Source organism: Micromonospora sp. NPDC003816, assembly GCF_042874705.1.
Classification (GTDB): Bacteria; Actinomycetota; Actinomycetes; order Mycobacteriales; family Micromonosporaceae; genus Micromonospora.
On sequence record NZ_JBIANP010000002.1, the window covers coordinates 627,325 to 742,667 of the forward strand.

101 protein-coding genes, 1 tRNA gene and 3 pseudogenes (2 of these 105 only partly in view) are annotated in these 115,343 nt (G+C 72.0%); 39 read left to right on the top strand and 66 right to left on the bottom strand.

Translation table 11 applies throughout. The features are described 5' to 3' along the window. Positions 1-1,307, bottom strand: the 5' portion of a protein-coding gene (locus ACFYTT_RS08690; RefSeq protein WP_131052554.1) for an MFS transporter. 34 nt of this gene lie to the left of the window's left edge; the window shows 1,307 of its 1,341 coding nt (coding positions 1-1,307); it begins with the start codon at positions 1,305-1,307; the stop codon falls past the left edge of the window. Further along, the gene (gene pdxH / locus ACFYTT_RS08695; protein ID WP_387258658.1) at positions 1,304-1,930 is read right to left on the bottom strand and encodes a pyridoxamine 5'-phosphate oxidase; all 627 of its coding nucleotides are present in this window, start codon (positions 1,928-1,930) and stop codon (positions 1,304-1,306) included. The genes ACFYTT_RS08690 and pdxH overlap by 4 nt, the downstream gene beginning before the upstream one ends. A 278-nt stretch (positions 1,931-2,208) precedes the next feature. Between pdxH and ACFYTT_RS08700 the strand changes: the two genes are divergently transcribed. From ACFYTT_RS08700 to sepH, 3 genes are all read left to right on the top strand, one after another. Continuing rightward, on the top strand, positions 2,209-3,315 hold the full coding sequence (locus tag ACFYTT_RS08700; RefSeq protein WP_131052555.1) for a citrate synthase 2: 1,107 nt from the start codon (positions 2,209-2,211) through the stop codon (positions 3,313-3,315). Positions 3,316-3,693: 378 nt separating this feature from the next. Further along, on the top strand, positions 3,694-4,821 hold the full coding sequence (gene serC, locus ACFYTT_RS08705) for a phosphoserine transaminase (RefSeq protein ID WP_176092413.1): 1,128 nt from the start codon (positions 3,694-3,696) through the stop codon (positions 4,819-4,821). A gap of 260 nt (positions 4,822-5,081) precedes the next feature. Continuing rightward, the gene (gene sepH, locus ACFYTT_RS08710; RefSeq protein WP_131052557.1) at positions 5,082-6,161 is read left to right on the top strand and encodes a septation protein SepH; all 1,080 of its coding nucleotides are present in this window, start codon (positions 5,082-5,084) and stop codon (positions 6,159-6,161) included. Positions 6,162-6,338: 177 nt separating this feature from the next. Here sepH and ACFYTT_RS08715 read toward each other — a convergent pair whose 3' ends face one another. From ACFYTT_RS08715 to ACFYTT_RS08730, 4 genes are all read right to left on the bottom strand, one after another. Beyond that, positions 6,339-6,848, bottom strand: coding sequence for a hypothetical protein (locus ACFYTT_RS08715; protein ID WP_176092411.1), 510 nt, complete (start codon positions 6,846-6,848; stop codon positions 6,339-6,341). A 93-nt stretch (positions 6,849-6,941) separates the two neighbouring features. Beyond that, entirely contained in the window at positions 6,942-8,219 is a 1,278-nt protein-coding gene (locus tag ACFYTT_RS08720; protein WP_387258260.1) for an MFS transporter, read from the bottom strand. 76 nt (positions 8,220-8,295) lie between these two features. Next, the gene (locus ACFYTT_RS08725) at positions 8,296-8,745 is read right to left on the bottom strand and encodes a MarR family winged helix-turn-helix transcriptional regulator (RefSeq protein WP_131052561.1); all 450 of its coding nucleotides are present in this window, start codon (positions 8,743-8,745) and stop codon (positions 8,296-8,298) included. 130 nt (positions 8,746-8,875) lie between these two features. Further along, positions 8,876-10,351, bottom strand: a complete 1,476-nt coding sequence (locus ACFYTT_RS08730) for an NCS2 family permease (RefSeq protein WP_176092410.1) — start codon at positions 10,349-10,351, stop codon at positions 8,876-8,878. 86 nt (positions 10,352-10,437) lie between these two features. Here ACFYTT_RS08730 and ACFYTT_RS08735 point away from each other — a divergent pair, with 86 nt between their 5' ends. Next, positions 10,438-10,680 (top strand): DUF2530 domain-containing protein, encoded by a 243-nt coding sequence (locus tag ACFYTT_RS08735; protein ID WP_176092409.1) that lies wholly within the window; start codon positions 10,438-10,440, stop codon positions 10,678-10,680. A gap of 43 nt (positions 10,681-10,723) precedes the next feature. Here the strand turns inward: ACFYTT_RS08735 and ACFYTT_RS08740 are convergent, their stop codons facing one another. Then, positions 10,724-11,560 (bottom strand): DUF3027 domain-containing protein, encoded by an 837-nt coding sequence (locus tag ACFYTT_RS08740; RefSeq protein WP_176092408.1) that lies wholly within the window; start codon positions 11,558-11,560, stop codon positions 10,724-10,726. Between the two features lie 87 nt (positions 11,561-11,647). Between ACFYTT_RS08740 and ACFYTT_RS08745 the strand changes: the two genes are divergently transcribed. Continuing rightward, positions 11,648-13,321, top strand: coding sequence for an MFS transporter (locus ACFYTT_RS08745; protein WP_387258263.1), 1,674 nt, complete (start codon positions 11,648-11,650; stop codon positions 13,319-13,321). After that, positions 13,318-13,968: a futalosine hydrolase gene (locus tag ACFYTT_RS08750; RefSeq protein ID WP_176092406.1), complete on the top strand. Its 651-nt coding sequence runs from the start codon at positions 13,318-13,320 to the stop codon at positions 13,966-13,968. The genes ACFYTT_RS08745 and ACFYTT_RS08750 overlap by 4 nt, the downstream gene beginning before the upstream one ends. A gap of 73 nt (positions 13,969-14,041) precedes the next feature. On the opposite strand, the gene ACFYTT_RS08755 is transcribed toward ACFYTT_RS08750, so the two are convergent. Beyond that, positions 14,042-14,983 carry a GNAT family N-acetyltransferase gene (locus ACFYTT_RS08755; protein WP_387258265.1) on the bottom strand — a complete coding sequence of 314 codons (942 nt, stop codon included), beginning with the start codon at positions 14,981-14,983 and terminating at the stop codon, positions 14,042-14,044. A gap of 702 nt (positions 14,984-15,685) precedes the next feature. Here ACFYTT_RS08755 and ACFYTT_RS08760 point away from each other — a divergent pair. Next, positions 15,686-16,534: a 1,4-dihydroxy-6-naphthoate synthase gene (locus ACFYTT_RS08760; protein WP_387258267.1), complete on the top strand. Its 849-nt coding sequence runs from the start codon at positions 15,686-15,688 to the stop codon at positions 16,532-16,534. On the opposite strand, the gene ACFYTT_RS08765 is transcribed toward ACFYTT_RS08760, so the two are convergent. Together ACFYTT_RS08765 and ACFYTT_RS08770 are read right to left on the bottom strand one after the other, a co-directional pair. Then, positions 16,495-16,881, bottom strand: coding sequence for a cold-shock protein (locus ACFYTT_RS08765; protein ID WP_131052567.1), 387 nt, complete (start codon positions 16,879-16,881; stop codon positions 16,495-16,497). The two genes, ACFYTT_RS08760 and ACFYTT_RS08765, sit on opposite strands and share 40 nt — an antisense overlap. A 28-nt stretch (positions 16,882-16,909) precedes the next feature. Then, entirely contained in the window at positions 16,910-17,533 is a 624-nt protein-coding gene (locus tag ACFYTT_RS08770; protein ID WP_387258269.1) for an HAD family hydrolase, read from the bottom strand. A gap of 83 nt (positions 17,534-17,616) precedes the next feature. Here ACFYTT_RS08770 and ACFYTT_RS08775 point away from each other — a divergent pair, with 83 nt between their 5' ends. Then, positions 17,617-20,088: a helicase-associated domain-containing protein gene (locus ACFYTT_RS08775; RefSeq protein ID WP_387258271.1), complete on the top strand. Its 2,472-nt coding sequence runs from the start codon at positions 17,617-17,619 to the stop codon at positions 20,086-20,088. Between the two features lie 34 nt (positions 20,089-20,122). Here the strand turns inward: ACFYTT_RS08775 and ACFYTT_RS08780 are convergent, their stop codons facing one another. Next, complete coding sequence (locus tag ACFYTT_RS08780) at positions 20,123-20,362, bottom strand: hypothetical protein (protein ID WP_131054486.1); 240 nt, start codon at positions 20,360-20,362, stop codon at positions 20,123-20,125. A gap of 447 nt (positions 20,363-20,809) precedes the next feature. On the opposite strand from ACFYTT_RS08780, the gene ACFYTT_RS08785 reads away from it, so the two are divergent. Next, positions 20,810-22,489 (top strand): DNA repair helicase XPB, encoded by a 1,680-nt coding sequence (locus ACFYTT_RS08785; RefSeq protein ID WP_357211395.1) that lies wholly within the window; start codon positions 20,810-20,812, stop codon positions 22,487-22,489. 73 nt (positions 22,490-22,562) lie between these two features. On the opposite strand, the gene ACFYTT_RS08790 is transcribed toward ACFYTT_RS08785, so the two are convergent. The 3 genes from ACFYTT_RS08790 to ACFYTT_RS08800 all read right to left on the bottom strand — a co-directional run bounded on the left by ACFYTT_RS08790 (position 22,563) and on the right by ACFYTT_RS08800 (position 24,040). Further along, positions 22,563-22,907, bottom strand: coding sequence for a type II toxin-antitoxin system HicB family antitoxin (locus tag ACFYTT_RS08790; RefSeq protein ID WP_176092402.1), 345 nt, complete (start codon positions 22,905-22,907; stop codon positions 22,563-22,565). Then, positions 22,907-23,122, bottom strand: a complete 216-nt coding sequence (locus tag ACFYTT_RS08795; protein ID WP_387258274.1) for a toxin HicA — start codon at positions 23,120-23,122, stop codon at positions 22,907-22,909. The genes ACFYTT_RS08790 and ACFYTT_RS08795 overlap by 1 nt, the downstream gene beginning before the upstream one ends. Before the next feature lie 177 nt (positions 23,123-23,299). Continuing rightward, positions 23,300-24,040, bottom strand: coding sequence for a TIGR03089 family protein (locus ACFYTT_RS08800; protein WP_387258275.1), 741 nt, complete (start codon positions 24,038-24,040; stop codon positions 23,300-23,302). 61 nt (positions 24,041-24,101) lie between these two features. On the opposite strand from ACFYTT_RS08800, the gene ACFYTT_RS08805 reads away from it, so the two are divergent. Both ACFYTT_RS08805 and ACFYTT_RS08810 read left to right on the top strand, forming a co-directional pair. Beyond that, positions 24,102-25,022: an aminoglycoside phosphotransferase family protein gene (locus ACFYTT_RS08805; protein WP_387258277.1), complete on the top strand. Its 921-nt coding sequence runs from the start codon at positions 24,102-24,104 to the stop codon at positions 25,020-25,022. Positions 25,023-25,118: 96 nt separating this feature from the next. Continuing rightward, complete coding sequence (locus ACFYTT_RS08810) at positions 25,119-26,114, top strand: hypothetical protein (RefSeq protein WP_176092399.1); 996 nt, start codon at positions 25,119-25,121, stop codon at positions 26,112-26,114. Positions 26,115-26,197: 83 nt separating this feature from the next. Here the strand turns inward: ACFYTT_RS08810 and ligD (ACFYTT_RS08815) are convergent, their stop codons facing one another. Both ligD (ACFYTT_RS08815) and ligD (ACFYTT_RS08820) read right to left on the bottom strand, forming a co-directional pair. Continuing rightward, entirely contained in the window at positions 26,198-27,112 is a 915-nt protein-coding gene (ligD, locus tag ACFYTT_RS08815; RefSeq protein WP_387258279.1) for a non-homologous end-joining DNA ligase, read from the bottom strand. Further along, a complete protein-coding gene (ligD, locus tag ACFYTT_RS08820) occupies positions 27,102-28,043 on the bottom strand; it encodes a non-homologous end-joining DNA ligase (protein ID WP_387258281.1) in 942 nt (313 codons plus the stop codon). Before ligD (ACFYTT_RS08820) ends, ligD (ACFYTT_RS08815) begins: the two co-directional genes overlap by 11 nt. A gap of 87 nt (positions 28,044-28,130) precedes the next feature. Between ligD (ACFYTT_RS08820) and ACFYTT_RS08825 the strand changes: the two genes are divergently transcribed. The 6 genes from ACFYTT_RS08825 (at position 28,131) to ACFYTT_RS08850 (ending at position 33,551) form a co-directional block, all read left to right on the top strand. Beyond that, entirely contained in the window at positions 28,131-29,183 is a 1,053-nt protein-coding gene (locus ACFYTT_RS08825; RefSeq protein WP_387258284.1) for a Ku protein, read from the top strand. Between the two features lie 193 nt (positions 29,184-29,376). Beyond that, complete coding sequence (locus ACFYTT_RS08830; protein ID WP_387258286.1) at positions 29,377-30,024, top strand: FKBP-type peptidyl-prolyl cis-trans isomerase; 648 nt, start codon at positions 29,377-29,379, stop codon at positions 30,022-30,024. A 48-nt stretch (positions 30,025-30,072) separates the two neighbouring features. Beyond that, positions 30,073-30,891: a hypothetical protein gene (locus ACFYTT_RS08835; RefSeq protein WP_387258660.1), complete on the top strand. Its 819-nt coding sequence runs from the start codon at positions 30,073-30,075 to the stop codon at positions 30,889-30,891. A gap of 135 nt (positions 30,892-31,026) precedes the next feature. Further along, positions 31,027-31,680: an HAD family hydrolase gene (locus ACFYTT_RS08840; RefSeq protein WP_387258288.1), complete on the top strand. Its 654-nt coding sequence runs from the start codon at positions 31,027-31,029 to the stop codon at positions 31,678-31,680. Between the two features lie 127 nt (positions 31,681-31,807). Further along, positions 31,808-32,818, top strand: a complete 1,011-nt coding sequence (locus ACFYTT_RS08845; RefSeq protein ID WP_176092393.1) for an NADPH:quinone reductase — start codon at positions 31,808-31,810, stop codon at positions 32,816-32,818. 241 nt (positions 32,819-33,059) lie between these two features. Next, a complete protein-coding gene (locus ACFYTT_RS08850) occupies positions 33,060-33,551 on the top strand; it encodes an NUDIX domain-containing protein (RefSeq protein ID WP_131056843.1) in 492 nt (163 codons plus the stop codon). An 86-nt stretch (positions 33,552-33,637) separates the two neighbouring features. Here the strand turns inward: ACFYTT_RS08850 and ACFYTT_RS08855 are convergent, their stop codons facing one another. Both ACFYTT_RS08855 and ACFYTT_RS08860 read right to left on the bottom strand, forming a co-directional pair. Then, positions 33,638-35,314 carry an MDR family MFS transporter gene (locus ACFYTT_RS08855; RefSeq protein ID WP_387258290.1) on the bottom strand — a complete coding sequence of 559 codons (1,677 nt, stop codon included), beginning with the start codon at positions 35,312-35,314 and terminating at the stop codon, positions 33,638-33,640. Between the two features lie 114 nt (positions 35,315-35,428). Further along, positions 35,429-35,977, bottom strand: a complete 549-nt coding sequence (locus ACFYTT_RS08860) for a type 1 glutamine amidotransferase domain-containing protein (protein WP_131057131.1) — start codon at positions 35,975-35,977, stop codon at positions 35,429-35,431. Positions 35,978-36,114: 137 nt separating this feature from the next. Between ACFYTT_RS08860 and rfaE2 the strand changes: the two are divergent. Both rfaE2 and ACFYTT_RS08870 read left to right on the top strand, forming a co-directional pair. Beyond that, positions 36,115-37,860: pseudogene (rfaE2, locus tag ACFYTT_RS08865) on the top strand (D-glycero-beta-D-manno-heptose 1-phosphate adenylyltransferase); the annotation flags it as partial. 314 nt (positions 37,861-38,174) lie between these two features. Then, the gene (locus ACFYTT_RS08870) at positions 38,175-39,041 is read left to right on the top strand and encodes a glycosyltransferase family 2 protein (RefSeq protein ID WP_387258292.1); all 867 of its coding nucleotides are present in this window, start codon (positions 38,175-38,177) and stop codon (positions 39,039-39,041) included. Positions 39,042-39,099: 58 nt separating this feature from the next. Here ACFYTT_RS08870 and ACFYTT_RS08875 read toward each other — a convergent pair whose 3' ends face one another. From ACFYTT_RS08875 to ACFYTT_RS08885, 3 genes are read right to left on the bottom strand one after another with little or no spacing between them, the layout of a single operon-like run. Beyond that, positions 39,100-40,206, bottom strand: coding sequence for a glycosyltransferase family 9 protein (locus ACFYTT_RS08875; RefSeq protein ID WP_131054199.1), 1,107 nt, complete (start codon positions 40,204-40,206; stop codon positions 39,100-39,102). 9 nt (positions 40,207-40,215) lie between these two features. Beyond that, entirely contained in the window at positions 40,216-40,734 is a 519-nt protein-coding gene (locus ACFYTT_RS08880) for an Hsp20/alpha crystallin family protein (RefSeq protein ID WP_357211376.1), read from the bottom strand. After that, positions 40,731-41,237 (bottom strand): DUF2231 domain-containing protein, encoded by a 507-nt coding sequence (locus tag ACFYTT_RS08885; RefSeq protein ID WP_131054201.1) that lies wholly within the window; start codon positions 41,235-41,237, stop codon positions 40,731-40,733. The genes ACFYTT_RS08880 and ACFYTT_RS08885 overlap by 4 nt, the downstream gene beginning before the upstream one ends. A gap of 168 nt (positions 41,238-41,405) precedes the next feature. Here ACFYTT_RS08885 and ACFYTT_RS08890 point away from each other — a divergent pair, with 168 nt between their 5' ends. Then, positions 41,406-42,026 (top strand): pyridoxamine 5'-phosphate oxidase family protein, encoded by a 621-nt coding sequence (locus tag ACFYTT_RS08890; protein WP_387258295.1) that lies wholly within the window; start codon positions 41,406-41,408, stop codon positions 42,024-42,026. On the opposite strand, the gene ACFYTT_RS08895 is transcribed toward ACFYTT_RS08890, so the two are convergent. The 3 genes from ACFYTT_RS08895 to ACFYTT_RS08905 all read right to left on the bottom strand — a co-directional run bounded on the left by ACFYTT_RS08895 (position 42,014) and on the right by ACFYTT_RS08905 (position 43,992). Beyond that, entirely contained in the window at positions 42,014-42,433 is a 420-nt protein-coding gene (locus ACFYTT_RS08895; protein WP_176092388.1) for a VOC family protein, read from the bottom strand. The genes ACFYTT_RS08890 and ACFYTT_RS08895 overlap by 13 nt on opposite strands. Positions 42,434-42,517: 84 nt before the next feature. Beyond that, entirely contained in the window at positions 42,518-43,744 is a 1,227-nt protein-coding gene (locus ACFYTT_RS08900) for a type II toxin-antitoxin system HipA family toxin (RefSeq protein WP_387258297.1), read from the bottom strand. Beyond that, complete coding sequence (locus ACFYTT_RS08905; RefSeq protein WP_387258299.1) at positions 43,741-43,992, bottom strand: helix-turn-helix transcriptional regulator; 252 nt, start codon at positions 43,990-43,992, stop codon at positions 43,741-43,743. The genes ACFYTT_RS08900 and ACFYTT_RS08905 overlap by 4 nt, the downstream gene beginning before the upstream one ends. Positions 43,993-44,232: 240 nt before the next feature. On the opposite strand from ACFYTT_RS08905, the gene ACFYTT_RS08910 reads away from it, so the two are divergent. Continuing rightward, on the top strand, positions 44,233-44,487 hold the full coding sequence (locus ACFYTT_RS08910) for a hypothetical protein (RefSeq protein ID WP_176092385.1): 255 nt from the start codon (positions 44,233-44,235) through the stop codon (positions 44,485-44,487). A gap of 173 nt (positions 44,488-44,660) precedes the next feature. Here ACFYTT_RS08910 and ACFYTT_RS08915 read toward each other — a convergent pair. After that, positions 44,661-44,734 (bottom strand) — tRNA-Thr (locus tag ACFYTT_RS08915). A gap of 125 nt (positions 44,735-44,859) precedes the next feature. Between ACFYTT_RS08915 and ACFYTT_RS08920 the strand changes: the two genes are divergently transcribed. Then, on the top strand, positions 44,860-46,698 hold the full coding sequence (locus tag ACFYTT_RS08920) for a metallophosphoesterase (RefSeq protein WP_176092381.1): 1,839 nt from the start codon (positions 44,860-44,862) through the stop codon (positions 46,696-46,698). Positions 46,699-46,779: 81 nt separating this feature from the next. Here ACFYTT_RS08920 and ACFYTT_RS08925 read toward each other — a convergent pair whose 3' ends face one another. The 6 genes and pseudogenes from ACFYTT_RS08925 to tmk form a co-directional block, all read right to left on the bottom strand. Further along, positions 46,780-47,646 carry a regulatory iron-sulfur-containing complex subunit RicT gene (locus ACFYTT_RS08925; RefSeq protein WP_176092380.1) on the bottom strand — a complete coding sequence of 289 codons (867 nt, stop codon included), beginning with the start codon at positions 47,644-47,646 and terminating at the stop codon, positions 46,780-46,782. Positions 47,647-47,969: 323 nt separating this feature from the next. Further along, entirely contained in the window at positions 47,970-48,665 is a 696-nt protein-coding gene (locus ACFYTT_RS08930; protein ID WP_387258301.1) for a hypothetical protein, read from the bottom strand. After that, positions 48,665-48,970 (bottom strand): type VII secretion target, encoded by a 306-nt coding sequence (locus ACFYTT_RS08935; RefSeq protein ID WP_176092378.1) that lies wholly within the window; start codon positions 48,968-48,970, stop codon positions 48,665-48,667. The genes ACFYTT_RS08930 and ACFYTT_RS08935 overlap by 1 nt, the downstream gene beginning before the upstream one ends. Position 48,971: 1 nt before the next feature. After that, positions 48,972-49,301 carry a YbaB/EbfC family nucleoid-associated protein gene (locus tag ACFYTT_RS08940; protein ID WP_131057902.1) on the bottom strand — a complete coding sequence of 110 codons (330 nt, stop codon included), beginning with the start codon at positions 49,299-49,301 and terminating at the stop codon, positions 48,972-48,974. A gap of 159 nt (positions 49,302-49,460) precedes the next feature. Then, a pseudogene (locus tag ACFYTT_RS08945) lies at positions 49,461-50,651 on the bottom strand (DNA polymerase III subunit delta'); the annotation flags it as partial. 68 nt (positions 50,652-50,719) lie between these two features. Continuing rightward, positions 50,720-53,041 carry a dTMP kinase gene (tmk, locus tag ACFYTT_RS08950; RefSeq protein WP_387258304.1) on the bottom strand — a complete coding sequence of 774 codons (2,322 nt, stop codon included), beginning with the start codon at positions 53,039-53,041 and terminating at the stop codon, positions 50,720-50,722. 147 nt (positions 53,042-53,188) lie between these two features. Between tmk and ACFYTT_RS08955 the strand changes: the two genes are divergently transcribed. Next, a complete protein-coding gene (locus ACFYTT_RS08955) occupies positions 53,189-54,397 on the top strand; it encodes an amino acid deaminase/aldolase (protein WP_176092376.1) in 1,209 nt (402 codons plus the stop codon). Between the two features lie 121 nt (positions 54,398-54,518). Here ACFYTT_RS08955 and ACFYTT_RS08960 read toward each other — a convergent pair whose 3' ends face one another. Continuing rightward, positions 54,519-55,166, bottom strand: a complete 648-nt coding sequence (locus tag ACFYTT_RS08960; protein WP_176095627.1) for a TetR family transcriptional regulator — start codon at positions 55,164-55,166, stop codon at positions 54,519-54,521. 223 nt (positions 55,167-55,389) lie between these two features. On the opposite strand from ACFYTT_RS08960, the gene ACFYTT_RS08965 reads away from it, so the two are divergent. Beyond that, on the top strand, positions 55,390-56,724 hold the full coding sequence (locus ACFYTT_RS08965) for a D-arabinono-1,4-lactone oxidase (protein WP_387258306.1): 1,335 nt from the start codon (positions 55,390-55,392) through the stop codon (positions 56,722-56,724). A 112-nt stretch (positions 56,725-56,836) separates the two neighbouring features. Here the strand turns inward: ACFYTT_RS08965 and topA are convergent, their stop codons facing one another. From topA to ACFYTT_RS08995, 6 genes are all read right to left on the bottom strand, one after another. Continuing rightward, positions 56,837-59,689 carry a type I DNA topoisomerase gene (gene topA, locus ACFYTT_RS08970; protein WP_387258662.1) on the bottom strand — a complete coding sequence of 951 codons (2,853 nt, stop codon included), beginning with the start codon at positions 59,687-59,689 and terminating at the stop codon, positions 56,837-56,839. 302 nt (positions 59,690-59,991) lie between these two features. Beyond that, positions 59,992-60,705, bottom strand: coding sequence for a hypothetical protein (locus ACFYTT_RS08975; RefSeq protein ID WP_387258308.1), 714 nt, complete (start codon positions 60,703-60,705; stop codon positions 59,992-59,994). Then, positions 60,696-61,238: a hypothetical protein gene (locus ACFYTT_RS08980; RefSeq protein WP_131054043.1), complete on the bottom strand. Its 543-nt coding sequence runs from the start codon at positions 61,236-61,238 to the stop codon at positions 60,696-60,698. The genes ACFYTT_RS08975 and ACFYTT_RS08980 overlap by 10 nt, the downstream gene beginning before the upstream one ends. 115 nt (positions 61,239-61,353) lie before the next feature. Next, positions 61,354-63,852 carry a sodium-translocating pyrophosphatase gene (locus ACFYTT_RS08985; protein WP_387258310.1) on the bottom strand — a complete coding sequence of 833 codons (2,499 nt, stop codon included), beginning with the start codon at positions 63,850-63,852 and terminating at the stop codon, positions 61,354-61,356. 266 nt (positions 63,853-64,118) lie between these two features. Then, positions 64,119-64,556 (bottom strand): ATP-binding protein, encoded by a 438-nt coding sequence (locus tag ACFYTT_RS08990; protein ID WP_131054045.1) that lies wholly within the window; start codon positions 64,554-64,556, stop codon positions 64,119-64,121. Further along, on the bottom strand, positions 64,553-64,894 hold the full coding sequence (locus ACFYTT_RS08995) for an STAS domain-containing protein (RefSeq protein ID WP_131054046.1): 342 nt from the start codon (positions 64,892-64,894) through the stop codon (positions 64,553-64,555). Before ACFYTT_RS08995 ends, ACFYTT_RS08990 begins: the two co-directional genes overlap by 4 nt. 129 nt (positions 64,895-65,023) lie before the next feature. Between ACFYTT_RS08995 and ACFYTT_RS09000 the strand changes: the two genes are divergently transcribed. The 3 genes from ACFYTT_RS09000 to ACFYTT_RS09010 all read left to right on the top strand — a co-directional run bounded on the left by ACFYTT_RS09000 (position 65,024) and on the right by ACFYTT_RS09010 (position 68,543). Further along, the gene (locus tag ACFYTT_RS09000; protein WP_387258313.1) at positions 65,024-67,579 is read left to right on the top strand and encodes a DEAD/DEAH box helicase; all 2,556 of its coding nucleotides are present in this window, start codon (positions 65,024-65,026) and stop codon (positions 67,577-67,579) included. 107 nt (positions 67,580-67,686) lie between these two features. Continuing rightward, positions 67,687-67,893, top strand: coding sequence for a hypothetical protein (locus ACFYTT_RS09005; RefSeq protein ID WP_131057191.1), 207 nt, complete (start codon positions 67,687-67,689; stop codon positions 67,891-67,893). 71 nt (positions 67,894-67,964) lie between these two features. Next, positions 67,965-68,543: a hypothetical protein gene (locus tag ACFYTT_RS09010; RefSeq protein ID WP_131057193.1), complete on the top strand. Its 579-nt coding sequence runs from the start codon at positions 67,965-67,967 to the stop codon at positions 68,541-68,543. A 302-nt stretch (positions 68,544-68,845) separates the two neighbouring features. Here ACFYTT_RS09010 and ACFYTT_RS09015 read toward each other — a convergent pair whose 3' ends face one another. The 7 genes and pseudogenes from ACFYTT_RS09015 to ssd all read right to left on the bottom strand — a co-directional run bounded on the left by ACFYTT_RS09015 (position 68,846) and on the right by ssd (position 74,224). Next, positions 68,846-69,256, bottom strand: a complete 411-nt coding sequence (locus ACFYTT_RS09015) for an Rv3654c family TadE-like protein (protein ID WP_387258315.1) — start codon at positions 69,254-69,256, stop codon at positions 68,846-68,848. Then, complete coding sequence (locus ACFYTT_RS09020; protein WP_176095624.1) at positions 69,253-69,570, bottom strand: TadE family type IV pilus minor pilin; 318 nt, start codon at positions 69,568-69,570, stop codon at positions 69,253-69,255. Before ACFYTT_RS09020 ends, ACFYTT_RS09015 begins: the two co-directional genes overlap by 4 nt. A 47-nt stretch (positions 69,571-69,617) precedes the next feature. Then, a complete protein-coding gene (locus tag ACFYTT_RS09025) occupies positions 69,618-69,746 on the bottom strand; it encodes a DUF4244 domain-containing protein (protein ID WP_155217386.1) in 129 nt (42 codons plus the stop codon). Between the two features lie 62 nt (positions 69,747-69,808). Next, positions 69,809-70,441, bottom strand: coding sequence for a type II secretion system F family protein (locus tag ACFYTT_RS09030; RefSeq protein ID WP_387258664.1), 633 nt, complete (start codon positions 70,439-70,441; stop codon positions 69,809-69,811). 332 nt (positions 70,442-70,773) lie between these two features. After that, a pseudogene (locus ACFYTT_RS09035) lies at positions 70,774-71,451 on the bottom strand (hypothetical protein); the annotation flags it as partial. A gap of 524 nt (positions 71,452-71,975) precedes the next feature. Continuing rightward, positions 71,976-73,175 carry a TadA family conjugal transfer-associated ATPase gene (locus ACFYTT_RS09040; RefSeq protein ID WP_387258317.1) on the bottom strand — a complete coding sequence of 400 codons (1,200 nt, stop codon included), beginning with the start codon at positions 73,173-73,175 and terminating at the stop codon, positions 71,976-71,978. Then, positions 73,172-74,224, bottom strand: a complete 1,053-nt coding sequence (gene ssd, locus ACFYTT_RS09045; protein ID WP_201272422.1) for a septum site-determining protein Ssd — start codon at positions 74,222-74,224, stop codon at positions 73,172-73,174. Before ssd ends, ACFYTT_RS09040 begins: the two co-directional genes overlap by 4 nt. 308 nt (positions 74,225-74,532) lie before the next feature. Here ssd and ACFYTT_RS09050 point away from each other — a divergent pair, with 308 nt between their 5' ends. Further along, on the top strand, positions 74,533-75,447 hold the full coding sequence (locus ACFYTT_RS09050; protein WP_176092369.1) for a hypothetical protein: 915 nt from the start codon (positions 74,533-74,535) through the stop codon (positions 75,445-75,447). A 533-nt stretch (positions 75,448-75,980) separates the two neighbouring features. Beyond that, a complete protein-coding gene (locus ACFYTT_RS09055) occupies positions 75,981-76,784 on the top strand; it encodes an HAD family phosphatase (protein ID WP_176092357.1) in 804 nt (267 codons plus the stop codon). A gap of 19 nt (positions 76,785-76,803) precedes the next feature. Here ACFYTT_RS09055 and ACFYTT_RS09060 read toward each other — a convergent pair whose 3' ends face one another. Beyond that, positions 76,804-77,550, bottom strand: coding sequence for an oxidoreductase (locus ACFYTT_RS09060; RefSeq protein ID WP_176092356.1), 747 nt, complete (start codon positions 77,548-77,550; stop codon positions 76,804-76,806). A gap of 267 nt (positions 77,551-77,817) precedes the next feature. On the opposite strand from ACFYTT_RS09060, the gene acs reads away from it, so the two are divergent. The 3 genes from acs (at position 77,818) to ACFYTT_RS09075 (ending at position 83,553) form a co-directional block, all read left to right on the top strand. Continuing rightward, the gene (acs, locus tag ACFYTT_RS09065) at positions 77,818-79,812 is read left to right on the top strand and encodes an acetate--CoA ligase (protein WP_176092355.1); all 1,995 of its coding nucleotides are present in this window, start codon (positions 77,818-77,820) and stop codon (positions 79,810-79,812) included. 284 nt (positions 79,813-80,096) lie between these two features. Next, on the top strand, positions 80,097-82,499 hold the full coding sequence (locus ACFYTT_RS09070) for an immune inhibitor A domain-containing protein (RefSeq protein ID WP_131053506.1): 2,403 nt from the start codon (positions 80,097-80,099) through the stop codon (positions 82,497-82,499). A 121-nt stretch (positions 82,500-82,620) separates the two neighbouring features. Further along, positions 82,621-83,553 carry an alpha/beta fold hydrolase gene (locus ACFYTT_RS09075; protein ID WP_176092354.1) on the top strand — a complete coding sequence of 311 codons (933 nt, stop codon included), beginning with the start codon at positions 82,621-82,623 and terminating at the stop codon, positions 83,551-83,553. Between the two features lie 7 nt (positions 83,554-83,560). On the opposite strand, the gene ACFYTT_RS09080 is transcribed toward ACFYTT_RS09075, so the two are convergent. Continuing rightward, entirely contained in the window at positions 83,561-83,926 is a 366-nt protein-coding gene (locus ACFYTT_RS09080; protein WP_176092353.1) for a hypothetical protein, read from the bottom strand. Next, complete coding sequence (locus ACFYTT_RS09085) at positions 83,923-87,306, bottom strand: SseB family protein (protein ID WP_387258320.1); 3,384 nt, start codon at positions 87,304-87,306, stop codon at positions 83,923-83,925. The genes ACFYTT_RS09080 and ACFYTT_RS09085 overlap by 4 nt, the downstream gene beginning before the upstream one ends. A gap of 151 nt (positions 87,307-87,457) precedes the next feature. Between ACFYTT_RS09085 and mycP the strand changes: the two genes are divergently transcribed. Then, complete coding sequence (gene mycP / locus ACFYTT_RS09090; RefSeq protein ID WP_387258321.1) at positions 87,458-88,693, top strand: type VII secretion-associated serine protease mycosin; 1,236 nt, start codon at positions 87,458-87,460, stop codon at positions 88,691-88,693. Between the two features lie 75 nt (positions 88,694-88,768). Here mycP and ACFYTT_RS09095 read toward each other — a convergent pair whose 3' ends face one another. Together ACFYTT_RS09095 and ACFYTT_RS09100 are read right to left on the bottom strand one after the other, a co-directional pair. Further along, positions 88,769-89,062 carry a WXG100 family type VII secretion target gene (locus tag ACFYTT_RS09095; RefSeq protein WP_131053499.1) on the bottom strand — a complete coding sequence of 98 codons (294 nt, stop codon included), beginning with the start codon at positions 89,060-89,062 and terminating at the stop codon, positions 88,769-88,771. A 68-nt stretch (positions 89,063-89,130) separates the two neighbouring features. Further along, complete coding sequence (locus ACFYTT_RS09100; RefSeq protein ID WP_255446614.1) at positions 89,131-89,454, bottom strand: WXG100 family type VII secretion target; 324 nt, start codon at positions 89,452-89,454, stop codon at positions 89,131-89,133. 194 nt (positions 89,455-89,648) lie between these two features. Between ACFYTT_RS09100 and ACFYTT_RS09105 the strand changes: the two genes are divergently transcribed. From ACFYTT_RS09105 to rarD, 4 genes are all read left to right on the top strand, one after another. Next, positions 89,649-91,523 carry a type VII secretion protein EccE gene (locus ACFYTT_RS09105; RefSeq protein ID WP_387258324.1) on the top strand — a complete coding sequence of 625 codons (1,875 nt, stop codon included), beginning with the start codon at positions 89,649-89,651 and terminating at the stop codon, positions 91,521-91,523. Between the two features lie 45 nt (positions 91,524-91,568). Continuing rightward, positions 91,569-91,955 carry a phage holin family protein gene (locus ACFYTT_RS09110; protein ID WP_131056987.1) on the top strand — a complete coding sequence of 129 codons (387 nt, stop codon included), beginning with the start codon at positions 91,569-91,571 and terminating at the stop codon, positions 91,953-91,955. A 140-nt stretch (positions 91,956-92,095) separates the two neighbouring features. Further along, positions 92,096-92,593, top strand: a complete 498-nt coding sequence (locus ACFYTT_RS09115) for a GNAT family N-acetyltransferase (RefSeq protein WP_176092350.1) — start codon at positions 92,096-92,098, stop codon at positions 92,591-92,593. Further along, a complete protein-coding gene (gene rarD, locus ACFYTT_RS09120; protein WP_131056991.1) occupies positions 92,590-93,525 on the top strand; it encodes an EamA family transporter RarD in 936 nt (311 codons plus the stop codon). Before ACFYTT_RS09115 ends, rarD begins: the two co-directional genes overlap by 4 nt. An 18-nt stretch (positions 93,526-93,543) precedes the next feature. Here the strand turns inward: rarD and ACFYTT_RS09125 are convergent, their stop codons facing one another. Both ACFYTT_RS09125 and ACFYTT_RS09130 read right to left on the bottom strand, forming a co-directional pair. Further along, a complete protein-coding gene (locus ACFYTT_RS09125; protein WP_131056992.1) occupies positions 93,544-94,239 on the bottom strand; it encodes an anti-sigma factor in 696 nt (231 codons plus the stop codon). Continuing rightward, positions 94,236-94,730: a sigma-70 family RNA polymerase sigma factor gene (locus ACFYTT_RS09130; RefSeq protein ID WP_233527450.1), complete on the bottom strand. Its 495-nt coding sequence runs from the start codon at positions 94,728-94,730 to the stop codon at positions 94,236-94,238. Before ACFYTT_RS09130 ends, ACFYTT_RS09125 begins: the two co-directional genes overlap by 4 nt. A gap of 242 nt (positions 94,731-94,972) precedes the next feature. On the opposite strand from ACFYTT_RS09130, the gene ACFYTT_RS09135 reads away from it, so the two are divergent. Further along, entirely contained in the window at positions 94,973-97,096 is a 2,124-nt protein-coding gene (locus ACFYTT_RS09135) for a PhoX family phosphatase (RefSeq protein ID WP_176092349.1), read from the top strand. A 124-nt stretch (positions 97,097-97,220) separates the two neighbouring features. On the opposite strand, the gene ACFYTT_RS09140 is transcribed toward ACFYTT_RS09135, so the two are convergent. Continuing rightward, positions 97,221-98,003: an IclR family transcriptional regulator gene (locus ACFYTT_RS09140; protein WP_131056756.1), complete on the bottom strand. Its 783-nt coding sequence runs from the start codon at positions 98,001-98,003 to the stop codon at positions 97,221-97,223. A gap of 154 nt (positions 98,004-98,157) precedes the next feature. Here ACFYTT_RS09140 and ACFYTT_RS09145 point away from each other — a divergent pair, with 154 nt between their 5' ends. Then, positions 98,158-99,342: an MFS transporter gene (locus ACFYTT_RS09145; RefSeq protein WP_387258326.1), complete on the top strand. Its 1,185-nt coding sequence runs from the start codon at positions 98,158-98,160 to the stop codon at positions 99,340-99,342. Positions 99,343-99,395: 53 nt separating this feature from the next. Here the strand turns inward: ACFYTT_RS09145 and ACFYTT_RS09150 are convergent, their stop codons facing one another. From ACFYTT_RS09150 to ACFYTT_RS09210, 13 genes are all read right to left on the bottom strand, one after another. Further along, a complete protein-coding gene (locus ACFYTT_RS09150; protein ID WP_387258667.1) occupies positions 99,396-100,463 on the bottom strand; it encodes a polyprenyl synthetase family protein in 1,068 nt (355 codons plus the stop codon). A 106-nt stretch (positions 100,464-100,569) separates the two neighbouring features. After that, entirely contained in the window at positions 100,570-102,120 is a 1,551-nt protein-coding gene (gene nuoN, locus ACFYTT_RS09155) for an NADH-quinone oxidoreductase subunit NuoN (protein WP_131054359.1), read from the bottom strand. Between the two features lie 52 nt (positions 102,121-102,172). After that, complete coding sequence (locus ACFYTT_RS09160; RefSeq protein WP_387258328.1) at positions 102,173-103,705, bottom strand: NADH-quinone oxidoreductase subunit M; 1,533 nt, start codon at positions 103,703-103,705, stop codon at positions 102,173-102,175. Between the two features lie 79 nt (positions 103,706-103,784). After that, positions 103,785-105,743 (bottom strand): NADH-quinone oxidoreductase subunit L, encoded by a 1,959-nt coding sequence (gene nuoL / locus ACFYTT_RS09165; RefSeq protein WP_387258330.1) that lies wholly within the window; start codon positions 105,741-105,743, stop codon positions 103,785-103,787. Between the two features lie 12 nt (positions 105,744-105,755). After that, positions 105,756-106,073 (bottom strand): NADH-quinone oxidoreductase subunit NuoK, encoded by a 318-nt coding sequence (gene nuoK, locus ACFYTT_RS09170; RefSeq protein WP_013731028.1) that lies wholly within the window; start codon positions 106,071-106,073, stop codon positions 105,756-105,758. Further along, complete coding sequence (locus ACFYTT_RS09175; RefSeq protein ID WP_131054362.1) at positions 106,070-106,837, bottom strand: NADH-quinone oxidoreductase subunit J; 768 nt, start codon at positions 106,835-106,837, stop codon at positions 106,070-106,072. The genes nuoK and ACFYTT_RS09175 overlap by 4 nt, the downstream gene beginning before the upstream one ends. Then, the gene (nuoI, locus tag ACFYTT_RS09180; RefSeq protein WP_131054363.1) at positions 106,834-107,475 is read right to left on the bottom strand and encodes an NADH-quinone oxidoreductase subunit NuoI; all 642 of its coding nucleotides are present in this window, start codon (positions 107,473-107,475) and stop codon (positions 106,834-106,836) included. Before nuoI ends, ACFYTT_RS09175 begins: the two co-directional genes overlap by 4 nt. Position 107,476: 1 nt before the next feature. Then, positions 107,477-108,829, bottom strand: a complete 1,353-nt coding sequence (nuoH, locus tag ACFYTT_RS09185; protein WP_176092345.1) for an NADH-quinone oxidoreductase subunit NuoH — start codon at positions 108,827-108,829, stop codon at positions 107,477-107,479. A gap of 61 nt (positions 108,830-108,890) precedes the next feature. After that, positions 108,891-111,386, bottom strand: coding sequence for an NADH-quinone oxidoreductase subunit G (locus tag ACFYTT_RS09190; protein ID WP_387258332.1), 2,496 nt, complete (start codon positions 111,384-111,386; stop codon positions 108,891-108,893). Next, positions 111,386-112,702: an NADH-quinone oxidoreductase subunit NuoF gene (nuoF, locus tag ACFYTT_RS09195; protein ID WP_176092343.1), complete on the bottom strand. Its 1,317-nt coding sequence runs from the start codon at positions 112,700-112,702 to the stop codon at positions 111,386-111,388. The genes ACFYTT_RS09190 and nuoF overlap by 1 nt, the downstream gene beginning before the upstream one ends. After that, positions 112,699-113,745, bottom strand: coding sequence for an NADH-quinone oxidoreductase subunit NuoE (gene nuoE, locus ACFYTT_RS09200; protein WP_387258334.1), 1,047 nt, complete (start codon positions 113,743-113,745; stop codon positions 112,699-112,701). The genes nuoF and nuoE overlap by 4 nt, the downstream gene beginning before the upstream one ends. Before the next feature lie 52 nt (positions 113,746-113,797). Next, a complete protein-coding gene (locus tag ACFYTT_RS09205; RefSeq protein ID WP_131054079.1) occupies positions 113,798-115,123 on the bottom strand; it encodes an NADH-quinone oxidoreductase subunit D in 1,326 nt (441 codons plus the stop codon). A gap of 55 nt (positions 115,124-115,178) precedes the next feature. After that, a protein-coding gene (locus tag ACFYTT_RS09210; protein ID WP_176092342.1) for an NADH-quinone oxidoreductase subunit C crosses the window boundary here: on the bottom strand, positions 115,179-115,343 show its 3' end. Its footprint extends 567 nt past the window's final position; 165 of the gene's 732 nt are visible here — the last part of the coding sequence; its start codon lies beyond the right edge, outside the window — the gene reads right to left on this strand; the stop codon is at positions 115,179-115,181.

Here is a 115,343-nt window from a genome sequence, read left to right on the forward strand (position 1 = left end):
GGGTGGTCCTCGGAAGCGCCCTCGGCGGTCGCCGTCACCGGCGGCCGGTACCGCCGCAACGCCGGGAACGCCACCGCGAGAACGACCGCCAGCCCCGCCGCCACGAGACCGCCGCCGACCCACGCGACGCCGCTGCCGAAGCCGGTCGCCATGGCACCCGCCCGCAGGTCGCCCAGGCGCGGCCCACCCGCCACCACCACGGTGTTGACGCCCTGGAGCCGGCCGCGCATCCGGTCCGGCGCATAGATCAGCAGGATGGACTGCCGTACCACCGAGCTGATCAGGTCGGCCGCCCCGGCCAGCACCAGCAGGACGATGACCAGCCAGAGCTGCCGGGCCAACCCGGCCAGCGCGACCGCCAGGCCCCAGCCCACCACGGCGAGCACCAGCACCAGCCCCTGGCGGCGTACCCGGCCGATCCAGCCGGAGACGAGCCCGGCGAGCAGCGAGCCGATCGCGATCGAGCTGTAGAGCCAGCCCACCGCCGCACCCCCGCCGAACCGCTCGGTGGCGACCTCGGGGAAGAGCGCCCGGGGGAAGGCGAACACCATCGCGATCAGGTCGATGGCGAAGGAGAGCAGCAGCACCGGGCTGGCGGCCAGATACCGGAACCCGTCGACGACACTGCGCAGCCCGGCCTGCCGGGGCGTACCGTCCGGGTCCGGCTCGGGCGGCATCGCGGGCAGCCGCAGGGCCGCCCAGACCAGGGCGACGAGCAACACCGCGTCCACCGCGTACGCGATCGGCAGCGCCACGTCGAGGTGCCAGGTGGCCAGGATCAGGCCGGCGGCCAACGGCCCGAGGACCGAGGTGGCCATCGCGGTGGTGAAGTTCAGCGTGGTCGCGGCGGGCACCAGCTCGGCCGGGACCAGCCGGGCCACCAGCGCGCTGCGGGCCGGCCCGCTGATCGCGTACGCGACCGAGCTGAGCGCCACCAGCCCGAGCAGCAGCAGCGGGCTGCCCACCCCCAGCAGCGCCTGCGCCAGCAGTCCCGCCACCGCGACCCAGAGCAGCACCGAGCCGGCGGTCAACACCAGTCGACGGTCGATGGCGTCGGCCACCGCCCCGCCCCAGAGCCCGAACACCAGCAGCGGCACGAAGGCGGCGATACCCAGTAGCCCGACCCAGAGCGAGTCCTGGGTGAGGGCGTACATCTCCACCGGTACGGCGACCGCGGTGAACTGGAAGCCGAACATGGCGATGCCGTTGCCGAGCCAGAGCCGCCGGTACGCGGTCACCCGCAGCGGACGCAGGTCGATGGCCCAGCGCCGCCGTTCGCGGGGCCGGTCTGTCTCGGTCGAGGTCACGGGGCCAGCCGCTCCACGACCCAGTCGTCGGCGTCGCGGCGGAACCGCAGCCGGTCGTGCAGCCGACTGGCCCGGCCCTGCCAGAACTCCACCGAATCGGGCCGGACCCGCAGCCCGCCCCAGTGCGGCGGGGCGGGGATCGGGTCCACGTCGGCGAACCGCTCCGCCACCGCCCGGTACGCCTCGTCCAGCGCCGCCCGGTCCGGCAGGACCGACGACTGCGCACTGGCCCAGGCACCCAGTCGGGAGCCACGCGGCCGGCTGGCGAAGTACGCCTCGGTCTCCGCCCGGTCGATCCGTTCCACCCGGCCGGCGACGATCACCTGCCGCTGCATCGGGAACCACGGGAAGACCAGGCTGGCGTACGGGTTGACGGCCGCCTCGACACCCTTGCGTGAGCGGTGGTTGGTAAAGAAGACGAAGCCCGCCGGGTCGTAGCCCTTGAGCAGCACAGTCCGCGCGCTCGGCCGCCCCTGCGCGTCGGCGGTGCCGACCACCATGGCGTTGGGCTCGGGCAGCCCGGCGGCGACCGCGTCGGCGAACCACCTGTCGAACTGCGTGTGCCACTGCGCCGCCAGGTCGGCCTCGACCAGGCCGGTGTCCGCGGCGTACTCGTGACGCATCCCCGCGGGTGGCGGTGTGTCGCCCGTCACGTTTCCTCCCTCTGGATCAGGCTGCCCGCCCCCGCGACCAGCCCGTCGGGGCCAGTCTTACCGAGAGCCCCACGGCACCTGCCGTCGGGGATGTCGTCAGCAGCACATCCGAGACGGGTCGCATACCCGATCACCAGCAGGCAAGATGTCACGAACACACATCCGGAGAGGGTCGCCTGAGGCGCTCACCCGGCCGGGGCCGGGGCACCGAGCCGGGCGGGCGCACCGACACACACCAGGAGAAGTGAATGGCCGACTTCAAACCCGGACTCGAGGGCGTCGTAGCGTTCGAGACCAAGATCGCCGAACCGGACCGCGAGGGTGGCGCGCTGCGCTACCGCGGGGTCGACATCGAGGATCTGATCGGCCAGGTCTCCTTCGGCAACGTCTGGGCGCTGCTGGTCGACGGCCGGTTCGGCCCCGGCCTGCCGCCGGCCGAGCCGTTCCCGGTGCCGGTGCACTCCGGCGACATCCGGGTCGACGTGCAGTCCGCGGTGGCGATGCTCGCACCGTACTGGGGCCTGGACCAGATGCTGGACATCTCCGACGAGCAGGCCCGGGAGGACCTCGCCCGGGTGTCGGTGACCGCGCTCTCCTTCGTCGCCCAGTCCGCCCGTGGCCTCGGGCTGCCGGCGGTGCCGCAGAAGGAGATCGACAAGGCGGAGACGATCGTCGAGCGCTTCATGAAGCGGTGGCGCGGCGAGCCCGACCCCCGGCACGTCAAGGCCGTCGACGCGTACTTCATCTCGGCCGCCGAGCACGGCCTGAACGCCTCCACCTTCACCGCCCGGATCGTCGCCTCCACCGGCGCGGACGCCGCCGCCTGCATCTCCTCGGGCATCGGTGCGCTCTCCGGCCCGCTGCACGGCGGCGCACCGTCCCGGGTGCTCAGCATGCTGGAGGCGGTCGAGCGCAGCGGCGACGCGGAGAGCTACGTCAAGGGTGTGCTCGACCGGGGCGAGCGGCTGATGGGCTTCGGCCACCGCGTCTACCGGGCCGAGGACCCGCGTGCCCGGGTGCTGCGTCGCACCGCCAAGGAGTTGGGCGCGCCGCGCTTCGAGGTCGCCGAGGCGCTGGAGCGGGCCGCGCTGGCCGAGTTGCAGGCCCGCCGCCCGGACCGGGTGCTCGCCACCAACGTCGAGTTCTGGTCCGCCGTGGTGCTCGACTTCGCCGAGGTGCCCGCGCACATGTTCACCTCGATGTTCACCTGCGCCCGGATGGGCGGGTGGAGCGCGCACATCCTGGAGCAGAAGCGGCTCCAGCGACTGGTCCGCCCCTCCGCCCGGTACGTGGGCCACGGCCCGCGCAAGCCGAACGAGGTCGAGGGCTGGGACGCCGTCCCCCACGACGTCTGAGGTCTAGGCACCGCCCGACGTCTGCGGTGTAAGGAAGGGACCCTTTCTACCGTCTCCGGTAGTACAGGGGTCCCTTCCTAACATCCAGGCCCGGCACCCGGCACGGACGCGCGGCGCTGGACGACGGCACGGCGCGGAGGGCGGGTACGCGCCGGTGGCGGGTGGTGGTGTGGGCGACGCCACGGCCTGTGGCGGACGCCTCACGGTTGGGGTTGGGACCAGCACCCGGCGGGGCGTCGACGGGTGCAAGGATGAATTCCGGCAGCGCCGCCCGATGGGCTGGACCCCGGCTTCGACCGTGCACCCGCACGCGCCCGCCGCCGGTCAGCCCCACCTGCTCACCCGGGCACCGACCCATGCGGAAGGATCTTTACGACCGTGGCTGACGCACCGACCATCCGGATTCCCGACGAGATCAAGCCCGCCGACGGCCGGTTCGGCTGCGGGCCGTCCAAGGTCCGTCCGGCGGCGGTCTCCGCGCTCGCCGAGGTGGCCACCAGCTACCTGGGCACCTCGCACCGGCAGAAGACCGTCCGCGACCAGGTGTCCCGACTGCGCTCCGGCATCGCCGAGTTCTTCTCGCTGCCCGAGGGGTACGAGGTGGTGATCGGCAACGGCGGCACCACCGCGTTCTGGGAGGTCGCCACGTTCGGCCTGGTCCGTGACCGGGCCCAGTTCGCCAGCTTCGGCGAGTTCGGCGCCAAGTTCGCCAAGTCCGTCAAGGACGCGCCGTTCCTGGGCGAGCCGACGATCCGCAAGTCGGACGCGGGCAGCGCGCCGACCCTGACCGCCGAGGCCGGCGTGGACGTCTACGCCACCCCGCACAACGAGACCTCGACCGGCGTGGCGGTGCCGATCAGCCGCGTGGCCGGCGCCGACCCGGGCTCGCTGCTGCTGGTCGACGCCACCTCCGGTGCCGGTGGCCTGGAGGTCAACGTCGGCGAGACCGACGTCTACTACTTCGCCCCGCAGAAGTGCTTCGGCTCCGACGGCGGGCTCTGGCTGGCCCTGATGTCGCCGGCCGCGTTGGAGCGGGCCGCCGAGATCAAGGCCTCCGGCCGGTACATCCCGGCCTTCCTCGACCTGGTCACCGCGATCGACAACTCGCGGCTGGAGCAGACCTACAACACCCCGGCGCTGGCCACCATCTTCCTCGCCGCCGAGCAGACCGACTGGATGAACTCCCAGGGCGGGCTGGCCTGGGCGGCCAAGCGGACGGCCGAGAGCGCCGCGACCGTGTACGGCTGGGCCGAGCGCTCGACCGTCGCCACCCCGTTCGTCACCGATCCGGCGCTGCGCTCCAACGTGGTCGCCACCATCGACTTCGCCGACGGGGTGGACGCCACCGCGATCGCCAAGGCACTGCGCGCCAACGGCATCGTGGACACCGAGCCGTACCGGAAGCTCGGCCGTAACCAGCTCCGGGTGGCGCTCTTCCCGGCCGTCGAGCCGGCCGACGTGGAGGCGCTGACCGCCTCGATCGACTACGTGGTCGAGCGACTCTGAGTGAACTCGCGGTGACCCTGCGGGCCCGGCCGACCCACTGTGGTCGCCGGGCCCGCGCCGTACGCCGACCATCGCCACTGTCGTACTCGTAACACTGACCCGCCGCACAGCGCTCAGCAGCGGGGAATTAGGCTGCTCAGCTCGACTTGCCCGGGCGTGGCGTCTCCCACCAGGCTGCGGATGGGCGTACCGTGGAGCGCAACGCCCCGGGTGGCCGGCTCGTGGCGTAACGGCCAGCGAGGCGGGACGGAGGCAACGCGATGCGCCCAGTACGCTTCGTCGCCCTCTCCGAGGACGGCCAGGCCCTGGTGCTCGCCGACGAGGTCGGGCGACTGCTCGCCCTCCCCATCGACGAGCGTATCGCCGGGGCGATGCACGCCGAGCCGGGTGCGCCCACGCTCGCGGTGGCACCGTCCACCGCAGACCCGGTGCCGTCGCTGTCCCCTCGGGACATTCAGGCCCGGATCCGCTCCGGCGAGTCCGCCGAGGACGTCGCCCGGATCGCCGGAGTACCGGTCGACCGGGTGCTCCGCTACGCCGGGCCGGTGCTCCAGGAGCGGGCGATGCTCGCCCAGCACGCCCGTCGTACCCGACTCAAGGGCGCCGAGAAGCCCACGCCCCTCGCCGAGGTGGTCAACGGCCGGCTCGCCCAGCACGGGATCGACACCGAGAAGATCTCCTGGGACGCGTGGCGCCGCGACGACGGCACCTGGCGGATCGTCGCCACCTGGCCGTCCGGTAAGGCCACCGCCCAGGCGGTCTGGGATCTGGACAAGACCCGGCAGTCGGTGGCCCCGCACGACGACATGGCGCAGTATCTCTGCGCCGAGCGTCCCGCGCCGCTCCTCGGCCAGGAGCCGGCACCGGAGCGTGGCGGGCACGCGCTGCCCGGCCCGTCGCGCGGTGAGCCGAGCCGGGGTGGGCACGGGCTGCCCTCGCCGGCCGACCCGAGTCGCTCCGGTCGGGACCCGATCCGGGCCGGCCGCGACGCGCTGCTCGCCTCTCTCGACCGTCCGCTCGGCTCCACCTCGGGCCGTGGTCTCGAGCCCCGCTCGCCCGCCGCGCTCGCCGGTGGCCAGGACACGCCGCGCCGGGCCGTCGGTGGCGGCGCAGCCGCGCTGCTCGGCGGTGGTCAGGGTTCCGCCTTCGACGACGACGCCGACGCGCCCAAGGAGGTCCCGGCCGTGCCGTCGCTGGCCGTGCTGCGACCGCGCCGTACGGGTGCCCCGGCCGCCTCGACCAACGAGTCGACCGAGGCCGGCGCCAAGCCGCGTAAGCGGCTGCCGAGCTGGGACGACGTCCTCTTCGGCAGCGGTCCTGCGGCCCGCGAGTCCTCCTGACCGGGCACCGGCCACGCGCCGGTGCCCGCCGAGGGCGCTGAGCTAGCAGTCGGACGTTGGTCCCGGCGTCAGCGGCGGCACCGCGCCGGAGCCGGGCCACCCGGTCGGTCAGGTGCGCGACCGCCTCGGTCGGCGGATGGATCGCGGTGAAGAGTCGCACCGGGTGAAGGGTCGCAGCTACCGGTGCCGTTCGCGCTGTCCGGGGCGGGTCGCCGGCAGTCGCAGCCCGGCGGCGTCCAGCTCGCTCTCCACCCGGACCCGTTCGATCTGCCGGTCGACGCCGGTCAACTCGGCCAGGTGCTCGGTGACGCCGAGTGCCCGGCAGGCCAGCCGGAGGCGGTCGTCGTACGCGTCGAGCACGCTGCTGTGCCACACCACGGCCGCCCCGGCACCGCCGACCCGTTCCCGCCGCAGGCACCGCAGGTCGGCCGCGATCTGCTCCAGCGGACGCCGGTCGTGCCGGTCCAGGGCGTCGAGGTCGGCCCGTACGGCGTTCCCGTCGGCCGCCAGCGACCGGCGCAACGCGACGATCAGCCGCTGTTCCCGACGCCGTACGCGCCACTGCGAACACCCGTAGGTGGCCCGGCCGATCATGTCGTCGGCACCGACCACCAGCACGATCAGCACTGGCAGGAGGACAACGCCGGTCAGCGACAGGGCGAGCAGCAGCGAGCGCAGGACCTCCACGGAAAGAAGCTATGCCGATGCGGAGCGTGATGTAACCGATTTTCCGGTATCCGCGCCGGGCACCCCACCACGCGGGCACCCGGCACCGTGGGCTCAGACCTGGGTGACGTAGAAGCGCGGCATCGGCAGGATCCGGAACCGCAGCCGGGCGCCGTCGTGGCGAAGCTGCCAGGCCAGCGCGATCAGGGCGGCGGCCAGGGAGATCAACCCACCGGCCCAGATGCTGACCCCGGCTCCGAAGGTCTCCGCGACCCAGCCGATCAGTGGCGCGCCGACCGGGTTGGTGCCCAGGAACACCAGCACCCACAGAGCCATCACCCGGCCCCGGAAGGCCGCGTCGGTGCCGAGCTGGACCCGCTGGTTGGCCGCCTGGGCGAAGAAGACCATGAAGAAGCCGGTCGGCACCAGCAACACCACGACCATCCAGTACGTGGGCGCGAGGCCGACGAGCGTCCCGAACACGGCACAGGCGACGGCGGCACCCAGCACCAGCCACACCGAGGGACGGCTGCGCCGCCCGGTGCCGGCCAGCGCACCCACCAGCGCGCCCACCGCGAGCGTGGTGCTGAACAGGCCGAACGAGGCCGCCCCGGTCTCGAACACGGTCTTGGCCAGTGCCGCGAGGGTGAGCTGGAAGTTGAACAGTGCCATACCGATCACGGACATCACGGCCATCGGCAGCACCAGGTCGGGGCGTCGGCTGACGTACCGCAACCCGTCCAGGACGGTCGCCGAGGCCCGCTCGTCGCGCGGCGGCAGCGGCTCCCGGTGCAGCTCGGCGGTACGCATCTGGATCACCGTGATGAGCGGGCCGATCGAGCTGAGCGCGGTGAACAGGAAGACCGGTCCGACGCCGAAGAGGGCGATGGCGACACCGGCGACGGCGGGACCGACGATCCGGGCCGAGTTGAACACGGCCGCGTTGAGCGAGAGCGCGTTCGGCAGCAGCGGAGTGCCGACCAGCTCGGAGACGAACGCCTGGCGAACCGGGGTCTCCACCGCGTTGGCCACGCCCAGCAGGGCGGCGAAGACGAAGACGTGCCAGAGCTGGACCAGACCGGTGAGCACCAGCAGCGCCATCGCCAACGACAACACCGTCCAGAAGGCGTTGGCGACGAAGAGGAGCATCCGCTTGTCGTACCGGTCGGCCAACCGCCCGGAGATCAGCGTGAGCAGGAGCACCGGGGTGAACTGAAGGGCGACGACCACGCCGAGCGCGGTGGCCGAATCGCCGGACAGCTCAAGAACCAGCCAGTCCTGAGCGATGAACATCATCCAGACACCGATCAGTTTGACCAGTTGCCCGGAGGCGAAGAGCCGGTAGTTGCGGACTTGTAGGGACTGGAACATCGTGCTGAGCCTCGCCTGCACTCTTGGTGCGCCTCCTCGCGTCGTACACGTCATCAACGACGGACGTCACGGCACGGCGCACACCCGGTGTGCGGTGTCAGGCTCGGGAGACTCGCTGCAGAATCTCCGCTGCGTGGTGCAGCGTCTCCCGGTCGGCATCGCTCAGCTCGGCCAGCCGGTGGGCCAGCCATTCGTCCCGTACCCGCTCGAACTGGTCGAGCACGGCCCGGCCCCCCTCGGTCGCCGCGAGGATGACCTGCCGGCCGTCGGTCGGGTGGGGCGTGCGCTGCACGAGGCCGCGCTCCTCCAGCTTCGCGACGATCTTGGTCATCGTCGGTGGCTGCACCCGTTCGACGTCGGCGAGCTCCCGCGGCGTGAGCGCGCCCGCCAGCTTGAGGCTGGTGAGCGCGGACAACTGGGTGACCGTCAGGTCACCGACCGGCCGGGCCTGGCGGACCCGCCGGTTGAGCCGGGTGATCGCATCTCGCAGCTGATGGGCCAGCTGCGCCGGTGGCATGCTCTGAGCCGTCACCGTCCGCTCCGTCACGTTAGTTAGCCTAGCTAATGAGACCCGAAGTCGGCAGCGAATATGACCACGCTCACCCGGGTGATCATCGATCCCGGGCCGGGCTGCGCCCGCGTTGTGCGCGGTACGCACGCCCGACCCGGGGCCGGCGTCAGAACAGCGACTCGATCGGGCCGCGCAGGAAGTACACCACGAACAGCACCGCCACCCCGTACAGCAGGGGGTGGATCTCCCGGGCCCTGCCCTTGGCCAGCTTCATCACCACGTACGCGATGAGCCCGGCACCGATGCCGTTGGAGATGGAGTACGTGAACGGCATCAGCACGATGGTGAGGAACGCCGGAATGGCGATCTCGTGGTCTGACCAGTCGATGGTGCGTACCGCGGTCATCATCAGGAAGCCGACCACCACCAGCGCGACCGACGCCGCCTCGAACGGCACCACCACGACCAGCGGCGCGAGGAACATCGCCAGCAGGAACAACACGCCCGTCACCAGGTTGGCCACGCCGGTCCGGGCGCCCTCCGCGACACCGGCGGCACTCTCGACGAACGACGTGTTGCTGGAGACGCTGGCCGCACCACCGCTCGCCGCGGCGATCGAGTCGACCAGCAGGATCTCCTTGGTCCGGGGTGGGGTGCCCTGGTCGTCGAGCATGCCGCCCTCCTGACCGACGGCCACCATCGTGCCCATCGTGTCGAAGAAGTCGGTGATCAACAGCGTGAAGATGAACATCAGCACGACCAGCCAACCGGCTCGCTCCCACGACCCGAGCACGTTGAACTTGCCGAGCAGCGACAGGTCCGGCACGTCGAACGGGTTGCTGGGCAGCGTCGGGACGTTCAGCGACCACCCCTTCGGGTTCGGTACGCCGTTGACCATCGACGGGCCGATGTTGCCGAGCGCCTCGACCACCATCGCCAGCAGCGTCGAGGCGAAGATGCCGATCAGGATGGCCCCGCGTACCCGGCGCACCACCAGCACCAGGGTCAGCAGCAGACCCACCACGAACACCAGCATCGGCCAGCTCACCAGCTTGCCGCCGATGCCCAGCCCCACCGGGACGGTGGTGTTCGCCTCGTCGGGGAGTCGCCGGACGAAACCGGAGTCGACCAGCCCGATGATGGTCAGGAACAGTCCGATGCCGACGCCGATCGCCGTCTTCATCTGGGTCGGCACCGCGCGGAACACCGCGGTACGCAACCCGGTCAGCACCAGCACCGCGATGATCACACCCTCGATCACCACCAGACCCATCGCGTCGGCCCAGGTCATCTCCGGAGCGATCTCGTACGCCACCAGCGCGTTGACCCCGAGACCGGCGGCCACCGCCAGCGGGAAGCGGCCGACCACCCCCATCAGGATGGTCAACAGACCCGCGAGCAGGGCGGTGGCCGCCGCGATCGCCGGGATCGGCAGCGTGTTGCCGTCGCCGTCGGCGGCACTGCCGAGGATGAGCGGGTTGAGCACCACGATGTACGCCATCGTGAAGAAGGTCGCCAGGCCACCGCGCACCTCACGGCTCATCGTCGAGCCGCGGGCCGAGATCTCGAAGTACCGATCGAAGCCGTTGCGGGGACGGCCGGGATCGAGTGGGGTGCCCTCGTCGGGCGGCGCTACTGCCATCAGGAACCTCACAGCAGATCATCGGGTTGTCGCGCGCATCGTTGCAGAACCCGAGGCGGTGGAAAAGCGTCACGTACCCTGGCCGGGTGCCGAAGCAGCAGCCCCGCCCCGAGCCGCTCGACCCGCCGATGGTGCCGTTCGTGCTGGCCGGGATCGTGGCCTGGGCGGTCGCCGGCCTGGTGCTGCTGCTGTTCCGGGACCGGCTGATCGACAGCGGTCACGAGAACTGGCTCTGGATCTGCCTGGCCGGTTTTCTGTGGGGCTTCCCCGGTCTCGCGGTGATGATGCGCCACGACGCCCACCGACGGCGACGACGCGCCGCCGGCTGAGCGAACCGCCCGGGCGTCGCCGGGGCGGTCCGCCTCCTGCCGATCAGGAGTGGCCGTACGGCTCCGCCGGCTCGCCGGACTCCACGGACCCGGGCGCACGGCTGACCGTCATCGGCTCCATCGCGCTGTCGTCGTACACCGTGGGCATCTCGTCCACCGGCGTCTCGGCGTCGACCAGGGTCTCCGAGTGGGCACCACATCCGTGGTCGGCGCTGACCACCCGGCCGTCGTCCGGGGCGTAGAAGTTGCCGCACACGCCGAAGCAGAGCCGCAGGTTGCCGGCGAGCGGCAGATAGAAGCCGCAGGTGCCGCACCGGGCGGCGGCGGGCGCGGCGGTCGAGATGGGCGCCGTCGGACCGTGGTCGCCGTCGTACCAGCGCTGTGCCGCCTCGGCCCGACCCTCCCTCGACAACACCCGGGGCCGACCGAGCCCCAGCTCCCACGAGGTCTCCTCGACCGCCGAGTCGTCCGAGAGCAGGTAACCGGGCTGGAGCCGCTCGTCGTCCGGCGGCGTCGGCAGCAGGTCACCGGGGCCCAGGTCACCCGGCTTGAGCCGCTCCTGCCAGGGCAGCCAGCCGGGCGCGAGCAGCGCGTCCGGTCCGGGCAGCAGCACCGTCTCGCAGATCGTCACGGTCCGGCTGCGCGGCACCCGGGTGACGGTGACCGCCCACCGCCAACCGCGATATCCGGCCTGACGGCACTCGAAGTAGTGGGTGACGAGTCGGTCACCCTCGGCCACAGCTTGCAGGTGGTCGCCGACATCGTCGGGATCCACCTCGGTGATGCCGGCGCGGGCCACCTCGACGGCGGCGGCGCAGACCTGGTCGAGACGAGCGGCGCGGGCGGAGGCGGGCCTGGTCACCCAACCATTGTCACCCATGCGCGGCTCCGACTGTGAGGCACTCCCCAGAGGTGTTCTCCGGCGGTGACGCGCCAAGTGTCGGCCGGATGGTTCAGGATGGGTGCCATGCCGCTGTCCTCCCGCTCCGAGAGGTCCCTCCTCGGGCGGACCGTCGGCACCGGAATCCGGGCCGTCCGGCTGCTGCTGCGCGGCTCGGTGAGCAGCGGACGCTGGGTGACGCGCAGTGCCGCCCGGGCCCGGACCCGGGGTGCCGGCGGCGAGACCGGCATGGTCCGCATGTTCGACCTGCACGCCGTCTCCTGTGCCGGGGACACGCTGATCGCCATCGGCCTGGCCGGGACGATCTTCTTCAACGTGCCGCTCGGCGAGGCGCGCAGCAAGGTCGCGCTCTATCTGCTGGTGACCATGGTGCCGTTCGCCATGCTCGCCCCGGTGGTCGGCCCGCTGCTCGACCACTTCCGGCACGGTCGGCGGTACGCGTTGGCCACGACCATGCTGGGTCGGGCCTTCCTGGCCTGGTTGATCTCCGACTACATCCACGGTTTCGGGCTCTACCCGGCGGCGTTCGGCGTACTCGCGCTCTCCCGGGCGTACGGCGTGGCCAGATCCGCCGCCGTGCCCAGACTCCTGCCCGAAGGGCTCGGGCTCTCCCAGGTCGGCGCCCGTGCCAGCGTCTACGGCACGGTGGCCGGTGCCCTGGTCGCCCCGATCGGACTGGCCGCGTTCTGGTTCGGGCCGCAGTGGCCGCTCCGGGTCGCCTCGGTGATCTTCCTGGTCGGCATGGTGGTGGCGCTCCGGCTGCCGCCGAAGGCCGACTCCGAGCCACCGGAACGGGTTCCCCGCCCGCTGCGCGCGCTGCTGCGCCGTACCGGTGACCGACCACTCGGCCGGGGTCGACCCGCCGGGCGGCTGGTGATCTCCAACCTCGTCGGCGCGGCCACGTTACGCGCGATCTACGGCTTCCTGCTGCTCTTCCTCGCCTTCAGCATCAAGGCGGGCGACCTGACCACCGTGGTGTTCGGGCGTGACCTGGGTGACGAGGGAGCACTCGGCGTGGTCGGCGGCGCCCTTGCCGTCGGCACCTTCCTGGCCACCGCCATCGGCACCCGACTGCGCATCCACCGGCCGGCCGCACTCCAGTCCAGCGGCATGATCATCGTGGCCGGGGTGGGCATACTCGCCGTCCTGAACTTCTCCCTGCCGATGGTCGCCCTGCTCTGCGTGGTCGCGGCCATGATGAGCGGCATCGCCAAGCTGGCTGTGGACGCCTCGATCCAGGAACGCATCCCGGAACGGCTGCGGGCGAGTTCCTTCGCGCACTCCGAGACGGCCCTGATGCTCGCCTTCGTCGCCGGTGGCGGGCTGGGACTCGTACCCTTCGAGGGCCGGATCGGCATCGCGGTCGCCGCCGGTGTCGGCACGCTCGCCGCCATGCGCGGCATGGTGATGGCCCGCCGGCTGCGGACCGAACGGCTGCGCGGCCGGCCGCTGACCGACGACGAGCTGGCCAGCGAGGAACGGGCCGCCGACGAAGAGGCCGCCACGGAGCAGGCCGCCCGGGACAAGAAGGCAGCCGAGCAGGCCGAAGCCGCCGAGCAGGCGAAGGCCACCGAGGCCGCCGCCGCGCCCACCTCACCCGCGCCCTACCAGGGGGGTACGACCGACGAGCGCGACCTGGCACCGCCCGGCTTCCACATCTACCGTCCGTCGTCGGCGGTCACCGGCTCCGGCGGCAGCGACGACGAGACCCGACGCAGCTCGCCGGGGCCGATCCCGTGACCGGCCTGCTCGTGGTCACCGCCGTCCCCGCCGAGGCGGAGGCGATCCAGGCCGGTCTCGCCGACCCCACCGTGGCGGTGGTGCCGGTGGGCGTGGGCCCGGCCGTCGCCGGAGCCGCGACCGCACGTCTCCTCGCCCTCGCCGAGGGCGCCGGTCGGCCGTACCGAGGGGTGATCAGCGCGGGCGTGGCCGGCGGTTTCCCGGGCCGAGTGCCGGTCGGCGGCACCGTGCTCGGCACCCGGGCCGTCGCCGCCGACCTGGGCGCCGAGTCACCCGACGGCTTCATCCCCCTCGACGACCTCGGCATGCCGGCGGAACTACTCGGTGGTGGCACCTCCGTCGCCGTCGACCCTGCCCTGCTGGCCGGCCTGCGCGACGCGCTACCGGACGCCACCGTCGGGCCGGTACTGACCGTCAGCACCGTCACCGGCACCGCCGCCAGCACCGAGGCGTTGAGCCGGCGTCACCCGGACGCCGTGGCCGAGGCCATGGAGGGGTACGGCGTGGCCGTCGCCGCCACCCACGCCGGCGTACCCTTCGCGGAGCTGCGCACCGTCTCCAACCCGATCGGCCCCCGTGACCGCGGTGCCTGGCGGATGCGCGAGGCGCTCGTCGCCCTCACCGCCGCCGCCACCGCCCTGCGCTAGCCACCCCGCCGCACGCCAACCTCGCCGTTCCGCCGTTCCCGCCGTTCTCGCCGTTCTCGCGCTGATGCGGCCGTCATCGGTGTTCGAGGCGGAGCGCCATGGGCCTGCTCCCCTCGATCCGGAAGCCGCAGGCCATCAGGAACTGCACGCCAGCCGACTCGGCGATGGCGCACACCGCGCGCGGGCCCACCAGACGCGTCTCCTCGACGAGCCGGCCCACCAGACGCCGTCCGATGCCCAGCCGCTGCAACTGGGGAGCAACCAGCACACCGTCCAGCACCACCTCACGCCGGTCGCCCAGGTCCACGCCGTACCGCAGGTCGAGGCTGCGCTCATGCGCGCGCAACTCGCCGACCAGATCACCGTCCGGCAACTCGGCGACCAGGCGCCAGCACGTCTCCGGCACGCCGTCGGTGACGCGGCGGACCCGCACCCCGGCGAACGACCGTTCACGCAGCCGCCGCTCGTCCCGGTACCGCCGGTTCAGGTCGAAGGTCACCTCGGGTACCCGTAACGGCCACCGCTCGGGCGGCAACGTGTACCAGTCCGCCCACCAGGCCCCCGGCCAGTCCCTGAGCGTGCGGACCCGGCGAGCGTCGAGATGAGCCGGATAGCGACGCCCCGCCGCGTCCCGCCAGCCGTCGTCCGAAGCCACCTCGCCCGCCCCCGCAGCAAGGGCGTCCCCCGCAGTAAGGGCACCGCCCGCGACGAGGCCCACCGTGCCACCCGCCGCACGGACGAGCCGCTGCACGGTCCGGAAGCGCGGGTCAGCACCCCGCCCCGACTCGATCCGCGCCACCGTCGACTGCGGCACCCCGGACAGCGCAGCCAGTTCCCGCTGACTCAGGTCGGCCCGTCGCCGCAACGCCCGCAGCATCGCCCCCACATCCGTCAGCCGCTCGCCAGAACTGCCGGCTCGGGTCCGTCCGACCCGATCCACCGCACCGTCACCGCCCGCCACTCCGCCACCGCCGGCCACGCCCTCACCGCCGGCCACTCCGCCATCGCCGGCCATGCCCTCACCACTACCGTCCCCCACCATCGCTGTCCCCCGTGCCGTCGTTGGCCCATGCCGTCGCTGAACGCATGCCGTCGCTGAACCGCACCATCGATGCTGACCGAACCGGGCGGCCCGCTCAACCCGCCCGGCGAACCTGTGGACAACGCCTGTGGATAACTCTGTGAGTAGGCTCTTGCGCCTGCTGGTGGCCCGTGCAATGACTCCGGCGGGTCGCGCCTCCTGTACTCCCCTCGGCCGCCTTTCGAGCTGAACCGTTGGTGCTATCGCCTCCGTGGCTGCCGAACAGGTGCACTTTGTGGCGAGGTCCGTTGGGGCGAGGTCCGATCCGTCGCTGCAGTCAGCTCGAAAGGGGCCGCAGTGGATAAGGCGTCAGCGTCGGGGAAGCCCGGCGACTACGTCGCCAGGCGCGTTGTCCCTGGTGTTCGCTGGGGTGAATACCTGCCCGCGCCGGAGCACCAGGGCCCGCGCCCGAACGCCGCGGTCCGCGCCGGAATCAGCCAGGTCCGCGCCGGAGCCGCTGGGGTCTGTGCCGGGTACCGGCGGCCCAGCGTGAGATCGAACGGTGGAACGGCGGCGAGAGCCGTGGGGTGGTCCGGGTGGTGAGGACGGTCAGTGGGCGTGGTGGCGGGTGTGGGCTGGCCGACGGTCGGCGTACCGGCGGGTGGCGGGCGGTGGGGGCGGGGTTACGGTGGAGTCGTGGCGCTCTCGCTGGCGATCTCGCCCTGCCCCAACGACACGTTCGTCTTCCATGCGCTGGTGCACGGTCAGGTGCCCGGTGCCCCGCCGGTCGAGGTGACGTACGCCGACGTCGACGTCACCAACACGGCCGCCGAGCGCGGCGCGTTCGACCTGGTGAAGGTGAGTTACGCCGCCTTGCCCTGGCTGCTGGCGGACTACCACCTGCTGCCCTGCGGGGGTGCGCTGGGGCGCGGCTGCGGGCCGCTGGTGCTCACCCGGGCCGACCAGGACGGTGGGCCGGACCGGACCGACCTGAGTGACGCGACGGTGGCGGTGCCGGGCGACCGGACCACCGCGTACCTGCTGTTCCGGCTCTGGGCCGCCGGCCGGACGCCGCGCCGCATCGAGGTGGTGCCGTTCCACGAGATCATGCCCGGCGTGGCCGCCGGACGTTACGACGCCGGGCTGGTGATCCACGAGGCGCGGTTCACCTACCCCCGCCACGGGCTGACCGCCCTGGTCGACCTCGGCGAGTGGTGGGAGACCGACACCGGGCTGCCGATCCCGCTCGGTGCCATCCTGGCGCGGCGCGGCGCGGTCGACCCGGAGCAGGCCGCCGGATGGATCCGGGACTCCGTCGCGCGGGCCTGGGCCGACCCGGCGGCCAGTCGGGCGTACGTCGTGGCGCACGCGCAGGAGATGGAGCCCGACGTGGTGGACCGGCACATCGGCCTCTACGTCAACGAGTTCACCGCCGACCTGGGGGACGCGGGGTTCGCTGCCGTGGAGGCGCTGCTCGGCCGGGCCGCCGACGCCGGGCTCGTGCCTCAGACCTCCAGCTCGCGGGCGACCGCGTGGACCAACTGAGCGACCTTCTGGGCGGTCTTGCGATCCGGGAAGCGGCCCCGGCGCAGGTCCGGCTGCACCTTCGCCTCCAGCACCTTGATCATGTCTTCGACCAGACCGTGCAGCTCCTCGGCGGGTCGGCGCCGCAACTCCGCCACGGAGGGCGGGGCGTCGAGCAGCTTCACTCCCATCGCCTGCGCGCCGCGTCGGCTGTCCACCACGCTGAAGTCGACCCGCTGGCCGCCCTTGAGGTCGGTGACACCCGCCGGTAGCGCGCCCTTCGGCAGGAACACGTCGCCACCCTCGTCACTGGTGACGAACCCGTATCCCTTGGCCGCGTCGTACCACTTCACTCGACCCGTAGGCACCTGAGAACCCCTGCTTCGCTTGAACCGTCTACTGCCTCAAGGCTAGCCGGATCATGTCGTCGAGCGCCGCCGGGAATCCGGTGAGATCCGCCAGCACGGCCGCCGCCCCGGCGGCCCTCAGCTCGTCGACCGAACAGGGGCCCGTCGCCACCGCGATCCCCGGCACCTCGGCCGCCTGCGCCGCCACCATGTCCGCCACGTGATCGCCGACGTAGTGGGTCGCACCGTGCTCCCGCAACGCCGTCGCCTTCCTCTCGGCGAAGAGGTCGCCGGCCACCTCGTCGACCGTCAGACCCAGGTGTTCCAGGTGCAGCCGGGCCAGCCGGCCCAGCTTCGAGGTGACCACCAGCACCCGGCCGCCCCGCTGCCGAACCGCGTCGAGGGCGGCCACGGCGCCGGGCAGTGGCACGGTCGGGGTGATCGCGTACGCGGGGTAGAGCTCGCGGAAGGCGTGCACCGCCTCGTCGACCCGCTCCGGCGGGAACCAGTGGGCGATCTCGGTCCGCAGCGGCGGGCCCAGCCGCGACACGGCGACCTCGGCGTCGACGGGTACGCCGGTCCGCTCGGTCAACGCGCGGTAGGTGGCGGCGATGCCGGGGCGCGAGTCGACCAGGGTCATGTCGAGGTCGAAACCGACCGTCAGTTGGCGCATGCTGCGAAGCTACCCGGCCAGCCAGACCAGCCGGGACGTCCGATGGGCGCGAGCGGCCCCGGCCGGGCTAGCGTGGAACGACGATGAGCACCTCACTCGCCGACCACCTGCGGGCGCTGCCCGACGAGTCGCTCGCCGCGCTGCTCCAGGCGCGGCCCGACCTCGTCGTGCCGGTGCCCGCCGACGTCGCCGCCCTCGCCATCCGGGCCCAGTCCCGGGTCTCGGTGTCGCGCGCGCTGGACGCGCTGGACCAGTTCACCCTGCTGATCATGGATGCCGCCCGGTTGACCCGTGACCCGGTCGACGGCACCACCTCGGTCGACGGGGTCCTCACGATGGCCACCACCGGCCCGCACCCGCCCGCACCGGCCGCCGTCCGTGCCGCCGTCGACCGGTTGCGTACCCTCTTCCTGCTGTACGGCCCCGACCACGAGCTGCGCCTGGTCGGTGGCGTCGACGAGATCTCCCCGTACCCGGCGGGACTCGGCCGGCCCGCCACCGAGCTGGACCCGCGCACGGCCACACTCTGCGCGGACCCGGCGAAGCTGCGCCGCACGCTGCTCGCCGCACCGCCGTCCGCGCGGGCGATCCTGGACCGGCTGGCGGCCGGGCCGCCGGTCGGCAGCGTGCCGGTCGGCGCGCTGCGGGCCCCAGCGGTCGGCACCGACGACGACCTGCCGCCGGACGACACCAACGGCGGGGCGGCGACCGGTTCGCCGGTCCGCTGGCTGGTCGACCACCGGCTGTTGGTGCGGGTCGCCGGTGGCAAGGGCGGCACCGCCGGCATGGTGGAACTGCCCCGGGAGGTCGGGCTGCTGCTGCGCCGCGACACCGGGCCGCTCGGTCCACTGCGCACCAGCCCTCCGGCGGTCGCCAGCACCCCACGCGAGCCGAAGGCCGCCGACTCCGCCGGGGCCGGGCAGACCATGGAGGTGGTACGCCACACCGAGGCGCTGCTGGAACAGTTGGCCGCCGAACCCGCGCCGGTGCTGCGCTCGGGCGGCCTGGGCGTGCGCGACCTGCGCCGGTTGGCGCGTACCGCGGGCCTGGACGAGCCGACGGCGGCGCTGCTGCTGGAGGTGGCGTACGCGGCCGGGCTGACCGGTGAGGTGGAGCTGCCCGGCGCAGCCGGCCGGTACGGGGCCGACCAGCAGGTGATGCCCACGGCCGGATACGAGATGTGGCGGGCCGGTTCGCTGGCCCAGCGCTGGGAGCAGGTGGCCCGCGCCTGGCTGACCATGACCCGGCAGGTCGGGCTCGTCGGGCAGCGAGACGACCGGGACCGCCCGATCACGGTGCTCTCCGCCGAGGCGGAACGCGCCGGGGCGCCCGCCGCCCGCCGGGCCGTCCTCGGCGTACTCGCCGACCTGGAACCGGGCAGCGCGCCCACCGCCGACGAGGTGTTGACGCTGCTCGACTGGCGCGCACCGCGTCGCAGCCGGGGGCGTGAGGCGGCGCACCGGGAGGTGCTGACCGAGGCGGCCTCGCTGGGCGTGACGGGGCTGGGGGCGCTCACCTCGTACGGGCGGCTGCTGCTGGCCGAGGCGACCGCGAGCGAGGATCGCGACGCGGACGACCCGCTCGGGCTCCGGGCCGACGCCGACGAGGGTACGGGCACCGCCGTGCGGGCACTGGACGCGCTGCTGCCCGCCCCGGTGGACCACTTCCTGGTGCAGGCCGACCTGACGGTGGTGGTGCCGGGCCCGCCCGAGCCGGCGCTCGCCGCCGAACTGGAGGTGGTCGCCGAGCCGGAGTCCGCCGGTGGGGCGAGCGTGCACCGGATCACCACCGCCAGCGTCCGTCGGGCACTCGACGCCGGCTACTCCGCCGACGACCTGCACGACCTGTTCCGGCGCCGGTCCCGCACCCCGGTGCCGCAGGGCCTGACGTACCTGGTCGACGACGTGGCCCGCAAACACGGCGGGCTGCGGGTCGGTTCCGCCGGGGCGTACCTGCGCAGCGACGACGAGGCGCTGCTCGCCGAGGTGCTGGCGGACCGCCGGGTGGAGGCGCTGGCGCTGCGTCGACTCGCGCCCACCGTGCTGGTGACCCCCTACCAGGCCGGGCGGATGCTGGCCGTCCTGCGGGAGGCGGGGTTCGCCCCGGTGGCCGAGGACGCCACCGGCTCGGCGGTGCTCTCCCGGCCGAAGGCCCGGCGGGCACCCGCCCGGGTCTCGGTCGCCACCCGCGCCCTCGACCCGTTGGCCACCCCGCGTCTGCCCCTGCCGCGCCTGCTCGGTGTGGTGGAGCAGATCCGCCGGGGTGACGCGGCGGCACGGGCGGCACGGCGGGCACCGGCGGCGGTACGCGGCGGTACGCCGGACGGCCCCACCCCGGCGACCGGCCACAGCGAGGCCCTGGCCGTGCTGCAACAGGCGGTACGCGACAAGGCGCTGGTCTGGGTGGGCTACGTCGACGCGCACGGGGCGACGGCGTCCCGACTGGTCCGACCCGTCTCGCTGGGTGCCGGCTACCTGCGCGCCGAGGACGAGCGCACCGAGATGCTGCACACGTTCGCGCTGCACCGGATCACCGCCGCCGTGCTGGAGAGGTGACCCGGCACGGCCTCGGTGCTCGGGCGGTGACCGGTCAGCGCAGGCTGCGCCGGACCGATCCGACGATCGCCACGACCAGCAGCAACGCGAATCCGGTGCCGAGCGCCTCGCCGACCGAGTCCACGAAGCCCTGCTGGAGGACGAGCCAGCCGAACAGGAACCAGCCGAACAGCGCCACCCCGAGGACCGAGTACGCGATCACCGTGGCGGTGGAGACGGGTTCTGCGGACTGCGCCTGCTCGCGGTCGAGGATCATTTCCTGGTCAACGGTCATGCGCCCTCCCCCGTACGGTCCGGCTCTGCCGTCCAGGGTGACACCCCGGAGCGCAACCGACCAGCACCATCACGTGACGATCCGGCGGGTTCATACCCCGGAGCAGGCGACGAGGAAACGGTGGACGGGGTCGCCGGTGCGGCTCGGACACGCGCTCGCCCCCGCTGGCCGTCCGCGACGACGGGACCCGGCCCCCGCTAGCTGGCCCCACTCGTCGCGGCGCGGACGCGCGCCGACGCCGACCGGCGTGACGGTCGACGTGGGCCAGTGGCGGCCCTCGACAACTCGTCTCCCCAGTGCAAGACGCACCGAGGTACCCGCCGGGTTGCAGCTCGTCGACGGTTTTCTTGTCACCCGGCCGCACGTGCAACACTGGATGGTCGCCCGTCCGCAGGTCAGCCACCTGCCGGAGCGGGCCGATCAGCCGTACCGAGGAGGGGGTTCCGCGTGAGCGGTGGACCACTGATCGTGCAGTCCGACAAGACACTGCTGCTGGAGATCGACCACCCCGACGCCCAGTCCTGCCGAATGGCCATCGCGCCGTTCGCGGAGCTGGAGCGCTCCCCCGAGCACGTGCACACCTACCGGCTGACCCCGCTCGGGCTCTGGAACGCCCGCGCCGCCGGCCACGACGCCGAGGGCGTGGTGGACGCCCTGATCACGTACTCCCGCTACCCGGTGCCGCACGCCCTGCTGGTGGACGTGGCCGAGACCATGGACCGGTACGGCCGGCTCCAGCTCGCCAACGACCCGGGACACGGCCTCGTCCTGCGCGCCCTCGACCGGATGGTGCTGGTCGAGGTGGCCAAGAGCAAGAAGCTCGCCGGAATGCTCGGTAACAAGATCGACGACGACACCATCGCGGTGCACCCGTCCGAGCGCGGCCGGCTCAAGCAGGCCCTGCTCAAGCTCGGCTGGCCGGCGGAGGACCTCGCCGGGTACGTCGACGGCGAGGCCCACCCGATCGAGCTGGCCCAGGGCGGCGAGGACGGCGGTAGGCCGTGGACGCTGCGGTCGTACCAGCGGGAGGCCGTCGAGGCGTTCTGGGCGGGCGGCTCGGGCGTGGTGGTGCTGCCCTGCGGTGCCGGCAAGACGCTGGTCGGCGCGGCGGCGATGGCCGAGGCGAAGGCGACCACGCTGATCCTGGTCACCAACACCGTCGCCGGTCGGCAGTGGAAGCGGGAGCTGATCGCCCGCACCTCGTTGACCGAGGAGGAGATCGGCGAGTACTCCGGCGAGCGCAAGGAGATCCGGCCGGTCACCATCGCCACGTACCAGGTGCTCACCTCGCGGCGCGGCGGCGCCTTCACCCACCTGGACCTGTTCGGCGCCCGCGACTGGGGTCTGGTCGTCTACGACGAGGTGCACCTGCTGCCCGCGCCGATCTTCCGGTTCACCGCCGACCTCCAGGCCCGCCGCCGCCTCGGGCTGACCGCCACCCTGGTCCGCGAGGACGGCCGGGAGGGTGACGTGTTCAGCCTGATCGGCCCGAAGCGGTACGACGCGCCGTGGAAGGACATCGAGTCCCAGGGCTGGATCGCCCCGGCGCACTGCACCGAGGTCAGGGTCACCCTGACCGACGCCGAGCGGATGTCGTACGCGACGGCCGAGGCCGAGGAGCGCTACCGGATGGCGGCCACCGCCCGCACCAAGCTGCCGGTGGTACGCGCCCTGGTCGAGCGGCACCCGGAGGAGCAGACGCTGGTGATCGGCGCGTACATCGACCAGTTGCACCAGCTCGGCGAATACCTGGACGCCCCGATCGTGCAGGGCTCGACCACCAACAAGGAACGCGAGCGGCTGTTCGACGCGTTCCGCTCCGGCGAGATCCGCACGCTGGTGATCTCCAAGGTCGGCAACTTCTCGATCGACCTGCCCGAGGCGGCGGTGGCGATCCAGGTCTCCGGCACCTTCGGCTCGCGTCAGGAGGAGGCGCAACGGTTGGGCCGGGTGCTGCGCCCGAAGGCCGACGGTCGGCAGGCGCACTTCTACACCGTCGTGTCCCGGGACACCATCGACACCGAGTACGCCGCCCACCGGCAGCGCTTCCTCGCCGAGCAGGGGTACGCGTACACCATCGTCGACGCCGACGACGTCCTCGGCCCACCCCTACCAACCGTCGACTGAGGTGCAAGGAAGGGCCCCCTACTACCGTCTCCGGTATAGCAGGGGTCCCTTCCTAACATCTCGGCGGCGACTGTCAGGCGGCTCTGAGTCTCCGAAGGATGTACTGATTGAGGCTCAGGCCGTCCTCGGCGGCCTGGATGGCGAGTTCGCGGTGCAGGCTCTCTCCGACCCGGAGGTTGAACTTGCCCGAGTAGCTGCGCTCCGCGAACGGCTGGGGCACCTCTTCGCCCTGCTCCTCCATGTCCGTGATCACGTCGAGCAGCAGGTTCTGCAGCCCCTGTAGCGCCTCGATCTGCGAGGACGCCAGCCAGGAGAGGGACGGGAACTCGGCACAGGTGGCAACGAACTCGTCGTCCTGGGCCGACCAGGTGACGCGGTAGGTGTAGTGAGAGACCTCAGGACGGGGATCACTCGTCATCACATGGCCTCCTTCTTGTCGATCGCCTTGAGCACCTGCCGCACCTGGTAAGCCTTGGCCTTGCCCTTGTCGTTCTGGATGTTGACGCGCGGGTCGCCGGCCCACGGCATCTTGAACACCGCGTGGGAAGTCCCGGCCTGCCGTGGTTTCCCGAAGTAGTGCTCGCACACGCCGTAGAGATCGTTGTAGGCGATGTTCTGCGGGTTCTTCCGCATCGCTTCAACGATCTTCGTTATCGACGGCACCCCAGAATAGTACCACCCACGGTACTAGAGAAAGTTAGCGCTGCAGCAGGTCCGGACGATGCCCGCTTGTCCGGATGTAAGGAGGGGACCCCTGTACTACCGGAGACGATAGGAGGGGTCCCTTCCTAACATCTCGGCGGCGACTGTTCACAGGACACGGGTGATCTGCTCGGCAGCGACGACCGCGTCCCTGTGCTCCGGGTCGAGGTTGGTGCAGAGCACCACGGAGGCACCGGCGGAGAGCGGCGCGAGCAGCCACTTCAACGGTTGGTCGTGCTCGGTGACGTCGACCAGCAGTCGGTCACCGACCCGCAGGTCGAGCTGCTCGGCGACCACCTTCGCGACCGAGCCCCACTCGGCGTAGCTGGTGCCGTCCGGGCTGGCCGCGTCCCCGGCGTGCAGCACGGGACGGTCGGTCGGGGCCGCACCGTGCCGCAGCACCTCCACGGACCAGTCGAGCCATCCGGCGGGCACCTCGGCCAGCGGCTCCGGCCCGGTGCCGACGAGGTAGCGGTGCAGCCCCTCCGGCACGTCCTCCAGCCAGTCGTCGAGGCGTTCCGGGGTGACCAGCACGCCGTCGTACGGCCGGTCGCCGCCGGGCTCCAGCACCGGCAACCCGGCGGTGGCCCACGGCCGGAACGACACCGTCATCCCCACCGACCAGGCCCCGAGCAACACCGCAGCGGTACGCCAGTGCGGCGGCAGCAGCACCGCCACCCGACTGCCCGGCCTCAGCCCGCACCCGTCCCGCAGCAGGCCGGCGACGCGCGCCGACCACTCGCCCAACTCTGCGGCGGTCAGGTCCTGGCGGGCACCCGTCCGGTGGTCGAGGCAGGTGATCAACGGCCGGTCCCGCGCGGCGAGGCCGGTGACGGAACGTACGGGCAAAGCAGTTTCCATCCGTCGATAATCCCTTGCCGACGCAGGGTGACGGAATGAGGATCGCGGGATGCCTTCGACCGCTCCCGACGGCCGTGCCGGAATCGACGCCGGACTGGTCCGACGCCTGATCGCCACGCAGTTCCCGCACTGGGCCGACCTACCGGTGACGCCGGTGGAACGCGACGGCCACGACAACCGGACATACCGGCTGGGCGAGACGATGACCGTACGGCTGCCGACTGCGGCCGGGTACGTCCCGGCGGTGGCGAAGGAGAACGAGTGGCTACCCCGGCTCGCGCCGGAGTTGCCGGTCGCCGTACCGCCGGTCCTGGGTGTCGGGGTCCCCGGCGAGGGGTACCCCTTCCCCTGGTCGGTGCGGGGCTGGCTGCCGGGCGAGACGGCGGACCTGGCCCGCGTCGACGACCCGGTGCGGCTCGCCGTCGCGGTGGGCGAGTTCGTGCTGGCCCTACAGTCCTGCGACGCGACCGGCGGCCCGGCTGCCGGGGAACACAGCTTCTTCCGGGGTGCCTCGCCGGGGCACTACGACGAGGAGACCCGGCATCTGCTGAGCCTCCTGGCCGGACAGGTCGACGTGGCGCGGGCCGCTGCGGTGTGGGAGGCCGCCCTGGCTGCCGAGTGGCGGGGCAGTCCGGTGTGGTTCCACGGGGACATCGCGGTGGGCAACCTGCTGGTGCTGGACGGGAAGCTGGCTGCGGTGATCGACTTCGGCACGTCCGGTGTCGGTGACCCGGCCTGCGACCTGGTGATCGCCTGGACGTTGTTCTCCGGCAGCAGCCGGCACGCCTTCCGGGAGACGGTCGGGCAGGACGAGGGCACCTGGGCACGGGCGCGGGGCTGGGCGTTGTGGAAGGCGATGCTGCTGTTGGCGCAGCATCTCGACTCCGATCCTGCCCTGACCGCTGACGACCACCGCGTGATCACCGAGGTCCTCGACGACCACGACCGCCTCTCGGTCGGCGGCTGCTAGTCCTCGCTCGGGGCGAAGACTCGACCAACGGCACTGGCGGCGTTCCCCACGTAGCCGCGACAGTAGAGGCCATGACGCCACACGGGAGGCGCGGACATGAGCGACACCACGTGGGAACCGATGTGGCGACGACTCGTTCCGGTGACAGCGCTCCTGCTGCTCGCCCCCTGGGTGGCCGAATGCTCCTGGGGTGGCTTCGCCGGCAGCGACATGCTGATGGTCGTGGTCGTTCTCGCCCCCATGTACGGCGGGGCGGCGATCCTGATTCGTGAAGCGGCCCGGCGTACGGGCGGGGGCTGGCCCATGATCGTCCTGCTGGCGGCGGGGTTCGGGGTGGTGCAGGCGGGACTGGTCGATCAGTCTCTGTTCAACCCCGGCTTCTTGGCGGACACCGAGTTCGCCGACATCAGCGCGGCGGACAACACCCGCATTCCGGTGCTGGGCGTGAGCGCGCAGGAGGCGATCAGCTTCCTTGGCAACCATGTGGCGCTGACCATCTGCGCCCCGATCGCCCTCGTCGAGTCGTACCTCTCTCCGGCCCGCCGCCTGCGCCCATGGCTGCGAGCGCCCGGACTGATCGCGGTGACGCTTCTCTATCTGCTGGGCAGCCTGCTCATCTTCGTCGACGACAGCGGACGCAAGGGGTTCCTGGCCAGCCCGGGGCAGCTCATCGGGGCGGCGGTCCTGGTTCTCTGCCTGGTCGTGGTGGCGGCCCTGCCCCGGTGGCGGCGCCGACCGGCCCCGAGAACGGCCAGCACGCCTCGCCCGATCCTTGCCGGGCTACTGGTCCTCGTCGTCTACCTGGGATCGAGTGTGCTCTCCGGCTGGATTCGTGTCGCGGTATCGGTCGTTGCCGCCGCTGCACTGGTGGCGGTTCTCGTCCGCTGGTCCGAGCGCCACGGATGGGGGCAGAGCCACGTGCTGGCCTGCGCATCAGGGCCGCTCGTGGGAGCGGCTGTCCTGGCGTACCTGGTGCCTCCGTACTCGCCGGCGTCGCCCGCCCAGGCACTGGCCAGCGACGTGCTCGTCAGCCTCATCGTGGTCGTCCTGCTCACCGGGGCGTCCGCGCGGCTACGCCGGCACGGCGAGTGAGCGCCGGCACGGGCGTGCGTCGACGCCCTGCGGTATAGCAGGGGTCCCCTGCTATACCGCAGGCGTTAATAAGGTGCCCTTCCTTACGCCGAAGGCAGCGCGCGGCCGGGTGTGAGCAACGGCGCAAGGAGGTCGCCGTACTCCTCGACCCGCTCCAGCACCTCCGAGGCCGTGTACGGCTTCGTCGACGGTCGCCTGCCCGCCGCGCCCGCCTCCACCTCGTCCCAGGTCAACGGCGTCGACACCGCCGGCACCGGCTGTGCCCGCAGCGAGTACGGGGCCACCGTCGTCTTCGCCGCGCTGTTCTGACTCCAGTCGATGAACACCTTGCCGGGCCGGAGGTTCCTCGCCATCTTCGACACGATCAGCTTCGGGTGCTCGCGTTCCAACTCCTGGGCGATCCGTCGGGCGTACCCGGACACGTCGTCGGCGGACTGGGTGCCGGCGATCGGGCAGCAGAGCTGCATGCCCTTCTTGCCGGAGGTCTTCGGATAGCAGTCCACCCCGTCAGCGGCCAGCCGTTCGCGCAGCAGCAGCGCCACCCGGCAGCACTGCCGCAGGGTGGCCGGTGGCCCGGGGTCCAGGTCGACCACCATCAGGTCCGGATGCTCGCCGACCTTCCACTGCGGGGTGTGCAGTTCCAGGGCGGCGAGGTTGGCCAGCCAGACCAGGGTGGGCAGGTCGTCGGCGACCACGTAGTCGATGGTCTCCCGGCCCTTCGTCGAGCCAGGCACGGGCAACGTCTCGACGTGCACCCAGGAGGGCGTGGCGGCGGGGGCGTTCTTCTCGAAGAAGGAGTTGCCCTCCACCCCGTTCGGGTAGCGGATCCGGGTCAGCGCGCGGTCGTGCAGGTGCGGCAGCAGCACCGGCGCGATCCGGGTGTAGTAGTCGATCACCTCGCCCTTGGTGAAGCCGGCCTTCGGGTAGAGGACCTTGTCCAGGTTCGACAGCTCCAGGGTGCGTCCGGCGACGTCGACCCGGAGCCGCTCACTCGGCATCCGCCACCTCCTCGGCCGCCTTGTCCGGCCGCAGCCGCAGGACCCGGGGGAACCGCAGTCGCCCGTCCGGCGTGCGCTGGCCGTACTTGACCTCCACCACCACCTGGGGGGTTACCCAGATCGCGCCCCGCGCATCCTCCCGGGGCACGTCGCCGCCGAACGGGGAGGTGGTGGTGCGCAGCGGCTCCAACTCCCGCAACAGTTCGCGTTCCAGGGCCGCCCCGATCCCACCGCCGACCCGCCCCCGATAGATCAGCTGCCCACCGGCCCCGGGCACCCCGACCAGCAGGCCGCCGATCCGGCGGGCACCGGGTCGCCAGCCGCCGATCACGAAGTCGCCGGTCACCTCCAGCTTGACCTTCACCCAGTCCGGCGACCGCACGCCGGGCCGGTAGGTGGAGTCCGCCCGCTTGGCCATCACCCCTTCCAGGCCGTGCTCACCGGCGGCGTCGTAGGTGGCCGGGCCGTCCGGGAAAACGGGTGGGACCGTCCACCGCGCCGCGCCCAGTCCGAGTTCGTCGAGGGCTTCCCGACGCCGGGCGTACGGCCAGCCGGTGAGGTCCGTGCCACGCAGCCGCAGCAGGTCGAAGATCATGTACGTGACCGGGGCACTCGCCGAAAGCCGGGCCGCCTTGGCCGGATCCCGTACGTGCATCCGCTCGGCCAGGGCGGTGAACGACGGTCGACCGGCCCGGTCGAAGAGGACCACCTCACCGTCGAGCAGTGCGTCGTCGACCTGTTCGCCGAGCGGGATCAGCTCCGGGTAGGCGGTGGTGATCTCCACCCCGGAGCGGGCGTACAGGCGCTGCCGTCCGGCGGCGATGTCGGCCAGTGCGCGTACGCCGTCCCACTTGAACTCGTACGCCCACCCGGCGCCGGCAGGCAGTTGCCCGGTCACCGCGAGCATCGGCCTCAGTGGCGCGCCGGGCACGAAACCGACTGTAGTAGCAGGCCGAACACGTCGCGCCCGGTTCCGTCTGATGCGAGCATGGTCGATATCGGGGAAGGAAGGTGCAGGATGCGGGCCATCTGGAAAGGGGCCGTGTCGTTCGGCCTTGTCTCGATCGCGGTGAAGCTGTACTCCGCGACCGAGGAGAAGGACATCCGGTTCCACCAGGTGCACCGGTCCGACGGCGGGCGGATCCGCTACAAGCGCACCTGTCAGGTCTGCGGCGAGGAGGTCACCTACGACGACATCGCCAAGGGGTACGACATCGGCGGTGGGGAGATGGTGATCCTCACCGACGAGGACTTCGCCGAACTGCCGTTGAGCACCTCCCACGCGATCGACGTGCTGGAGTTCGTCCCGGCCGAACAGGTCGACCCGATCCTCTACAACAAGGCGTACTTCCTGGAGCCGGAGGGCACGGCGACCAAGCCGTACCTCCTGTTGCGGGACGCCCTGACCGACTCCGAGCGGGTGGCGATCGTCAAGGTGGCGCTGCGCCAGCGGGAGCAGTTGGCCACCCTGCGGGTACGCGAGGGCGTGCTGCTGCTGAACACCATGCTCTGGCCTGACGAGATCCGTAAGCCGGCTTTCGGCTTCCTCGACGAGGATCTCAAGGTCCGGCCGCCGGAGCTGGCGATGGCCACCTCGCTCGTCGACTCGATGGCCGGTGACTTCCACCCGGACGAGTTCACCGACGACTACCGGGCGGCCCTCCAGGAGGTCATCGACGCGAAGGTGGAGGGCCGTGAGGTCGTACAGCCGGAGGAGGTCGAGGAGGCACCGCCCGCCGCCGTCGACCTGATGGCGGCGCTGAAGGCCTCGGTGGAGCGGGCCCGCGCGGCCCGAGGCGAGGGCGGCGGCGCCTCCGGCGGTGGCGCCGGAGAGCCCACCCCGATCACCTCCGCCCGCTCGGCGCAGAAGAAGACCGCCGAGAAGAAGGCGCCGGCCAAGAAGACCGCCGAGAAGAAGGCCACCGGTACGAAGGCCGGCGACACTGCGGCCGGCGGCACGAAGAAGGCCCCGGCGAAAAAGGCCGAGCCGGCCAAGAAGACCGCGGAGAAGAAGGCGACCAAGGCCGCGAAGGCTCCGGCGAAGAAGACGACTCCCCGCAAGTCGGCCTGACCGGCGATTTCCTCGAACCGGTCGAGGCGATCTTCTCGTACCGGTCGCAGCCGTGGCTCGATGTCCCAGTTGTCGCACAATTCCCACGGGTCACGATCGATGGTCGGAACTGCGTCAGCCACCAGGTACCGTGTGTCGGCGACGGCGTCTGTAGCCGGACGCACCCACACCTCTCAGCAGGGGAGTCGAGGACGTGAGCGAGCAGGAGACCAAGGCGCGACGGCGACTGGCCGAACAGTTGGCGGCCCAGAAGGCGGCCGAGGCCAAGCGGCGGCGGCAGGCCTGGGCCGGCGGGTTCGCCGGAATCGCCGTGGTCGCGGTGCTGATCACCGTCTTCGTGATCGTCGGCCAGCGCGGCGGCGACGACGCTCCCGACCAGGTCGCCAGTGCGCCGTCGGCGCCGGCGGAGGCGACGACCGAGCCGGGCGCACCGGGGGCCCCACCCGCCCCGCAGCTGCCCGAGGGCGCGGACCCGGCGCTCGGCACCAAGCCGACCGTGGCCGCAGGCCAGGGTGAACTGACCAAGCTCACCGTGACCCCGCTGATCGAGGGCACCGGGCCGGCCGTCACCGCCGGGCAGTCGATCACCACGAACTACGTGGGCGTGCTATTCGCCAACGGCGAGCAGTTCGACTCCTCCTGGGAGCGGGGCCAGCCGGCCACCTTCCCGATCGGGGTCGGACAGGTCATCGAGGGCTGGGACAAGGGCCTGGTCGGCGTGAAGGTCGGCAGCCGGGTGCAGCTCGACATCCCGGCCGAGCAGGCGTACGGCAACGACGGCGCGGGTGGGCGGCCAGCCGGCCCGCTGCGCTTCGTGGTGGACGTCCTCGCCGCCCAGTAGGAGATGACGGTGTCGACGGCGGACGAGCCCGGGCGGACGGCCCGGTTGATGTGGACGCACTACGAGCCGGTACACGCCGTCACCTACTTCCACCCGCGCGCCCGCGCCGCCTACGAGGCGGTCGGGCTGCGCGGGTACTGGCGGGGGTACTTCGCCGGTCGGGCCGCCCCGCTCGGGCCCACCGGTCCCGCCCCGGTGGTCGCGGCCTTCTTCACCTTCGCCCCGCACATGGTGGCGCGTGCCCTGCCCGCCGTCTGGCAGTTGGCCGGGCCCGAGGAGGCACTGCGCTCCCGCCTGACCGGGGCGGTGCAGGCCCTCGCCGAACTGGTCTACGAGCTGCCCGAGCAGCACCTGGCCGAGGCCGCCGAGTTGTTGTCCGCCGCCGCCGACGAGGCGGGGACCGCCGGTCGGGTGCTCGGCTCGGCCAACGCCGCGCTGCCGCGCGGTGAGTACCCGCTGGCCCGGCTCTGGCAGGCCGCCACCACCCTGCGCGAGCATCGCGGTGACGGGCATGTGGCGGCCCTCGTCGCCGCCGACCTCGATCCGGTGGAGGCGCTGGCCTGGCGGGTCGCGGTCGACATGCCGCCCGCCAACCTGCTCGGCCGGGGCTGGTCGGAGCAGGAGTGGGCGCAGGCGCGGAAGCGGCTGGCCGACCGGGGTTGGCTGACGTCCGACGGCAAGCCCACCGACCGTGGTCGCGCCGGTTTCCGGGCCGTCGAGGAGGCCACCGACCACGCTGCCGCCCGCCCCTGGCAGGCGCTGGGCCCGACGCTCACGGAACGACTGCGCGAACTGCTCGACCCGATCGCCGTGGCCGCCCACCGGGTCATCCCGCCGGACAGCCCGATCGGCCTGCCCGCCCGGTAGGCGGCAGCGCACCGCCCGGCCTGCGCCGCCGGGTGCGTCGCGGCTCGGATGTTAGGAGGGGTCCCTTGCTATACACGAGGCGTTAGCAGGGGGCCCTTCCTTTCATGCATCCCCGTGTGCGGCAGGATGGTTCGTGTGGTGGATGCGGTGGTCTTCGACCTGGACGGCGTGATCGTGGACTCCGAGCCGGTCTGGGAGGAGGTCCGCCGCGCGTACGTGGCGACGCAGGGCGGGACCTGGCAGCCGGACACCCAACGTCGGCTGATGGGGATGAGCACCGGCGAGTGGGCCGAGTACCTCAGCGGTGAACTGGGCGTACGGCGCACCGCCGCGCAGGTCGCCACCGAGGTGGTCGAGGAGATGAGCCGGCGGTACGCCGAACGCGTACCGCTGATCGACGGGGCGGACGACGTGGTGCGCCGGGTGGCCGCGCGATGGCCGCTGGGGCTGGCGAGTTCGTCGCCGACCCGGCTGATCGCGGCGGCGCTGACCGCCACCGGCCTGACCGACGAGTTCGGCAGCACGTTGTCTACCGAGGAGACGGCCCGCGGTAAACCGGCGCCGGACGTGTACCTCACTGTGGCGGAACGCCTCGGTGTGGATCCGAGCCGGTGCGTCGCGGTGGAGGACTCCTCCAACGGCATCCGGTCGGCCGCCACCGCCGGGATGATCGTGGTGGCGGTGCCGCACGGGTCGTACCCGCTGGATCCGGACGCGCAGCGGATGGCGGCGGCGGTGCTCGACTCCGTCGGCGAGCTGACCCCGGAGTTCGTCGACCGGCTCGGCTGAACCGGCACCGACCGCTCTCCGGCCTACGCGAAGGTCGTGCTCGGAAGGGCTGCTTGACCTCCGTCGGCATGGGTGCCGCCGGGTCGGGTAACGCCAACGGCGCCCACGCCGAGTCGAGGAGGGCGCGATGAGGACGGTCGTGTACGAGCGCACCGGCGACCCGACGGTGCTCCAGGTGGTGGATCGGCCGGTGCCGGAACCCGGGCGGGGCGAGGTGCTGGTCCGGATCGCCTGCGCCGGGGTGAACCCGACCGACTGGAAGGCCCGCCGCCAGGGCCCGTTGCCGGCGGGCTGGCAGACGCCCGGGCAGGACGGCGCCGGGGTGGTCGAGGCGGTCGGCGAGGGCGTCGACCGGGAGCTGGTGGGCGAGCGGGTGTGGGTCTGGGAGGCCGCCTGGCAGCGGCCCTGGGGCACCGCCGCCGAGTACACGGTGGTGCCGGTGCGGCAGGCGGTACGGATCGGCGACGCCTCGTTCGAGCTGGGTGCCTGCCTGGGTATCCCGTTCCTGACCGCGCACCGCTGCCTGACCTCCGGCGAGTACCTGCCGGACAGCCTGGGTCCGGGCGCGTTGAGCGATCACACGGTGCTGGTGCAGGGCGGGGCGGGTGCGGTCGGCAACGCGGCGATCCAACTCGCTTCCTGGGCCGACGCCTGCGTGATCGCCACGGTCAGCAGCGCGGAGAAGGCCCAGCTCGCCGCAGCGGCCGGAGCCTCGGTAGTGATCAACTATCGGGAGCAGGACGTGGTGGAGGAGGTCCGCAAGGTCGCGCCCGACGGGGTCCACGGCATCGTCGAGGTGGCCCCGGCCCGCAACGCCGCCACCGACGTACGTCTGCTGCGGCCCGGCGGGGTGGTCTGTGTGTACGCGGACGACGGTGGTGGCGAGGTGACCCTGCCGATCGGGCCGCTGCTGGTGCCGAACGCCCGGTGGCAGTTCGTGCTGGTCTACACCGTGCCGAAGGCGGCGAAGGCGCAGGCGGTGGTGGACGTGGCGGCGGCTGCCGCCCAGGGCGGGATCCGGGTGGGCGAGGAGGCCGGCCTGCCGCTGCATCGTTTTCCGCTGTCGGCGACCGCCGACGCGCATCGCGCCGTGGAGGACTCGGTCGTCGGGAAGGTCCTGGTCGACACCAGCGAATAGCGCCTGAGCTGGGATTATTTCCCCATCACGGGGACAGACGCGAACAAGTTTCGCAATACTGACTGTGCGGGTCGCCCCGCAAAGGAACGGGTGGCCCCGGCGCGGTGCGAACGCCGGGGCCACCCACCGGGAGTGAGGTCTTCGAGAGCCGCCCACTCCTCACGGCGATGATGCGCCCGGAAACGTTACGGCGTGGCCAGTTCCGACACATCCATCGCGAGAACCCCCGTACTTTGTCCGGGTGAGCATCTCCTGGGCTGATTCGTACGTCGGGCAGCTACGCGCCCTGGCCGGTGACCGGACACTGATGTTCGTCGGCGCGCGGGCCGTGGTCCGCGACAGCGACGCACGGATCCTGCTGATCCGCCGCTCCGACAACGGCCAGTGGGCGATGCCCGCCGGCGCGATGGAGCTGGGCGAGTCGATCGCCGACTGCGCCGTGCGGGAGGTACGCGAGGAGACCGGACTGCGGGCGCTTCGGGTCAGCGCGTTCGCCCTCTACACCGGACCCGACCGCACCAACACCAACATGTACGGCCACACGTACCAGATCTTCACCACCGCGTTCCGGGTCGAGGAGTGGGACGGGCGGCTGGCCCGGGTCACCGAGGAGACCACCGACGCCGCCTTCTTCCACCGCGAGGCGCTGCCGCAGCCGCTCTCCGCGAGCGTCCTGGAGACCCTCGCCGACCTGGACGTCTTCGAGCAGACCAACCGCCTGATCCTCAAGTGACCGGCCGGGAGACCCCTCATCGTGGCGGTGTGGCTGTTCGACACGCCGACGCACGAACAGCCACGCCGCCACGATCCTGATACACGTCAGAGCATCGTCTGGGACTTCGCCTCCATCTCGGCGGCGGCCTCCGGCTTCGAGGAGCGGTCCAGCGGCTTGCCGCCGGGGGCCGGGCCCTCGCCGCCGAGACCGTCGGTGCCGCCGGTGGCCCCCTCCGGGCCGGCGCCGCGCAGCCGCTCGTTCGGCAGGGCGAGGGTGAGCAGCACCGCCACGATCGCGATCAGCCCGGTGGTCAGGAAGACCAGGTGCAGAGACTCGACGAACGCCACCTGGACCGCCGCGCGGACCGGGGCGGGCAGGGCCAGGATCGTCGCCGGGTCGTCCACCGACACTCCCGCACCACCGGTCGGACCCACTGCCGCCCGCTGCTCCGGGGAGAGTCGGGCGACCGCCGCGGGCAGCCGGTCGGACATCTCGGCGGCCAGCCGGGCGGAGAGGACCGCGCCGAGGATGGCCACCCCGAAGGAGCCGCCGAGCGACCGGAAGAACGTCGCCGACGAGGTGCCGGCACCCAGGTCCCGCAGTGAGACGGAGTTCTGCACGGCGAGGACCAGCGACTGCATGCAGAGTCCCAGCCCCACGCCGATCACCGTCATGAACCCGAACGCCACCCACAGCGAGGTGTCCACCTGCAACCGGGTGAACAGCAGCATGCCGACCAGCAGCACCACCGAGCCGCTCACCGGAAACCACTTGTACCGGCCGATCCGGCTCATGGCCCGGCCGGTCAGCACCGAGGTGACGATGATGCCGGCCATCATCGGCAGCATCAGCAGACCGCTGCGGGTCGGTGAGGCGCCCTTGACGATCTGAAGGTAGAGCGGGATGAAGATGATCGACCCGAACATCACCAGACCGAGCACGAACCCGGCGCCGTTGGCCAGGGCGAAGGTGGCGCTGCGGAACAGTCGCAGCGGCAGGATCGGCTCGGCCACCCGGCGTTCCTGGAGCACGAAGGCGACGGCCAGCACCGCACCGGCGACGAAGAGGCCGATGATCGCCGCCGAGCCCCACGGGTAGGTGTTGCCGCCCCAGCTCAGCGCCAACAGCAGGCTGCTCACCCCGGCGACCAGCAGCAGAGCGCCCAGCCAGTCGATCGAGTGCTTGCGGCGGGTGAAGGGCACCAGCCGGATCACCCGCGAGCAGACCACGATGGCGAGGATCGCCAGCGGCACGTTCAGATAGAAGATCCAGCGCCAGTTGGTCTCCGCGAAGTACCCGCCGACCAGCGGCCCGGCCACCGATGCGATCCCGAACACCGCACCGAAGACGCCCTGGTAGCGGCCACGGTCCCGAGGCGAGACCACGTCCGAGATGATGGTGAAGGCGAGCGTGATCAGGCCGCCCGCACCGAGACCCTGCACACCCCGGGTGACGATCAGTTGGGTCATGTCCTGGGAGAGCCCGGCCAGCAACGAGCCGAGCAGGAACGTCCCGATCGAGAACAGGAACACCGGACGGCGTCCGTACAGGTCCGCCATCTTGCCGTACAGCGGGGTCGAGGCCGTGGAGGCGAGCAGGTACGCGGTCACCACCCAGGAGTAGTGACTGATCCCGCCCAGCTCGCCGACGATGGTGGGCAGGGCGGTCCCGACGATGGTCTGGTCGAGGGCGGCCAGCAGCATGCCGGTCATCAGGCCGAACATCAGCAGCCGGAGCTGCCCCTTGCTCAGCACCGGCTCCGGATGGTTCTCCGTGGTCATTGCGCCCGTTTTCCCGTACCACCGGAAACATGCCCGGGACGGACGAAGCCGGTCCGTCCGGAGCCCTGGCGGGCGTGTCGGCCGGACCGGCCACGGGTGGTGCCGGTGGTCGGGTCAGTGCCGGCCCTCGGCGAACTCCTCGACGATCGTGGCGCAGAAGGCCGGCAGATCGTCCGGGTTGCGGCTGCTGACCAGGCCGTTGTCGGTCACCACCTGCTCGTCCACCCAGGTCGCGCCGGCATTGGTCAGGTCGGTACGCAGACTCGGCCAGCTCGTCAGCCTCCGGCCCCGCACCACGTCCGCCTCGACCAGGGTCCACGGGCCGTGGCAGATCACGCCGACCGGCTTACCGGCGTCGAAGAACGACCGCACGAAGGCCACCGCCGCCGGGTCGGCCCGCAGGAAGTCCGGGTTGGCCACCCCACCGGGCAGCACCAACGCGTCGTACCGGTCGGGGTCCGCCTCGGAGACACTGACGTCGACGTCGTACGTCTGGGACGGGTCCAGGTGGTCGAAGGCACGGATCTGGCCCGGCTTGATCGACACCAGCTCGGCGGTGGCACCGGCCTGCTCGACCGCCTCGCGCGGCTGGACGTACTCGACCTCCTCCACACCGTCGGTGGCCAGGAAGGCGACTCGCTTGCCCTGCAACGTGGCTGCCATGCTGCATCTCCTCTCCATGGGTCAGTGGGAAACCTGCCCGGCCCCGAACGCCCGAAACGCCCCGAGGTGCGTGACCCAGCCCGCACCGGCCGCCGGTCGGACAGGTTTGACCCGGAGCGGCAAGGGGATCCGCCGGCATGGCACGAGCAGCAGCGGAACCGCTCCGGCTCGCCGACGTCGTGCAGAGCTGGCTCGGGCGCCCGGTCCTGGTGATCGGCGACGCCATGCTCGACGAATGGCGGTTCGCCGACTCCGACCGGCTGTGTCGGGAAGCCCCGGCCCCGGTCCTCACCCTGCGGCGACGCATCTCGGCGGCGGGCGGCGCGGCCAACACCGCGGTCAACGTCGCCGCCCTGGGCGGCCGGTCGGTGCTGGTGGCACCGGTCGGCGCCGACGTCGCCGGCGACGAGCTGCACGACTGTCTGGACCGGGCGGGCGTCTGGGACCGGACCGTCAACCAGCCCGGCCGCCCCACCCCGGTCAAGCGGCGGATGCTGGCCGGCGACCAGATCCTGCTCCGCGAGGACTCCGGCGACCCGGACGACCCACTCACCGACGTGGGCGTGGACTGCCTGCTCACCGCCCTCGACTGCGCGACCGAGGAGCTGCGGGCCGCCGCCGGGGGCGCGGCTCCCACGCTGGTGATCTGCGACTACGGCCTGGGTGCCCTACCTGCGCCGGTACGCGCCTGGCTGGTCGCCCATCGCAGCCGGTACGCCACCGTCGCGCTGGACGCGCACGACCTCGCCGACTGGCGTGGCCTCGCCCCGACCGTGGTGACGCCGAGCTTCGCCGAGGCGAGCCGGCTGCTCGCCCGTGCCGGTACCGCCGGGCTGGCCGCCGCCGACACCCCGACCGACCTGCACCTGGAACACCCCGAGATGCACCCGGGCGACGGACCCTCGGAGCTGACCGTGGGCACCGCCCCGGGCGGGTTGCGGCGCACCGACGGACCGACCGGTGAGCCCACCCCGGGCGAGAGCCGGGTCGCGATGACCCGCGACGGGCTCAGCGTGACCGGCACCGGGGTGACCGTGAACGCCGACGCCGGAGCCGGCGTCGACCGGGCCGTCCTGGCCCGGTCCCGGCTGGCGGAGTTGCGCGCACACACCGGCGCCGACGTGGTCGCGGTGACCCTGGACACCGACGGTGCGGTGGTGGGCGGTGCCGAGGGAGAGCCCGCCCGCAGCCACAGCACACCCGTACCGGCCAGCCACGCGGTCGGTGCCGGTGACGCGTACCTGGCGACCATGACGCTCGCACTCGCCGCCGGCGCGCCGCTGCCGACCGCCGCGCAGCTCGCCCAACTCGCCGCGACCAGCACCGTCGCCGGCACCGGCACCTGCGTGTGCCGCCGCGACGACCTGCTGGCCGCGCTCGGCCACCCGACGCCGGGCGACTCGGCGCTGGTCGGTGCCGAGGGACTGACCGGGATCATCGCGGAGCATCGGCGGAACGGGCGCTCGATCGTGTTCACCAACGGTTGCTTCGACGTGCTGCACCGGGGCCACGTGCGGTACCTGGAGCAGGCGCGCGCCCTCGGCGACCTGCTGGTGGTGGCCGTCAACTCGGACGACAGCGTCCGCCGGCTCAAGGGCGCCGACCGGCCGGTCAACCCGGTGGAGGACCGCACCACCCTGCTCGCCGCGCTCTCCTGTGTCGACCACGTGGTCGTCTTCGAGGAGGACTCACCGGCCGGTCTGATCGAGGCCATCCGCCCGGACGTCTACGTCAAGGGCGGCGACTACCCGCCCGACCTGGTACCCGAGGCACCGCTGGTGCAGCGACTGGGCGGGCAGGTCCGCACACTCGGATACGTGCCGGACCGCTCCACCTCGGCGATCATCGAGCGGATCCGGGCCCACGGCCAGGGCACCGCAGTCGACACGGCCGGCTCGGTCGACACGGCCGGCTCGGTCGACACCGCCGGCTCGGTCGACACCGCCGGCTCGGTCGACACCGCCGGCTCGGTCGACACCGCCGGCTCGGTCGACACGGCCGTTTCGGTCGACGCGGGTCAGGCGGGCGACTCGGTCGACTCGGTCGATGCGGGCCGGGCGGTCGGCTCGGGCCAGGCGGTCGACGTGGGTCAGGCGGTCGGCTCGGGTCAGGCGGTCGGCTCGGGTCAGGCGGTCGAGGTGGGCCAGCCGGTCACCGCGCCCGGGGTGGGTGTCCCGCCGACCACCGGCAAGGCGCCGTGAACCGACCGCTCGACACCGGCGACCACGCGGCCTTCCGCGCCGACCGGCTGCTCGACGTCCTGGTCCCGACCCGGGACCGGCCCGCCGAACTCGCCGTCACCCTCTCCGGGCTCGCCGCCCAGGAGGGGGTGCCGGGGTTCGGGGTGGTGGTCAGCGACCAGTCCGACGGCGACCCCGGGTACGCCCACCCGGCCGCGGCCACCATGGTCCGTGCCCTGCGGTATCGCGGACATCCGGTGCTGCTGACCCGTCGGCTGCCCCGACGCGGGCTGGCCGAACACCGGGCCGCCCTGCTCGCCGCGTCCACCGCCCGGTACGTGCTCTTCCTCGACGACGACGTCTGGCTGGAACCCGGCACACTGGCCCGGCTGGTCACCGCGATCGAGGAGTTGGGCTGCGGTTTCGTCGGCAACGCGGTGCACGGACTGTCATACCTGGACGACGTACGCCCGCAGACGCACCGGCACTACCGGGAGTGGACCGGCCGACCGGTGCCCGAACACGTCCGCCCGGGCACTCCCGAGTGGGACCGGGCGCAGATCCACTCGGCGGCGAACCTGCTGCACGTCACCGAGGCGCTGGAGTTGCCGCCGGGGAGCTGGCGGGCGTACCAGGTCTCCTGGATCGGCGGCTGTGTCCTGTACGACCGCGCCAAGCTGGTCGAGTGCGGCGGTTTCGAGTTCTGGCGGCGGGTGCACGAGCGCCATCAGGGCGAGGACGTCGCCGCCCAGATCACCGTGATGGCGCGGCACGGCGGCGCCGGTGTCCTGCCCAGCGGGGCCTACCACCTGGAGTCACCGACCACCGTCACCGAACGCGACGTCGAGGCGTGGGAAGTGGTCCTCGCCGACCCCCGGATGTAAGGAGGGGACCCTTCCTATACACCAGGCGTTAGTAGGGGTCCCCTCCTTACATTCGTCTCTAGCGGAACAACAGCTCGCGGGCGGCTTCCAGCACCTCGACGACCGGTACGTCCGTGACGAAGGAGTCCCGGTGCGGGCAGTCGCCGTCGCCGGGGCGGTGCGGATAGATCCCGGGCGTGCAGTCCACCCCGCAGACCGGGCAGTGCACCGTCCACGAGGTGATCGGTCGGTGCCGTCCGCGCAGTCCGGTGGCGGTGGTGATCAGGTTGCCGACCCAGAAGACGCCGACCGTGGGCGTGCCGACCGCACCGGCGAGATGCAGTGGGCCGGTGTCGTTGGAGATCACCAACTCGCAGTCGGCGTAGCAGCCGGCGAGCCCGCCCAGGCTGAGCGTGCCCACCTGGGGCCGGACCGGCACCCCGGCCGCCGCCACCACCTGGTCCACCACCTCCTGCTCGGCCGGGGTACCGGTGACCAGCACCTCGTACCCGTCGGCGTGCAGCATCCGGGCCACCCGGGCGAACCGGTCGGTGGGCCAGCGACGCCGGGTGTCGGTGGCACCCGGATGCAGTGCCACCCGGGGGCGAGCTGGCTCGCCGAGCACCCTGCGGGCCTCGGCCCGGTCCGCCTCGGTCACCGCCAACGTCGGGGTGATCGTGGTCGCCGAGGCACCCACCAGCGCCACCGCTTCCAGGTAGCGGATCACCTCCGGCTGGTAGTAGACGTACCGCAGCCACCGGTCCAGCGGTGGGGCGTCCTCGGCGCGCAGTCCGGCGGTGACCCGGGCACCGAGCGCGGCGACCAGCGGATTCGAGTTCGCCCCGCCGCCGTGTAGTTGCAGCGCCAGGTCGAAGTGCTGTTCGCGGGCGGCGGCCAGGAATTCGACCATGCTCGCCTCGGGTTCGCCGGAGCCCGCCGCCCGGATGCCCGGGGCCGGCGGCACCACCTCCACCCGGTCGACCGGACCCGGCCGGTCGGTCCAGAGCTCCGCGTGCCACGGCGCGCCGAGCAGCACGATCTCCGCCCCCGGGTACGCGGTCCGCAACGCGTCCAGCGCGGGCAGCACGAAGATGAAGTCACCGAGTGCGTTGGCCCGCAGTACGGCGATCCGGGCCACGTCGGGCACCAGCCCGGTGGCCGGGGCGAGCAGGTCCGGAGCGGCCACGGCAGGGGATTACCGCTCGTACTCGCCGGGGGCGACGTCCGGCTGGTGGAGTTCCCGGTCCGCCGCCGGGTCGGCACCACGGGGCGTACCCGCAGCGGTCGGGTACGGCCCGGTGCGGCCGACCGTGATGGTGCGGGGCGCGGGCCGGGTGGCCCGGGGCAGCCGTACCCGCAGCAGGCCGTGGTCCATCACCGCGTCGATGCCCTCCGGGTCGACCCGCGACGGCAGCGGTATGCGGTACTCGAAGCCGCGCGTCTCGAAACCTCCGGGAATGCCGTGATCGGCGTTGACCTCGGCCTCCGTCCGAGCCCGTACGCACAGTTCGCGGTCGTCCAACTCGACCGCCACCTCTTCGGGCGCGACTCCGGGCAGCCTGACCACCACCTCCCAGCCGTCGGGGATCTCGCCCAACTCGACCTCGGGCGGCCCGGGACGGCCACCGAGCAGCCGACTCAGCTCGGCACGTAGCGACTGCAACTCGCCCATCGGGTCCCAACCCTGCTGACCGCCGCGCCAGTTCCGGGTCATCGCACGCCTCCCGTCGGCTGTCCGGCCGACGCCGGCCGCAGCGAACTCGGCGCGTCGAGGTGGGCGTCCCTGTCGACCCCGACGCCGAGCCGGTCGACGAGTTCCCCGCCCAGCCAGGCGCTGACGCCGAGGATGCCCAGCGCCACCACCTCGATGGCGATCAGCGCGCCACCGGCGGCCCGGGACTCGGCGTTGAGGCGTACCACCCAGACGGCGGCGAAGAGCAGGATCACCGCGAGGTTGGCCACGGCGTGGGTGATGCCCACCCGCTTCGCGCGGGTTCCGGCGGGGATGGCCAGCAGGTCGAAGGCCCCGGCGACCGCGGCCAGCAGGCCGCCGACCAACCCGACGGTGAGATTCCAGTACGCCACCTCGCCGAGGAACCGTGGCCCGCCGAGCGTGTCGATCAGGTCGAACAGCACGGTGGTGACCAGCAGGGCCACCGGGAACATGACCAGCATCGGATGCACCGGATGACCCAGTACCTTGAGTCGGCTCTCCATGCTCCGGGCCTCCACTGCTCGGGTCGTTTCGCCGTCGACGGCTCGTGCTGCGGTCACACCCTCCCCCATCAGGGGAGACAGCTCATCACAGTAGGCGCGCCTACACTGGCCGTGGCGGTTTCCCGCCTGGATGCCGCCACCGGGTTCAACTTCACGGGGAGGCACACAGTGACGGCAGAGATCACTTCGGTGGTGGAGTTACGCGAGTTGCTCGGCACCCCGACACCCCGCGCCGCCGAGAAGGAACGCACCACGCTGCACGAGCGCGACCGGCAGTGGCTGGCCGCGTCGCCGTTCTGTCTGGTGGCCACGGCCGGGGCGGACGGCGCCTGCGACGTCTCGCCCAAGGGTGATCCGGCCGGCTTCACCCTCGTGCTGGACGACCGGACCATCGCCATCCCGGAGCGCCCCGGCAACAAGCGCGCCGACGGCTACCGCAACATCCTGGAGAACCCGCACGTCGGGCTGATCTTCCTGATCCCGGGGCGTGGCGACACGCTGCGGATCAACGGGCGGGCCCGGCTGCTGCGCGACGCGCCCTGGTTCGACCAGATGGTGGTCAAGGGCCACCGCCCGGTGCTCGCCGTGGTGGTGGAGATCGAGCAGATCTTCTTCCACTGCGCGAAGGCGTTCCTCCGCTCCGCGCTGTGGAAGCCGGAGAGCTGGCCGGCGGACCCCCTGCCCAGCACCGCCCGCCTGATCAAGGAGGTGCAGAACCCGGTGGAGACCCTGGCCGACCTGGAGCGCCACTACGGACCGGAGTACGCCCGCAGGCTCTACTCCTCCTGACCGGCCGCACCGGCGGCGGTGACCATCCACAGGTGGCCGTCCGGGTCCGCGAACGTGCCCGCGTATCCCCAGGGCTGCGGCCCCGCCTCGGTGACCACCTCCGCACCGGCGTCACGCGCACGGGAGACCAGGCTGCCGACCTCGGCCGGGCCGTCCACGGTCAACCCGAGTACGCACTCGCTGTGCCGGCGGTCGGCCACCTCCCGGCCGCCGAGCACCCAGCCGAAGCCACCGGTCGGCACCAGCATCAGGCGCAACCCGGCGTTGACCTCGAACTGCAACGGCTCGGGCAGGCCGTCCCCGGCCGGCTCACCGATCGTGGCCAGACCGAGAACGGCCCGGTAGAAGTCGTGCGAGACCTGCCGGTCGGCGATCGGCAGGCTGACGACGACTGGTGTGTACGGCACGGCGGGACCTCCGGCTGGCATCGCGATCGTGGTGTCGCCGTCGAGTATGGGCGCCACCTGTGACACGGGGTGGGAGCCGGCGGCTCAGTTCAGGGCAAGTTGGCCGCGCCGAAATCTGATCACGCGTCCGAGCTTGGTGAGTCTGCCCTCGTCGAACGGCAGAGAGAGCAGTTCATCCAGCCAGGCGTCGGCCCGTTCGGTGATGCCGGTCAGGACCCGCCGAACCGCACGTTCCGGCACGCCAAGTGTCTTTCCCAGGCCGACGAAGTCGGCAGCCCTGAAGTCGCCCCCGCTGCGGCCTCCGATCGACAGAGCCATGGTCTTGTCGCCGTAGAGGTATGAGCTTGGCAGGTCGTAGGCGGGAGAGATCCGCCACTCACCGTCGGGGCCCTGAAGCACGGAGAAGTTCTTTGCATGTGCGTCGCCGTTGCCGGTGAGGTAGGCGAAGGCCAACTGTCGAATCAGATCCTGACCGGCGACGGCACGGGCATCGCAGAGATCGGCCAGGCCCGCGAAAGTGCGGTCGGCACCGACTCGATACTTGTCGGCAGGCGGGCGGTCCAACACTTGACAGCCGTCTTCGACAGCCAGCGACAGCGGCAGGCCGTCCACAGTGACGCGATCGAAGCGGGCGACCAGCAAACCCGGTATCCCCCGAGCGTCGAAGACCAGTCGACTAGACGGCACCTTCAGACCTGACCTGCGTGCAGCGTCGAGAAAGAACTTCTCGTTCTCCACAAGATGTGGATATTCAGCGGGGTTCAGCTTGAGGATGTGACGTTCGCCGGCACGGGCGACCGGCAGGCTGATCATCGCGGCACTCGTCTTGTCCTGGACGCCGGGAAGGGCCTCTCGCTGCGCACGAATGCCCAGTTCGATCAGCAAGTCGGCGAAGCTCATGGAGGAGACCTCGTCGATCACCACCCGCGGCGGCACCATCGCCGGCCGCGTACCTGCCGGCACGATCTGCACGTCGCCCACCGCGTCGGACCCGACCGCGAGCAAGAGGGACAACTCGTCGTCGGCCGACGTCTTCACCGCGCGGCGAAGGGCACCGAGTCGACGCCCCTCTGGCAGCAATCCAGTGAAGTAGGCGGGAAGTGCGCCCCCGGCACGGACGAGCGGCTCAGTCGTCACCGGCATGGTGGTGGCGACGGGCGCCCCTCCGGCTTCGATCCACGCATCCAGGTAACGGAATTCAATGCCGTCCTGGGTACGGGCAAGCGTGCCCGCATGCCGGCCCGCCTTGAATACGTCCGCCTCGTCGACCGAGCGGAGCCCTTCGAGGGCATCCTCCGACGGTGCGCTCATCGGGGGATTCCTTCACTGAGCGTGACGGCGGGCCCGCCACCGCGACGAAGCTCCAGGTGGAGCCCCAGCGCCGACAGCACGGCTATGACCTTGTCCAACTGGACGGAGGGCTTTCCTCGCTCCAGCGCATACACGAAGCGCTCCGACACTCCGGCAAGGTCGGCTAGTTCGCCCTGCCCCAGACCGAGCTGCCGCCGGCGTTTTCTCACCGCACCGGCGAAAGCGGCGCCAGGATCGAGTTCGAGCATGATGCAGGCCCCCATCCTCGCCGCACGAACGTGCGGTTCTGCGCAAGATTAGCGCGACGAGAGCCCACAGGTCCACCAAAGCAGCGCGACCGTGCGGTTTTGGGCCCCGCCAACCTTCCACCGCCACCCTCAGTGCCGCATCCCGCACGCTCGTGCGGGTTCTTGACTCCCCTCTTCGGTGGTCCGGGATATACCGATCGGGTGGTACCGCGCGAGTCCGTGCGTGGTGACGATGGCCGGATGCATCCACACGACCCGTACCAGCAGCAGCCGTACTATCCCCCGCACCAGTACCCGCCTCAGCCGCCGCCGGGGATGTACGCCCAGCAGCCGCCGAACAAAGCCGGGCTGGGTGGGTGGGCGATCGTCCTGTGGATCGCGGTGCCGGCGCTTCTGATCGCGCTGTGCTGTGCGGGGTGCCTGCTGACCGGGTCCTTCTCGGCGTTCATGGAGGGTTTCAACGAGGGCTTCAACGAGGGCGTGTCGAATTCGTAGTGCGTGGTGACGTCGCTTCGGGTGCGGACAGGCCGGAGCGTCACTTCCGGCCTGCACGCTCGGGGTGACGACGATGGGGCACTACACCTCGACCTACACTGTTGATCGTGAAGGCATAGAAACGGCCTCTGGCTAACGGGATTACTCCCGAGGCCAGAGGCCCTTCCCCACCGAGCCGCCTGACGGAATCGAACCGTCGACCTACGCATTACGAGTGCGTCGCTCTAGCCGACTGAGCTAAGGCGGCAACGATCGCCAAGTGTACGGCACGCACCACGCCGGGGCGGAGCGGGATTCCCCGGACTCGACGGACCGGACATCGGGCGCGTTCGGGCTCGGCACGGCACACCGCGCGGCACTACGCTCCGGCGGGTGACCGACGACCACATCCCCCGCGACGAACCGTTCGACCCTCCGCCCGGTGACGGTACGCGTCCCGAGGCCGACAGCCACCACGCGCCCGAGCCGGTGACGGCCGGCGGCCGGGCGGCGCCACTCGGGACGTACGCCGAGGAGGCTTCCGGAGGGCGGGCGGCGCGACGGCCGCGCAGCACCGATCCGCTGGAGCTGGGCTTCACGCCGCGCAAGCCGGTGCCGTGGCTCGCACCGTTCCTGCTGATCAGCACCGGTCTGCGGACCTTGTTGGCGATGCTGTTCGGGGCGTACCTGGACAAGCGCGAACTCCAGAAGGCGCTGGATGCGGAGGTCGCCCGTCAGGTCGGGCCGGACGGCGGGCTCTGGCTCGACTACGTGGCCGACCTGGGCGACGGCTTCAACGCCACGTACTCGGTGGCGTACCTGCTCGCGCAGCGCGAGCTGGAGGTGGACGGGCACCGGCTGCCCCGGGCGCAGACCCTGGTGATGGGCGGCGACCAGGTCTACCCGTCGGCGGCGTACGAGGCGTACGAGGACCGGTGCAAGGGGCCGTACCAGGCGGCGCTGCCGACCACGCCGCCGGAGCAGCCGACGATCTTCGCGGTGCCGGGCAACCACGACTGGTACGACGGGCTGACCGCGTTCCTGCGGTTGTTCGTCCGGACCCGGGACCGTCACTTCGGCGGCTGGCGGACCGGCCAGTCCCGCTCGTACTTCGCCGCCGAACTGCCCGCCGACTGGTGGCTGCTCGGGCTCGACGACCAGTCCGGCTCGTACGTCGACGACCCGCAGCTCACCTACTTCGACGCGGTGGCGGAGAAACTGGGCCCGCAGAGCAGGGTGATCCTGGCGGTGCCGGCTCCGGCCTGGGTGAAGGCCGTCGACCAGCCCACCGCGTACGACTCGATCGACTATTTCATCCGGACCATCGTCGCGCCCACCGGCGCCCAGGTACGCCTGTTGATCTCCGGCGACCTGCACCACTACGCCCGCTACACCGGGCCGGACGGCCGGCAACTGGTCACCTCGGGCAGCGGCGGGGCGTACCTCTACCCGACGCACAAGCTGCCCGAGCAGATCGAGGTGCCGCCCCGGGACACCCTGGCCCGCCGCTCCAGCCCCTCTCGCGCGTACGAGTTGGCCGCCCGCTACCCCGACGCGGCCCGCTCCCGCCGGTACGGCTGGGGGATCTTCGGCCGGTTGCCGCTGCGCAATCCCGGCTTCTCGACGCTGCTGGGCATCCTGCACACCCTGCTGATGCTCTCCATGGCCGGCGTGACCGACTTCCGTGCGGAAGCCTCGGAGCAGCGACTGTTCAGCGTGCCGTTGGTGATGATGGTGCTGGTGACCGTGCTCGCGGCGGCCCTGTTCGCGAAGCCGCCCAGTTCCAGCGGCAAACGGCACGTCCGGCACTGGCTGCTGGGTGTCGGGCACGGGCTGGCCCACGTCGGGTTGGCCGCCGCCGGCACCTGGGCGTGGGTGTCGTTGCCGTTCCACGACTGGCCGTGGCCGCTGCCCGCAGTGGCCGCCGCCACGGTCTATCTGCCGGTGATCGGCCTGGTGGCCAGCCAACTGGTGGCCGCGTACCTGCTGGTGGCGAGCGCCTTCGGGGTGAACGTCAACGAACTCTTCGCCGGTCAGGGCATCGAGGACGCCAAGGGCTTCGTGCGGATGCGCATCGACCCGGACGGCACGCTCACCCTCTATCCGATCGCGGTCGACCGGGTGGGCCGCCGGTGGCGCGTCAACCCCGACGAATCGCCCGAGGCATCCTGGCTCGCCCCGGGCCGCCCGCTGCGTCCCCGGCTGGCCGAACCTCCCGTCGTCCTGCGCTGACCGGCCCCACGCAGCTCGGTGAACCGCACACCCGTCGCCGCAGGACAACCAGCGGGGCACGGCGAGCAGCGTCCCGAACGGTCAGCGCCGGGGCGTCACGCCCTCCGGGCCGGACTGGTCACGGCTGTCGTACGCCTGGCGTGAGCCGCACACGTCGGCGCGGGAGCAGAGGGAGCGCGAGCCGTCGGTGTCGAGGCGCACGGTGACGGCGTCGCGCGGAACGCTGTGGCCGACCACCCGGCCCTCCCCCTTCGGGGTGGAGACGCGACTACCGACCTCCGGCGCCGACTCCTGGAAGCGTTGATAGAGCGGGTGCTCGTACTTGAGGCAGCACATCAGCCGGCCGCAGGCACCGGAGATGCGCAGCGGGTTGAGGGGCAGGTCCTGGTCCTTGGCCATTCGGATGGTGACCGGCTCGAAGTCGTTCAGGAAGGTGGCGCAGCAGAGGTCACGCCCGCAGGAGCCGATACCGCCCTGCACCCGGGCCGAGTCGCGGGCCGACAGCTGGCGCAACTCCACCCGGCAGTGCAGGGTCGCCCCGAGATCGCGGACCAGGGAGCGGAAGTCCACCCGGTGCGGTGCGGTGAAATAGACGGTGCTGCGCTCGCCGCCGCCGTCGGCGCTGCCGAGCACGTGGTCGATCGCCACCACCTTCATCGGCAGGCCGTGCTCGCGGATCAGCCGCTTCGCCGCGACCTTCGCCTCCGCCTTGCGGCGCCGCAGCGTCTCGTCCCGGCGCAGATCCTCCTCCTGCGCCAGCCCGGCCAGCCGGGGGAAGCCCTCGGTGTCGTCGCTGACCCACTGCGCGGCCCAGACGCACTCCGCCACCTCGGGCCCGTCGTCGGTGGGCACCAGCACCTTGTCGCCGACCTGCGGTCGGAAGTCACCAGGGTCGAGGTAGTAGAGACGCCCGTACCGCTGGAAGCTGACCGCGCAGAGCATGCCCATGCTCCTCACCCTACGACGCGCCGCCGGATTTCCGTCGGGCCGGCGTGACGGGTGACCGCACCGCGTAATCATCCATGACTGTCGACTCGACCGATCCCGTGTCACCGACCGGTACGACGATGGCGACCGGACGGCTGAATACTCCGTCACGGACGGGACAAACGGGGCTCGACAGCGTTGAGTGTGGGACAGACCTGCGGGGGGTGCAGGAAAGTCACGGCGCCGCCGCGTGGGCCCGATCGGGTTCCCGTGTGCGGCGCCGTGCTGCGTGCCAGCGCGCCCCGCTCACCGGCCGAGCCCGGCCGGGACGTCCGGCCGTGCTGCTACCAGCCGACGCGGGTGGTCGTCCCGCCCGGGGCGGCGCCGGGGCGGAACCGGGTCGACGTCGTCCGCAACGGGGACTCGGCCAGGCTCGGCGCCCACTGCCGCAGGAGCGTCTCCGCCCCGTCGTACGCGACGCAGAGCACGGCCAGCACCCGGGCCGCGATCTCGGCGGCGGCAGCAGTGCCCGGCGACGAGGGCCCGGAGTGCGGCGGCTCGCGGGTGATGGAGGTGGCCGCCACCACCGAGACCGCCTCGGCCGAACCGATCACCTCGGCCAGGGTGCGGGCGACGGTGAGCCGGCTGCCCTCCACCCAGTCGGCGAGGGCGTCGGCGTAGCCGGCGGTGGCCTCCAGACGCCCGACCAGACTCTCCGGGCCGTCGTCGAGGTGGCGCAGCAGCATCGTGCGGGACTGCCCGTACGCGGCGGCGGCCGGCCCGGACCAGAGCAGCGGATCGGTCAGCGTGGCGCAGGCGTGGTCGTACCCGTGCACGTGCCGGCGCACCGTGTGCCCGGCACCGGCCAACGGTGCCGCCCGCAGGTCGAGGAAGCTGCGCAGTGCGTCGCCGGGCAGCACCTGCATCCGACGCAGCAACGGCCAGACCCGGTGGCCCTCCGGAGCCCCGGCGGCGAGCAGGGTGTCGACCCGGCGCAGCAGGTCGATCCCGGGCTCGGCGAGCCGGTCCAGGGCGTCCATCACCTCTCCCCGGCCAGCCGGCGGGAGGCGGCGGAGTCGGTGTCGGAATAGCGGTCGGCGGCCTGGCGCAGCGCGGCCGCCGTGGCGGTCAACTGCGCGGCGGCGGCGTGTGCCTCACGGGCCCGGTCACCGGTGGCGGTGATCCACTGCCGGTGCAGCGCCCGCCCGATCTCGCCGGGTCTCCCCGGCGCGTCCGCGCCGAACGAGACCTGCGCGGGGTCGGCGGCGGTGACCGAGCGGGACAGCGCGGTCAACGTGGCGCTCGCCTCGTCGATCCGTGCGGCCAGGGCACGAAGGGTGTCCATGTCACGCCCCCGTCAGTGGCCGGTAGGCGGTGAACGTCTCGTTGTGCAGCTTCTCCCGGGCCCACTGGGCGGCGTCCGCCGCGGCGACCACCGCGGCCCGCACCGAACCCGCGACGTCACGCGGCTGGCGGGCGTGCAGCGGGCCGAGGAAACGCACGTCGGTGATCCGGCCACCGGCGGTCACCACCACCTCGACGAGGCCGTCCGGCGACCGGACGGTGACCTCGACCGTCGCCACGGCCTGGTCGAACTCGGCCTGGAGGGACTCGATCCGACGGTAGCGTCGGACCGCCTCCTCGATCCACGCCTCGTCGATCTCGCCCCGAGGCATCAGCGGACTCCTCCCCAGTCGCCCTCACTGTGCGTACCGCCGCCGTCACCACGGCACACCGGACCGTACCGCACCAGAATCGGGCGTGTCGATGCCTGCGCGGATCCCGGAGCCGACCGCTCCGTCAGGACGCGGCATCCGGTGGGACGCGGGCCGGGGTCAGCCCTTCCAGAGGGCGAGCATCATCGACTCGACCGCGATCCGGGGCTTGACGTTGGCCTCGATCGCGGACCGGCAGGTGAGCACCGCCTCCAGCCGCCGCAACGCCCCCTCCGCCTGCCACTTGCGGGCACCGGCGTCGGCCAGGTCGACGGTGTCGGTGTGCACCGGCGCCACCGGCGCCGACCATGCCACGGCGAGTGCGTCCCGATAGAAGGCGGCCAGGTCGACCAGGGCCCGGTCCAGCGCGTCCCGCTGAGCCCGGGTCGCCCGGGACTTCTGGCGGCGCTCCAGCTCCTTCAGTTGGCCGGCGGAGCCCCGGGCGGCCCCCGCCGCGCCCCGGCCGGTGCCGCCCGCCCCGAGCGCGGTCTCCAGCGCGGCACGCTCCGCCGCGTCCAGCTCGGCCACGGACGCCTCGGCCTCCGCCTCGGCCGCCTCGATCAGCGCGGACGCCGCGTCGAACGCGGCACCCACCCCGGTCAGCCGACGCGGCACCGCGAGCACCGCGTCCCGCCGCGACCGGGCCTGCGGATCGCCGGCCAGCCGCCGGGCCCGCCCCACGTGTCCCTGGGTGGCCGCCGCCGCCCACCGGGCCACGTCGGGCGCGATGCCGTCGCGACGGACCAGCACCTCGGCGACCGCCTCGGCCGAGGGCTGCCGCAGTGGTACGACCCGGCAGCGCGACCGGATGGTCACCGAGATGTCGTCCGGGTGGGTGGACGGCGCGCAGAGCAGGAAGACGGTCCTCGGCGGCGGTTCCTCCACGGCCTTGAGCAGCGCGTTACCGGCCGCCTCGGTCAACCGGTCGGCGTCCTCGATGATCACCACCTGCCAGCGCCCGCCGGACGGGGTGCTGGCCGCGCGGAGCACCAGCGCCCGCATGTCGTTGACCCCGATGGAGAGTCCCTCGGGCACCACCAGCCGCACGTCGGCGTGGGTGCCGGCGAGCGTGGTGTGGCATCCCGGGCAGGTGCCGCAGCCGGTGCCGTGGACGCACTGCAACGCGGCGGCGAAGGCACGTGCCGCCACCGACCGTCCCGAGCCCGGCGGCCCGGTGAAGATCCAGGCATGGGTCATCCCCGCGCCCGGGTCGCCCCCCGGGGACGTACCGTCGCCCTCGTCCGGACCGTCCGGGGACGCCGTCGGCCCGGTGTCCGGGCCGTCGACGGCGCGCAGCACCGCGGCGGCGGCCGACGCCGCACGGCGCAGCGTCTCCACCGCGTCGTCCTGCCCGACCAGGTCGGCGAAGGCGTCCGGCATCAACTTCGCTCCGTCGTCACCAGCTCCGATGGGGATAACTCGGGCTGGACCGAGGTGTCCGGGCCGTTCGCCGGGTCCGGGTGCGAGATGCCGCCGGGGGCACCGAGCAGTTCCTCCACCCGGCGGGCCACCTGCTCGGCGATCTCCTCCGCCGGGCGGGAGCCGTCGAGGACGAGGTACCGCTTGGGGTCGGCGGCGGCCAGGTCGAGGAAGGCGTACCGGACCCGCTCGTGGAAGCCCACCGACTCGGCCTCCAGCCGGTCGGCGGCCTGGCTCCGTGCGGCCACCCGGGACAGCCCGGTCCGGGGGTCGACGTCGAGCAGCACCACCAGGTCGGGCTTGAGCCCACCGGTGGCCCAGGAGGAGAGCCAGGAGACCTCGTCGACCGGCAGCGTACGACCGGCACCCTGGTACGCCAGGGAGGAGTCGACGTACCGGTCACTGATCACCACCGCGCCCCGGACCAGGGCGGGACGGACCACGGTGGCCACGTGGTGAGCCCGGTCGGCGGCGTAGAGCAGGGCCTCGGCGCGCGGCGAGGGCGCCTCGTCCCCGGTGGTGTCCAGCACCATCGACCGGATCCGGGTGCCGACGGCGGTCGCACCCGGTTCCCGGGTCACCACCACGTCCCGCCCGTCGCCGCGCAACCGCTCGGCGAGCTGGGCGAGCTGGGTCGACTTGCCCGCGCCCTCGCCACCCTCGAAGACCACGAAGAGCCCGGCCGAGACGAACGGCTCGGCCGGCATCAGCGGGCGACCCCGGATCGACCCCCACAGGTCGGCCAGGACCGGTACGCCCTTCTTGTCGTCCATCTGCCCGAACGCGCTGATCCCGGCGAAGATCCCGGCGGCACCGGCGACGAGCAGCAGCAGCCGCGTCGAGGAGACCGAGATGCCCAGGTCGGCGATCTCGAACGTCCGGGAGCCGCCGACGCCGGCGAGCAGGCTGCCCAGCGCGATGGCCAGGATCAGCACCAGCCGGGTACCGATCTGCACCACGGCGAAGACCCGACCGCGTACCTCGTCGGCGACCTCGCCGCCGAGCAGCGTGGTGCCGGAGAGGAAGGCCATCCCGGCCCCGGCGCCGACCAGGATCGCGCCGAGCAGGGCCATGGACAGGTGGAAGGCGAAGGCCAGCGTCATCACCGAGGCGCTGGCCAGCACGATGCTCATGCCGAACCAGCGGCGCCGGGACATGTCCCGGACGATCATCGGGCCGAGCCCGATGCCGATCCCCAGGCCCAGGAAGATCGCGCCGAAGAGCAGATAGAACGCGGCGTCACCGGCGCCGAGCGAGGCGGCGAAGAAGCGGGCGGTGCCGATCACGATGCCGCCGCCGGCAAAGGCACCCAGGATGCCCAGGACCAGGCCGCGGACCAGCGGGGTCTGGGCGATGAACCGCCATCCCTCGGCGAACTGGCGCAGCATGCTCTGCTCGGTGCGCTCCCCCTCGGCGGTCTGCGCCTGGCTGATCTCCTTGATGCCGAACGCCACCACCAGGGCGGTGGCGAGGCGGGAGAACGCGTTGAACCAGAGCGCGAGCTGGGCCGGCTCGGCCCAGGCGGGCATCTCGCCGCCGGTCACACCCCGGACGATGCCGTCGCCCGAGGCGAGCAGGATCGCGGCGGCGATCGGGGTCAGGCCGTACGTGGTGATGAGCGTGAGCTGGTTGGCGGTCTCCAGCCGGGCACGCGGGATGAGGTTGGGGACCGCGGCCTCCTTGGCCGGGATCCAGAGCAGGGTGACCGTCTCGATCAGGAACGTGGCGATCGCCGCCCAGCTCACCACCCGGGCGCCGCTGGCGCCGGTGAGCGCGTACAGCGGGATGGAGGCGAACAGCAGGAATCGCAGCACGTCGCAGATGACCATGGTCCAGCGGCGGTCGAACCGGTCGGCGAGCACCCCGGCGAAAGGGCCGAGGACCAGTGCGGGCAGCAGCCGGATGGCGATCACGCCACCGAACGCAGCGCCCTTGGCGGTGTTCCCCTCCACCTGAGCGGCGGCGAAGACACTGGTGGCGAGCAGGCCGAGCCAGTCACCGAAGGAGGCGGCGCCGAGCACGATCCAGAGCCGGCGGAACGGGCGGATACGCAGCACCGAGCGGATCGCGCCGTAGCCGGACAGGTCGGCCTGGGCGGCGGGCCCGCTCGGTGGGCTCTTGGGATCGGCGGGCTGGCCGGCGGCACCGCCGCCGGGTAAGCCGGTCGTGTCCCGGCCGGATGTCCCGGCGGGCTGGTCCGCGGACGGCGACACGCCGGACGACTCGCCGTTGAACTGGCTTTCGATGGCCGTACCTCCACGTGCCGGCCCATCGCTGGGCACCCCCGGTGGAACACTCTAGTCCCGACGAGGACCTCCCCCCGTCGCGCATCACCTGCTCGCCGAGCCTAGGACGCGGTTGCCAACCCGACCCCGGCCGCCAGATGCGAGGGTATTTCGCATTCACCGTTTCACAGTTAGCGTGCACACGTGGCCACCGACAGCGATAACCTGCGCCACCGGCTGGACCGGGCGACCGCGCACCTCGACCCTCCGTACGCGGTGGTCGACCTCACGGCCTTCGACGACAATGCCGCCGCGTTGACCTCGCGGGCCATCGGCAAGCCGCTGCGGATCGCCAGCAAGTCGCTGCGCTGCCGGGACCTGATCGCCCGCGCGCTGGCCCGCCCGGGCTGGCGGTCGGTGATGGCGTTCACGCTGCCCGAGGCGATCTGGCTGGTCCGGACCGGGGTCACCGCCGACGTGCTGGTGGCGTACCCCACCGCCGACCGTGGGGCGCTGACCGAGCTGGCCGCCGATCCGGCGCTGGCGGCGGCGATCACGCTGATGGTCGACGACCCCGGTCAGCTCGACTTCTACGACACGGTGACCGCCCCGGGCCACCGCCCGGAGCTGCGTGTCTGCCTCGACCTGGACGCCTCGTGGCGACTGCTGGGCGGCCGGGTGCACGTCGGGGTCCGCCGCTCACCGGTGCACACCGCCCGGGCTGCCGGTCGACTCGCCGCCACCGTCGCCCGGCGGGCGGGCTACCGGCTGGTCGGCCTGATGTCGTACGAGGCGCAGATCGCCGGCCTGGGCGACGCCCCGCCGGGGCAGGCGGTGCTCGGCGCCGCGATCCGGGTGGCCCAGCGCGGGTCGTATCGCGAGTTGCTGGCCCGCCGAGGTGCGGCGGTGGCTGCGGTACGCGAACACGCCGACCTGGAGTTCGTCAACGGCGGCGGGACCGGCAGCGTGGCCGCCACCAGCGCCGATCCCGCGGTCACCGAGGTCACCGCGGGATCGGGGCTGTACGGACCGACGCTCTTCGACGCGTACCGCACCTGGCGGCCCACCCCGGCGGCGTTCTTCGCCTGCGCGGTGGTCCGCCGGCCGGCACCCGACCTGGCCACCGTGCTCGGCGGCGGCTGGATCGCCTCCGGTTCCGCCGCCGACAGCCGGCTGCCCCGCCCGTGGCTGCCGACCGGCCTGAAGCTGCTCGGCGCCGAGGGTGCCGGCGAGGTGCAGACCCCGCTGACCGGCGCACCGGCCGCCACCCTGCGTGTCGGAGACCGGGTCTGGTTCCGCCACGCCAAGTCCGGCGAGCTGTGCGAACGGGTGAACGAGCTGCACCTGGTCGACGGCGACCACGTGGTGGGCACCGTACCGACCTATCGGGGCGAGGGACACGCCTTCCTCTGAGCACTCCGCACCGACACCACGGCGTGGTTCTCCGCCGTGGTCGTGGCGTGGTGCACTCGGTGCTACCGGTCCGGCGGGCCGGGCGGGTTCCCCGCGGGCTGCGTCGCCGGGTCGGGTGAGGTCAGGCGCGCTGCGTGGCCGGCGGCTCGGCGGCCTCGGCGATCTGGTCGTCGCCCGGCTTCGCGGGCTGCCCGACCGGCCGGCGGCCGGTGTCGCCCCGCGCCTCCATCTGGCGGTGCAGGTACTCCCGGATCAGCGCCTTCGCCTCGGCCAGCACCCGGTCGTCGCCGTCCGACGTGCGCCGGAACGCGAGCTTGATCAGGGAGTCCGCCGCCTCTACTGCGATCTCCAGGTGGAAACGCAGGTCGGGAACGTCGGCGAGCCCGAACCGTTCGGTGAGCACCCGGGCCAACTGGTCGGCGATCACCCCGTTGTTGTCGCGCTGCTCATCGAGCAGATGCAGGTCGACCACGTCGCCGAAGTGCAGGGTACGGAAGCCGGGAACGGTGCGGTGCATCGTGATGTACTCGTCGATGCCCGCGTCGACCCCGTCCCACCAGTGAGTCAGGTCGTCCGAGGCGAAGCGTTCGTCGAGCCGCTGGAGGTAGGACTCCATCGTGCGCAGCGTGAGCGCCTGCACGATCGCCCGCTTGTCCGGAAAGAACTGGTAGACCGATCCGATCGCCACCTCGGCCCGCTCGGCGAGCAGGGTGGTGGTCAGTCCTTCGTACCCCACCTCGTCGACGAGTTCAGCGCAGGCGTCCAGCATCCGCTGGACGCGCGCGACACTACGACCCTGCACTGGTACGCGACGCAGTGGGCCGGTCGTGGCGGCTGAAGTTGACACTCGCCACCCCCCTTCGACGGATGAACATATCTGCACGTCACGAGTTCGTGACTACCGGTACAACGAGCGGACCTCGATTGCGGTATTTACCAGGAAGAACGTTCCTGATATGAACTCGGTTCATATTCATCTTGAGGAGCGCGCCATGACCGGCACCGGACGCACCCCCACCGCCTGGTCCAACTGGGGCGGCAACCAGCACAGCGTGGCGACCGGCGTCCTGCGCCCGACGTCCGTCGGAGAGGTCGCCGAGCACGTACGCTCCGCCACCGCCGCCGGTGAACGGATCCGGCCGGTCGGCAGTGGACACTCCTTCACCGCCGTCGCGGTCGCCCACGACCGGCGGATGGACCTGAGCCGACTCGCCGTCGACGTACGCGTGGACACCGATCGACGTCTCGTCACCGTACCGGCCGGGATGACGCTGCGGGAACTGAACTCGCTCCTCGCCACGCACCGCCTGGCGCTGCCGAACCTCGGCGACGTCGACGCGCAGACCGTGGCCGGCGCGATCTCCACCGGCACCCATGGCACCGGCGCCGGACACGGCGGACTGGCCACCTTCGTCGAGGCGCTGACCCTGGTCACCGGAACCGGCGAGGTCCTGCACTGCTCCGCCGACCAGCACCCCGACGTGTTCGACGCGGCCCGGATCTCGCTCGGCGCCCTCGGCGTCCTGGTCGAGGTCACCCTGCGCTGCGTGGACGCCTTCGTGCTGCGGGCCCACGAACGCCCCGCCCACCTCGACGCCGTACTCGCCGGACTGCCCGACCTGATCGACCGGCACGACCACGTCGAGTTCTTCTGGTTCCCGTACACCACCAGGGTGCAGCTCAAGACCAACGACCGGACGGCCGCCGACGACCGACCGCTACCCGGCTGGCGCCGGTGGCTGGACGACGACTTCATGGCCAACAACGTCTTCGCCGCCGCCTGCCGGCTCGGTCGCGCCGCACCGGCCCTGGCCCCACCGATCAGCGCTGTCAGCGCGCGGGTGCTCAGCGAACGCGCCTACACCGGACGCTCCGACACGGTCTTCTGCACCCCGCGCCGGGTCCGCTTCACCGAGATGGAGTACGCACTGCCGCGCGACGCCGTCGGCGAGGCGCTCGACGCGCTGCGCCGGATCATCGACGGGATGCCGTTCAAGGTGCTGTTCCCGGTCGAGGTCCGCTTCACCGCCGCCGACGACATCTGGCTGTCGCACTCGTACGGTCGCGAGTCGGCGTACATCGCGGTGCACCAGTACGTCGGGATGCCGTACGAGCCGTACTTCCGGGCCTTCGAACAGGTGGCGACCGGCCTGACCGGACGCCCGCACTGGGGCAAACTGCACTGGCGCGACGCCGCGACGCTGGCCGACGCCTACCCGCGCTGGCAGGAGTTCCAGCAGATGCGCGCCCGTTTGGACCCGCACCGCACCTTCACCACCCCCTACCTCGACACCCTCCTGGGCCCCCACCCCACCCCCACCCCCTGACCCCCGTGTCGATCAAGGAGTTTGGTCACGCAGGGGGCAGGTCCGAGGGTGCAAACCCCTTGGTCAACTCCGGTGGGGCCCGGCGGTGGGACGAGTCCGTCGGCGGACGAGGTCAGTCGGCGGCAGGGGCCTTCTTGGCGGCGGTGGCCTTCTTCGGCGCCGCCTTCCTCGGTGCGGCCTTCGAGGCTGCCGCCTTCGACGCCGTCTTCGAGGCGGTGGCCTTGGTGGCGGACTTCGAGGCGGCGGTCTTGGCGGCACCGGCCTTGGCGGGGGCCTTCTTGGCAGGTGCCTTCTTGGCAGCGGCCTTCTTCTTCGGCGCCGGACCCTTCGCCCGCTTCTCGGCGAGCATCTCGGAGGCTTCCTCCAGGGTCAGCGCCTCCGGGGTCTGGCCACGCCGCAGTGACGCGTTCGTCTCCCCGTCGGTGACGTACGGGCCGAACCGACCGTCCTTGATGACCAGTGGCTTCTCGGTCAACGGGTCGGCACCCATCTCCCGCAGCGGCGGCGCGGCGGCCCGTCGTTGCCGGTTCTTCGGTGCGGCCAGCAGGGCCAGCGCCTCGTCCAGCGTGACGGTGAACATCTTGTCTTCGGAGTCCAGCGAACGGAACTCGTCGCCCTGCTTGACGTACGGGCCGTAGCGGCCGTTGTTGGCCACCACCTCCGCGCCGTCCGGGGCCACCCCGATCACCCGGGGCAGGCTGAGCAGCTTGAGCGCCTCGTCGAAGGTGAGCGAGTCCGGGGACTGCGAGCGCAGCAGCGAGGACTTGCGTTCGCCACTGGCCACGTACGGGCCGAACCGGCCGGACTTGAGCACGATCGGCTCGCCGGTCGCCGGGTCGTCGCCGAGCTTGCGCTCGCCCCCGCCGCCGAGGAACAGCTCGTGGACCTTCTCCGGGGTCAGTTCGTCCGGCGCGAGGCCCTCGGGGATCGGCGCCCGGTCGCCCGGGGCCGCGCCCTCCTCGCCCTCGGCGGCCGGTGCCTGCTCCTCGCCGGGCACCCGACGCTGGAGGTACGGCCCGTACCGGCCGACCCGCACCACGACCTCGCGTCCCTCGTCGTCGCTGAAGAGCGGGATCGAGTTGACGCTGCGCGCGTCGATGTCGCTGAGGTTCTCGGTGACCAGCTTCTTGAGCCCACCGGAACGGGCGATGTCCTGGTCACCGGCACCGTTGGTGGTGCCGAAGTAGAACGCGGTGAGGAAGTCGACGGCCGCGTGGTCACCACCGGCGATCTCGTCCAGCTCGTTCTCCATGCTGGCCGTGAAGTCGTAGTCGATCAGGCGCGGGTAGTGCCGCTCCATCAGCCCGATCACGGCGAACGCGAGGAACGAGGGGATCATCGCCTGGCCGCGCTTGACCACGTACCCACGGTCCTGGATGGTCTGCATGATCGACGCGTACGTGGAGGGGCGACCGATGCCCAGCTCCTCCAGCGCCTTGACCAGCGACGCCTCGGTGTAGCGGGCGGGCGGCTGGGTGTGGTGGCCCTGCGCCGCCAACTGGTCGGCGGTCAGCGGCTGGTCCTTGACCAGGTTGGGCAGCCGGCGCTCGGCGTCCTCGGCCTCGGCGTTCTCGTCGTCGCTGGACTCGACGTACGCGCGCAGGAAGCCCGGGTCGGTGATGGTCTTGCCGGTGGCGCCGAAGTCGGCCTCCTCGCCGCCGACGGTGGTGGCCCGGATCCGGACCGAGACGCTGGAGCCGACCGCGTCGGTCATCTGCGAGGCGATGGTGCGCCGCCAGATCAGCTCGTAGAGCTTGAACTCCTCGGCCGACAACTCCTTGGCCACCTCGCCCGGGGTGCGGAAGTTGTCCCCGGCCGGGCGGATCGCCTCGTGCGCCTCCTGCGCGTTCTTCACCTTGCCGGTGTAACGGCGCGGCTCCGGCGGCACGCTGCGCTCGCCGTACAGCTCGACGATCTGCCGGCGGGCCGCCGCGATGGCGGTCTCCGACAGGCTCACCGAGTCGGTACGCATGTAGGTGATGTAGCCGTTCTCGTAGAGCCGCTGCGCGGTACGCATCGTCTGCTGCGACGAGAACCGCAGCTTGCGGGCCGCCTCCTGCTGGAGCGTGGAGGTGATGAAGGGCGCGTACGGGCGACGGCGGTACGGCTTCTCCTCGACGCGGGTGACGGTGAACGGCCGCCCGTCGAGGCGGGCGGCGAGCCCCCGCGCTCCGCTCTCGTCGAGGTGCACCACGCCGGCGCCGGGCTTGACCCGGCCGGTGGTGGGCTCGAAGTCCTTGCCGGTGGCGATCCGGTCGCCGTTCAGCGCGACCAGGGTGGCGTTGAAGGTGCGCGGGCCCTCACCGGCGTTCGTCACGGCGAGCGTGGCCAGGATGTCCCAGTACTCGGCGGTGCGGAAGGCCATCCGCTGCCGCTCCCGCTCGACCACGATCCGGGTCGCCACGGACTGCACCCGGCCCGCCGAGAGCCTCGGCATGACCTTCTTCCACAGCACCGGGGAGACCTCGTAGCCGTAGAGGCGGTCGAGGATGCGCCGGGCCTCCTGGGCGTCGACCAGGTCGCGGTCGATCTCCCGGGGGTTGGCCACCGCCGCCTGGATCGCCGGCTTGGTGATCTCGTGGAAGACCATCCGCCGGACCGGCACCTTCGGCTTGAGCGTCTCGACCAGGTGCCAGGCGATCGCCTCGCCCTCGCGGTCCTCATCCGTCGCCAGGAAGATCTCGTCGACCTCCTTGGCGAGCTTGGTCAGCTTGCTGATCTGCTGCTTGCGGTCGGCGGAGACGACGTAGAGGGCGTGGAAGCCGTTGTCGACGTCGACGCCGAGCCGGGCCCAGGACTCGCCCTTGTACCGGGCGGGCACGTCGGCAGCGTTACGCGGCAGGTCGCGGACATGCCCGAAGCTGGCCTCCACGACGTACCCCGGGCCGAGGTAGCCCGAGATCGTCTTGGCCTTCGCCGGAGACTCGACGATGACCAGACGGGTGGTTCCAGCGTTGCTCGGCACGTCTGCTTCGACCTCTTTCCTGCTCATGGCCGCGCCATCGCCCGGTTCCGGGCGCACTCGCCCCACCGATACCCAGCGGTCCGGATGTCCAACGTAACGCGCCGTCCGTGTTTCGGGTTTCGCGGGCGGCAATTCGCCCGGGACGATCTGTGGTCGCGCCGGACGGCGTCACCGTACACCCTGAGTAGGGCATGGAACGGGTCACTGTGATCAGGGCGGCCCCTCGGTGGAGGTGCGACCCGGCCGATTCTCCCTGTGTTTCCCGACGCCCGGCTGTCTTCGATCGGACAGCCGGCGGCGGATCAGTCGCGGGTCGGCCAGGTGCCGGGCGGAGCCGCGTCCGGACGCTCACCCACCAGCTCCGCGAGGCGTGACGACCGGCGTCGACCGGCGATCCGGTACGCCGGCCCGCCCGCATCCGGCGCGAGCAGGTCGCCGGTGAGCCCGGCCGCGTGCAGCGCCGCGCCGACCACCGCCCACCGGCGGGGATCGGTGCCGCCGAGACGAAGGACGAAGTCTGGCGTTTCGGCCACTCCGGCGGCGGCCAGCCAGAGCCGCAGCCGACGGCCGTCGAGCTGGAAACCCGAGGGCGGCGACTGGGTCGGGCCGCGCAGCCAGGCCGCCGCCAGCGGCACGATCGTCCGGGTGTACGCCGTCCGTACCGCGTACCGCCGGTCCCCGGTCGGTTCCCAGGTCGCCCGTACGCCCCGACGACCCAACTCGGTGACGAGCACGTGCACCCGCCAGGCGGCGTCCACCTCCACCGTCAGGCGGGCGGTCCCGCCCATCCGGTGCACCTCGCCCGGCCCGGCGAGCAGCCCGGCCAGGTCGGCCACGGAGGGTTCCCCGGTCTCCGCGCCGAAGAAGACCAGTTGCCGTTCGCCGGTGGCACCCCGCTCGGGCACTGTGGGGCGTTCGGCCGGCTCGCCGCGTCGGCGTGTCGCCGGGTCGGGCACCGGGAAGGTCACCGGCAGCGGGAGTGCCGCCGGTGTCTCTCCGGAACCGCTCAACGGCATTCAGGTACCTCGTCGAAGGCGCGCTTCAACTCCTCCGAGTTGAGCCGGCTGGTGTCCAGCGCACTGGCGTCGTACTCCTGCTGAAGGGTCTCCACCGTCGACCGGACGCCGTCGTAGAAGGTGCCGGCCTCGCCGATGCCGAGCCCGTCGATGGTGGTGCGGGCCCGGCCGTAGGCGTCCCGCATCGAGGCGAGCGCGGCCCGGAAGCCGGCGGAGACCTCCTCGCCCTGCTCCACCTTGGGTACGCCGGCCTGCTCCACCTTGAGCCGCGCGGTCTCGCTGGCCTCCTCGGCACCGGCGAAGAGGCGGACCAGGTTCTCCTTGGCCTGCGCGGGGGTGGTCTGTGCGGTCATCTGCTCGTTGGTGCTGCTGGTCAACTTGCTGATCTCGGCGCGCCACGGGCTCAGCGCGGTGCACACCGACGCCGCCCACGCCCGAGGGCTCGGACCGCTGGAGCCGCAGGCGGCCAGCAGAACCAGCGTAGCCAGGACCACCGTGAGCTTTCCGGCGGTCGCCGCCCGGCAGGTACGCATGCGTTGCAGGGTACGGCTTCTCCTCGCCGTCGGCACCGGTCAGGTGTACGGGCCGTACAGGCGAGCGGTCCCCGGTCGGCGACGAACCGACCGGGGACCGTGGTGCCGACGGGCGTCAGGCCTTGATCGCCTCCGGACGCGGGTCAGCGGTGCCGGTGCCACCGCTGTCGTTGCCCTCGTCCATCGCCACGCTCTTGCGCTTGCTGAACACCACCGCCGCGACGATGATCAGGGTCGCCACCAGCGCGACACCGACCCGCAGGCCGACGTTACGGTCCTCGCCGATGCTCCAGGCCACCACGGCCGGCGCGATCAGCAGCGAGACCAGGTTCATCACCTTGAGCAGCGGGTTGATGGCCGGGCCGGCGGTGTCCTTGAACGGGTCACCGACGGTGTCGCCGATGACGGTCGCCGCGTGCGCGTCGGAGCCCTTGCCGCCGTACGCGCCGTCCTCGACCATCTTCTTGCTGTTGTCCCAGGCACCGCCGGAGTTGGCCAGGAAGACCGCCATCAGCGTGCCCGCCCCGATCGCACCGGCCAGGTACGACGCCAGCGCGCCGGGCCCGAGGCCGAAACCGACCGCGATCGGTGCCAGGATCGCCAGCAGACCCGGCGTCAGCAGCTCACGCTGCGCGTCCCGGGTGCAGATGTCGACCACCTTGCCGTACTCCGGGCGCTGGGTGCCGTCCATGATCCCGGGCAGCTCGCGGAACTGTCGGCGGACCTCCATCACCACGGCGCCGGCCGAGCGGGAGACCGCGTTGATGGCCAGGCCGGAGAAGAGGAACACCACGGCCGCACCGATGATCAGACCGACCAGGTTCTGCGGGTTGGCCACGTTCAGCGCGTTGAGGATCTCGGCACCGACGTCGGTCACCCCGGCGTCGGCGTACGCGATGCGCAGCGTGTCGGTGTAGGAGCCGAACAGCGCGGTGGCGGCCAGCACGGCGGTGGCGATCGCGATGCCCTTGGTGATCGCCTTGGTGGTGTTGCCGACCGCGTCCAGCTCGGTGAGCGTCCGGGCGCCGTGCTCGTCGATGTCACCGGACATCTCGGCCACGCCCTGGGCGTTGTCGGAGATCGGGCCGAAGGTGTCCATCGCGACGATCACGCCGACGGTGGTCAGCAGACCGGTGCCGGCCAGCGCCACGGCGAACAGCGACAGGGTGATCGAGCCGCCGCCCAGCAGGAACGCGCCGAAGACACCGCCCGCGATGAGCAGCGCCGAGTAGACCGCCGACTCCAGGCCGACGCTGATGCCGGCGAGGATGACGGTGGCCGCACCGGTCTGCGAACTCTTGCCGATGTCCTGCACCGGACGCCGGTCGGTCTCGGTGAAGTAGCCGGTCAGCGCCTGGATCGCGGCGGCGAGCACGATGCCGATGACGACCGCGCCGATCACCACGCCGCGCGGGCCGAACGGCGGGTCGCCGCCGTCCACCCCGAGGCTCTCCCGCCAGTTGTCGCCGAGCTGCGCGGCCCAGGTGGGCTGGAGGTAGAAGACCGTGGCGATCGCGACCAGCACCGCCGAGATCACCGCGGAGAGGTAGAAGGCCCGGTTGATCGCGGTCAGACCGTTGCGGTCCGAGGCGCGCAGCCGGGTGATGAAGACACCGATGATGGCGACGAGCACGCCGATCGTGGAGATGATCAGCGGGAGCACCAGGCCGTCGCTGCCGAACGCGGCGCGGCCCAGGATCAGCGCGGCGACCAGGGTGACCGCGTACGACTCGAACAGGTCGGCGGCCATGCCGGCGCAGTCACCGACGTTGTCGCCCACGTTGTCGGCGATGGTGGCGGCGTTGCGCGGGTCGTCCTCGGGGATGCCCTGCTCGACCTTGCCGACCAGGTCGGCGCCGACGTCGGCCGCCTTGGTGAAGATGCCGCCGCCGACCCGCATGAACATGGCCAGCAGGGCGGCACCGAAGCCGAAGCCCTCCAGCACGGTCGGCGCGTCACCCCGGAAGACCAGCACGACCAGCGCGGCACCGAAGAGGCCGAGGCCGACGGTGAGGAAGCCGACCACGCCACCGGTCCGGAAGGCGATCTTCATGGCCGCTTCCCGGCCGCCTTCGCGTTCCCGGGCGGCGGCGGCCACGCGCAGGTTGGCCCGGGTGGCCAGCCACATGCCGGCGCCACCGATGAAGGCGCTGAACAGCGCGCCGACCACGAAGAAGAGCGAGCGCCCGATCTTCACCGCGGTCTCGCTGCCCTCGGTGTTGTGCACCGGCAGCAGGAACAGCAGGACCACGGCGATCACCACGAAGATCGCCAGAGTCCGGAACTGCCGGATCAGGTAGGCCGAGGCGCCCTCCTGCACGGCCCCCGAGATCTCCTGCATGTTGGTGGTGCCCTTGCCGGCGGCCAACACGGTCTTCGTCAGCGCGGCGGCGAAGGCGAGCGCGACCAACGCGATCACCGCGGCGATGACGACGTACGTGACATTGGCTCCGGTTAGGGAGATCCCGCCGCCCTCGGCGGCCAAGGTGTCGGACATCTGTGTCCTCCTGTGCCGAACAACGCACCGGCCGATGGAGACGCACCGGCCGGTGCCTGTATGCGAATTCGCAAGTGCGCGCCACCCACCCGGCGAGAACCGGCGACGGACGCCCATCTGCGCTGGCTGCCCGGTGGATCACTTGCTGACAACCCGGGTACTGTAGCCCTCCGCAGTGTTCGAGGTCACACCGAGGTGGCACCATCGGCCGATGATCTTCGTCGCTGTGTTATGAAAAGAAATCTGATATAGGAACGGGTCCATGCCAACGGGGCCGCATTCCCAGCACAGGGAATACGGCCCCGATGAATCGAGACTCGGCGCCACGAATGCCGCATGACGCGGCGCTGACGTGATGCGCGGACACCGGCGGCGCCGACGGGTCAGCGACCGACCGGCCAGACCATCCGCACCTCGGTCCCGACACCGTCGTCGACCGGCCGCACCTGAAGATCCTCGACGAAGCCCGCGAGCAGGGCGAACCCGACACCGGTGGTGAGGTCGTCCTCGTCGAGGGACTCGTTGGCCAACTGGTCGGCGTCGAGCGCGGCGAGACCGATGCTCGCCTCGATCGGCGCGCGGTCCACCACCCGCACCGCGTACGACCCGGAGTCGGACATCTCGACCAGCACCGGATCGGGCACGCCGTACTGGCGGTGCAGGGCGACCGCACGGGTGCACGCCTCACCGATGGCCAGGCGCACCTCGTCGAGCAGGTCCTCGCGGACTCCGGCCCGCCGGGCCACCGCCACGCCGACCAGGCGGGCGGTGCGCACGTGCACCGGCGCCGGAGAGAAGGAGAGCCGGACCGTCGCCATCACGCGCCGGTGCCGGTCGCCGCTTCGACCGTGGGATGCAGCGGGAATACCTGGTCCAGCGCGGTGATCCGGAAGATCTTGAGCAGCGGCTCCTTGTCGCAGACCAGCGAGAAGGTCCCGTCGGCGGTCCGCAGACGCTTGAGCGCGCCGACCAGCACACCCAGGCCGGTGGAGTCGAGGAAGTCCACCCGGCCGAGGTCGACCACCACGTGCCGGGCCCCGGAGTCGATCAACTCCAGAAGCCGCTCACGCAGCCGGGGGGCGGTGTAGACATCCACCTCACCGCCGACCTCGAGCACCGTGTGCTCCCCCACGGTGCGGGTCGCCAGCGACAGCTCCATCGGTCCTCCCTCGCACAGCCGTAAGCTCTCTGGCATCTAACCATTACCCCCGAAGGCGCCTGACGACTCACGGGGCCGGTCCCGACCTGCAGACGCGACGATTTCCCATTTCCGAACACCAGTGCGAGAGTGCAGAACGTGACCCCGGCAGTTCCCGTGTCCGCCGGCGGCGGCCCGGAACGACCGCCGCCGGGCGAGCTGCTGCGCCGGCTGCGCCAGCGACACACCACCGACCCGATCACCCACATCGAGCGGGTGCCACCCCGCGCCGGGATCGCGGTGCCGTGGCCGCACTGGGCACCGGAGGAGCTGCGAGCCGCGTACGCCCGGCGGGGGGTGACGACGCCCTGGCGACACCAGGTCGAGGCGGCCGAGATCGCGTACGACCGGCGGCACGTCGTGGTGGCCACCGGCACCGCGTCCGGCAAGTCGTTGGCGTACCAACTGCCCGCGCTGGCCACCCTGCTCGCCGACCCGCGCGCCACGGTGCTCTACCTGGCCCCCACCAAGGCGCTCGCCGCCGACCAGTTACGCGCCGTCGCCACGCTGGAGATCGAGGGCGTACGCCCGTCCTGCTACGACGGTGACACCCCGCGCGCCGAACGGGAGTGGATCCGCCGGCACTCCCGGTTCGTGCTGACCAACCCGGACATGCTGCACCACGGCATCCTGCCCGGCCACGCCCAGTGGTCGGGTTTCCTGCGCCGACTGGCGTACGTGGTGGTCGACGAGTGCCACGTCTACCGGGGCGTGTTCGGCTCGCACGTGGCCCACGTACTGCGGCGGCTGCGGCGGCAGTGCGCCCGCTACCGCCCCGCCACGGGTGACCCCGGCCCGACGTTCGTGCTCGCCTCGGCCACCTCCGGTGACCCCGCCGCCGCAGCCGGGCGACTGACCGGCCTGCCGGTGACGGCGGTCACCGAGGACACCTCGCCGAGAGCCGGGGTCACCTTCGCGCTCTGGGAGCCGCCCCTGCTCCCGCCCGACCCGGCCGCGATCCCCGCCCCCCGCCCGGCACCCGCCTCACGTGCGGCACCCGCCGACTCCGCTGCCGGCGGCCCGCCTCCCGCCGGTCGGTCCCTCGCGGGCCGGTCCCTCGCCGGCTCTGGCGCGCACGGTTCGACGCCTGCCCGGTCCGCCTCGGGCGACCCGACGCCCGCCGGGTCGCCCTCCGGCGGGCCGGTCCACGAGGCGGCCGATCTGACCCAGGTCCGGCGGTCGGCGCTACGGGAGACCGCCGACCTGCTCGCCGACACCGTCGCCTCCGGCGTACGCACCCTGGCCTTCGTCCGGTCCCGCCGAGGGGCCGAGGTGGTCGCCACCAGCACCCGGCGCAGCCTCGACGAGGCGGTCCCCGGGCTGGGCGACCGGGTCGCCGCGTACCGGGGCGGCTACCTGCGCGAGGAACGCCGGGAACTGGAACGCGCGCTGCTGCACGGCGACCTGCTCGGGCTCGCCTCGACCAACGCCCTGGAGCTGGGCGTCGACCTGATCGGCCTGGACGCGGTGCTGATCTGCGGATATCCCGGCACCCGGGCGTCGCTGTGGCAGCAGGCCGGACGGGCCGGGCGATCCGGCCAGGAGGCGCTCGCCGTGCTGATCGCCCGGGACGACCCGCTCGACACCTACCTGGTGCACCATCCGGAAGCGGTGTTCGGGGCACCGGTGGAGGCCACCGTGCTCGACCCGGCGAACACGTACGTGCTCGGGCCGCAGTTGGCCTGCGCCGCGGCCGAGGCCCCGCTGACCGACGCCGACCTGGCACTCTTCGGTGACGGCGCGAAGGAGACGGTCGCGGCGCTGGTCGAGGCGGGCGCGCTGCGGCAGCGGCCGACCGGCTGGTACTGGCGGCACCGCGAGCGCCCCCAGGTGGACCTGCGCGGCGACGGCGGCGCACCGGTCTGCGTGGTGGAGGCGGCGACCGGCCGGCTGCTCGGCACCGTCGACGGCGGCTCGGCGCACTTCCTGCTGCACTCCGGGGCGGTCTACCTGCACCAGGGCGTGTCGTACGTGGTCGACTCGCTCGATCTGGACGACGGGTGCGCGCTGGTGCACCCCGAGGAGCCGGACTGGTCCACCCACGCGCGGGACGTCACCTCACTGTCGGTGGTGTCGGTGCGTTCGTACGTCGACGCCGGACCGGTCGGGCTGTTCCTCGGCGAGGTGGACGTCACCAGCCAGGTGGTGTCGTACCAGCGGCGGCGGATCGCCACCGGCGAGGTCATCGACACCCGTCCGCTGGACCTGCCTGCGCGGGAACTGCGTACCGTCGCGGTCTGGTTCACCCTCTCCCCCGAGTCGCTGGCGGCAGCCGGGGTGGACCCGGCCGACGTGCCGGGCGGGCTGCACGCCGCCGAACACGCCGCGATCGGGCTGCTGCCGCTGGTGGCCACCTGCGACCGGTGGGACATCGGCGGGTTGTCCACGGCGGTGCACCCGGACACCGAGGCCCCGACGGTCTTCGTCTACGACGGCCACCCCGGCGGCGCGGGCTTCGCCGAGCGGGCGTACGGCATGGCGTCGTCCTGGCTGCGCGCCACCCGGGACGCGATCGCCGAATGTGGCTGCGAACACGGCTGCCCCTCCTGCGTGCAGTCGCCGAAATGCGGCAACGGCAACAACCCGCTCTCCAAGCCGGACGCGGTCACGGTGCTGAACGTGGTGCTGGCGAACCTGCCGGAATGACCGGGCAGGCATGAGATCCGGCCGCTTCGGGCATTGATGGCTGGGAGCGCTTCCATCGAGCGCCGTGATCATCGTCCGTCGTCGCCGCCGCACATGGAGGAGGAGCCGTGGCCGACACCATCGCCGAGACCGTCGAGCTGCTCTACACCATCGACCAGGAGCAACTCGACATCGACCAGCAGATCGCCCTCGGTACGGCGCTCGCCACCCTGGCCCAGGCCGAACGGCTGGACCAGATCAACGAGCGACTGCGTACCATCCACCAGCTCCTCACCACCTGGACCCACCGGTCGGCTGTCGACGGCGTCCGCTGACCTGGCACTCAGCGCCGGGCCGCTTGCCGAGCTGTGCGACACTCCGGCGCACCACGAACGAGGAGATTCTGATGCAGCTCGACAGCCTGCAGGCGCAGCACCAGTTCCACATCCGCCAGCGGTTGCGTTTCATGGTCAACCAGTACGAGGTGCACAGCGTCGCGCCGGACGGCTCCGAGGGCGGTCTGCTGGCCTTCGCGCAGCAGAAGCGGCTCGCCTTCAAGGAACAGGTGACCATCTACACCGACGACTCCAAGCAGCAGCCGCTGCTCGGGTTCAAGGCCCGTCAGCGTCTCGACCTCGGTGCCACGTACGACGTCACCGACCACGCCGGCACCCCGATCGGGCTGTTCCGCAAGGATTTCGCGCAGTCCCTGCTCCGCTCGACGTGGCACGTCGAGCAGGCCGGCCTGCCGAACATCGTCGGCCAGGAGCGCAGCATGCCGGTGGCGGTGCTGCGCAGGTTCGCCGAGTCGCTGTCCTGGCTGCCCTACCACTTCGACTTCGTCGCCGGCGGCCAGCCGGTCTTCTCGGTGGTGAAGAAGTGGGGCCTGCGTGACCGCTACGTCGTCGAGATCCACCACCCGCAGATCGACCGCCGTCTGGTGATCGCCATGGCCGTCGCACTCGACGCGCTCCAGGGCCGCTGACCTCGACGTAGTGGCCCTACGGCGGCACGGGCGCTCGCGCCACGGGCCTCGGCGGCACGGGTCCGCGCGTCCCTGACCTCGTCGTCGTGCGGAGCCTCGTCGTCGGAGCCTCGTCGTCGTGGCCTCGTCGTCGTGCGGGCCTCGTCGTCGTGCGGGCCTAGCTGGCACGTGGAGCCTCGGCGTCGGCGCGGCCTCGTCGTCATCGCGCTCGGCGTCGGGGAGCCGGCTCGCCGTCCGCCGGTGGCCGAGCCGGCTCCCCGGCCGACGTGCTCCCGACGTGTTCCCGCGCCGGTGGTAACCGCTCACCCCCGCATCGGGCCGGCCCGGGAGGTGGCCGTGGCGATCCCGGAGATCCCGGGCAGCGGCCGCACCGCCACCTCGGCGGTGACCAGCACGTCGATCCCGTCGACCCGGCACCGGACCAGCCTGGCACCGTTGGCGACGACGAGGTCGGCAGCTCGGGCACACGCCTGCGACTCGTCGTGCAGCGCCCGGCCCGCTCCGGCGAGCGCACCGAAGTCGGCCGCGACCCGTGCCTGGTGACGCGCCACCCGCGCAGCGCCGATACCCGCGCCGAAAATCCCACTGAACACGAAGATCAGCCCGACCGCGAGCAGGTAGACGGTCGCCCCGCCTCGGTCCCGCCCGCCGACGCGCCGCCCACACCGAGACGATGCCCCGGCGAAAGGGTTCGGGCGCCGGGCGACCGTCACGGCCTCGGCTCCGGGATTCCGGGCTCGACGGCCGCCACCGCCGTGGCCACGACGACGATCGCGGGCAGGTCGGTGCCGAGGGCACGCACCGGGGCGCGCACGGTCACCCGGACCACCTCGTCGTCCACGACGACGGCCACCTCCGCGCCGGGAGGCGCGTACCGGTGAGCGGCGCTCTCGCCCGGTTCGCCCCGGGAGGCGGCGAGTGCCGCCTCCCGGGCCGCGTCCAGGCAGGCCGCCCTGGTGCTGACCGCGTTGACCGCGGTCAGCCCGACCAGCAGGAGTAGCACCAGCGCCGGCAGACCGGCCGCCATCTCGGCGGTGAAGGACCCCCGGTCACGACCGGCCGGCCGGCGCCCGGTCACTTCAGGGCCCGGTCGATGACGGCGGTCAACGCGGACTGCACGCTGTCGGAGGTCAGCACCTTCAGCAGGACACCTCCGAAGGCCACTGCGGCGAGCGTGCCGACGGCGTACTCGGCGGTGTTCATCCCGGCGTCCCCGCGAAGGCGGGCGAGGATTCTGCGCACGTGTTCGTCCCTTCTCGATGTGTTCACAGCACGTCGCCGAGCACGGCGACGATCACCGGCACCAGACCGGCGAGAATGAAGGCGGGCAGGAAGCAGAGGCCGAGGGGCAGCACGATCAGGACGCCCGCGCGGCGAGCCGCCGACTCGATCGCGATGGCCCGGTCGGCGCGCAGGTCGTCGGCGAGCCGGGTGAGGGCACCGGCCAGCGCGGCCCCGCTGCTGGCCGAGCGGATCGCGGCGGCACCGACCCGCTCGGCACCCGGCACCGTCGCCAGGTGTGCCCAGGCTTCCTGCGGCCCACCGCCGAGTTGCAGCGTGCGGCCGACCCGGCCGAGCCGGTCCGCGAGCGGACCACCCAGCGCGTCCGCCACCGCGAGCACCGAGCGTTCCACCGGTGCGCCCGCCCGGAGCGCGGCGGCGAGCAGGTCGGCGGCGAGCGGAAGATCGGCGACGGCCCGCAGTCGCCGGTTCCGGTCCGCCAGCGGCTCGATCCGCCGGAGCAAGCGATCCAGCAGGAGCGCGGTGGGTAGCGCCGCCACCAGGCCCGGCCATCCCCCGACCACGACGGCCACGGCCACACCCGCCAGTCCGGCCATGAGTCGCACCCGGTCCACCCGACGGCCGGATGCGGCACCGGCGGCTGCTGGCCCCGTCATCACCTGCACATCGGACCTCGACGAGCCCACAGCGCCCACAGGTCCGCCCGAAAGGTCGGCGCCACGACGACGGTGGACGGCAGTGGACGGGCTCGCGCCGGCCAACCGGCGCAACCGCCGCCGAGGTCGATGCCGGCCGACCAGGACCACGGCGACCAGGACGACACCGACCAGCACCGCCGCCACCAGCGTGCTGTCGGCAAGGTCCAACGCGCTACCGGTCAGGGCGACCGTGCCGGCATCGCGGTCGTGCGTGCGGTGGGCCGTGTCGAGCGTGCTGTGGGCGAGGTCCAACGTCCTGCCGGTCAGGGCGGCAGCGATCGGGCGGGGCATCAGCCTGCTCCGGCCGGCGTGGCGCCGAGACGGTCCGCCCAGAGCAGTCCGACCGCCTGGAGCACGACGGCCGCAACCGCACAGGCACCACCTATCGGGGTGTGCAGCAGCACCTGGAGCGGGTCGACCCCGATGCCGTAGCCGAGAGCGATGCCACCGACCGGCAGGGCGGCAAGCAGCCAGGCGGTGGCGCGGGCCCCGGCTGCCTGGGCCGCCGCCGCAGCCAGTCCCCGGTTCGTCGACCGGGCGTCGGCCTCGATCCGCTCGACCAGCTCGGCCAGCGGCGCGCCGGTCCGGTCGGCCAACCGCACCGCTGCCTGGGCCAGCCGTCCCGGTCGATCGTCGAGGAGCTCCACTCCCCCGGTGGCCCGGCCCCCGGCGCCGCTCGTGCCGTCGCTTGTCGCCCGTCCTGTGGTGATGCCGACCCGAACCGGGCCGGTGGGGCGCAGCGCCGCCACGGCCACCGGGACCGGCAGCCCGGCCCGAAGGTCGGCGGCAAGGGCGCAGAGCTGGTCCAACCGCTCCCGCTGCGCCTGTGCCTGCTGGGCCGTGGCGCGGTGCCGCAGCAGGGCCCGTACGCCCACGGCGCCGTAACCGGCCACCGCGACCGCCGCCACGGGACCGCCGAGCAGACCACCCACCGTCGCGCCGAGCAGCACGGTCAGTAGGAGGACCCGTGGGTACGACATCCCGGCCAGGCGAGCGCGCGGCGTGTGCCGCCTGCGGCCCTGCTGCCCCTCGCCGGTCGGGCCCATCCGGTGCGTGGCGGGTGTCGCCTCCGCCGCCGGTGCGGATCCGTCGTCCCGGTCCGCCGTCGCGTCGACCGGCCACCGGGTCACTCCGGCCCCGATCAGGAGCGATGCATCGCCCGGTCGCGTTGCCGGTGGTGGTGACGGCGTGCTGTCGGGGCGGATCGGTCGGCGCCCGTCACTGCGGCCAGGCGGGCGGGACGCCACGACCGAGTTCGGTGGGTTGGGACGCGTCGTCGCAGGTCGCAGGGAAGCCGGCGGCGGGACCACACAGGACGTGTCGCTCAGCGGGGCCGGCTCGCCCACCGACCGTAGTGTGGCCACCCAGTCGATCAGCGGGTCGTCGGCCCACCTGTCGCGCGATCGGCCAGGGAACATCCGGGTGCGCACCGGCCGGATCGCGACCACGCCGAGCCCGAGCAGTATCCCGGCCACCCACAGGTATCCGCCGCTCATGCCGGACCCGCAGACCCGGGCCATGGCTCGGACAGGATCGGCGGCACCGCGACGTCCCGATTCTTGATCATGGTGCCGAGCGCCCGCCCCGCGAACCCGAGCCCGCGACCCCGGATCCAGGCGGGCACCGCAGTCACCAGCCGATCCGGCCCTTCCGGCAGAAGCAGGCAGACCGACTCCAACAGCCGCCCCTGCGGCGTACGGCGAATCTGGAACACCACCTGGAGGGCCGCCGCCACCTGGGCGTGCAACGCCGGACGGGGCAGTCCGCCGAGCAGCCCCAACGCCTCCAACCGGGCGGGTACGTCCGACGGGGCGTTGGCGTGCAGTGTTCCCGCGCCACCGTCGTGACCCGTGTTGAGTGCGGCGAGCAGGTCCACCACCTCGCCGCCCCGGCACTCGCCGACGACCAGCCGATCGGGCCGCATCCGCAGTGCCTGCCGGACCAGCTCACTCAGACCGACCGCGCCGGAGCCCTCCACGTTGGCCGTACGGGCCTGCAACCCCACCACGTGCGGGTGCACCGGCCGAAGCTCGGCGGCGTCCTCGACCAGCACGATCCGCTCGGTGCCCGGCACCAGCGAGAGCAGCGTGTTCAACAGGGTCGTCTTGCCGGAGCCGGTGCCGCCGATCACCAGGTACGCGAGGCGGGCCGCCACCACGGCGGCGAGTATCGGCGCGACCGGCCGGGCCACCGCACCCTGCTCGACCAGCTCGTCCAGGGTGAACGGCCGCTGCCGGAAGGTCCGCAACGACAGGTAGGGCCCGTCGGTCGCCACCGGTGGCAGCACGGCGTGCATCCGGGTGCCGTCGGACAGCCGGGCGTCGACGCACGGCGCACCGTCGTCGAGCCGGCGTCCGGCTCCGGCGGCGAGCCGCTGCGCCAGCCGGCGTACGTCGTCCACGGTGCCCACCGGCACCGGGACCTGGTGCAGCCCCTGACCTCGGTCGACCCACACGCGTACGCCGTTCACCAGCACGTCTGTCACCTCCGGGTCGGCGAGCAGCGGGGCGAGTGGCCCGGCGCCCACCAGGTCGTCGCGTACTCGGTCGGCCATCCGCAGCAGGGCGGTGTCCCCGAGCACGGCGGCGTCGGGTTCGGCGCGTACCGCGGAGACGATCGCGGCCGGCGTGACCGGCGTGGTGGCGGCGGCGATCCGTTGGCGTACCCGGGCGGCGAGGCTCTCCCCGCTCACGCCGCACCCGCCGGGGCGCTCCGGCCGGTCAAGTCGGTGACGATCCGCTGGCAGAGGTCGGCCAGCGGGCCGCGCCCGGTGGCCGCCGGCGCCTCGCCCCGCTCCAGGCCACGGCACAGGCCCGGCTCCGGCCGCAGGCTGCCGGCGAGCGGCAGCCCGAGTGCCTTGGCCAGCTCCGCCGCCCGCAACCGGCCGGGGGCCGGACCGCGCACGACGACTGACAGGTCGTGGCAGTGCGGACCCGCCATCGCCACCACCCGCGCCGCCGCAGCGGTCGCCCGCAGCTCCGCAGGCACGACCACGAAGACCCGGTCGGCGGCCTGGAGCGCGGTGACCGCCGCGTCGTCGAGATACCGGGGCAGGTCGACCACGACGAAGTCCCGGCCGCGTCGGGCCGCGTCCAGCGTGGCCGCCATCGCCTCGGCCGGCACCGCGACCAGGTCACCGCGATCCCAGGAGAGGACCACCAGATCGCCCCGGCTGGGCAGCGCCCGCACCAGAGCGGGGGCGTCCACCCGGCCGTCCGCCCCGGTCAGCGCCGGCCACCGGAGGCCCTCCAACTGCTCCCAGCCCAGCACCAGGTCGAGGCCGCCACCGAGCGGATCGGCGTCGAGCAGCAGGGTTCGCAGCCGGGTACGGGCGGCGGTGACCGCGAGCCCACCGGCCAGGATGCTGGCCCCGGCCCCACCCCGGCCGCCCAGGACGGCGACCACCCGGCCGCCCGGCACATCCCCGACACCACTCTCGGCGAAGCGGTCGACCAGCCACGGCTCGGCGGCCGGCAACACCGCGACGTGCTCCACGCCGAGCAGGTCCGCGACCTGCCAGCTCGACTCGACGTCACCGTCGCGGCCCACCAGGACCAACCGTGCACGCCGGGGCAACCGGGCCCGCAGGCAGGGCTGCGCCTGATCGCTGCCGATGATCACCAGCGGGGCGGACCGCCAGCGGGTCCGGGCAGCCGCCGGGTCGGCGGCGACCTCCACCTCGACACCTCCGGCGGCGGCGAGCCGCAGCAGGTCGTCGAGCAGGTCACCGTCCCCGGTCACGACCAGGGGCGGAGGCGGGTGCGGCGGGACGGAGGTACGGGCGGGCATCGTGGCCTCCAACGGTCGGCAGGGGTTCGCTGTGCCGAACCCTTCCGCCGCACCACCTCCGGCGCCGCCCCGCGCGACCCGCCTGTGGATAACCAGGTCCCCTGTGGACAACGCCCGCGATCGAAGTTGATCTGCTACATGGGCGATCGAACATCGCGTTCAAATCGCCTTCGATCGGCCATAGCGGGACGACATGGAGAGCGCGCATAATCGACGGTCTGCGCCGTCGGCGGAACGGCATCCCTCGCTGGATCGAGGTCATGAAGCAGTCGCCAGATCACGAGCATCCCCGTGTCGAGCCGAGACTCCGGGTCGGCCCCTGGCTGTTCGACCCGCGTTCCCACCCCGCGCCACCCAGCCGACCGGAGTTGCCCGCGCACCCGACACGGCTCGCCCTGCCGGCCGCACCGGTCACCCGCGACGGCGATCCGTGGACACCGCCGACCGTCGCGTCCGCACCCGTCGTCGGCCCCGCCGAGCCGGCACACCACGGCACTGGCCGGGTGAGCCACCGGCTCCTGCTGGCCGGGGTCGCCACCGGCGTACTGGGCCTGATGCTCACCCTGTTCTGGCCCACGCCGGACGCTCCGCCGACCGCCGCTCCGGAGAGACCCACCGGCTGGGTAGCACCGCCGCCCGCGCCGGCCAGCACCTCGCAGCGCCCCGCCTCGGACGGCACGGCCACCCCGTCGGCCTCGTCCTCCGTCGGCGGAGTCTCCTCCACCCGCCCGCTGCCGCCCACCACGGCGTCCGCGCCGACCCGGTCGCCGTCGACATCGGCCCCACGGACCGACCCACCCCGCACCCCGGGTACGCCGAGCAGCCGGCCGACGTCCGCACCCAGCCGCCCGGCGAGCCCAGCACCGACCACCCGGCCGCCCGAGCCGCAACCGCAGCGCCTCGCCCCGCTGCCCGGCGGGCACGAACGGTGGTTGCGTTCGGTCAACGGCGGCCCCGAGACCAGCATCGAGTTCGTCAACTCCACCAACCGCACGGTGACCGTGCACTGGCTGGACCACCACGGCAACCGCAGGCAGTACCGAGTCCTGCAACCGAACACGTCGTACCGGCAGCACACGTACGTCGGGCACCCCTGGGTGGTCACCGACCGACGCGGCTGGGCCCTGGCCTGTTTCGAGCCGGTCCGTACGCCCGGCCGCGCGGTGATCGGCTAGCCCGGACGGTCCTCCCGCAACCGGTCGGTGGCCCGACGGACCTCCGCGATCAGGGCCTCCGCCCTGGACACCGTGCCGGCGATCTCCTGCGGGGACCGGCCCGGCGAGGCCAGCAACGCGTGAGCGCGATCGGCGGCATCCGGCGGTGCCGCAGGGCTCGCCGATTCGGGAGAGAGGCTCTACCTGGGCCTGCGACGGAAGGGGAAAGGGACGACCCCCGTCGGGGGGAGACGGGGGTCGTCGAGGTTCGGCTCCGGGGGGGTCGAGCCGAACCCGCTCAGCGGTTACGGGGGGTGCAACCGCCGAGAGTCTGCCGGTTGTACGAGATGTGAATACTCGTCCTGCCAACAAGTCTGCCTGAGCGGACCTGTGTACGTCGAGTGGTGTAGCCTCCACTCCCCGCAGATTCCTTTTCGCAGAGTGTGAGTGCAGTCACTCTTCGCAGGCAGCGGGGAGGCCGACCCGCAGGTCCGCACGGTCCTTGGCCCCCGGGCATCCGCCGACGATAGACCATCGGGCTAGACTTTCGCGCCGTGGGCCGAAGTGCCGCTTTCTTCGATCTGGACAAGACCGTCATCGCCAAGTCGAGCGCCCTGGCGTTCGGTCGGCCGTTCTACCGGGACGGGCTGATCACCCGGCGTGACGTGGTCAAGTCGGCGTACGCGCAGCTGATGTTCCGGCTGGGCGGCACCGACGAGCAGACCATGGCCAGAACCAGGGACTATCTCGCCACCCTGTGCAAGGGATGGCAGGTGGAGCAGGTCCGCCAGATCGTCGCGGAGACACTGCACGAGCTGATCAACCCCTACGTGTACGCCGAGGCCGCCGCCCTCATCGAGGAGCACCAGGCGGCCGGGCGGGACGTCGTGCTGGTCTCCGCCTCCGGCGAGGAGATGGTCCGCCCGATCGGCGCGCTGCTCGGGGTCACCGACGTGATCGCCACCCGGATGGGTGTGGTGGACGGGCGGTACAGCGGCGAGGTCGAGTTCTACGCGGCCGGTCCGAGCAAGGTCGAGGCGGTCGGCGAGCTGGCCGAGGTGCGCGGGTACGACCTGGCCGATTCGTACGCCTACTCCGACTCGTACACGGATCGGCCGTTGTTGGAGTGCGTGGGTCATCCGAGCGTGGTCAACCCGGACCGTCAGCTACGCAAGCTCGCGGTGGAGAACGCCTGGCCGGTGCTGGAGTTCCGGCACCCGATCCCGCTGGGTCGGCGGCTGCGGGAGCGGCCGGGCGTCCCGGTCGCCGCAGCCGCGCTCGGCGTGGGCGTCGGGGTGGCGATCGGCATCGCCTGGTACGGGCGGCACCGCCGGACCCGCGCCGGCAGCTCGGCCTGATCCCCGCCCGCCATCCTCGTCAAGCAGCCGCCAGGACCTCGTCGCCGATGGCGGTGAGCTGGTCGGCGCCCACCTCGACGGCGGACATGTAGTGGCGCAGCCACGATCGGAGCCCGTCGGGTGTCCCGGTGGCGAAGGCTCCCGCCGCTCCGACGTACTCCGGCTCGCGTTCCCGGTGCCCGACGTCGACGGGCAGCAGGCCACGCGGGTCGGCGCCGCTGGCGAGCAGCACCAGGCGGGCCGCGCCCCGGGCCACGACGCCGGAGGGGCCGGCGAACGGGCGCAGGTTCAGCAGTTCCCCGTGCACCACGGCGGCGAGCACCAGCGGGGTGACCTGGGTGCCGCCGGCCACCAGCCCGGCCAGGGCGTCGAGGCGGGCGGCCACCACCGGGTCGTCGACCGGGCGGCCCAGGTCGGGCTGGTCGACGATGTCGCGGGCGGCGAGTACGTGCAGCTTCGCGAGGACCTGCCGGGGCGCTCGGGGCCAGAGGTCGATCAGCCCGGGCAGTGCACCGGCGACGCGCAGGGCGCCCTGGAGGACCGGTTCGGTGACGGTGCCGGCGCGTACCACCTCACGGTCGTGCGGCCGGCCTTCCAGGCCGGCGCTGGCCACCGCGGACCGCAGGCCGACCTCGGCCACGACCTGGCCGCCGTGCCGGCGTAACGCGCGGTGGCCGAGCGCCTGGTCGAAGCGGGCGCGGGCGCGGGCGACGGCGTCGGCGACGTCGGCGAGGTCGAGCAGCGGCGCGAGCGGGTCGGCAGTCACCCTGTCACGCTATCGACCCGGCGATCCGCGTCGAGCACGAGTCGGCGGCGGCGGGGTTGCCGCAGGTGCGTCGATGCTGTGCCGCAGGTGTTAGGAAGGGACCCTTCCTATGCACGAGGCGTTAATAAGGTGCCCTTCCTTACATCTCGGCGCGTGGGGAAGGCCGTTGGGCGACGAGGGCGGACGAGATCGGTCGCCTGGCGCGTCCACCCCGGCTAACCTGCCCGGGAGAGAGGCAGGTCACCCCGAGCGACGAGGAGTCACCGCATGAGCGAGGCATTGGCCAATCTGTTGAACGAGACGCGCCAGTTCCCGCCGCCGGCCGAACTCGCCGCCGCCGCCAACGTCACCGCGGACGCGTACGTCGAGGCCGAGAACGACCGGCTGGCCTTCTGGGAGCGCCAGGCCGGGCGGCTGACCTGGGCGAAGCAGTGGGACCAGGTGCTGGACTGGTCGAATCCGCCGTTCGCCAAGTGGTTCGTCGGCGGGCAGCTCAACGTGGCCTACAACTGTCTGGACCGGCACGTCGAGGCGGGCCGGGGCGACAAGGTGGCGATCCACTGGGAGGGCGAGCCGGGCGACACCCGGACCATCACCTACGCCGACCTGCACCGGATGACGTGCCAGGCGGCGAACGCCCTCACCGACCTCGGGGTGGTCGCCGGTGACCGGGTGGCGATCTATCTGCCGATGATCCCGGAGGCGGCGGTCGCGATGCTGGCCTGCGCCCGGATCGGCGCGACGCACAGCGTGGTCTTCGGTGGCTTCTCCGCCGAGTCGCTGACCAACCGGATCCAGGACGCCACCGCCAAGGTGGTGATCACCGCGGACGGCGGGTACCGCCGGGGCAAGCCGTCGGCGCTCAAGCCGACCGTGGACGACGCGGTGGCGAACTGCCCGTCGGTGGAGCACGTGCTGGTGGTACGCCGGACCGGCGAGCAGGTCGGCTGGTCGGAGCGGGACCACTGGTGGCACGAGACGGTGGAGCAGGCGTCGACCGAGCACGCCGCGCAGCCGTTCGACGCCGAGCACCCGCTGTTCATCCTCTACACCAGCGGCACCACGGCCCGCCCGAAGGGCATCCTGCACACCACCGGCGGATACCTGACCCAGACCTCGTACACCTCGCACGCGGTCTTCGACCTGAAGCCGGAGAGCGACGTCTACTGGTGCACGGCGGACATCGGCTGGGTGACCGGCCACTCCTACATCGTGTACGGTCCGCTCTCCAACGGCGTCAGCCAGGTCATGTACGAGGGCACCCCGGACACCCCGCACAAGGGCCGCTTCTGGGAGATCGTCGACAGGTACGGCGTGACGATCCTCTACACGGCACCCACGCTGATCCGCACCATGATGAAGTGGGGCGACGAGATCCCCGCCGAGTACAGCCTCTCCACGCTCCGGCTGCTCGGCAGCGTCGGTGAGCCGATCAACCCCGAGGCCTGGATGTGGTACAGGCAGCATGTCGGACGGGGTGAACTGCCCATCGTGGACACCTGGTGGCAGACCGAGACCGGCGCCATGATGATCTCGCCGCTGCCCGGGGTGACCGCCGCGAAGCCGGGTTCGGCGATGACGCCGCTGCCGGGCGTCATCGCCGACGTGGTGGACGACCAGGGCCAGTCGGTGCCGAACGGCGGCGGCGGGTACCTGGTGCTGCGCGAGCCGTGGCCGTCGATGCTGCGCACCATCTGGGGCGACGACAACCGGTTCATCGAGACGTACTGGTCCCGCTTCGGCGCCGGGGTGAGCGGCAACGCCGACGACCCGTGGGTCTACTTCGCCGGTGACGGGGCGAAGCGGGACGACGACGGGCACCTCTGGCTGCTCGGCCGGGTGGACGACGTCATGCTGGTCTCCGGGCACAACATCTCCACCACCGAGGTCGAGTCGGCGCTGGTGTCGCACCCGTCGGTGGCGGAGGCGGCGGTGGTCGGCGCCACCGACCCGACGACCGGGCAGGCGATCGTGGCGTTCGCGATCCCGCGCGGCAGCATCGACACCGCCGGTGACGCCGGTGAGAAGCTCATCGCCGACCTGCGCAACCACGTGGCGAAGACGCTCGGCCCGATCGCCAAGCCGCGACAGATCATGTTGGTGCCGGAGTTGCCGAAGACCCGCTCCGGCAAGATCATGCGTCGGTTGCTGCGGGACGTGGCGGAGAACCGGTCGCTGGGCGACGTCACCACGTTGCAGGATTCGTCGGTGATGGACCTGATCGCCTCCGGCATGGGCGGGGGTAAGTCCGACGAGGACTGACGGATAGGCGTACCACTCGACGGGTGGCGGTCCGCGTCGGACCGCCACCCGTCGATGTCTGTCCGGACCTGCGCGGACGTCGGGTGGTCGCCGCCGAGGGCTGTGACAGTGAAAACGCCTGCCAACAACTCGGTGCCACAAAATCGACGCACACCCCTTCCCCTTTGGCCCCACGAGTGCCTATGTTCACCAGTGGCCCCATCCGTAGGGGCCTATTTCACCGGTCCACAACCCCCGACGGGCCGGTTCCCTCAATCCGGAGGTACCACGTGCGGAAAGTCGCAGTGGGTCTGCTCGGGCTCTCGCTGACCGCGACAGGATTGACGGTCGGCGCTTCCGCCGCCGCCGCGCCTGCCACGGCGCCGGCGTCCGCCCAGTCGATCGCGGAGCCCGCCCACGCCGAACACGACCTGCCGAACCCGCTGGAGGACAAGCGTCGCGCCCTGCGTGAGCAGGGTCTGAGCGAGGTTCTCTCGGGCCGGGCCGAGGCGGAGCGGATCAACGGCAGCACGGTGGTCAAGGTCGGCGAGCGGGCCACCAAGGGTGGCAAGGCCGGCCGTAACGCCAAGACCACCAAGGGCGGCAAGGGCCCGACCGAGAAGCAGTACGTCGAACTGTCGCGGGAGAAGACCGACCGGATCTTCGTGATCCTCGCCGAGTTCGGCAACGAGCGGCACCCGGACTACCCCGACCAGGACACCGACCCCGACACCCCCGGCCCGGCGCGGTTCGACGGACCAGGGCACAACGAGATCCCGGAGCCGGACCGCCGGGTGGACAACTCCACCGTCTGGCAGCCGGACTACGACGCCGACCACTTCCGGAAGCTCTACTTCGGCACCGGCCCCGGCGACGAGTCGGTGAAGCAGTACTACGAGGCCCAGTCCTCCGGGCGCTACAGCGTCGACGGTGTGGTCACCGACTGGGTGAAGGTCAACTACAACCAGGCCCGGTACGGACGTTCCAGCGGCTACCCGTGCGACGGGATCGTCTGCAACAACGTCTGGGCGCTGGTGCGCGACGCCGCCAACAAGTGGGTCGCCGACCAGAAGGCGGCCGGACGGACCGACGAGGAGATCGCCGCCGACGTGCGGGCGATGGACCAGTGGGACCGGTACGACTACGACGGCGACGGCGACTTCAACGAGCCGGACGGCTACATCGACCACTTCCAGATCGTGCACGCCGGTGGCGACATGGCCGACGGTGACCCGATCTACGGCGAGGACGCGATCTGGAGCCACCGCTGGTACGCGTACGCCTCCGACCAGGGACGCACCGGCCCGCCGAACTTCCCGGCCGGCGGCACCCAGATCGGCGACACCGGGATCTGGATCGGTGACTACACGATCCAGCCGGAGAACGGCGGTCGCAGCGTCTTCTACCACGAGTACGCCCACGACCTCGGCCTGCCGGACGACTACAACGTCATCAGCGGCGGCGACAACAACAACGAGCACTGGACCCTGATGGCCCAGAGCCGCCTCGGCGCCAAGAACGACGGCGGCATCGGCGAGCGCGGCGGTGACCTCGGTGCGTGGAACAAGCTCCAGCTCGGCTGGCTCGACTACGAGGTGATCGTGGCCGGGCAGAAGCGCACGCTGGTGCTCGGTCCACAGGAGTACAACACCAAGGAGGCCCAGGCCGCCGTGGTGGTGCTGCCCGAGCGGGAGTACACGTTCGAGAACGGGGCGCCGTTCGAGGGCGACAAGCAGTTCTTCTCCGGCAACGCAGACGACCTGAACAGCACCCTGACCAGGACGTTCGACCTGAGTGGGGCGTCGTCGGCAAGCGTCTCGCTGAAGGGCCGCTACAGCATCGAGGCGGACTACGACTACCTGTTCTTCGAGACCTCGACCGACGGCGGGCAGACCTGGACGCCGCAGCCCGGCACCGCGGACGGTCGGCCGTTCAAGGAGATCTCCCCCGGCCGGTACGCGCTGGACGGCAGCACCGACGGCGAGTGGGTGGACGTGCAGGTCCCGCTGGACTCGGTGGCCGGCAACACCGTCGGGTTCCGGCTGCGCTACCAGACGGACGGGGCGGTCGCCGAGGGCGGGTTCTTCGGTGACGCGATCACCCTGACCGCCGACGGGCAGACGGTCCTCGTCGACGGTGCCGAGGACGGTGCCACCGGCTGGACGCTGGCCGGCGGGTTCGAGGTGGTCGAGGAGACGTACACCCGCAGCTTCCCGAACTACTACATCGCCGGGACCCGGCAGTACATCTCGTACGACAAGTACCTCAAGACCGGTCCGTACTTCTTCGGGTACGCCAACACCAAGCCGGACTTCGTGGACCACTACGCGTACCAGGAGGGTCTGCTGATCTCGTACTGGAACACCCGGTGGTCGGACAACGACACGTTCGCACACCCGGGCGAGGGCCGGAACCTGATCATCGACTCCCGGCCCCGGCCGATCTACAACCTGACGGGTCAGCCCTGGCGGGCCCGGATCCAGGTCTACGACGCGCCGTTCAGCCTCAAGAAGGCCGACTCGTTCACGCTGCACCTCAACAGCCAGCCCCAGTACATCCGGGGTCAGGCCGCGCAGCCGCTGTTCGACGACACCAAGCAGTACTGGTTCCCGGAGCTGCCCAACCACGGCGTCAAGCTCCCGGCCACCGGCACCAAGATCAAGGTGATGGAGCAGGACGGCATCTACACCAAGGTCCGGTTCTCCTGAGCCGCCGACCTGACACGACGACGCCCCGGGCAGGCCATCTGCCCGGGGCGTCGCCCCTGCCGGGCCGGTGGTCCGGTCGGCCCACCGGGGCCGACGGCGGCGAGGTCATAGGCTGTCGGTCATGACCGAGCAGCGTGGCGATGCCATCGACGAATCCTGCGTCCTCACCGAGGGACCGTGGACGCACCGGTTCGTCGGCGCCAACGGCAGCCGGTTCCACGTCGTGGAGGCGGGCACCGGTCCGATGGTGCTCTTCCTGCACGGCTTCCCCGAGCACTGGTGGGCCTGGCAGCAGATGCTGCCGGCGGTCGCCGACGCCGGTTTCCGCGCCGTCGCCGTCGACCTGCGCGGCTACGGCGCCAGCGACAAACCACCCCGGGGGTACGACGGCTACACCCTCGCCGCCGACGTGGCCGGCCTGATCCGCGCGCTGGGTGAACGGTCGGCGACCGTGGTCGGTGCCGGTGCCGGCGGGATGATCGCCTGGACGGTGGCCTCGTTCCATCCCAACCTGGTCCGCCGGCTGGTGGTGCTCGGCGCACCGCACCCGCTGCGGCTGCGCGCCGGGATCTTCGCCGACCCACGGGGCCAGTTCGCCGCCTCCACACCCGCGCTGAGGTTCCAGATGCCCCGCTACGAGCACGTCCTCACCCGGGACGACGCGCGGGCGGTGGAGGAGATCCTGCGCCGCTGGGGCGGACCCCGCTGGGTGAGCGGCCCGGAGTTCGCCGGGTACGCCCACCGTTACCGGGAGGCGATGCGGATTCCGCAGGCCGCGTTCTGCGCGCTGGAGGGCTACCGCTGGGCGTTCCGGTCGGTGCTGCGGCTGCACGGATACCGGTTCGTCAAGCTGATGCAGCGCCCCCTGGTCACCCCCACCCTGCAACTGCACGGCGCGCTGGACGTGGCCTCGTTGCCGCGTACCGCCCAGGGGTCGGGACGTTACGTCAGCGCGGCGTACGAGTGGCGGCTGCTGGACGACGTCGGGCACTTCCCGCACCTGGAGACGCCGGAGCTGGTGCTCGGCGAGGTCCTGCGCTGGACGAAGTCCTGACCGGTGCTCAGATCCGCTGTTCGCGGACGTCGGTGACCTCACCGACCGGCGCCCAGCCCTGGTAGACACCGAAGTCGAAGGCTTCCAGCCGCATCGCCTGGGCGACCGGCCACCGACCACCGGTGTACTCGACCCGCAGCCACCCGTCGTGCACGGCGAGCACGATGAACGGCTGCCCCTGCCAGGTGCAGGTCGTCCGGACGTACGCCAGTTCCTCGACCTCCGAGGCCGGGACGACCCGGACGTGGCGGCCGACGCGGACCTCCTCGAAGCCGTCGGCCGCCTCCGGCCGGTAGAGCCGGATCTCGCCGCCGTCCGGGCTGGCCTGGTACTCCCGGCCACGCCAGCGGGCCACGTAGCCGTCGCGCATCACCGCTCACCGACCTGTCGCCAGGCGAGCGTGTCGGTGTCGAGCACGGCGACCAGACGTTCGGTGCCGTCCGCGCCGATCCGCAGCAGCTGGGCGCCGTGCGGCAGCCGGACGCTGTCCACCTTGAACTCGGCCACCACGTCGGAACTCTCGCCGGGGGCGAAACCGTTGCCCCGGAACGGCGGACGCTCGATGACCCAGCCCTCCATCGCCCGCATGGCGGCCTCGTTCTGCCCGCCGTACGGGATCCGGTAGAGGCTCGGCCGGTACGCCGGCCACCGCAGCACGTAGATCTGCTCGGCGTCGGCGGCGAAGGGCGACTCGGGATGGTCGAGGCCGAGCGCGCCGTGCAACTTCGCCGGGGTGTCGAGATGGGCCAGCTCGCCGGCCCGGTGGACGAAGCCGGAGACCCGGTCGTAGCCACGCTCCAGGTAGTAGCCGAGCTGGCTGGGTGCGATCGCCTTCTGCATCACGATCGGCCGCACCGGGTCGACGACCGGTGCGGCCTCCCGTGGGCCTTTGGACGAGACGGTCGGCTCGGCCGACGACTCGGTCTCCCGCTCCGGGTCGTCACCGAGCCCCAGCTCGGCGGCCCAGTTGGCCAGCCCGACGATCTGCTCGCCGGGCAGCTTGGCGCCGACCGGCGTACCGGGATTCACCGCGAACGACCACGACGTGTCCGGCCAGCAGCGGATCAGCTGGACGAAGCGGACCTGGAGCGTCTCGGCGGCGGCCGGATCGGTGTGGTCGCTCAGCCGCTGCGGCGAGGTGTACGCCACCACGAAGGTCTGGCCGTCCAGTTGCACGGTGGGCCAGACGAAGCCCGGGTCGCCCGGTCGGGTACCCGTGACGGAGTCGGCCGCCACCGGCATCAGGACCCGGGCCAGCAGCAGCGTGGAGAGGAACGTGTCGGTGCTGCCCGCCTCCGCCGCCTCCAGCAGGTTCACCTCGACGTCGTTGGCCGGCGTGAACTCGGCACCGGCCGCCGGCGGCGTGGCGACGGATGCCGCGTCCGGGGTGGTCGCGGCGGGACTCTGCACCGTCGGCTCGGACCCGTCGCCCGACTCGGAGACCTCGGCCCGAGCGACCGTCGGCGAGGCCGGAGGCGTGATCAGCTCGGTCTCGATGGCCGACTCCGGGATCGTCCCCCGGAGCGGCACGGTCTGTTGCTCGGACCCGACCAGCGGAACGTCGGCAGTCGCCTCGACCGGCGGCACCTCGGCGGTCGGTTCGGAACCCGCCGGCACCAGATCGGCGGTCGGCTCGGACCCGGCGGACGGGACCTCGACCGTCGGCTCGGCGTCGGTCAACGGGACTTCGGCGGTCGGCTCGGCCTCGACCGACGGCACGTCGGCGGTCGGCTCGGATCCGATCGTCGGGATCCATCCGGTCGGATCCGCCACCGTCGGCACCCATGTGGTCGGATCGGCCTCCACCAGCGGAACCGAGGCGGTCGGCCCCGCCTGCGGGACCGGGACACGCACCGTCGGCTCCGCCTCGGCAGACGGCACCTCGACGGTCGGTTCGGCCCCTACCGTCGGCACCCAGGCCGTCGTCTCCGGCGCGGTGGACGGGACCCGGGCGGTGGGCTCGTCAGACGGCACCTGAACGGTCGGCTCGGCCTCGACCGTCGGCACCCAAGCCGTCGTCTCCGGCTCCACCGTCGGGACCCAGGCCGTCGTCTCGGGCTCGACGGTCCGGACCGGCGCGGTCGGCTCGGCCCCGACCGTGGGCACCCATGTCGTCGGTTCGGCCTCCACCAGCGGGACCTGCGCAGTCGGTTCCGCCTGCACCGACGGAACCTGCACTGTCGGCTCAGCCTCGGAGACCGGGACCCGCACTGTCGGTTCGGCCTCCGACACGGGGACCCGCATGGTGGGGTCGGCCTCGACCGGCGGGACACGCACTGTCGGTTCGGCGCTGGCGAAGGTGGCGAACCCCTGCGGCCGGGATGGGGCGTCGTCGACCGAGCTGAGGTCGCGCGCCTCGATGATGGTGCCCTCGATGACGATCGGGGTGAAGCCACGGCGGGTCGCGGGCGGGCCGGAGACCGGTTCCGCGGCCGACAACTCCTCCGTGGGCTCCGCCGGCCCGCGAGGGGGCAACGCCTCGGTGGGGTCGCCGCTGTCGGCGAGACCACCCGGTGCCGTCCAACCGTTCGGCGGGGAGACCCGCAGTGGCCGGGTCGGCTCCTGCGTCGCACCGCCGGGTGACGGCAATTGCTGGGTCGGCTCGCCACCGGACTCGGGGCGGGCACCCGACTCGGTGCCGGTGAAGTCGAAGGCGCGGGTCTTCCCCTCGGCGGACGGATCAGCGGCCGTCCCGCGCCGGGGGAACGGCTGCCCGCCACGGGCAGCCAGCCGGGACGGCGGGGTCGCACGGTCGGTCAGCCGGTCGGCGCGCTGGCCGGTACGGGAGTTCGACGGCTCGAAGAAGGACCGCCTGGGCGTCTGGCCGCTGCCGGTGTCGGCGGGCGGGCCGTTGGTGGGCGGGCCGCTGCTGGGCGGGCCGCTGCTGGCTGGGCCGTTGCCGGCCGGGCCTGCGCGTTCCGGGGTACCCGGCCAGCCGGGACCGGCGACCGTCGGTTCCTCGCCGGGTGTCGGCATCGGCCGACTCGGCGGCGCGCCGACCGGACCCTCCACCCGGCCACCGCCGACGGCGCTGAGCCGGCTCCCGAGAGTCTCCTGACGGGGCACGGAATCCTGGACGGGTGCGCCCCGACCGAGGTCAGGTCGACCCGGCGATCCACCGCCGGGCTGCTGCTGGTGCGGACCGGCCACCGTGCCGGGCGCCGCCACCGGTGACTCGGGCAACTGGAAGGCCGCCGGGGCCACCGGCTGCGGCGAGGAGGGTGCCGGACGATCGGGACCGACGCCGGGTGACCGTGCGGTGCCGGTCGCAGGGGGCGGGGTGCCGTGCGACGCTCGCCCCTCGCGCGAGCGGTTCAGCGCCTCCACCCGTTCCAACCGGGCCCGGGCGCCGACCGTGCGCCCGGGCAGCCGGACGTCGCCACGGGACAACTGGGAGACGAACCAGGCGGGCAGGTAGCCCTCGATCGGCAGGCCGGGATTGACCGCCAGCCACCACTCGTGGTTCGGCCAGCCGGCGGCCAGTTCGGCGTACCCGGAGCGTCGACTCGGCCCGGCGTGGTCACCGAGACAGGACCGCATCGCCTCGGCGGAGGTGAACGCCAACACGTGCGTGCGGCCACCGGTCGTCCAGGTGCCCCAGCCCGCCGGCACCTGGCCCGGGACGGGCTGGGCGGAGATCGGCAACAGCAGCTCGACCCGGGACAGGATGCGGAAGTACAACTGCTGGTCGTTGCCGCGTAGCGCGTCCCGCATCGCCGCCTCGGCCTCGGTGGCCGGCGCCCAGTCGGTCACGGCCACCCCTCCTCCCGGGCACAGCCATAGGTATCGCCTACAACCTACAAGGTGTCCACAAGATCACAATGCCAGGCCGTCGCCGGTCCGCCCGGTTCACCGAGGGGCGATAACATCCCGTTCCGGAGTCGACACGATACGGAGGCGGTCGATGTCCCGGTACGTCCCGCTCCCGATCCTGGCGGGTGTGGCTGCCGCCACCCTGCTGGCCGCGCCGGTCACCCCGGCACCCGCTGCGTCGGCACGGCCCGCGACGGCCGGGTTGCCGGCGACTCCGGATGGGCCGGACTGCGCCGCACCGCCGGCACCGGCCCGACCAGTGGCCACCGCGCCCTGGCCGCAGGAGCGGTACGCCCCGGCGCGGCTGTCGCCGCTGGCGAACGGGTCCGGGGTGACCGTCGCGGTGGTCGACTCGGGCGTGGATCGGCGCCACCCGCAGCTCGCCGACCGGGTGCTCGACGGCCTCGACCTGCTCGACCCCGGCGGTGACGGCACCCGGGACTGCGTCGGCCACGGCACCGGCGTGGCCAGCATCATCGCCGCCGCCCCGCACGACGGAGTGGCCTTCCACGGTCTGGCGCCGAACGCCCGGATCCTGCCGGTGCGGGTCAGCGAACAGCAGGTCGTGGACGGCCGGGGAGCGGGGCGTACGGTCGCGCCGGAGGAGTTCGCCACGGCGATCCGTTGGGCGGTCGACAACGACGCCGACGTGATCAACCTGTCGGTGGTGCTGTACGCCGACCGACCGACGGTCCGTGCCGCGATCGCCTACGCGGCGGCCCGGGACGTGATCGTGGTGGCCGCCGCCGGCAACCTGCACGGGGAGGGCGACCCGCGCCCCTACCCCGCCGCGTACGGGTCGGTGATCGGGGTCGGCGCGATCGGTGCCGACGGGACACGGGCCGGGTTCTCCCAGACCGGCTCCTACGTCGACCTGGTAGCGCCCGGCACCGACGTGCTGATCGCCGCGACCGGACGCGGCCACCACCGGGCCGAGGGGACCAGTTACGCCGCGCCCTTCGTGGCCGCGACCGCCGCCCTGGTGCGCCAGTACCGCCCGGAGCTGAGCGCTGCGGAGGTGGCCCGGCGGATCATCGCGACCGCCGACCCGGCTCCCGACGCGGGGTACGGCGCGGGTGTGCTCAATCCGTACCGGGCGGTCACCGAGGCGGACGGTACGACGCCCGGCGCGAGACCGGCGGGCGGGCTGGACGCGGAGCGCCCGGACCCGGCGCTGGTGGCGCAGCAGGACCGACGGACCGCCGCCCGGGAGCGGGTGGCCGTGCTCACCGTCGCCGGCCTGCTGACGGTGACCGTCATCGTGCTGGCCGCCGTCCTCGTCCCCCAGGGGGTCCGGCGGCGGTGGCGGCCCGCCGATCCGCGCTGAGTCGACCGCCCGTCCGTCGGCCACCGGTGGCTGACGCCGACCGCCGCGTTCGAGGCGGCCGGCGTCAGCCGTCCGTCACTGGAACAGACCGGCGTTGCGCTTCTCGGTGTCGAGATAGTCGGTCGCGGACTCGTCCACCGCCACCTTGATGTCACGCAGCATCGTCTGGAGGTCCTGTGAGGCGTTGCGCCACCGGGCCTGCCGCTGCTCGTACGCCTGCTGCGCCTCGCCGGACCAGCTCGCCACCAGCGGAGCGGCGTCCTGCTCCAGCTGACCGAGTTGCGATTCGAGCGTGTTCAGGGCCCGCTGGATGTCCGCGCTGGCCTGGTGCAGCGCGGCGAAGTTGACGACCAGCACACCGTTCTCCATCGGTAGTCTTCCCCCTCGGTCGTGACCCGGGACCTGGTCATCGGAACTGACCAGCCCGGTGGAACGCGTTAGAGCGGCAGCTCGATGCCGCCGCGGTTGGTGGCGGACACCCGGCCGGCCGCCTCGGTGTCCGACGCGTCGTACTTCGTGCCGGCGGTGCGGATCGCCCCTGCGGTCTCCCGAAGGGCCCGCTGCAGGTTCGCCTGATCCTGCGCCCACTGCTGTTTGACCTGCTCGAACGACCGGCCGCCCGCCCCGCGCCAGGCCTGCTGGAGAATCGCCAGCTGGGCCAGCAGTCCACTGAGCATCGACTGCAACGACTGGTCCGTCTGCTCGAACTTCGCCGCGGTCTGTTGCATCACCGCGGCCTCTGCCTGGGTCTGGGAGGACACCCCGACGTCACCTCGTCTCTCGATCGTGGCTGGCCCATGGACGACACCACCCGCGCCGCCGGAGGGCGTGCGCGACGCGGGACGGGCCAACGAGAACTCGTCGCTGACAGTAGCGACACCATCGCGTTTCTGCTACCCCCGCTAGCTCCCCTGTGGACAACGCGGCAGCAGGCGGGCTACTACGATGGGCGTCGATGACGTCGCGGGGTGTGATCGACCGACGGGCCACAGCGCCGACCACCGGCACCCTCGCCCGCCGTGCCGCCGATGCCCGGTCCGGCACCGACGACGGTCACGACAGGCCACAGTGGAGTCCGCGCGTGCGGCGGCGGGCGTACCGACCGACGGTCGGACAGATCGTCACCACACAGGTCGCGGCGGCGATGCTCGTCGCCGCACCGGGTCTGGGCGCGCTGCCGACGACGACCGCCGTCCTGCTGGCCGGCGCCCTCCTGGTCGGCGCCTGGGGTCGGGCACGGCGACGGTGGCTGCACGAGTGGCTCCGGCTCGGGACGGGCTACCTGGTCCGCCGTCGCCGGGTGCGCCACCCGACGACCCTGCTCGACCTGGTCGACCCGGACGCCGTCGTCCGTCCCGTCGAGGTGGCCGGATTCCCGGCCGCCGCCGTCGACGACCCGGACGGCCTGGTGGCCCTGCTCGACGTCGGCGACGCCGCCGATCTGCTCGGTGCGGGTGCCCGCCCGTTGCCGCCACCCGCCGCGCTGCTGCCGACCCGCGCCGCCGACGTGCCGCCGGTCCGCGTGCAACTGCTGCTGACCGTCACGGCGGCACCGGCGGTCGCGGCCGGTGGTGGACCGGTGTCCACCTCGTACCGGCAGTTGACCGGTGGGCGGCTGGCCGGCGGGGAGCGCGCCGTACTGGCCGTCCGGGTGATGCGGGTGGCGGGCTGGCCCGAGGAGGCGCTCCGGCGGGCGCTCGCCGGCACCGTACGCCGGATGGTGCGGCGGCTACGGCCACTGTCCGTGCGTCCGCTCGGCACGCAGGCGACCCTGCGGATGCTCGCCGAACTCGCGCACCACGACGGCAGCACGCCCCGGGAGACCTGGCACGGCGTCCGGTGCGGCGGGCTGCTCCAGAGCACCTTCGCGCTGCGACACTGGCCGACGGAACCGGTGGGCCGGCTGGTGTCCCGGCTGTCCGCGCTGCCGGTGACCGCCACCACGGTGTCGCTGCACGCCGACACGGAGGCACCGGGCCGGACCGAGCTGACCGTACGCCTGAGCACGGCGACGCCGGCCGAACTCTCCGCCGCCTGCCGCGCACTGGAGCAGGTCGTGGCGACCGCCGGTGGGGTACTCCTCCGCAACGACGGCGCCCACCTGCACGGTTTCGTCAACACGCTCCCGCTCGCGCGGCCGGGTCGACCGGTCACGCGTCGCCGCACCCCGTCCACACCGCCCGGCGCGGACGGCCCGGAGGCGACGCTGCCGTACGGCTCGGCGGGGTTGATGCTGGGCACCAACCGGCACGGCGCACCCGTCACCGTCCGGCTGTTCCGGCCGGAGAGCACCCGGGTGATGCTCGTCGGCGGGCTGCCCACCGCCCAACTGCTCGCCGTGCGGGCGATGGCGCTCGGTGCCCGGGTGGTGGTCCAGACGACCCGGCCACACGCCTGGGAACCCTTCGCGCGCGGTGTCGGCGTACCCGGCCGGACGATCGCGCTGCTGCCCCCGGACCGTCCGGCGGAGGGTCCCGCCGCGACCCCGCTCGCCCCGGTGCTCGTGGTGCGGGACGCGCCGCCACCGCCGCCGGGCCCGCGTCCGGGTGCCGCCTGGCAGGCCACCCTGCTGGTACGCGAGGAGCTGACCCCGGCCGACGCGGACGGACTGGCCCGCGCCGACCTGGTGGTGCTGTCGCCGTTGAGTCGGGCCGAGTCGGCGGTCGCGGGCGGCGCGCTGGGCCTCGGCGACGCCGCGCGGTGGTTGGCGCGCAGCCGGCCCGACATGGTGGCGGTGGTCAACCGGCGGGCCCTGCGCTGGGCGTTGCTGGCCATCACGCCGATCGAGGCGCAACTCATCGGAGCGCCCCTCCGACACGGCCGGAGTTGATCTCGCGGGTTTCGCCGGTACGCCGGCCATGACACCATGCCGGCCATGGATTTTCTGAAAGGTCTCCTGATCCGGGTCGGCGCCACGGCGGTGGCCTTCTGGCTGGCCACTGTGATCATCCCCGGCATCTCCCTGAACACCGAGTCGCTCGGTGAGACGGTGTTGACGCTGGTCCTCGTCGCGGTCATCTTCGGCGTGGTGAACGGGGTGCTCCAGCCGATCATCAAGACCGTCGGGTGCGGCTTCTACCTGCTCACCCTCGGCCTGATCGCACTGGTGGTCAACGGTCTGCTGTTCCTGCTCACCGGCTGGATCGCCGACCAGGTGGGGCTGCCCTTCGACGTGGACGGCTTCTGGCCCGCCGCCGTGCTGGGTGCGCTCTTCGTCGGCATCGTCACCTGGATCCTCGGCGCCATCCTCGACCGCGACTGACCGCGACCGGGCGGCTCGACCTCGTCGGGCACCCGACCGACCGCTCGTCGGGCGGTCACCGTCGCCACCGACGGTGACCGCCTGACGAACGAAGGGTAAGTGGGCCGCGCCGCAGCGCCGGGCCAACTAGGGTCCCGGGAGTGTTCACCCGGACCCGTCCCGACGGCTACACGCTCAGCACCTCGCCCGATCTCCTCGACCTGGACCTGGTGCACACCTGGCTCTCCACCGACGCGTACTGGGCGCTCGGGCGGGACCGCGCGACGGTGGCTGCGGCCTTCGCCGGCTCGCTCGGGTTCGGCGTGTACCGCCCGCCGGACGGCCGACAGGTCGCCGTCGCCCGGGTGATCACGGACCGGGCCACCTTCGCCTATCTCTGCGACGTCTACGTGGACCGGGCCGAACGCGGGCACGGGTTGGGCACCTGGCTGGCCGGCGGCGTCCGCGACCACCTCGGCGAGCTTGGCGTACGCCGGATCCTGCTGGCGACCAACGACGCGCACGGGGTGTACGCCAAGCTCGGCTTCACCGGGGTACGCGCCGACCGGTGGATGGAGTTCGACCGCCGTGAGTCGACCGTGACGCCGCTCACCAGCAAGGATCAACAGAGCGATCCGCCCCTTACGGTGAACCCGTGACACCGCTCCGCCTCGGATACCTCTACGGCCTGGTCGCGTACCTGCTGTGGGGGTTCTTCCCGCTGTACTTCAAGCTGCTGCGCCCGACCGGCCCGCTGGAGATCCTGGCCCACCGGGTCATCTGGTCGGTGGTGTTCGTCGCCCTGCTGCTCGCCGTGATGCGCAACATCGGGTTCCTGCGTGCCCTGCTGCGTCGGCCGCGCGCCCTGGCCGGGGTCGGTGCCGCCGCCGCCCTGATCGCGGTGAACTGGTTCACCTACATCTACGGCGTGAACTCCGACCGGGTGGTGGAGACCGCCCTCGGGTACTTCATCAACCCGCTGGTGGTGGTGCTGCTCGGCGTCCTGGTGCTGCGGGAACGGCTGCGCCCGGCGCAGTGGGCCGCGCTCGGCGTCGGTGCGCTGGCGGTGGCCGTCCTCACCGTCGACTACGGCCGGTTGCCGTACCTCGCGCTGACGCTGGCCTTCACGTTCGGCGGGTACAGCCTGGTGAAGAAGCGGCTGGGGCTGCCCCCGGCAGAGGGCCTCTTCGTCGAGTCCGCCGTGCTGGCCGTGCCGGCGCTGGTGTTCCTCGGCTGGCTCGCGACCACCGGTGACGCCACGTTCGGCCGGGTCTCGGTCGGGCACGCGCTGCTGCTGGTGCTGGCCGGCGCGTTGACCGCCATCCCGCTGCTGCTCTTCGCGGGCGCCGCGAACCGGTTGCCGCTGACCGCACTGGGCATGCTCCAGTACGTCGCGCCGATCATCCAACTGGCCTGCGGTGTGCTGATCTTCCACGAGCCGATGCCGCCGGCCCGTCTGGTCGGCTTCGGACTGGTCTGGCTCGCGCTGATCGTCTTCACCGCCGACGCGCTCCGCAACGCCCGGCGCAACCGTCGCTCGCGCCCGGACAGCGAGGTCGGCGCAGCGGCAGCGGTACCCGCCCCGCGCTGACCGGCGTGACCTCCTGCCTCAGCGGACGTCGTAGGCCAGGACGGGGGTGCCGTCGGCGCGGATCAGCTCCAGCCGGACCAGTTCGGCGTTGGTGAACCGGGTCGCACCGGTGATCCGCAGGTCGTCGCCGGGCGCGGCACGCCACGAGCCGATCTGTTCCTGCGCACCGTCCGGGCCGTACGCCACCAGCCGGAAGGCATGTGCCTTGCCGTAGCCGGTGTGCTCGTCGTACCCGCAGTGCATGGTCACCTCGGTACCCCAGTCGGTGTGCCGCAGGCCGATCTCGGCGTGCACCGGCGCCGAGCCGGTCACCGGCTCCATCGCGACCAGACGCACCTGCGCCAGCGGTGGCCGGCCCGGCTGCTCGCTCGGCAGCATCGTCGCCACGCCGAAGCCGACCAGCAGGGCGAACGCCGCCGCCGCGAGGCCGGTGACCGCGTACCGCAGCCGGTTGGCCTGCCGCTCCCGACGCCGGCGGTCCCGCGCGGCGTTGAGTAGCTCGGGCACCCGGGGGTTCTCCGGCGGCGGCAGGAACTGCTCCAGGCTCGACGGGTCCAGCCGACCGAGCAGGCCGGGGAGCACTGCGATCTCGGAAACCGACTGTTGGCAGTCGGGGCAGCCGACGAGGTGACGTTCGTACGCGGCCCGGTCGGCGGGTGAGAGGGCACCCAGCACGTACGCGCCGTCGTCGAAGGCGTAGTCGCAACGGCTCATCCGGTCACCCCCATCTCCGCCAGCACCAACCGTAGTGAGCGCAGCGCGTAGTGGGTGCGGGACTTCACGGTGCCCGGTGGCACGCCGAGCCGGGAGGCGGCCTCGGACACCGAGCGGCCCTGGTAGAAACACTCGACGAGGACGTCCCGGTGGGACGGGCTGAGCCGGTTGAGCGCCTCCGCCACGGTCCACGCCTCCACGGCGCGTTCCGTCTCGTCGACGACCTCGCTGGGTTCGGGCAGTTCGTCGGTGTAGACCTCGCCGACCCGGGTCGACCGTCGCCGCCAGGCGTCGATGGCGAGGTTGCGCGCGGTGGTGAACAGCCAGGCGCGGACCGAGCCGCGCCGGGGGTCCAGTGACTCCGGGTGCCGCCAGGCCCGCAGGAGCGTCTCCTGCACCAGGTCCTCGGCGCGCTGCCGGTCGCCGTTGACCAGCCGCAACGCGTGCGCGTACAGCGCCTCGGCATGCTCGTCGTGCAGGGCGCGCAGCAGGTGGGCGTCGTGGTCGCTGATGGTCCTCTCCTCGCTCTCGACCGAGCGGGCGCGGCGTTACGACCAGGGATACGTGCGGTCACGCTGATCGGTTCACCACCTGCGCGACCTGGGATTCCCGACGGGGAGTTCATCGCTGGTTCATATCGACGCCGACCACCGCTCACCACGCCCTCCTAGCGTCCGGCGGGTACCCGTCGGTGAGCGGCACCGGCGTGCGTGACCCTCAGGAGGCTCCTCCCATGAGCGACCGTCCCCGGCTGCTCCCGCTGCTGGGCACTCCCCGCCACGGCAGCCGCGACGCCATGACCTGTCTCTACCGCTGCGGCAACGCCTGCGACCACCCGGTGCCCAACACCTCCGACAACGCCTACTTCGGCGACCTGGTCGACGCCGAGGTCTCCCGCCGTGGACTGGTCCGCGCCGGGGCCGTCGGCGCGCTGGTGCTCGGCTTCGGCGGCGGCGCCGGTGCGCTGGCCGGTGGTGGCACCGCCGCCGCGACGCCGGGTTCCCCGGTGGTACCCGAGGCCACCACCTTCAGCGCTGGCGGCCGGGGTGTCGGCAGCGGGGAGCTGAGCTTCTCGCCGATCCCGCCGAACACGCTGGACACCTTCGTGGTGCCGAACGGCTACGACCACGCCGTCGTCATCCGCTGGGGCGACCCGGTGCTGCCCGGCGCGCCCGCCTTCGACCTGCGTCGGCAGACCGCCGCCGCACAGGCCCGCCAGTTCGGGTACAACAACGACTACGTCGGTGTGCTGCCGCTGGACAAGGGCGGTCGGCGGGCACTGCTCGTGGTCAACCACGAGTACACCAACGAGGACCTGATGTTCCCCGGCTTCACCAGCCTCGACGCGCTCACCGTCGAGCAGGTGAAGGTGTCGATGGCGGCACACGGCATGTCGGTGGTGGAGATCGAGCGGGTCGCCGGCACCGGCCAGTGGCGCGCGGTCACCTCGGGCCGCCGCCCGTACAACCGGCGCGTCGACGCGTTGAGCAGCACCTTCGAGCTGACCGGTCCGGCCGCCGGCTCCGCGTTCGTGAAGACCGCCGCCGACCCCAGGGGGCGTACGGTCGTCGGCACGCTGAACAACTGCGCGGGCGGGGTGACCCCGTGGGGCACGGTGCTCTCCGGTGAGGAGAACTTCAACCAGTACTTCGTCGGCGGTGATGCCGCCCCGGCAGCGGACAAGCCCCGGCTGGCCCGGTACGGCATCAACACCACCACCCGCCACCCCAGCGGCAACCGCAAGTGGGACCGTGCCGCCGACCGCTTCGACCTGGCCAGACACCCGAACGAGGCGAACCGGCACGGCTGGATCGTGGAGATCGACCCGTACGACCCGACCAGTCGCCCCCGCAAGCACACCGCGCTGGGGCGCTTCAAGCACGAGGGCGCGAACGTCATCGTGGCCCGCAACGGACGCGTGGTCGCGTACATGGGCGACGACGAGCGCTTCGACTACCTGTACAAGTTCGTCTCGGACCGTACGTTCATGAAGGGCAACTCCTGGGTCGCCCGCAAGCACAACCTGACGCTGCTGGAGTCCGGCACGCTCTACGTCGCCCGGCTCGACCAGACCAGCGCCGACGAGATCGACGGATCCGGACGGCTGCCCTCGGACGGCGCGTTCGACGGCAAGGGCCGCTGGATCAAGCTGGTCAGCGGCAACCGCTCCTTCGTGGACGGGATGACCGCCGCCGAGGTGCTCACCTTCACCCGCTTCGCCGGTGACAAGGTCGGCGCGACCAAGATGGACCGGCCCGAGGACGTCGAGCCGAGCCTGCTCACCGGCAAGGTCTACGTGGCGTTGACCAACAACACCAACCGGGGTGTCGGCAGCAACCCCGGGCCGGACGAGGCCAACCCGCGCAGCACCAACCGGCACGGCCAGATCCTGGAACTGGTCGAGCACCGGGGCGACAACACCGCCGAGACGTTCACCTGGTCACTGCCGATCGTCTGCGGTGACCCGGCGGACCCGTCGACCTACTTCTCCGGGTACGACAAGACGAAGGTGTCGCCGATCTCCTGCCCGGACAACGTGGCCTTCGACGCCACCGGCAACCTCTGGATCTCCACCGACGGCAACGCTCTGGGCAGCAACGACGGCCTCTTCGCCACACCGACCGAAGGGCCGGAGCGGGGCCACCTCAAGCAGTTCCTCACTGTGCCGCGCGGTGCGGAGACCTGCGGGCCGTTCATCACCGGCGACAACCGCTCGCTCTTCGTCGCCGTGCAGCACCCCGGCGAGGTCACCGGTGCCTCGGTCGACAACCCGGCCTCCACCTGGCCGGACGGCGACTACGCCAAACCGGGCGTGGTGGTGACCTGGCGGCTGGACGGCGGGCCGGTCGGTAGCTGACCCCGCCCCGGCTCCGCGCCGGCCGCTTCCCGACGGCCCTCTTCCCACCAGGAAGGGGGCCGTCTCGCCGGGTCGGCTCCGGCAGCCCACCCCGTTCCGGTCCGGGCGGACCGGTCGGCGCCGGTCAGGTCTCGGTGGCGAGGCACTCGGCGATCGCGCGGGCGGTGGTGATCAGCTTCGTCCGGACCACCCGGGCGGAGGTCATCATCTCGCTGGCCGGCAGCGCACACGCCAGCACCGTACGCCGTTCCATGTCCTTGTCCGGGGTGACCAGGACGGCCGCGCAGGCCACCCCCTGCCGGAACTGACCCAGTTCGAGCTGCATCCCGCGCCGCTCGCCCGCCGCCAGGTCGGCCTCGAACGCCTCCGGGGTGGTCAGGGTGGCGCTGGTGAACGGCCGCATGCCGTACTCCCGCAGGTAGCGGTGCCGCTGCTCGGCGGTGAGCGTGGCGAGCAGGGCCTTGCCGAGCGCGGTCGCGTGCGCGCCCTCGTCGAACCCGGGCACGAGGTCCTCCAGGTACGGCGAGCGGTTCCCCTCCGCGACGGCGGTGACGGCGACCTGACCGCCCACGAAGCGGCCGAGGTAGTGGCTCCATCCGGTCTCGATGGCCGCGCGCCGCAGGTTCTCCCCCACCGCGGGCGAGCCCCGGAACGCGGCGACCAGTTCGCGGTAGCGGTCGGCCACCTCCAGCCCCACGATGTACGTGCCGTCCTCGCGGCGGATCACGTAACCCTCGTACGCGAGTGTGCGGACCAGGTGGTAGGTCGTGGCAACGGTCAGCTCGCACCGCCGGGCGATCTGTTTCACCGTCAGCCCGCGCGGGGCACGACCGACCGACTCGAGCACTCGAAGTGCGCGGGAGACACTTCGGATCAGGTCCGAAGGTTCCGCCAGGGGGTCACGCACAACCACCTCCGCCACCGGGGACTTACACCATATGAAAAAGGAGCCCCGCGCGAAACGCCTGATCGGGTGGAGGATCACCGTTCGTCGGATACCCGATGTGACGCTGACCGCACTTTCCGTTGCCGGAATGCGGCAGGCGTAGGTTGGCCCCACCATGACCCACACCGCCCCGTCCCGTGCTGCGGAGACGACCACCCGGCCCGTCCGGGCCGCCTCCACCGCCGTGGCCGTCACCATCGCCTGCGTCCTACCCGTCTTCCTGGTCGGCGGGCTCGCCGTGCAGATGCGCGAGGAGTTGGGCTTCAACCCGGCCGGTCTGGGCATCGCCGTGGCGATCTACTTCGGCGTCGGTGCGCTCGCCTCGGTCCCCTCCGGTGCGCTGGTGGAACGCTGGGGCGGTGGCGTCGTCGCCCGCACGGGCATCCTGATCTCCGCCGGCTCGCTGCTCGCCGTGGCCGTGCTGGCCCGCTCGTACCCGATGCTGCTCGTCCTGCTCGCCGTGGCCGGCACCGCGAACGCGCTGGGCCAACTCTCCAGCAACCTGCTGCTGGCCCGGCACGTACCGGCGCGACGACAGGGCCTGTCGTTCGGCGTCAAACAGGCGGCCATCCCGGTCTCCACCCTGCTGGCCGGCGCGGCCGTACCCACACTCGCGCTCACCGTCGGCTGGCGGTGGGCGTTCGTGGCCGCCGCCGGTGCCGCATTGGCCACGCTGCCGCTCGTCCCGTCACACGGACCGCAACCCGTCCATCGGTCGAACCGCCCCGCCGGGAACGCGACCGTGGGTCTGGTCGTGGTCGGCGTGGCCGCGACGCTCGCGGCAAGCGCGGCGGGCGCGCTGGGCACCTTCCTGGTCGACGCCTCCGTGGACCGGGGTCACGGACCCGCCCTCGCCGGACTCGTGCTGACCCTCGGCAGCGCGGTCTGCGTCGTCGCGCGGATCGGGATCGGTTGGCTCGCCGACCGCCGCGACGGCGGGCACGTCACCGTGATCGCCGGCCTGCTGGCGGTCGGGGCGGCGGGGCTCGGCCTGCTCGCGGTGGCCGGCTCCGGGGCGCTCGTCGCCGGTGTCCTGCTCGGTTTCGGCCTGGGCTGGTCCTGGCCCGGACTGATGAACTTCGCCGTGGTCCGGCTGCACCCGCAGGCACCGGCCGCCGCCACCTCCATCACCCAGACCGGGGTATACGCGGGCGGCTGCCTCGGCCCGCTGGCCCTCGGGTCGCTCGCCACCGCCGCCGGTTACCCGGTGATGTGGCTCACCGCAGCCGCCGCCATGCTCACCGCGGCCGCGCTCATGCTCACCGCCACCCGGCTGCTGTCCCGGCCCGCGTCAGCCTGACCGCACACCCGGTCGAGGGCGTCGGTCCTCGGCGGGACACTGCGAAGAGGTGATCAGCCGGTGCGGTCGGCGATGTGGTCGCAGAGCGATTCGAGGGCGCGACGCGCCGGCACGTCCGGCAGCGGCGCGAGCCGGGCCCGCGCGTCCTCGGCGTAGCTGCGGACCGTCTCCCGGGCCCGCTTGAGCGCGGGGCTCTCCCGCAGCAGGCCGAGCGCCTCGGCGTGCAGGGCGTCGTCGGTCAGCGGGCCGGTGGCCAGGATCTCCCGCAGCCGCACCGAGGCGGCGTCCGCGTCGTCGGAGGCGAGGGCGTAGAGCACCGGCAGCGTCGGCACACCCTCCCGCAGGTCGGTGCCGGGCGTCTTGCCGGACTCCTCCGACTCGCTGGCGATGTCCAGCAGGTCGTCGGAGAGCTGGAAGGCGACACCGATGGTCTCGCCGTACCCGGCCAGCGCCGACACGTGCTCCGGGGTGGTGCCGCTGAACAGCGCGCCGAAGTGGGCACTGGTGGCGATCAGCGAACCGGTCTTCTCGGCGATCACGTCCAGGTAGTGCCGCACCGGGTCGGCGTCCGCCCGGGGGCCGACCGTCTCGGCGATCTGGCCGTGGACCAGGCGGGCGAAGGTGCGCGCCTGGAGGCGTACCGCCTCGGGGCCCAGATCGGCGGCGACGTCCGCGGCCCGCGCGAAGAGGTAGTCACCCACCAGGATGGCGACCGAGTTGGTCCAACGGGAGTTGGCGCTCGGCGCTCCCCGACGCACCGCGGCCTCGTCCATCACGTCGTCGTGGTAGAGCGTCGCCAGGTGGGTCAACTCCACCACCACGGCGGCCGAGACGACCTCCGGCCGAGCCGGGTCGCCGAACTGTGCGCCCAGGGCCACCAGAAGCGGCCGGAAGCGCTTCCCGCCCGCCTCCACCAGGTGTCGGGCGGCCTCGGTCACGAACGGGTCGGCGCTGGCCACGCTGGCCCGCAGCTCCACCTCGATGGCGTCGAGCAGCCCCAGCACGGATGCCTCGGTGTGCGGGTCGGCGAGATGCAGACCGAGCGGGCCGAACTGGCCCGCGTGCCGGCTGCGGCGGCCACCGGAGCCGGTGCCACCTGAACGCTCGCCACCCCTAATCACCACTCCTCCACCATGCCACACGGGCTCTACCTGCAGCGGACCGGGGAGGCGCGGCGAGGGCCGGTCCACAAGAGTGGACCGGCCCCCGAAACGGAAGGTGACGCCGCTACCGGATGAAGTCCGCAGCGCCGGTGGCCAGGTCGAGCAGCGGCGCCGGAGCGACGCCGAGAACCAGGGTCGCGAGTACGCCGATCACCAGCGCCGCCGAGGTCATCGCGCCCGGCACCGTGACGGTCGGGGTCGAGTCGCCCGGCTCGGAGAGCCACATCATCACCACGACCCGCAGGTACGGGAAGGCCAGCACCATGCTGGTCAGCACACCGGCGATCACCAGCCACACCTGACCGCCGTCGAGAGCCGGAGCGAAGACGGCGAACTTGCTGGTGAAGCCGCTGGTCAGCGGGATACCCGCGAAGGCCAGCAGGATGAAGGTGAACACCGACGCGTACCCCGGCGAGCGGCGGCCCAGCCCGGCCCAGCGGGACAGGTGGGTGGCCTCCCCGTCGGCGTCCCGGACCAGGGTCACCACGGCGAACGCGGCCAGCACGGTGAAGCCGTACGCGACCAGGTAGAACATCGTGCCGGAGAGCCCGTCACGTCCTGGGGAGAGCACGCCGACCAGCAGATAGCCGGCGTTGGCGATGGAGGAGTACGCCAGCAGCCGCTTGATGTCGGTCTGGGTGACCGCGAGCACGGCGCCGACCAGCATGGTGAGCACCGCCACCGTGCCGAGCACCGGCGTGAAGTCCCACCGTGCGCCCTCGAACGCGACGTGGAACACCCGCAGCAGGGCGCCGAACGCGGCGACCTTCGTGCAGGCCGCCATGAAGCCGGTCACCGGAGTGGGCGCCCCCTGGTAGACGTCGGGCGTCCAGACGTGGAACGGCGCGGCGGCGGCCTTGAACAGCAGGCCGATGGCGACCAGGGCCATACCGGCGAAGAGCAGCACCGGGCTGGCCGTCGAGTTGGCCACGGCGGCGTTGAGGGTGGCGAAGTCCACGCCCGCCTGACGGTCGCCCAGACCGGCGCTGAAGCCGTAGAGCAGCGCCAGACCGAACAGGAAGAACGCCGAGGCGTACGCGCCGAGCAGGAAGTACTTCATCGCCGCTTCCTGGCTCAGGATCCGCCGACGACGAGCCAGCGCGCAGAGCAGGTAGAGCGGCAGCGAGAAGACCTCGAGCGCGATGAACATGGTCAGCAGGTCGTTCGCCGCCACGAAGATCAGCATGCCGCCGATGGCGAACGTGGTCAGCGGGTAGACCTCACCGGCACCACCGGCCTTGGCCGCCTGCCGCCGGTCGTCCGGCGAGTCGGCGGTGATCGCGGCCTGGGCCACGAACGCCCCGCCCCGCTCCACCGCCCGGTCGCCCATCAGCAGCAGCGCCACACCGGCCAGGGCCAGGATCGCGCCCTGGAGGAACAGCGTGGGGCCGTCGATCGCGATCACCCCGATGGTGATCACCCGCTTGTCGGAGTTGAACACCACCATGGTCAGCGCGGCGAGCACCGCCACCAGGGCCAGCGGAAGCTGCACGGGGTGCCGCAGCCGACGCGGCACGAAGGCCTCGACCAACACCCCCAGCACCGCCGCGCCCAGCATGATCAGGATCGGCGCGAGTGCCGCGTAGTCGATCGGCGGCAGTACGAACTCGTTCACCGAGTCAACCTTTCGTTCGCGACTGCGGGGCTCGCGAGCTCACTCCTCGCGCTCACCGGCTGGCCTCCTGGACGTTGCCTGCCGTCGGGGCCGGGTCGGTCCGGCCGACGTCCTCCATGGTCGCCTGAACCGCAGGGTTGATCACGTCGGTGACCGGCTTCGGGTAGAAGCCGAGCAGCACGATCAGCGCGATCAGCGGGGCGACCACGACCTTCTCGCGCAGATTGAGGTCGCGCTTCATCGCGTCGATCTGGGTCAGCGCCGGATTGAGCGTGCCCTGCGTGGTCCGCTGCACCATCCACAGCACGTACGCCGCCGCCAGGATGATGCCCAGCGTGGCGATCACCGCGACCGGCTTGTTCACCGTGAAGGTGCCGATCAGCACCAGGAACTCGGAGACGAACGGCGCGGTGCCGGGCAGCGCCAGCGAGGCGAGACCGGCGAAGAACAGCACCCCGGCCAGCACCGGCACCAGCTTGCCGGCACCACCGAAGTCGCTGATGAGCGCCGAACCCCGGCGCGCGACCAGCATGCCGACCACCAGGAAGAGCAGGCCGGTGGCGAGGCCGTGGTTCACCATGTAGAGCACCGCACCGGTACCGGCCTGGGTGGTGAAGGCGAACAGACCCACGCCGATGAAGCCGAAGTGCGCGATCGACGTGTACGACACCAGTCGCTTGAGGTCATTCTGCCCCACCGCCAGCAGAGCGGCGTAGATGATGCCGATCACCGCGAGGCCCAGCGCCCACGGCGCGAACCACTGGGCGGCGTCCGGGAACAGCGGCAGGCAGTACCGGATGATGCCGAAGGTGCCGACCTTGTCCAGCACGCCGACCAGCAGCGCGGCGGCACCGGCCGGGGCCGCGCCACCGGCGTCCGGCAGCCAGGTGTGGAACGGGAAGAACGGCGCCTTGATCGCGAACGCGACGAAGAACCCGAGGAACAGCCAGCGTTCCGCACCGGTGGAGATGTCCACCTGCGACAGCGCCACCCAGTCGAAGGTCTTGGCGCCGACCACCCAGAGGCCGATCACGGCGGCCAGCATGAACAGACCGCCGACCAGGGAGTAGAGGAAGAACTTGACCGCCGCGTACTGCCTCTGGTGGCCGCCGTAGCTGCCGATCAGGAAGTACATCGGCACCAGCATGACCTCGAAGAACACATAGAACAGGAAGACGTCGGCGGCGGCGAAGACACCGAGCATCGTGCATTCGAGGACGAGCAGCAGCGCGAAGTAGACCGGCACCGAGCGCTTCGAGGACTCGGCGTCGTGCCAGGAGGCCAGGATCACCAGCGGCACCAGCACCGCGATCAGCATCAGCATGACCAGCGCGATGCCGTCGGCGGCGAACGTGAAGTTCACGCCCCAGTTCGGGATCCACGGGTACGACTCACGGAACTGGAACCGGTCGCCGTCGACCTGCCAGGTCACCCACATGACCACGGACAGCGCCAGCACCAGCAGCGACCAGCCGAGAGCGACCTGCTTGGCCAGCGTCGGCCGGCTGCGCGGCAGGAGGGCGACCACCACTGCGCCGACCAGCGGCGCCACGGTGAGCACCGAGAGGAACGGGAAGTCGGACATTATGCGGCCTTACCTCCGTCGTCGATGCGCGGTCCGCCGGCGACGGCCGCCTGCGAGACCGTCGGCCTCTTGAGGTCGATCACGCGAACCACCCCGCCTGCACGGCGAGGAACGCGCCCACGATCAGCAGCGCCCCGGCGAGGATCGAGGTGGCGTACGACCGGACGAAGCCGGTCTGCAGCCGCCGCAGTCGACCCGAGCCACCGCCGACACCGGCTGCCAGCCCGTTGACCAGCCCGTCGATGCCCCGGTTGTCCAGGTAGACGAGCGCCCGGGTGAGGAAGATGCCGGGCTTCTCGAAGACCGCCTCGTTCACCGCGTCGGTGTAGAGGTTCTTGCGGGCGGCGGTGACCAGCACCCCGGCCGGCTGCGGCTCGTTGGCCGTGCCGTTGCGGAACAGGAACCAGGCCAGCGCGGCACCGAGCACGGTGACGCCCAGCGACAGCACCACGATCGCCCAGTGCGGCAGCACCGCGTCGTGGTGCGCCTCGGCCGCGCCGAGACCGGCGGTGGCGGTCAGCCAGTCCGGTACGGAGGTGGCCAGCAGCCAACCCGCGCCGATCGAGCCGATGCCGAGCAGGATCAGCGGGATGGTCATCAGCGGCGGGGACTCGTGCGGGTGCTCGATGTCCGTGGTCCAGCGCTTGGGCCCGTGGAAGGTCAGCACGAACAGCCGCGTCATGTAGAACGCGGTCAGCGCGGCACCGAGCACCGCGGCCCCGCCGAACAGCCAGGCCGTCCAGCCGTCCCGCTCGAAGGCGGCGGCGATGATCGGCTCCTTCGAGAAGTAGCCGGAGAACGGGATCATGCCGATGATGGCCAGCCAGCCCGCGCCGAAGGTGAGCCAGGTGATCTTCATGTACTTCGACAGGCCGCCGAAGCGGCGGATGTCCACCTGGTCCTTCATGCCGTGCATGACCGAGCCGGCACCGAGGAACATGTTGGCCTTGAAGAAGCCGTGCGCCAGCAGGTGCACGATGGCCAGCGCGTACGCGGCGCCGCCCAGGCCGACACCGAGGAACATGTAGCCGATCTGGCTCACCGTCGACCAGGCCAGCACCCGCTTGATGTCGTCCTTGGCGCAGCCGATGATCGCGCCGATCAGCAGCGTCAGCGCACCGACGCTGACCACCACCAACTGCAGCGTCGCGTTGGCCGAGAAGATGATGTTGGACCGGGCGATCAGGTAGACACCGGCGGTGACCATCGTCGCGGCGTGGATGAGCGCCGACACCGGGGTCGGACCCTCCATGGCGTCCGGCAACCACGCCTGGAGCGGGAACTGACCGGACTTGCCGGCCGCGCCGAGCAGCAGGAGGATGCCGAGCACCAGCACGGTGCTGCCGGCCAGTGCGCCGACCCCGTTGAACACCTCGTCGTACTGGGTGGTGCCCAGGGTGGCGAACATGATGAAGATGGCGATGGCCAGACCGGCGTCGCCGACCCGGTTCATCAGGAACGCCTTCTTGCCGGCGGTGGCCGCGGCCGGCTTGGTGTTCCAGAAGGAGATCAGCAGGTACGACGCCAGACCGACGCCCTCCCAGCCGAAGTAGAGCATCACGTAGTTGTTGCCGAGGACCAGCAGCAGCATGGCCGCGACGAACAGGTTGAAGTAGGCGAAGAACCGCCGACGACCCGGGTCGTGCGCCATGTACTCGACCGCGTACAGGTGGATCAGGAAGCCCACGCCGGTGATCAGCAGGACGAAGACCCCGGCCAGCGGATCGAAGAGCAGTCCGAAGTCGACGTTGAGGTTGCCGACCGCGATGAAGTCCCAGAGGCTGAGTTCGACGGACTTGTTCTCCAACCCGCGCAGGTTGAAGAAGTAGGTCAGGCCGAGCAGGAAGGCGGCACCGACGGCGGCCACGCCGAGCCAGTGCCCCCACCGGTCGGCGCGCCGGCCGAGCAGCAGCAGGACCATCGCGCTGACCAGCGGGATCGCCACCAGCAGCCAGACGCTGCTCAGCAGCCCGTCGGCCGTCGCGTACGAGACGGTCTCGGCCGGAGCAGCCTGGGCGTACGTCACAATTTCGTCCACCGGTGGGCCCCTCTAGTACTTCAACAGGTTGGCGTCGTCGACGCTGGCGGAGCGCCGGGTGCGGAAGATCGCCATGATGATGGCCAACCCGACCACGACCTCGGCCGCCGCCACCACCATCACGAAGAACGCCATGATCTGGCCGTTCAGGTCACCGTTCATCCGGCTGAAGGTGACCAGCGCCAGGTTGGCCGCGTTGAGCATCAGCTCGACGCACATGAACAGCACGATCGCGTTGCGCCGGACCAGCACCCCGGCCGCGCCGATGGTGAACAGCACCGCGGCGAGGACGAGGTAGTAGTTCGGTTCGACGGAGAAGAAGTCACTCACTTCTCAGTGCCCTTCAGGGTGGTCTCCTCGGCGGCCAGCTCACGCACCGGAAGGATGTCGGGCGTGCTCCGGTCGCTCAGTCGGCCGTCCGGCAGGCGCGCCGGAGTGGCCACCGACGAGGAGGTGGCGAAGACACCCGGGCCGGGCTTCGGACCGGGGTAGTTGCCGGGCGCGAAGCGGGCCTTCATGGTGGCCACCTGGTCGCGCTTGTCCTCCTTGCGCCGCTCGATGTGCGCCAGGATCATGCCGCCGATGGTGGCGGTGATCAGCAGCGCTGCGGTCAGCTCGAAGGCGAAGATGTAGTCGGTGAAGAGCAACCGGGCGATGCCCTGCACGTTGCCGCCAGCGTTGGCCTCCTCCAGACCCACCGCCACGGTGTCCTGGGTGGCCCGGTAGACCCCGCTGCCGAGCAGCGCGGCGAAGCCGACGCCCAGCCCGATCGCCGCGATCCGCTGACCCCGCAGCACCTCGATCAGTGAGTCCGAGGCGTCCCGCCCGACCAGCATCAGCACGAACAGGAAGAGCATCATGATCGCGCCGGTGTAGACGATGATCTGCACCATGCCGATGAACGGCCCGGCCTGGAGCACATAGAACACGCCCAGGCTGAGCATGGTCAGCACCAGCCAGAGCGCCGAGTGCACCGCGTTGCGGGCCGCGACCATGCCGATCGCGCCAGCCAGCGCCAGCGGGGCGAGGATCCAGAAGGCCACCGACTCACCGCCGGAGACCGCACCCGCGGCGAGCACCGTCGAGGTGGTCATGCCGTCTCTCCCTTGTCCGCCGCAGCCCGCTGGGCGGCCTGCTCGGCACCGGGGAAGGTGACGCCCGGGTGCTCGTCGACCTGGTAGTGCCCCGGCCCCATCGGCGAGCGCTCGGCGCCGGCCGAGGTGCCCGGGTTGGTCAGGCTGCCGATGTAGTAGTCCTTCTCGCTGTCGCCCAGACGCATCGGGTGCGGCGGCTGCTCCATCCCCGGCAGCAGCGGCGCGAGCAGCTGCTCCTTGGTGAAGATCAGGTCCTGCCGGTTGTCCCGGGCCAGCTCGTACTCGTTGCTCATGGTCAACGAGCGGGTCGGGCACGCCTCGATGCAGAGCCCGCAGAAGATGCAGCGGGCGTAGTTGATCTGGTAGTTGCTGGCGTACCGCTCACCCGGCGAGAAACGCTGTTCGTCGGTGTTGTCGCCACCCTCGACGAAGATCGCGTCCGCCGGGCAGGCCCAGGCGCACAGCTCACAGCCGATGCACTTCTCCAGGCCGTCCGGGTGCCGGTTGAGGATGTGCCGGCCGTGGTAGCGCGGCGCCGGCTTCGGCGGGGTGAAGGGGTAGTCGGTGGTGACGACCTTCTTGAACATGTGCGAGAAGGTGACCCCGAAGCCCTTGAACGTTCCGGTGATCGCGCCCACGTCACACCTCCTCAGAGTCCTGGCCGGCGGGAACGTTGGCCGGCTCCCGCTCGGCGACCATGCGCCGGGTACGCGGGCTCGGGGGTACCTGCAGATCCATTGGCGGCAGCGGGAAGCTGCCCTGCGGCCGGTTCTCGACCTGCTCGGCGACGGTCGGCTTCGACTGCGGTTTACGGCTCGGCCAGAACATCGCGGCGAGCAGCACGATCCCGGCCGGGATACCGATGGCCCACAGGCGACCCGTGGTGTCCCAGTCGCCGATGGTGCGGTACCAGCCCAGGACCACGATCCAGACCAGGCTGACCGGGATCAGCACCTTCCAGCCGAGGCGCATGAGCTGGTCGTAGCGGAGCCGGGGCAGCGTGCCCCGCAGCCAGACGAAGACGAACACCAGCAGGATGACCTTGCCGAAGAACCAGAGCAGCGGCCACCAACCGGAGTTGGCACCCGACCAGAGGCTGATCGGCCACGGCGCGTACCAGCCGCCCAGGAAGAGGGTGACGGTGAAGGCCGACATGGTCACCATCGCCACGTACTCGCTGAGCATGATCAGCGCGAACTTCAGCGAGCTGTACTCGGTCATGAAGCCCGCCACCAGCTCCGACTCCGCCTCCGGCAGGTCGAACGGCGGCCGGTTCGTCTCACCGACGATGGAGATGAAGAAGACGATGAAGCTCGGGAACAGCAGCAGCGCGTACCAGCCGGGCGCCCAGACGTCGACGCCGAAGAGGTTCACCTGCGTGCCGGTGCCCTGTGCGGCCACGATCTCCGAGGTGGACATCGTGCCGGCGAGCATGAACACCGCCACGATGGACAGCCCCAGCGACACCTCGTACGAGATGAGCTGGGCGGTGGACCGCAGACCACCGAGCAGCGGGTAGGTCGAGCCGGAGGCCCAGCCCGCCAGCACGATGCCGTAGACCGCCAACGACGAGAAGGCGAGCACCACCAGCACCGCCACCGGCACGTCGGTGACCTGCAACGGCGTCTGGTGGCCGAAGATGCTGACCATCGGGCCGAAGGGGATCACCGACAGCGCGGTCACCGCGCAGATCACCGAGATGGCCGGCGCGAAGAAGTAGATGACCTTGTCTGCCGACTTGGGGAGGATGTCCTCCTTGAAGGCCATCTTCAGGCCGTCGGCGAGCGTCTGCAGCAGACCGAAGGGGCCGAGCTGGTTCGGGCCCGGCCGGACCGCCATCCGCCCCACCACTCGCCGCTCGAACCAGACGCCCAGCAGCGTGCCGAGCAGGGCGACGACGAAGGCAAAGACGATCTTGCCAAGCACCAGCCACCACGGGTCGTGACCGAAGTCGGTCAGCGACGGCGCCTGGGCGAGGAGCGAGTGACTCACTGGGCCCACCTTTCGTTCCCGACTGCGGGGCTCACTCGCTCCGCTCGTTCACTCCTCGCACTCACTGGTGACCCCCGGAGGAGTTGAGCAGCGGGCCCGAACGACCCGCCGCGTCGGCGGCGACCGGCTCGGCCGTACCGGGTGCGGAGACCCGGACCACCGAACCGGAGGTCGCGCCCAGGCTGCGCCGTACCGTCGCGCCGGGCGAGTTGGTGGGCAGCCAGACCACGCCGTCCGGCATCTCGGTGATGGCCGCCGGCAGGGTCAGCGCCCCACGGTCGGTACCCACCGTCACCGGGTCACCGTCGGCGATGCCGAGCGCCTCCGCGCTGCCCTTGCCCAGCCGGACCACCGGCGGGCGGGCGGTGCCGCCCAGGTGCTCGTCACCGTCGATGAGGCTGCCCAGGTCGAGCAGTTGGTGCCAGGTCGCCAGGACCGCCTCGCCGGGCGCGAGGTCCCGGACGGTGCCCGGCGCGACACTCGGGGCGGCCGGACGACCCACCCGGGTCGTCGGCAGGCTGCCCAGCTCGCGGCGCACGGAGAGCACGTCTCCAGTGCCCAGCCGCACGTCCAGCTGGGCGGCGAGCGCGTCGAGCACCCGGCCGTCGGTCATCGCGGCGGTGGTCAGGACCGCGTCGAACGGACGCAGCCGGCCCTCCCAGTCCAGGAAGCTGCCGGCCTTCTCGACCACCGGGGCGACCGGCAGGACGACGTTCGCCCGTCGGGTCACCGCGCTGGCCCGCAGCTCCAGGCTGACCAGGAACGACACCGCGTCGAGGGCCTGCTCGGCCAGGCGCGGGTCGGCCAGGTCGGCCGGGTCGACGCCGGCCACCACCAGTGCGCCGAGGCGGCCCTCGGCGGCGGCGGCGAGGATGCCGTCGGTGTCCCGGCCGGCCTGGCTCGGGATCACTCCGGCCGGGATGTCCCACGCCTCGCCCAGCTCAGCGCGCGCGGTCGGCTCGGTGACGATCCGCCCACCGGGCAGCAGGTTGGGCAGGCAGCCGGTGTCGACGGCGCCCCGGTCCCCGGCGCGTCGCGGCACCCAGGCAAGCTTCGCACCGGTACGCGCGGCCACCTCGGCGGCGGCGGAGAGCCCGCCGGGCACCGAGGCCAGTCGCTCACCGACGATCAGGATCGCACCCGGGGCGCTCAGCGCCTCGGCGACCGTGGCGTGCTCGGCGAGCACCCCGGCCTCCTCACCCGGCACCACCCGGGCCAGCTTGGCACCGAGCTTCTCCAGGCCGCGGGTGGCGAACGGCGCGATCGCGTACACCTTGAGCTTGTTCTTGAGGTACGCCTTGCGCATCCGCAGGAAGAGGATCGGGCACTCCTCCTCCGGCTCCAGGCCGACCAGCACCACGGCGGGAGCGTTCTCGACGTCGGTGTAGGTGACGTCGGTGCTGCCCGCGACGTTGCTGGCCAGGAAGTCGGCCTCCTCGCGGGAGGCCGGGCGGGCCCGGAAGTCGATGTCGTTGGTGTGCAGCGCGATCCGGGCGAACTTCGCGTACGCGTAGGCGTCCTCGACGGTCAGCCGACCGCCGGTGAGCACCGCCGAGCCCTGACCGCCGTCCCGGGCCGCACGCAGCCCCTCGGCGGCGACGCTGAGCGCCTCGCTCCAGGACGCCTCACGCAGCTCACCGGTGCGCTCGTCGCGGACCAGTGGAGTGGTCAACCGGTCGGTGGCACGGGCGTACTGGAAGCCCCACCGGCCCTTGTCGCAGTTCCACTCCTCGTTGACCTGCGGGTCGTCGCCGGCCAGCCGCCGCATCACCTTGCCCCGACGCCAGTCGGTGCGCTGGGCGCAACCGGCCGAGCAGTGCTCGCAGACGCTCGGGCTGGAGACCAGGTCGAACGGGCGGGCGCGGAAACGGTACTGGGTGCCGGTCAGCGCGCCGACCGGGCAGATCTGCACGGTGTTGCCGGAGAAGTACGAGTTGAACGGCACGTCACCCGCGTCGCCCTCCTCGCCGTACTCCTCGTCCCGGTAGATGTTGATCTCCTCGGCGGACGAACGGTTCATCAGGTCGATGAACTTGTCGCCGGCGATCTCCTCGGAGAACCGGGTGCAGCGCTGGCAGAGCACGCAGCGCTCGCGGTCGAGCAGCACCTGGGTGCTGATCGGCAGCGGCTTCGGGTACTCCCGCTTGTGCTCGTGGAACCGCGAGTCGGTGCGGCCGGTCGACATCGCCTGGTTCTGCAGCGGGCACTCGCCGCCCTTGTCACACATCGGGCAGTCGAGGGGGTGGTTGACCAGGAGCAGCTCCATGATCCCCTCCTGCGCCTTCTTGGCGACCGGGGAGCTGAGCTGGGTACGGACGACCATGCCCTCGGCCACCGTCTGCGTGCAGGAGGCGACCGGCTTGCGCTGCCCCTCCACCTCGACGAGGCACTGGCGGCAGGCACCGGCCGGTGCCAGCAGCGGGTGGTCGCAGAAGCGGGGGATCTCCGTGCCGATCTGCTCGGCGACGCGGATCAGCAGCGCCCCCTTCGGGGCGGTGACCTCGACGCCGTCGATGGTCAGCGTGACCGTCTCGGTCGACTTGGCAACGTCCGTCATTAGTGGGCTCCCACCAACTGCTTGTCGGACAACTTCGGAGCGGTCCGTCCCTCGATGTAGTCGAGGTAGTCCTGCTTGAAGTACTTCAGGGACGACGTCACCGAGCTGGTGGCACCGTCACCCAGGCCGCAGAACGAGCGGCCCAGGATGTTGTCGCAGGTGTCGAGCAGGGTGTCCAGGTCGTCGTGGGTGCCCTGACCGGCCAGGATGCGCCGGTAGACCCGGACCATCCAGTAGTTGCCCTCCCGGCACGGGGTGCACTTGCCGCACGACTCGTGGTGATAGAACTCCAGCCAGCGGTAGGTCGCATAGACCGGGCAGTCCTGGTCCGAGAAGATCTGCGTGGCCGTGGTGCCGAGGATCGATCCGGCGCCGGCCACCCCCTCGAAGTCCAGCGGCACGTCCAGGTGCTCGGCGGTGAGCAGCGGCGTGGACGAACCACCCGGGGTCCAGAACTTGAGGTGGTGCCCGGGCTGCATGCCACCGGCCAGCTCCAGCAGCTCGCGCAGGGTGATGCCCATCGAGCACTCGTACTGACCCGGGTTGGCGATCCGGCCGGAGAGCGAATAGATCATCGGTCCGGAGGACTTCTCCGTGCCCATGGTCTTCCACCACTCGGCGCCGCCCAGCACGATGTACGGCACACTGGAGATGGTGCCGACGTTGTTGACCACCGTGGGGCTGGCGTACAGGCCGTGGGTCGCCGGGAACGGCGGGCGCAGCCGGGGCTGGCCCCGGAAGCCCTCTAGCGAGTCCAGCAGCGCCGTCTCCTCGCCGCAGATGTACGCACCGGCGCCCGAGTGCACCACCAGGTCCAGGTCGAAACCGGACCCGAGGATGTCGCGCCCGAGGTAGCCCTTGGCGTACGCCTCGTTCACCGCGTTGCGCAGCCGGCGTGCCGCGTGCACGGCCTCGCCCCGGATGTAGATGTAGGCCCGGCTGGCCCGGATCGCGTACGACGCGATGATCACGCCCTCGACCAGCGAGTGCGGGTCGTGCGTCATCAGCGGCAGGTCCTTGCAGGTGCCCGGCTCGCCCTCGTCGGCGTTGACCACGAGGTAGTGCGGCTTGCCGTCGCCCTGCGGGATGAAGCCCCACTTGAGGCCGGTCGGGAAGCCCGCGCCGCCACGACCGCGCAGCCCGGAGTCCTTGATGAGCTGGATCAGGTCGTCCGGGTGCGCCTTGAGCGACTTGCGCAGCGCGGCGTACCCGTCGAGCTTCTCGTAGGTGCCGATCCGCCAGGCGTCCGGCGACAGCCAGCGCTTGGTGAGGACCGGCGTCAGCTTGGCCAGGATCTCCGGCCGAGGCGTGGTCACTTCTGAGCCCCCTTGTCGTTCGCGGAGCCCTGGCCACCGCCGGACGACTCCGCCTCGCTGAGGTTGCGCTCCTGAGCCTCGGCGTCGTCGCCGGCAGGCTTGCCGTCACCGGCGGGTGGGTTGGCCGCCGCACCGGCGGCCTCCGCCGCGCGGGCGTCGCTCGACGCCGGAGGCGACCCGTCGACCGGCACCTTCGTGCCGGGGGCGTCCGGCACCGCCGTCTGGGCGTCCGGCTGCCGGGTCTCGGCGGTACGCACCTGCGGCGACTTGCGGTCCGGTGCGGGTACGTCGGGCGCCGTGGTGCCGGTCGGCGCGGCCTTGGCCGGGGTGGCCGGGGCCGCCTTGTCACCGGCCTTGCCGCTGCGGATCGGGGTGTTCGGGTCGAAGCCCGGCACCGAGATGCCGTGCTGCTCGGCCAGGCGCAGGCCACGCAGGCTCGGCTCGCCCGGTACGCCGTCGGCGACCGCGCCCTCACGCTCGTCGGCGAAGCCGGCGAGCTGCACCGCCATCTCCTTGAGCGTGCAGAGGCGGGCGCCCCGGCTCGGCGTGGGCCGCCCTCCGGCGCGCAGCTCGTCGACCAGACCGACCGCGCTCTGCGGGTCGACGCCGTCGAAGAAGTCGTAGTTGACCGTCATCACCGGGCCGTAGTCGCAGGCGGCCAGGCACTCGGCGTGTTCGAGGGTGATCGTGCCGTCCTCGGTGGTCTCGTCGTGCCCGACACCCAGGTGCTCGGTGAGGGCGTCGTAGACCTCCTGCCCGCCGAGGACGTTGCACATGGTGTTGGTGCAGACGCTGACCAGCCAGTCACCGGTGGGGCGGCGCTTGTACATGGTGTAGAAGCTCGCCACGGCGCCGACCTGGGCCTTGTTCAGGCCGAGCACCTCGGCGCAGAACGCCACTCCGGCCGGGGAGACGTAACCCTCCTCGGACTGCACCAGGTGCAGCAGGGGTAGCAGGGCCGAACGGGACCGGTCGGCCGGGTAACGGGCGATGATCTCCCGCGCCCGAGCCCGCGTCGCATCAGTGAAAACAGTCGTGGTCATCAGCGCCGCCTTCCGTTCGCGACTGCGGGGCTTGCAAGCCCACTCCTCGCGCTCACCGGTCACAACCTCCCATGACGGGGTCCAGCGAGGCACCGCCGGCGATCACGTCGGCGATCAGGCCACCCTCGGCCATCGCCGGCAGTGCCTGGAGGTTGACGAAGCTCGGCTCGCGGTAGTGCACCCGGTACGGCCGGGTGCCACCGTCGGAGACCGCGTGTACACCCAGCTCGCCTCGCGGCGACTCGATGCCGACGTACACCTGGCCCGGCGGCACCCGGAAGCCCTCCGTCACCAGCTTGAAGTGGTGGATCAGGGACTCCATCGACTGCCCCATGATCTTGGCGACGTGCTCCAGGGAGTTGCCCATGCCGTCGACACCGATGGCCAGTTGCGCCGGCCACGCGATCTTCTTGTCGGCGACCATCACCGGACCCGGCTCGAGCCGGTCCAGCGCCTGCTCGACGATCTTGAGCGACTCCCGCATCTCGGCCATCCGGACCAGGTACCGGCCCCAGACGTCGCCGTCGGGATGCGTCGGCACGTCGAACTCGTAGTCCTCGTAACCGCAGTACGGCATGGTCTTGCGCAGGTCCCAGGCCAGCCCGGCGGAGCGCAGCACCGGCCCGGTGACGCCGAGCGCGACACAACCGGTCACGTCCAGCACCGCGATGTTCTTCGTCCGCTCCAGCCAGATCGGCTGGCCGGAGAGCAGGTCCTCGTACTCCTTGAGCCGCTTCGGCAGGAGCTTGAGGAAGTCGCGGATCTTGACGATCGCCTCGTCCGGCACGTCCTGGGCGACACCGCCCGGCCGGACGTACGCGTGGTTCATCCGCAGGCCGGTGATGAGCTCGAAGATCTCCAGGATGTACTCGCGCTCCCGGAAGCCGTAGAGCATCATGTTGATCGCGCCCAGCTCCATCGCCGTGGTGGCGACCCAGACCAGGTGCGAGGAGATCCGGTTCAGCTCCATCATGAGCACCCGGATGGTGTTGGCCCGCTCGGTGATGTCGTCGGTGATACCGAGCAGCTTCTCCACGGCGAGCGAGTACGCCGTCTCGTTGAAGATCGGCGAGAGGTAGTCCATCCGGGTCACGAACGTCGAGCCCTGGACCCAGTTGCGGTATTCCAGGTTCTTCTCGATACCGGTGTGCAGATAGCCGACGACCGAGCGGGCCTCCCGGACCGTCTCGCCCTCCAGCTCCAGGACCAGCCGCAGCACCCCGTGCGTGGACGGGTGCTGCGGACCCATGTTGACGACGATCCGACCCTCGTTGATCGGGTCGACTCCCGAGACGAGGTCGTCCCAGTCCCCACCGGTGACGGTGAAGACCCGACCTTCGGTGGTCTCGCGCTCGGTGGCGTAGTTGGACGCGCTCACAGTGCCGACCTTTCGTTCGCGACTGCGGGGCTCCGCTTCGCTGCACTCCTCGCGTTCACTGGTACGACCTCCGCTTGTCGGGCGGCGGGATCTCGGCGCCCTTGTACTCCACGGGCACGCCGCCGAGGGGGTAGTCCTTCCGCTGCGGGTGACCCTCCCAGTCGTCCGGCATGAGGATCCGGGTCAGCGCCGGGTGGCCGTCGAAGACGACGCCGAACAT

What these genes read in the sequence shown, in the direction of transcription:
- ACFYTT_RS08880 (WP_357211376.1), bottom strand. Translation starts at nt 40,734, where the DNA reads ATGACCCGGAACTGGCGCGGCGGTCAGCAGGGTTGGGACCCGATGGGC.
- ACFYTT_RS09030 (WP_387258664.1), bottom strand. Translation starts at nt 70,441, where the DNA reads ATGACGGGGCCAGCAGCCGCCGGTGCCGCATCCGGCCGTCGGGTGGAC.
- ACFYTT_RS08845 (WP_176092393.1), top strand. Translation starts at nt 31,808, where the DNA reads ATGAGGACGGTCGTGTACGAGCGCACCGGCGACCCGACGGTGCTCCAG.
- ACFYTT_RS08995 (WP_131054046.1), bottom strand. Translation starts at nt 64,894, where the DNA reads ATGGAGCTGTCGCTGGCGACCCGCACCGTGGGGGAGCACACGGTGCTC.
- ACFYTT_RS08940 (WP_131057902.1), bottom strand. Translation starts at nt 49,301, where the DNA reads ATGCCTCGGGGCGAGATCGACGAGGCGTGGATCGAGGAGGCGGTCCGA.
- pdxH (WP_387258658.1), bottom strand. Translation starts at nt 1,930, where the DNA reads ATGCGTCACGAGTACGCCGCGGACACCGGCCTGGTCGAGGCCGACCTG.
- ACFYTT_RS08700 (WP_131052555.1), top strand. Translation starts at nt 2,209, where the DNA reads ATGGCCGACTTCAAACCCGGACTCGAGGGCGTCGTAGCGTTCGAGACC.
- ACFYTT_RS09145 (WP_387258326.1), top strand. Translation starts at nt 98,158, where the DNA reads ATGACCCACACCGCCCCGTCCCGTGCTGCGGAGACGACCACCCGGCCC.
- nuoE (WP_387258334.1), bottom strand. Translation starts at nt 113,745, where the DNA reads ATGACCACGACTGTTTTCACTGATGCGACGCGGGCTCGGGCGCGGGAG.
- ACFYTT_RS08905 (WP_387258299.1), bottom strand. Translation starts at nt 43,992, where the DNA reads ATGCTCGAACTCGATCCTGGCGCCGCTTTCGCCGGTGCGGTGAGAAAA.
- ACFYTT_RS09050 (WP_176092369.1), top strand. Translation starts at nt 74,533, where the DNA reads ATGAAGCAGTCGCCAGATCACGAGCATCCCCGTGTCGAGCCGAGACTC.
- ACFYTT_RS08790 (WP_176092402.1), bottom strand. Translation starts at nt 22,907, where the DNA reads ATGACGAGTGATCCCCGTCCTGAGGTCTCTCACTACACCTACCGCGTC.
- ACFYTT_RS09020 (WP_176095624.1), bottom strand. Translation starts at nt 69,570, where the DNA reads ATGGCGGCCGGTCTGCCGGCGCTGGTGCTACTCCTGCTGGTCGGGCTG.
- ACFYTT_RS08980 (WP_131054043.1), bottom strand. Translation starts at nt 61,238, where the DNA reads ATGCGTACCTGCCGGGCGGCGACCGCCGGAAAGCTCACGGTGGTCCTG.
- ACFYTT_RS08740 (WP_176092408.1), bottom strand. Translation starts at nt 11,560, where the DNA reads ATGGGTGACAATGGTTGGGTGACCAGGCCCGCCTCCGCCCGCGCCGCT.
- mycP (WP_387258321.1), top strand. Translation starts at nt 87,458, where the DNA reads ATGTCCCGGTACGTCCCGCTCCCGATCCTGGCGGGTGTGGCTGCCGCC.
- ACFYTT_RS08835 (WP_387258660.1), top strand. Translation starts at nt 30,073, where the DNA reads ATGTGGACGCACTACGAGCCGGTACACGCCGTCACCTACTTCCACCCG.
- ACFYTT_RS08985 (WP_387258310.1), bottom strand. Translation starts at nt 63,852, where the DNA reads ATGGGCGTCCGTCGCCGGTTCTCGCCGGGTGGGTGGCGCGCACTTGCG.
- ACFYTT_RS08965 (WP_387258306.1), top strand. Translation starts at nt 55,390, where the DNA reads ATGACCGGCACCGGACGCACCCCCACCGCCTGGTCCAACTGGGGCGGC.
- ACFYTT_RS09160 (WP_387258328.1), bottom strand. Translation starts at nt 103,705, where the DNA reads ATGTCCGACTTCCCGTTCCTCTCGGTGCTCACCGTGGCGCCGCTGGTC.
- ACFYTT_RS08960 (WP_176095627.1), bottom strand. Translation starts at nt 55,166, where the DNA reads ATGCTGGACGCCTGCGCTGAACTCGTCGACGAGGTGGGGTACGAAGGA.
- ACFYTT_RS08770 (WP_387258269.1), bottom strand. Translation starts at nt 17,533, where the DNA reads ATGCGCCAACTGACGGTCGGTTTCGACCTCGACATGACCCTGGTCGAC.
- ACFYTT_RS09175 (WP_131054362.1), bottom strand. Translation starts at nt 106,837, where the DNA reads ATGACCACCTCGACGGTGCTCGCCGCGGGTGCGGTCTCCGGCGGTGAG.
- ACFYTT_RS09075 (WP_176092354.1), top strand. Translation starts at nt 82,621, where the DNA reads ATGACCGAGCAGCGTGGCGATGCCATCGACGAATCCTGCGTCCTCACC.
- ACFYTT_RS09105 (WP_387258324.1), top strand. Translation starts at nt 89,649, where the DNA reads ATGACGTCGCGGGGTGTGATCGACCGACGGGCCACAGCGCCGACCACC.
- ACFYTT_RS09110 (WP_131056987.1), top strand. Translation starts at nt 91,569, where the DNA reads ATGGATTTTCTGAAAGGTCTCCTGATCCGGGTCGGCGCCACGGCGGTG.
- ACFYTT_RS08900 (WP_387258297.1), bottom strand. Translation starts at nt 43,744, where the DNA reads ATGAGCGCACCGTCGGAGGATGCCCTCGAAGGGCTCCGCTCGGTCGAC.
- ACFYTT_RS09025 (WP_155217386.1), bottom strand. Translation starts at nt 69,746, where the DNA reads ATGAACACCGCCGAGTACGCCGTCGGCACGCTCGCCGCAGTGGCCTTC.
- ACFYTT_RS08795 (WP_387258274.1), bottom strand. Translation starts at nt 23,122, where the DNA reads ATGCGGAAGAACCCGCAGAACATCGCCTACAACGATCTCTACGGCGTG.
- ACFYTT_RS08780 (WP_131054486.1), bottom strand. Translation starts at nt 20,362, where the DNA reads ATGACCGTTGACCAGGAAATGATCCTCGACCGCGAGCAGGCGCAGTCC.
- ACFYTT_RS08805 (WP_387258277.1), top strand. Translation starts at nt 24,102, where the DNA reads ATGCCTTCGACCGCTCCCGACGGCCGTGCCGGAATCGACGCCGGACTG.
- ACFYTT_RS09010 (WP_131057193.1), top strand. Translation starts at nt 67,965, where the DNA reads ATGCAGCTCGACAGCCTGCAGGCGCAGCACCAGTTCCACATCCGCCAG.
- ACFYTT_RS08775 (WP_387258271.1), top strand. Translation starts at nt 17,617, where the DNA reads ATGAGCACCTCACTCGCCGACCACCTGCGGGCGCTGCCCGACGAGTCG.
- ACFYTT_RS08755 (WP_387258265.1), bottom strand. Translation starts at nt 14,983, where the DNA reads ATGGCCGGCGATGGCGGAGTGGCCGGCGGTGAGGGCGTGGCCGGCGGT.
- ACFYTT_RS09190 (WP_387258332.1), bottom strand. Translation starts at nt 111,386, where the DNA reads ATGACGGACGTTGCCAAGTCGACCGAGACGGTCACGCTGACCATCGAC.
- acs (WP_176092355.1), top strand. Translation starts at nt 77,818, where the DNA reads ATGAGCGAGGCATTGGCCAATCTGTTGAACGAGACGCGCCAGTTCCCG.
- ACFYTT_RS08825 (WP_387258284.1), top strand. Translation starts at nt 28,131, where the DNA reads ATGCGGGCCATCTGGAAAGGGGCCGTGTCGTTCGGCCTTGTCTCGATC.
- ACFYTT_RS08745 (WP_387258263.1), top strand. Translation starts at nt 11,648, where the DNA reads ATGCCGCTGTCCTCCCGCTCCGAGAGGTCCCTCCTCGGGCGGACCGTC.
- ACFYTT_RS09125 (WP_131056992.1), bottom strand. Translation starts at nt 94,239, where the DNA reads ATGAGCCGTTGCGACTACGCCTTCGACGACGGCGCGTACGTGCTGGGT.
- ACFYTT_RS08935 (WP_176092378.1), bottom strand. Translation starts at nt 48,970, where the DNA reads ATGGACACCCTTCGTGCCCTGGCCGCACGGATCGACGAGGCGAGCGCC.
- ACFYTT_RS09135 (WP_176092349.1), top strand. Translation starts at nt 94,973, where the DNA reads ATGAGCGACCGTCCCCGGCTGCTCCCGCTGCTGGGCACTCCCCGCCAC.
- ACFYTT_RS08930 (WP_387258301.1), bottom strand. Translation starts at nt 48,665, where the DNA reads ATGGACGCCCTGGACCGGCTCGCCGAGCCCGGGATCGACCTGCTGCGC.
- ACFYTT_RS08730 (WP_176092410.1), bottom strand. Translation starts at nt 10,351, where the DNA reads ATGGCAGTAGCGCCGCCCGACGAGGGCACCCCACTCGATCCCGGCCGT.
- ACFYTT_RS08910 (WP_176092385.1), top strand. Translation starts at nt 44,233, where the DNA reads ATGCATCCACACGACCCGTACCAGCAGCAGCCGTACTATCCCCCGCAC.
- ACFYTT_RS08810 (WP_176092399.1), top strand. Translation starts at nt 25,119, where the DNA reads ATGAGCGACACCACGTGGGAACCGATGTGGCGACGACTCGTTCCGGTG.
- ACFYTT_RS08855 (WP_387258290.1), bottom strand. Translation starts at nt 35,314, where the DNA reads ATGACCACGGAGAACCATCCGGAGCCGGTGCTGAGCAAGGGGCAGCTC.
- ACFYTT_RS09095 (WP_131053499.1), bottom strand. Translation starts at nt 89,062, where the DNA reads ATGGAGAACGGTGTGCTGGTCGTCAACTTCGCCGCGCTGCACCAGGCC.
- ACFYTT_RS08975 (WP_387258308.1), bottom strand. Translation starts at nt 60,705, where the DNA reads ATGCCGTTGAGCGGTTCCGGAGAGACACCGGCGGCACTCCCGCTGCCG.
- sepH (WP_131052557.1), top strand. Translation starts at nt 5,082, where the DNA reads ATGCGCCCAGTACGCTTCGTCGCCCTCTCCGAGGACGGCCAGGCCCTG.
- ligD (WP_387258279.1), bottom strand. Translation starts at nt 27,112, where the DNA reads ATGCCGAGTGAGCGGCTCCGGGTCGACGTCGCCGGACGCACCCTGGAG.
- ACFYTT_RS08925 (WP_176092380.1), bottom strand. Translation starts at nt 47,646, where the DNA reads ATGGGCATGCTCTGCGCGGTCAGCTTCCAGCGGTACGGGCGTCTCTAC.
- ACFYTT_RS08885 (WP_131054201.1), bottom strand. Translation starts at nt 41,237, where the DNA reads ATGGAGAGCCGACTCAAGGTACTGGGTCATCCGGTGCATCCGATGCTG.
- ACFYTT_RS08860 (WP_131057131.1), bottom strand. Translation starts at nt 35,977, where the DNA reads ATGGCAGCCACGTTGCAGGGCAAGCGAGTCGCCTTCCTGGCCACCGAC.